A 115,343-nucleotide genomic window follows, 5' to 3' on the forward strand; every position below is an offset into this window, starting at 1 on the left:
AAGCCAAACCGCGACCCGCGTGATGAACTGCCAAAACCTTTACTAAAAACGAATGTTTTATCCATGGAAGACTTAGAACAAGGGATGGAGTTACAAGGAACAGTACGGAATGTTGTGGATTTCGGTGCATTTGTGGATATTGGCGTGAAACAAGATGGACTAGTCCACGTATCAAAATTATCTAATCAGTTTGTCCGTAATCCGTTAGATGTGGTAGCAGTTGGCGATATCGTCACTGTATGGATTGAGGAAGTCGATGAGAAACGTCAACGTATTGCCCTAACGATGATACCGATGACAAGTTAAAGTGAATGAACCTACGAACATGAGGTTGTTCGTAGGTTTATTCTATATCAAATTTATAATAGTACCAGCATTGATTGAGTGTCACTATTTGCCGTTTATTTTTATTGGCGAAAGCGCGTTGTAATTGTAGCTGTAACCAACTAGGCATAAACATCACCTACAATCGTTTTATTATATTATATGTAGGTTATTTAAAGATGCTAATATTAGAAAAGAGTGATTTTCCTTGGACGAACATAGATTGCACAAACTCACAGTTGATTTATCTAATCGCTATTTTCAAAAACCATTCAAAGATCACATTATCTTTAACAGACGACTCCGAACGACAGGTGGACGTTATGTTCCTAAGACTCGTACAATTGAAATTAACCCCAAATATTTAGATGAATTAGGGGAAGAAGCATTGATTGGTATTATTAAACATGAGCTGAAGCATTATATGATATAAAAAAAGGGTGGTTTTAACCACCAACCCTAATATGATAATATTATAGACAGTTATAAATATTGGTTTTAACTAATTGTTTGGTTTTAATGGTATTAGTTATCAAATAATTCACTATTTCTACCTATAAAGTCTATTTTCTTTATATTATCTTTTTTATTAGTAGAAATCGGCTCGTTTGTTTGTTTAGTTCTATATTGTTTCTGATAAGAACTTTGAGTTATTGCGTCTAAATATAATTGTTCATAATGCTTTACTCTTTCTTTTTGCTCCTTATTTTGTTTATCTAGTTTATCAATCTTTCCATTGAGTTTTAGTATCTGTGTAATGCAAAATAAAAGTACAGAAGTTTGCAACTAAAAAGTACACAACACTGCAATCAAAAAAAAAGACTTGCCAGCCCAATCAAATACCACTACTGTTATTGGTGTCGAATCAATTAAACAGTGGAGGTTGAAAGGAATGCTGGCAATGTCTGAAATTAATTGTATCAAAGTTTTACGAAATCAAAAATCAAAATCCGTCAATTCAATCGCTGAAATGCTTGGTATTAATTGGCGTACAGCTAAAAAGTACGCCGATAAGGATTGGGTGCCTCAAGAAAACGTGCAACCCAAACAAGGCATGATGCATGAAGAAGGATGGGGTGAGATCGTATCGGATTGGCTTATAGAAGATTATAAACTACCTTACAAAAAGCGTCGTACGAATAAAGCTATTTTTGCACAATTACAAGCCATTGGCTTTGAAGGCTCATATCGTACCGTTTGCCATTTTATTAAAGACTGGCGTGAAGGAAAGATCAACGATGATTCCACGAAGGATAAGGGGTACGAAAGGTTACAACATCCTCCAGGTGAAGCGCAAGTTGATTTTGGCTTGTTAGAAGCTGTTAAAGATGGTCAATATGTCGATGTTCATGGTTTGTCCCTTAGTTTACCTTATAGCAACGCAACTTTTTGTGTTCCGTTACCAAGTGAAAACCAAGAATGTTTCTTAAAAGGGCTAGAAACTATTTTTAAACAAATGGGAGCCGTTCCTAGAGTGCTAAGAATTGATAATTTAAAAGCAGCTGTTATTAAACCTAGGGGACGCCATCAGGAAGTTGAATTCACCCATGAACTCCATCAATTTTCAGCATATTATGGTTGTGAGATTCAAGCTTGTAATCCCTATAGTGGCCATGAAAAAGGTCATGTCGAAAATAAAGTTGGTTATATTCGATATAATTTCACAACACCTGCACCTGTCATGACGTCATATGAACAACTCACAGACTGGTTGGAGGACCAACTGACACAAGATCGCCAACGCCAACATTATGTAAAACAACAAACAATTGAAGACCTTTATCAAGATGAACATCAACACATGCTTCATCTTCCTGATCAAGATTATCCGATATTTAAAGAAAAATGGGTGAAAGCTAATAAATATGGGGAAATTGTGGTCGACCAAGTCAAAGTACATGTACCTAAGAGCTATAATTTTGGACAAGTTCGATTAGTGCTTTATTGGGATCAATTTAAAGTCACATCTCCTAACGGAGAGATCCTTATGAAAGATGTTAGACCGTATATGCATAAAAGAAGACAAATTCCTTGGCAAGGTATTCTATCCTCTTGGCTGGATAAGCCAAGAGCCATAGAGTATTCACGTTACCAACCATACTTGCCGGTTCGAATATTTGAATATATCCGGATTGAGGATCATCGTTTAAGAAAAGAAAGGCTGCGTTGGTTGATTCATCAATTGGCCCAACATGATATGGAACAAATTAATGATCAATTTTATGACTTAATAGATAACGATCTACAACCTGAACACGACGACCATCCATATGATGTTGACTGGAGCCTTTATGATCAAAACATTCCAAGGGGTGAGTCAACATGACGCGGGATATTAAAGCCATGTGCAAGTCACTAAGATTAGCGTATGTAGCAGACGTTTATGAATCAATACCATTTGAAACAAAAGAGCAATTTTTAAAAGAGCTATTTGAAAAGGAATTCGCTTTAAGGGAGGAAGCCAGAGCGGACCGCTTAATGAAGAAGGCGAAGTTCTTACATGTTAAAGAACTGGATGATTATCATTGGGGAAGCCATATCCATTTTCCTCAACAATTAGATAAAGATGAACTGATTTCCCTCAGTTTTATCAAACGCGTCGAAAATGTCATCTTAACAGGAGCACCAGGAACAGGTAAAACCCATCTAGCAACAGCGTTAGGCCGGGAGGCTTGTCGAAATGGTTTTGAGGTCCGATTCTTCCGTGTTTCAGATCTCGTTGATCAATTAGATAGAGCGTGGCAAGACGGAAAATTACGAAACTTTAGGAACAAGTTTAAAACGGTTGATTTAATCGTATTAGATGAAATGGGATACATTCCATTCGGAAAAGAAGGAGCAGAGCTGTTATTTCAACTCATCTCTGAGTGGTATGAACAAAAAAGCTTAATGATCACGTCCAATTTAGAATTTAGTCAATGGAACCGGATATTTTCAGATTCACGTTTAACAGCTGCCTTAGTGGATCGCGTGATCCACCATGCGCATGTACTAAACTTCACTGGAGATAGCTTTAGAGTGAAGCACGCACTATCTAATCAAGAATAGCGAAAAAGGGCTGGCAATCTTATGTATTTTTGATTGCAAAACTATGTATTTTTCTCTTGCAAAATACAGTATCATTTGGTCTTTGCGTTCTAACTCGCTTCTTATACTATTCAATTGAGATATTTGCTTCATCAAGTTATTTACAAAGACATCATATGAATTTAATTTAGAGTTAAGAACTTTTTCATTATCTTTATATTTGGAATAGATAGATGCTACATTTTCTAATAGTGGTAGATTTGAGTCACCTTTTGTTTCAGAAAAAGGGTCTGTAAAACTTTGGTTTAATTTCTCTATTTGCTGGGACATTCTATTTCTCCAAACTGATTTTGAAACTCCTGTATGTTTCTCTAATAAGTAAGGAGAAACATCCACAGTGACTTGACTTCGAACTTCTTTTAATAACTCAATTAAATCTTCATCACTATATTTTTGAGGTCTAACCATTTTTGCTCTTCCTTTCTTCAATTTGATAATTAAGAGCATTAAGTCGTGCAATATCATAAATACTTTTATTTATTGATTGTGTTATACTTTTAATTTCTTCATTATTACTAAGCTCTGGTTTATCCAAATCTTTATGATATTTGAAATGCTTTACGGATTGTTCAATGGCTAAGTTATATGAATTCAATTGCTCTTGATACATTTTGTTTAAAGAATGCGTTGTGTCTTTTAATAGTGCTTGAATTTCATCTTTTTTATTGAAATCAATCTGAAAGAATGGACATAACAAACAATTACTAATACAGTTATTTGGAAAAGACTCATCTTGACAATAGCCACCTTCGATTTCACGCATATTATCAGTATTTTTGATACTCAAAGCACTGTTTTCCTTAATTTGTTGAACTACTTGTAAATTCTCAACTTCTTTTTCTGTATAAAAATTTGTAGAGCGGAACTCATTTTCTAACAGTTGTTGGCTCAGTAGTTTCATTTTACTATCAAGAAAAGTCTCTAAATGATTTGCATAATGGTTTTGAGTCTCTAAACTTGCGTGTCCAGCTAATCTTGCAATTGTAAGGGGATTATAGCCTTGCATTCGCATATTTGAAATTGCCAAATGTCTTGTATCAATTGTAGTTAATGGAATTAAGTCTTCACCTACTACATCACTATAAAAGTCTTGTAATAAATTATAGAAAACAGTAGGCCCCATATAATAATTATCTTCTTTCACTCTTTCTCTGGATGACCACTGTCCCCTTTCACTTAAATAATGTGTTCTCATATAAGATGGAATAATATAATCTTTCTGTTTCAGTGGAATATTTTTAGAATAACGTGAATTGCTTAATTCTATATATGAATCAATCAGTTCTCCGATAGAAGTTGGCATATAAAAAGTAGTTGTTGGTTTTATTTGATACTGTTTTGGTGGTCTTCTTCTTTCCACTTTTAATTTATATTTTCCATTTACTTTTTTAAAATTTTTTCTTTTAAGACTAACGAATTCCTCTGGTCGCATAGGTATAATCATAGTTAATTTCCACCACAATAATATTGGTAGAAATTTCTCTTTTAAGAAGTTGGAATTTGATGAATTGTAAAAACTCATAAGCCGATTATCAAATTCTAAAATATCTTCAAAAGGAGGTAAAGGCTTTGTTTTGGAACTATAAGGCTTAGTATTTCCTTCGATAGTATTAATATAAATCTCACCGTATTCTGGCATAAAAAAATCAAAGAATTCCTTATTATACGTATAATAATAATGCCTTTTAGATTTTGGTACTTGTAATATAATATAGTCAAGCAATTTATCAACATTTTCTCTTTTGTAAAATTCTGTCTCAAAAATGCTATCAGAAATTATATCTATTTTTTGTTTAATCGTTGAAGGTAATAATTCTTCCTCTGTTAAATAAACTGTATAAGATTTTAATAAAGTATTTATTTTTGGATTAAGTTCGAAACCAAATTCGATATTACGCCAAAATCTACCATCCCGAAATTTCCAGACAGAATCATCGAAATCGCAATCAATGATGGCTCCTTTTGTTATTAAAGATTCAAATAGATTCTTATAATAATCTATTTGGTTAGAGTTAAAGGTTTTTAAGTTATCATATTTTATCAAATAATTTTTAAATATTTCTACTCTACTCATTTGTATCACTCCAACATTTTGTATTGAACGGAAGTTAATTCACCTTTAAGATGTTGAAAATCAATATATTCACTTGCATACTCCTTGCCGAATGTTTTTACTGACTGATTTACAACGCCTAATAGACTTAAAATAAGGTGAGTGGTTTTAACTCTTTCATTTATGTTGTCCTCATTGATGTTTTTAAGTTTATCAATTAAGTCATATAACTCTGTTTTAGCACTATTAAGAAATGTGATTTTAGGTATTAAGAAGGGGCAACTATTGCAATTTTTATTTAACTGGACGCAGTTCCCACTAACAAAACATTGTGCTTCTAATTTATAAGAAGGCATTTCCCCATTGTGAATAGATTCTAAATGTTGACTAATATCATCAGAAGACATTTTCGCTACTCTATCAGCTACACTCTGTAATTTACTTCGCTGGTCAAAAAAGAAATTTGCAACATTTTCTACATCATTAGAAGTGAAAATATTCATTAGAGATTCAATAGATTCCGTTTTTTCTTCCATCGTTATTTCACGCTCTTCGTTTTTTGACCATAAATCTACAAGAAGAGAATATAAGAATCCAAAGTGTCCTCTACGAAATAAATGTCTAGTAGCATCTGATGGGTCATCAATTGTAGGTAGAACATAATGTTGTATAGTGTCCTCATCTTTGTGTCCTCTTAATCTAGTTGAAATTGCATTTGCAGCGCCAGCGTGGGTCCCCATTTTGTTAGCAGTAACATAGGAATAAGTTAATAGAGATTTGGTTACGTGACTAAATACGTAATAAGGGAAATCACCTATAAACAATCGTTTTAATTGCTTTCCGTTTGGAACACTTTTCTTGTAACGGGGCATTAGAGTATTTGTATTCTCATTTCTTTCTTTCCGATATAGCTCTAATAAAACTAATGATGTAGCTATTGGAACAATCATATCATTTGGAACAAAGAACTCGTTTAATCCACCCGTTTTATTTATTTTATGGTTGTGGTTTTGCTGTATATCCTTTAATAATCTTGTTGATTCTGAAATAGTTAATCTACTATTCTGAAACCATTCAAACGAAATGTTTTCTTTATTTAATAATGTAAGGCGAGGTGACGGCATATTTGAAATGTCTGGAACTCTCCAAGCATTACTAAAAGACATAAGTAGAAAAAACCAATCCTGACAATATTCAAAACTATCAATAGACTTTTCTAAATGTATATCCATACGAATTACGTGTCTATACATCTTAAAAAACTCATTTTTACTATATATAGAGTGTTTATTTTTATCTTTGATGTTTATATTTTTAATTTGAGGTATCACATTGTATTGCGTTCTTTCACGGCTTTTAACAAAGGATAAAAACGATTTTATATTTTCCTTGTGTGTTTTATAAATATCTTGTTGAAATAGAAATTCGACTTCTTTATTACTTAAGAGATAAACTTCTTTAGTCAATAAGTTCCGAAGTGAAACATAAGCTTTTGCACGGTTAGCAATAGCATTCATTTTATAATGTGTTTTACTGTGATTTATAAAGTGAAGAATAAAATCATCATATAGTTGATGGGTTCTTGGAAGTTCGTGTTCCATACTTTGATTATTTATAATATTCAAAAACCTATCATAAGGGGATTTTTCATTTGAGTAGTCAATAAAGGAATGTCTGCCAAACACTTCCTTGTTGCTATACATATCTTTTGCTTTATTTATATCATCTTTATGAATAAAGCAATAGCCACGATGATTACTGAATATGATAGATTTAGGTAATTTATTATGTTTAACTAAATGAGGTAAATACCAATCTGGACAGCCCATTTCTTTCCTTAATACTGTATGATATATATAATTTTCGTTCCATTGAAGTTCTTGAAATGATTGCTCTAACTTATTAGAAGAATTGTCAATCTTGTTGAGGCTTTCTTTTCTTTTTTCATAGAACTCTTTTACCTCTTTTCTGGGGAGTTTATACATCTTTTTAAAACCATCAAGGTTAATTCTTTTTGGTTTAAGAGCTTTATTCAATTCTGAAATATCGTATTTAAAAAACAAGTCACTATACTCTTCTTTTATTTCGTCACTTGAAATATATAGAGGGCTATTCTTTATTAGAAGATGATAGTTATTATGCTTATTCAAAAATTGGATAAAATCTTCCTTTTTCACAAAGTATCTATTGCCTTTCGAATAATAGTGATTCATATAATTCTTCATTAAATATGAAATCTGGGATTTATCTTTTTTCAATATCATTCTAATATCTTTAATCGAGACTTCATCTTCTAATTGTTGAATAACTTCTTTCAATTCTACTTTTGTAAAAAACATTTTTTCACACCTTTCATTCTGAAAACCACGCTTCATCATACATTGAATTAATCACCTTATTTACACCATCAAGGAATGTTTTACTTTTTTCCATATAAACGAGAGAGGATTCTACTGATTTATCTCCTCTAGCTATTGCTACATCTAAAGGATTGCTTGTAGTTTCTGCGACCCAATTTGAAAATGTTCCACGTCCAATGTGAGTACTCCATTGTTTGCTATCTAAATAAAGTCCATATGTTGATACTTCAATATTATTACTCTTTAAGAGTTTTTCTATGAATATGCTTTTCAATTTATTAAAGTAATATTGATAAGTTGCTCCAGACATTGGCATCTTATTGGAATCAACAAATAAAGCGTTATTGCCACTATTATCTTTGTAACTTTTTAGATGACTTTCATAAAATTTCGCTAACAATTTATTGCTAAAAATGACTTGATTTCTAGGTTTTTTTACATCGTTTGTTCCATCGCTATCAATTAGGTCTGGTCGAAGATTTCTATTTCTTATTATAGCTTCAAGACCTAATTCACCATAGGCCCCTCTTGATTTGAGACTGGACCTGGTGAGATTAACAACATCACCACGCCTTAGTCCACCAAAAAACTGCATATAAACACCTAATGCAATAGGATTTGTGTATTTGTATGCTAATTGTAGGAACTCTATTATATAATTAGGGTGTATTTCGTGTATTAAATCGTCACTCTCGCTTGAATTTGGTTTAGAATAAAGGTCAAAAAAATTATTGAATCTATCTACTTTTCTTGTTTGTATTTCTGAAACCGTGGAAGGATTATTTATCACTCTGATTTCGACTAGATAAAATAGAAAATCCCTTAATACAAGTATGTTATGATTGATAGTAACTGCGGATTTATTTTCAGATACTAATTGGTTAAGGTAATATTCTACTTTGAAGAAGTCTAATGTTGATAATCTAGCTTCTGACTCATCGAATATAAATATATTTTTATTTAGCCAATTTAAAAACGAAGTGATTATCTGACCTCTGCTCTTCAATGTATTATACTTCGCACCTCTTTTTGTATATAGAAAATTAGAAACGGGATGGACTTTAAATAGCCCTTTGTCATTCAATACAACAATGTGACACATATGTATATCCTGACCCGTTTTTAAAGTTGATTTGCTACTACGCAAAGCGAATTTATATGAAGTCAAATTATCACCTTCTAAAATAGAGTTTCTTCCTATTATATATATAATAACTTAAATAGGAGAGAATTCGTAAAAAATAACTAATTTAATTATCAAAATTATGGTATGTCAACACTAAACTAGACAAAAACGTTAAGGTCTTTCGACTTGAATTCGGTAGGTGTTAAGTAATCCAGTGAACCATGGATGCGAATGTGATTGAACCAGTTCACAAAATCAAATAATTCAAGGTCAAGTTCTTGTTGGTTAATAAAATGGGAACCCCTAACAAACTCTATTTTGATGGCTTTAAACGTGGCTTCAGCAACAGCATTGTCATACGGATTACCTTTGTTGCTCAGGGATCGTTCAATATCGAACGAATTAAGAGCCTCATCAATGATCGTGTTTTTAAATTCGCTTCCCCGGTCCGTGTGAAACAATTGAAATTGACGAAGATCTTTTTGAACAGATGCAAATGCACGGTGAACTAACCCCGCATCCTTATGGGGGCCAGCACTATGTCCAATAATCTCACGATTATATAAATCGATAAGCACACAAATATAATGCCAGCCATGCCCAACACGAACATAGGTTAAGTCGCTTACCATCACTTTATGTGGTTCGGATTGATCAAACTCACGGTTCAATGAGTTGCCAATCTCAGATTCATTAGCTTGGGATTTCATGGGTTTAAATTGAGCAACCGTATACTTAGATACTAAACCTTGTTCTTTCATAATCCGTCCGATGCGACGTCGAGAGACGGTCCACCCTAATTTAGCGAGTTCAACTTTAATTTTTCGTTGACCATAGTTTTGTCGGCTATCTTTAAATAGTTGAACAATCTGTTCTACGAGTTCGTTCTCGGTGTTCTCACGAGCTTTAGATTCATAATAGTACGTACTTTTAGGAATTTGTAGGACGTCACACATTGCTGATACCGAGTATTTGTGACGGTTTTGACGAATCACATCTACTTTCGTCCCATAATCAGCGCGGCTTGCTTTAAAATATCATTTTCCATAGCCAGTTGTTGATTTTTATTGCGTAGTTGTATAAGTTCTTCCTGTTCAGGTGTCCGATTGTCTTTTTCTTCAAAGGACCCGCTATCACGGTATTGCTTGACCCACCTATCGAAGGTGGAAGACGTTAATTCGTATTCTTTAATAATATCAGCACGAGGTTTTCCTGACGTATAAAGCTGTACTAATTGTTCTTTGAATTCCTTTGAAAACGATCTTCTTTGACGTTTGGTCATATGTTTTCTCCTCAGTTTTTATATTTGAACCAAGTGTATATGACCTTAGTGAAACTGTCCAATTAAGTGTAACCGGTCCATTATGATATTTTTAAGTGAAGCAAGTATAAAGGGGATGACTTTTATGGAGTTTAATTGGTTGAAGGAAAAAGTGGATAGACCTTTAATAGATTTATTTCAAACTAGTGCTGAACTGACACCTTATATTGGGAACACTCTACAAGCAATAAAAATGAGACGTTTAGAAAGTAGAGTAGAACAACATAAGAAGAAGTTAGAGGTTATAAACCAATATCTAGGAATCAGCAAACTATCTGTTGAGTTTTTTAGTGAAAGGATTTTTCCCATAGTATTAGGGGATTTGATTGAAGAACACGAAGATGCGAAAATCAATTTCATATTTAATGGAGTTACAAATGTTTTTATTGAGGAAGAGACCGAAGAATCTGTAATCTTAACGCATTTTGATACTTTAAGAAGCCTTCGTTATGTGGATATTAAGAGATTCTTTGTAATTGCTGATAAATTCCGACATATTAGTGAGTATCCACTAAATAATAACGAACCCATAACTGAAAGAATTGACGACAAGCTTGTATCGTTAGGGTTAATAAATACACCAACCTTTTGGGAACAAGATGTAAGGCATAAATTAGAGGATATAAGTGTCACTTCTTATGGAAGTGAGTTTATGTGTTTTATTAAATCGGATGATGAATTTGATGTTAAGCATAGTGATATAGAAGGTGAAAGTAAAGACCCGAATGAATGGTTAAAGGAAATAAAAAAAAGAGGTAAATAATAAGTTAAAACCAAATAAAGAAACGAAGAATGCAACAAAACTCTTGTGTAAAGCAGATTTGTTTATAATTAAAACCCAACAAGTAGTTAAAACCTATATTTATCATATAATTGCCATTATCATCTACATATTGAAGTCAAACCATTTCATCATCGTAGTCACGAATTCCGTGAGCTAATGAAACAAACAGATTCCCCACGCTTTTGTGAACAACTTCCATCAGAAGTAAGTAAGCAGCGATTACAATATAAATGTACAAATTGCGAATTGATCTTTAAGCGCAAAAGACGTATTAATACACAAAAATATCGTTGTAGTAAGTGTGGAGGTCGTATTAAAGAATTGGTTTCAGGTGATTGACAATCATTTTAGTTAAATGATACATTATGAAAGCTGTCAAAAGAACGATGAAAAAGTTTGCCCAAAAATAAACTAATTTCTATTGAACTAATTGACAGGAAAATAAAGATGTTATATGATACTAAATGTCGCTGAAAAACGTCAGCGTTTTACATCATGAGAAAGCATCATTGAAAACGAAATAAAATGTAAAAAAACACTTTACATGGATGGCGAAACAATTTATAATAATTTCTGCATTGAGCCAATTAACACTTTGAAAATATTCCAGCGTAGCTCAGAGGTAGAGCAATCGGCTGTTAACCGATTGGTCGCAGGTTCGAATCCTGCCGCTGGAGCCATGGAGAAGTACCCAAGTGGCTGAAGGGACACCCCTGCTAAGGGTGCAGGTCGCGTAAGCGGCGCGAGGGTTCAAATCCCTCCTTCTCCGCCATTAAAATGGCCCGTTGGTCAAGTGGTTAAGACACTGCCCTTTCACGGCAGTAACACGGGTTCGAATCCCGTACGGGTCACTTGGTCCGGTAGTTCAGTTGGTTAGAATGCCTGCCTGTCACGCAGGAGGTCGCGGGTTCGAGTCCCGTCCGGACCGCCATATTATATTAAGTTGGGCCATGGCCAAGCGGTAAGGCAACGGCTTTTGGTGCCGTCATGCGTAGGTTCGAATCCTACTGGCCCAGCCAACATTTTTTACAATTCAATAAATCAAATTAAGTCTTTTTTTATGTCTTTTAATCAATAGATTGATTTTATAGAATAAAGGTAAGGTCATTCTAAGAGGATCTATTGAACTTTCTAAGCCTATAACTTGCGGCCGTGGCGGAACGGCAGACGCGCTAGGTTGAGGGCCTAGTGGGGTTTTCCCCGTGGAGGTTCAAATCCTCTCGGCCGCACCATTTAACAAACTTAATTTTATTCTTGCAATCACTTATTATGTTTGATATTATAGTGTTTGTCGCAATAAGCGCCCGTAGCTCAATTGGACAGAGCGTTTGACTACGGATCAAGAGGCTAGGGGTTCGACTCCTCTCGGGCGCACCATTTATATATAATAGATCTTGCGGGTGTAGTTTAATGGTAAAACCTCAGCCTTCCAAGCTGATGTTGTGGGTTCGATTCCCATCACCCGCTCCATATATGGGCCTGTAGCTCAGTTCGGTTAGAGCGCACGCCTGATAAGCGTGAGGTCGGTGGTTCAAGTCCACTCAGGCCCACCATATAAATACATCGAACCTTGAAAACTAAACAAAATAGCCTGTCGTCAATTCGTTTTTCTTCTTATTTGTTAATAGGAAGAAAGCGGAGACGAAATAAGAAACAACAATAAGCCAAATCAAACACTTTAATTCGAGAGTTTGATCCTGGCTCAGGACGAACGCTGGCGGCGTGCCTAATACATGCAAGTCGAGCGCGGGAAGCGAGCTGAAGCCCTTCGGGGTGGACGCTCGTGGAACGAGCGGCGGACGGGTGAGTAACACGTGGGCAACCTACCTGTGAGACGGGGATAACTCCGGGAAACCGGGGCTAATACCGGATAACGCATCGAACCGCATGGTTCGATGATCAAAGATGGCTTCTAGCTATCACTCACAGATGGGCCCGCGGCGCATTAGTTAGTTGGTGAGGTAACGGCTCACCAAGGCGACGATGCGTAGCCGACCTGAGAGGGTGATCGGCCACACTGGGACTGAGACACGGCCCAGACTCCTACGGGAGGCAGCAGTAGGGAATCATCCGCAATGGACGCAAGTCTGACGGTGCAACGCCGCGTGAGCGATGAAGGTCTTCGGATCGTAAAGCTCTGTTGTGAGGGAAGAACAAGTGCCGTTCGAATAGGGCGGCACCTTGACGGTACCTCACCAGAAAGCCCCGGCTAACTACGTGCCAGCAGCCGCGGTAATACGTAGGGGGCAAGCGTTGTCCGGAATTATTGGGCGTAAAGCGCGCGCAGGCGGTTCCTTAAGTCTGATGTGAAAGGCCACAGCTCAACTGTGGAGGGCCATTGGAAACTGGGGAACTTGAGGACAGAAGAGGAGAGCGGAATTCCACGTGTAGCGGTGAAATGCGTAGATATGTGGAGGAACACCAGTGGCGAAGGCGGCTCTCTGGTCTGTAACTGACGCTGAGGCGCGAAAGCATGGGTAGCGAACAGGATTAGATACCCTGGTAGTCCATGCCGTAAACGTTGAGTGCTAGGTGTTAGGGGGTCCAACCCTTAGTGCTGCAGTTAACGCAATAAGCACTCCGCCTGGGGAGTACGGCCGCAAGGCTGAAACTCAAAGGAATTGACGGGGGCCTGCACAAGCGGTGGAGCATGTGGTTTAATTCGACGCAACGCGAAGAACCTTACCAGGTCTTGACATCTTCGGACAGCCCAAGAGATTGGGTCTTCCCTTCGGGGACCGAATGACAGGTGGTGCATGGTTGTCGTCAGCTCGTGTCGTGAGATGTTGGGTTAAGTCCCGTAACGAGCGCAACCCCTGATCTTAGTTGCCAGCATTCAGTTGGGCACTCTAGGATGACTGCCGGTGACAAACCGGAGGAAGGCGGGGATGACGTCAAATCATCATGCCCCTTATGACCTGGGCTACACACGTGCTACAATGGATGGTACAAAGGGAAGCCAAACCGCGAGGTCAAGCTAATCCCATAAAGCCATTCTCAGTTCGGATTGTAGGCTGCAACTCGCCTGCATGAAGCCGGAATCGCTAGTAATCGCGGATCAGAATGCCGCGGTGAATACGTTCCCAGGCCTTGTACACACCGCCCGTCACACCACGAGAGTTGGCAACACCCGAAGTCGGTGGGGTAACCTTCACGGAGCCAGCCGCCGAAGGTGGGGCCAATGATTGGGGTGAAGTCGTAACAAGGTAGCCGTATCGGAAGGTGCGGCTGGATCACCTCCTTTCTAAGGAATATAGGAGGCGACAGTGCTATTTTGTTTAGTTTTGAAGGATCGATGATCCTTTGAAAAGTACCTTGAAAACTAGATAAGATGAGATACCAAAGCATCGAAAAGCAAGTAAAGACACAAGCGTCTTTTCACGCATAACTTGATGGTTCGCCATGAAGTTAAGAGTTAGTTAAGTGAACAAGGGCGCACGGTGGATGCCTTGGCACTAGGAGTCGAAGAAGGACGGGACAAACACCGATATGCCTCGGCGAGCAGTAAGTAAGCGTCGACCCGGGGATGTCCGAATGGGGAAACCCACGACCCGTAATGGGGTCGTATCCATGGCTGAATACATAGGTCATGGAAGACAACTCAGGGAACTGAAACATCTCAGTACCTGAAGGAAGAGAAAGCAGCCGCGATTTCCTGAGTAGCGGCGAGCGAAACGGAAACAGCCCAAACCAAGGCGCATGCGTCTTGGGGTTGTAGGACACGCCAAACGGAGTGATCAAGATACACGGTAGATGAAGCAACCTGGAACGGTTCGCCAGAGACGGTAATAGCCCGGTAATCGAAACGGTGTATCCTCCGGCGTGGATCCTGAGTACGACGGAACACGTGTTATTCCGTCGGAATCCGGGAGGACCATCTCCCAAGGCTAAATACTCCCTAGTGACCGATAGTGAACCAGTACCGTGAGGGAAAGGTGAAAAGCACCCCGGAAGGGGAGTGAAATAGAACCTGAAACCGTGTGCCTACAAGTAGTCGAAGCCCGTTAATGGGTGACGGCGTGCCTTTTGTAGAATGAACCGGCGAGTTACGAGGACGAGCAAGGTTAAAGAGCAGATCTGGAGCCGCAGCGAAAGCGAGTCTGAACAGGGCGCATTAGTTCGTCATCGTAGACCCGAAACTGTGTGATCTACCCATGTCCAGGGTGAAGGTCAGGTAACACTGACTGGAGGCCCGAACCCACGTATGTTGAAAAATGCGGGGATGAGGTGTGGGTAGCGGTGAAATGCCAATCGAACACAGAGATAGCTGGTTCTCTCCGAAATAGCTTTAGGGCTAGCCTCAACGTAGCGAGTCTTGGAGGTAGAGCACTGATTGGACTAGGGGCCCCTATCGGGTTACCGAATTCAGTCAAACTCCGAATGCCAATGACTTACCGTTGGGAGTCAGACTATGGGTGATAAGGTTCATAGTCGAAAGGGAAACAGCCCAGACCGCCAGCTAAGGTCCCTAAGTATGTGTTAAGTGGGAAAGGATGTGACGTTGCTCAGACAACCAGGATGTTAGCTTAGAAGCAGCTATCATTTAAAGAGTGCGTAATAGCTCACTGGTCGAGTGACGTTGCGCCGAAAATTTACCGGGGCTAAACACATCACCGAAGCTGCGGATTGTCCGCAGGACAATGGTAGGAGAGCGTTCTAAGGGCTTAGAAGTCAGACCGTGAGGACTGGTGGAGCGCTTAGAAGTGAGAATGCCGGTATGAGTAGCGAAAAAGAAGTGAGAATCTTCTTCACCGTAAGCCTAAGGTTTCCTGAGGAAGGCTCGTCCGCTCAGGGTAAGTCGGGACCTAAGCCGAGGCCGAAAGGCGTAGGCGATGGCCAACAGGTTGAAATTCCTGTACCACCTCCTTTCCGTTCGAACGACGGGGAGACGCAGGAGGATAAGGGAAGCGTGCCACCGGATGTGCACGCCCAAGCAGAGAGTGTGATGGATAGGCAAATCCGTCCATCGGACGCATGATCTGTGATGGGGAGGGAACATAAGTACCGAAGTCCCGGATTTCACACTGCCTAGAAAAGCCTCTAGTGAGGAAAGAGGTGCCCGTACCGCAAACCGACACAGGTAGGCGAGGAGAGTATCCTAAGGTGATCGGGAGAACTCTCGTTAAGGAACTCGGCAAAATGACCCCGTAACCTCGGGAGAAGGGGTGCTCATCTAGGCTACGGCCTAGGGAGCCGCAGTGAAAAGGCCCAAGCGACTGTTTATCAAAAACACAGGTCTCTGCGAAGCCGTAAGGCGAAGTATAGGGGCTGACACCTGCCCGGTGCTGGAAGGTTAAGGGGATGCGTTCGTCCTTCGGGACAAAGCGTTGAACCGAAGCCCCAGTAAACGGCGGCCGTAACTATAACGGTCCTAAGGTAGCGAAATTCCTTGTCGGGTAAGTTCCGACCCGCACGAAAGGTGCAACGACTTGGGCACTGTCTCAACGAGAGACCCGGTGAAATTATACTATGCGTGAAAATGCGCATTACCCGCGACAAGACGGAAAGACCCCGTGGAGCTTTACTGTAGCCTGATATTGAATGTTGGTACAGCTTGTACAGGATAGGTGGGAGCCTGAGATGCCGGAGCGCAAGCTTCGGCGGAGGCGCCGGTGGGATACCACCCTGGCTGTACGGACATTCTAACCCCGAGCCGTGATCCGGTTCGGAGACAGTGTCAGGTGGGCAGTTTGACTGGGGCGGTCGCCTCCCAAAGAGTAACGGAGGCGCCCAAAGGTTCCCTCAGAATGGTTGGAAATCATTCGCAGAGTGTAAAGGCAGAAGGGAGCTTGACTGCGAGACTTACAAGTCGAGCAGGGACGAAAGTCGGGCTTAGTGATCCGGCGGTTCCGCATGGAAGGGCCGTCGCTCAACGGATAAAAGCTACCCCGGGGATAACAGGCTTATCTCCCCCAAGAGTCCACATCGACGGGGAGGTTTGGCACCTCGATGTCGGCTCATCGCATCCTGGGGCTGTAGTCGGTCCCAAGGGTTGGGCTGTTCGCCCATTAAAGCGGTACGCGAGCTGGGTTCAGAACGTCGTGAGACAGTTCGGTCCCTATCTGTCGTGGGCGTTGGAAATTTGAGAGGAGCTGTCCTTAGTACGAGAGGACCGGGATGGACACACCGCTGGTGTACCAGTTGTTCCACCAGGAGCACTGCTGGGTAGCTACGTGTGGTCGGGATAAGTGCTGAAAGCATCTAAGCATGAAGCCCCCCTCAAGATGAGATTTCCCATTGCCTCGAGCAAGTAAGATCCCTCAGAGACGATGAGGTTGATAGGTCCGAGGTGGAAGCGTGGTGACACGTGGAGCTGACGGATACTAATCGATCGAGGACTTAACTAACGGTTAAGACGCCTGGTCGACGTTGCACGGTATCATCTTATCTAGTTTTGAAGGTACTTCATCTTCAATGTCATACAAAGAAATGAAGTCCGGTGGTTATGGCAGAGAGGTCACACCTGTTCCCATGCCGAACACAGCAGTTAAGCTCTCTAGCGCCGATGGTAGTTGGGGTTCTTCCCCTGCGAGAGTAGGACGCCGCCGGGCTTGAAACATTTCATGTATGTATAATCTGCAAAAGATTAACGATTCATTTTTAAGCTGTGGTCTCTTTAGAAGACTAACAGTCAATATCGCGGGGTGGAGCAGTCTGGTAGCTCGTCGGGCTCATAACCCGGAGGTCGTAGGTTCAAATCCTACCCCCGCAACCAAATTAAATTTTCAATAAAATGGTCCGGTAGTTCAGATGGTTAGAATGCCTGCCTGTCACGCAGGAGGTCGCGGGTTCGAGTCCCGTCCGGACCGCCATTTTATTTCAGACCATTTACACCTTGTGACGTTGATCGCAAGGTTTTTTTATGTCTTTTATGACATTTATATTATGATTAATCAAGACTGAAAAGATTTTCTTTATGGAGCGATTTTTGCTATGATACGTATATAATCATTCGAACGAGGGATTTGTATGAAAGAGCGGGAATGGCTTCAAGCGATTAAACCAAATTCCTATAGGCAATCATCTGTTATTAAAGGGTTTGGCGATGATGGAGCAGTGATTAAGCCACCTTTTGGTCATGAATTAGTGATTGTAACAGATGCTATGGTGGAAGATGTCCATTTTTCTTTAGATTATATGTCGTTATATGAAGTGGGATATCGTGTATTAGCAGCCAATATAAGTGATTTAATTGCTATGGGTAGTCAGCCACTTTATTATTTGGTTAGCTTAACTGTTCCTTCTCATTATCACGTTCAAGATATGGCTTTACTATATGAAGGTATGGGTGAGTTGGCTAAGGAAGCACATATGGACTTAATTGGTGGTGACACGACAGGTGGATCCCAATTAACAATTTCAATTACGGCTTATGGATCTGTTTTACCCCACCAAAAACGATTACGTCAGCACGCTAAACCAAAGGATATTGTGTTTACCACGGGTTATTTAGGTGAAGCTGGTTATGGATTTGATTTACTACAATCTAATCCTAATCAATCCAATTATTTTACTAACCGGCACAAAAAGCCAAAACCAAGATTAGCATTTACATATGTAAGCGAAAACTTAACTCGTTTAGCTTTAAACGATATTAGTGATGGACTTGCGACAGAATTAAATGAATTAGCAGAAGCTTCACAGGTTAATATCACGATTGAAGCAGATACTTTGCCAGTTCATCCAGATATGCAACATTTATCAAAAGACAAGCAATTAAAATATGCGTTAACGGCAGGAGAAGACTTTGAATTAGTCGGGACTTGTTCAAATGAGGAATGGGACATGCTTGAAGAGTTATGCGATACATATTCCATTCCAGTAACAAGAATTGGTACTGTGAGTTCGATGGCTTCACCAATGCCTCAAGTATTTCTTGATCAAAATAATCAAGCTCAAGTCCTTACGTCAAGTGGATATGAGCATCAATAATAGGTGGTTAAAATGTTTCAGTTTACAACGTTATCGGAAGAATCGACAAAACAACTGGCAGAAAGAATTGGACAACTGCTACAAGCTAATGATGTTTTGACCCTAGATGGTGATTTAGGAGCAGGGAAGACAACATTCACAAAAGGTTTAGCATCAGGCTTAGATGTGAAGCGAACGGTGAATAGTCCAACGTTTACAATCGTGAAACAGTATCGTGGGCGTTTACCGTTGTTTCATATGGACGTTTATCGTTTAGAAGATAGTGAAGAGGATATTGGATTTGATGATTATTTTGATAGTGAAGGTGTGACTGTGATTGAATGGTCACGATTTATAGAAGAATTTTTACCATCTGAACGTTTACGAATTTATATTGAAAAAACAGGTGATGACAAACGTTTAATCACTTTAACACCATATGGTAGTCGGTTTGAAAGATTATGTGAGGAGATCAAATCATGAATGTACTAGCAATTGACACCTCAAATCAGCCTATGAGTGTGGCTGTACTTAAAGAGGGGGTAATGGCGGCAGAACTTACGATAAATATGAAACGAAATCATTCGATTCAAGTGATGCCGGCAGTCGATTATGTGATGAAACAAGCAGACTTGAAACCTAAGGATATACAGCTAATCGCTATTGCAGAAGGACCTGGTTCATATACAGGTCTACGTATTGGTATGTCATCTGCAAAGTCATTAGCATGGTCACTCGACATCCCTATAGTAGCTATATCAAGTTTGAAAGTATTAGCAGCGCAAGTAACCGATCAAGACAAGCTCATCGCACCCTTTTTTGATGCGCGTCGTAGGAATGTCTATGCAGGTTTATATGAACGGACAACAACAGGTATTGAAACAATCCAATCCGACCGCAATGTTGCAATGACTGATTGGTTAAAAGTTCTCAAAGAAACGAATCGTGATGTGATTATAACGAGTTCAACAAATCATCAATTTACAGACGAAATCTACGATACTTTAGGTCAAAATGTTCGGTTGATCGACCCTGTTCTGCAATATCCGAAAGCGAGCATGCTTGCTTATCTAGCCATGTCAGAAGAGTCCATATCTGTTCATGCGCTGGCACCGCAATACCATCGCATGGTCGAAGCAGAAGCGAAATGGTTGGAAAAACAAAAGGAACGATAAATCATGTCAGAAGTACGTGTACGTAAAATGGAAATTACAGATTTAGATGATGTTATGGACGTAGAACGCGCATCGTTTACTTCACCTTGGAAACGAGATGCTTTTGAAGTCGATTTAGTCAAAAATCGCTTTTCATACTATTTAGTACTAGAGAAAAATGATCGGATCATTGGCTACTGTGGCGTTTGGATTGTTTTAGAAACAGCGCAAATAACCAATATCGCCATTTTGCCGAGTGAACGAGGGCATAGATATGGGGAAAAGTTATTTCGCCAAGTGCTTAAATTAGCTAAACAAATAGGTGCAGAGGAATTATCTTTAGAAGTCAGGCAATCCAATCATGTTGCCCAAAAAATGTATCAAAAGTTTGGCTTAAAAATTGTCGGACGACGTGAAAAATATTATCCAGATCAAGAAGATGCTTATGTTATGTGGGTGAACTTACAATGACTGAACAAAATGAAATCATATTAGCGATTGAAACGAGCTGTGATGAAACAGCAGCAGCAGTCGTTAAAGGTGGAACAGAATTATTATCCAATGTGGTCGCCACGCAAATGGATATTCACCAGAAATTTGGTGGGGTAGTACCTGAAGTGGCTTCACGACATCATATTGAACAAATGACAGCTGTGCTTGAACAAGCAATGGATGAAGCTGATGTTACATTTGATGATGTGGATGCTGTAGCTGTTACGCAAGGACCAGGATTAGTTGGTGCATTATTAGTCGGCGTTAATGCAGCGAAAGCGATTGCTTATGCACATGACTTGCCATTAATTGGGGTCCACCATATTGCGGGTCATATTTACGCTAATCGATTAGAGCAACCATTTGAATTTCCACTTTTATCACTTGTTGTTTCCGGAGGTCATACTGAACTAATTTATATGAATGACCATGGGGATTATCAATTGATCGGTGAGACTCGTGATGACGCAGCAGGGGAAGCGTATGATAAAGTGGCAAAAGCGTTAGAGCTACCTTATCCAGGTGGACCTCAAATTGATCAACTGGCTCAATCAGGAGAGGATACATATCAGTTTCCACGGTCTTATTTAGAAGAAGGATCTTATGATTTTAGTTTTAGTGGTTTGAAAACAGCGGTTATTAATAAGCTCCATCAAAAGCGCCAAAAGAATGAGACGATTGACAGTGAAAATGTCGCGGCATCCTTTCAAGCGAGCGTGATTGATGTCTTGGTTAATAAAACGTATCAAGCAGCCTTAGAACATAATGTGAAGCAATTGATTGTTGCTGGTGGTGTATCAGCCAATCAATCACTACGAGCACGATTACAGGAAAAATTCGAAGGTAGTGGCATTGAATTATGTATTCCACCGCTTTATTTATGCACTGATAATGCAGCGATGATTGGAGCGGCCGCTTCGATTCAGTATCATCGAGGTGATTTTGCAGGGTTAGATCTCAATGCCAATCCAGGATTAATGATGGATTAATTCTTCCACAGCTTTTACACAAAGCTGTGGAATTTTTTTATTAAAGATGAACAAAACAGGCTGTGAGCAAGTGGATAATTCTGTGGATAAATAACCCACAAGTTGTTGATAATGTGCATAACTTTGTTGAAAACCCAGTTTATCAAGAAATTTGCCTGTTGATAAATAAAAAACCCGTTCAATCTAAGATCAAGTAAAACTTCATCTTGATTGAACGGGTTTAAATTAATGACTTGATTCGTACATGTCCCATTGTTCTTGCAGCGTTTCCCATTCTTCCATCAGGTCATCGATCGCTTGTTGATTTTCTTGGATGGTATCATTGATCTCTTGTAAAGTTGAATAATCCCCAGCTAAATCTGGATCGTTCATACGTGATTGTTCATTTTCAATGATTTGTTCATGTTCCTGAATGGAGGACTCAATCGTTTCAATCCGACGTTCTAATTTTCTAAGATCACGTTTAACTTGTTTATCTTGCTCGAATTGTGATTTCGTGGTGTTCACAGAAGACTGTTGTTCCTGTTTAGCTGCTTCCATGGCTTGGATTTCAGCTTCTTCTTGTTTCTTCTCTAAATAGTAATCATAGTCACCAAGATACGTTTTTACACCGTGATGATTCATTTCGAGCACTTGTGTGGCAATGCGATTGATGAAGTAACGATCGTGTGAGACGAATATAATCGTGCCAGGGAAATCAGCTAATGCCGATTCCAGTACTTCTTTACTATCCAAGTCTAAGTGGTTCGTCGGCTCGTCCATAATCAGTACGTTGGCTTGTTGAAGCATGAGTTTCGCTAATAATACGCGCGCTTTCTCACCGCCACTTAGCATACTGACTGTTTTTAATACTTCCTCACCTGTGAATAAGAAGTTTCCGAGTACAGTCCGAACATCTTTCTCATTCATCAGCGGATAATCATCCCATAATTCATCTAAGGCCGTTTTAGAACGATTGAGCGTCGTTTGTTCCTGGTCATAATAGCCGAATTCGACGTTCGTCCCGACTTGGATCACACCATCGACAAACTCCATGCGTTTTAAAATAGCTTTTAATAAAGTCGTTTTACCGACACCATTCGGGCCAACAATCGCAATGCGGTCACCACGGTTTACATTAAAGGTCACATTTTGAAAAATCGGTTCGTCGACTGCTCCGTAACGCGCTTCTAATTGATTGACCTTAAGCACGTCATTACCACTTTTTTGTTTAATATCGAAGCTAAACTTAGCGGAGGCATCGTCTAAATCAGGCCTTTCGATCCGCTCCATCTTCTCTAGTTGTTTCCGTCTCGCTTGCGCACGCTTACTCGTTGAATCGCGTGCAATATTACGCTGGACGAAATCTTCGAGCCGTTTAATTTCACTTTGTTGCTTCTCATAGTGTTTGAGTTGCAACTCATAGTCTTCTTGTCGCTTCTGTAAATAATAGCTATAATTCCCGTTATAGCGCTTAGACGATTGAAACGCCACTTCATATACCACATTAACAGTCTGGTCTAAGAAGTAACGGTCGTGTGAGACGATTACGACAGCACCTTCATAACTATTCAAATAGTTTTCAAGCCAGTTCAACGTATTAATGTCTAAATGGTTGGTTGGCTCGTCTAAGATTAAGACATCTGGCTTGGCGAGTAACAATTTACCGAGCGCGAGCCGCGTTTTTTGTCCGCCACTTAAGTCATTAATCGGTGTTTGATAGTCAAAAGTCCCGAAATTCAGTCCTTGTAAAATGGACTTGATATCAGCTTCGTAGTCAAAGCCACCCATAGCTTGGAATTCGTTTTGTTTTTGATCATAAGTGGCTAACAATTGCTGATAGGACTCATCATCGTCAAAGCCTTCGGGATTAGCCATTTGCAGCTCTAATTCGCGTAATTCATACTCTAGTTTTACGATTTCACTGAAAACTGAAAGCATTTCATTCCAGATGGTTTCGGTTGAATCGAGTCCAGAATGTTGTGCTAAGTAGCCAATTGAGACATCTTTCGGTTTATATATATCCCCTTCATCGTAAGACGATTCGCCTGCCATAATTTGAAGTATGGTAGATTTTCCTGCTCCATTGCGGCCGACGATTGCGATTCGGTCACGATGATGTACTTCTAATTTAATTTTCGATAAAATAGTATCAGCACCAAACGATTTGCCGATATTATCTAATTGCATTACGATCATGATATTCACCTCAACGTGACCTAGTTTATCTTATAGTCTTACTATAAAGCAATGCATGACGATTTTAAATCGTTTTTATAAAGGAGATACCTTAACGATGGTTGATCAAAAAATACCAAAAGCAACGGCCAAACGCTTGCCGTTATATTACCGCCACTTAAATTCTATGCAACAACAAGGGAAACAACGCATTTCATCCAAAGAACTGAGTGATGCTGTCAAAGTCGATTCTGCCACCATTCGCAAAGATTTTTCTTATTTTGGTGAGCTCGGACGTAAAGGCTATGGTTATGATATTGAGCATTTGATTTACGTTTTTCGAAAAGTCCTCGACCAAGATGAAATTGCGCACGTTGCCTTGGTAGGCGTGGGGAATCTAGGCACGGCTCTGCTTAACTATAATTTTATTAAAAATAATAATACCAAAATCGAAATTGCCTTCGATACAAATGATGATAAAATCGGAACAACTATTGGAGGCGTGCCGATTTACAGTGTGAATGACCTCGAAAAGGAGCTCAGTCAAACTAATATTAATGTTGCGATTTTAACTGTCCCGATGCATGCGGCTGAAGAAGTGACTGAACGATTGGTGGAGATAGGGGTTGAAGGGATCTTGAACTTCACACCTGCTCGGTTATCTGTTCCAGATGATGTTCGTGTCCGTCACATTGATTTATCCGTGGAATTACAGTCACTCATTTATTTCTTAAAAAATGAGCAATAAACTGAGCGTATTACCTTTCAATTAACCTAGTAAAACAGTACAATAGTTCGTGAGACGAAAAATCAAAGGAGCTACCACTATGTCGAACGTGTCGAATAAATGGCTAGTCGTATTAGCCGTGCTGTTCGGAACCTTTACGGTTATTTTAAACAATAGCATGTTAAATCCAGTTTTACCGGAATTTATGAATATTTTTGATTCCGATGCGGTAGGCGTTAGTTGGATCTTAACCATCTTTATGATCGCGATGGGTATGACGATGCCGTTAACTGGCTATTTAGGTGACCGTTTTGGTCGTAAAAAAGTCTATATAATTGGTGTATGTCTATTTATTGTGGGCTCGATTTTTGGTGCTCTGTCATCAACGTTGACGATGGTTATAATGGCGCGTTCTGTACAAGGAATTGCGGGCGGTTTAATGTTGCCGAATGCGATGGCACTGATCTTTAATGCCTTTCCGAAAAATGAACGCGGATTTGCGGTTGGTACATATGGCATTTCGGTCATGATTGCACCAGCGATTGGGCCAACAATTGGTGGTTTAATCGCCGAAAACTTGAACTGGATTTATTTATTCATATTTAATATTCCGTTTGCTTTGTTAAGTCTGTTCTTTTCAACAAAATATTTAAAACCAACAGAGTCAGATCCGTCATTGAAGTTCGACGGGCTCGGCTTCTTAATGGTCACACTTGGTGTAGGGCCTGTACTATATGTTCTTGGTCAAGGACGTGAAATTGAAGGACTGGTTAATCTAACTAATGGCTTATTGCTCGCTGTGGGCATTACCTTTATTGCCTTGTTCATTCGTCATGAATTGAGACAACAACAGCCACTTCTTGACTTGCGTGTTTTTAAAATTAAAACTTATCGTTACTCAATTCTAGTCACATCAGCAGCTTCCATTGGATTATTTTCGACGTTGTTCTTAGTCCCGTATTTGATTCAAGAAGCATTCATGCTCGGAATTGTGACGACAGGTTTAATCTTCTTACCGAGCTCATTGCTAAGCGGTGTATTTATGAATGTCGGCGGGAAAATCCTTGATAAAAAAGGGCCTAAACTCGTTATTCCAACAGGCTTAATTATTTTGTCATTAGCGAGTTTTGCCTATGGTTTTGTGGAATTATCAACAGCGGTTTGGGTCATCTTCGTCATTCAGGCAATTCATGGCGCTGGACTTGGTTTCGGAAATATGCCGGCGACAACGGCTGGGATGAACAAAATTCCTGAGAACTTAGTTGCCCAAGGATCAGCGATGAATAACTTGATCCGTCAGTTTTCATCGTCGCTCGGGATTGTATTTTTCTCAGTCTATTATGAAATAAGGCGCGGTCATATGATGTTATTAGACGACTTCTCAACACAAGAAGCCACACTACAAGCGTTAAATGAAGCATTTATCGTAGCTGGAATTATTATTGCTCTAGCCATTCCAGCGGCTTACAAAATGAAAGGTGTCGATGAGGAGGAAAATTAATATGTGTGGACGATTTACGTTAACAGTTGGACCAGATATGTTGGCGAAGCGATTCGAAGTAGACGGAACGATTGCGTGGGAACCAAGCTATAATGTTGCTCCGACCCAAGATGTGATTGCTGTGGTTAACGATGGTGAACAAAATCGAATCGGACAGATGAGCTGGGGGCTTATTCCCTCATGGGCAAAAGACGAGTCCATGCGCCACAATATGATTAATGCCCGCCTAGAAACTGCTGATCAAAAACCGAGTTACAAAAAGTTATTAGTAAAACGACGCTGTTTAATTGTAGCGGATAGTTTTTATGAGTGGATGAAAATTGATGGGGAGAAGCAACCCGTTCGCATTTACTCACCTGATCAGGAACTATTCACCTTTGCTGGATTGTGGGATCGCTGGCAGACTGAAGCGGGAGAAAAAGTAACGTGCACCATCTTAACGAAGGAAGCAAACGATGATATGGCTGAGATCCATCACCGCATGCCTGTTATGTTGCGAGCTGATCAAGAGCAAGAGTGGATCAATTTTGCACCGCAAAATGCTAGTGACATGAAGGATTGGCTCTATACTCAACAAGATTTACCGCTGACGTACGACGTCGTGAGCACTTATGTGAATAATCCGAAGAACAATGATCCTAGCTGTATAGAGCCTGTTAATTTGTGAGTGGAGAGTTGAGTCAAGACTACCGAAATGTGAGTCAAAACTTCTCAAATTTGAATCAAGCAAACTTAAAAATGACACAACGCCTTTTAATTTTGAAGCAACACTTGTACAAAGTGACGCAACCACAGCAGAGTGATTCATTATAATGGAAGCCTTCGTAATAAAGAAGGCTTCTTTTTTGTTAGTAAATAAAAAAGGCGCTGACGAATCAGCGCCTTCCAAAATTTATGATTGTTCGTTTGCCTCTTCTTCCTGTCTAACTTTAATAAATCTCCGAGTCTCATTTACAACAACACCCGAGAGGAGTAGGAGACCGATTAAGTTCGGTACTGCCATTAGACCGTTCATAACGTCAGCGAACGCCCAAACAATATCGATTTTAACGATTGCTCCGAGGAAGATGAGCAAGATAAACGCAGCGCGATAAATATTTAAGCCTTTATGTTTCGTTAAATAGCCGAAACATTTCTCGCCGTAATAAGACCAACCAAGAATGGTCGAGAATGCGAAAAAGACGAGGCCAAGCGATACAATCATTGAACCTGTTGGACCTAAGAAAGCTTCAAAAGATTGTGAGGTTAAACTAGCACCTCTTTCTCCGTCGACATACATATCAGCCATGACAATCGTAATACCTGTGATCGAACATACAACAATCGTATCAATAAATACTTGTGTCATAGATACTAACGCTTGTCGACCTGGATAATCTGTGCGTGCAGCAGCTGCTGCAATAGGTGCTGAACCAAGACCAGCTTCGTTTGAGAAGACACCACGAGCAACACCCCAACGAATAACAGCACCGAGTGCACCACCTGCTACAGCTTGCCCTGTAAAGGCATCTGTGAAAATAAGCGCAACAGCTTCACCTGCCATGCTTAAATTAGAGAATAAGATGATCAATCCACCAAGGACGTAAAATAAAGCCATGAATGGCACGACATAAGCTGTAACACGCCCGATGCTCTTAATACCGCCTAATATAACTAGAGCGGCTAAGGCTGTTAACACAACCCCAGTTACAACAAATGGTACATCAAATGTTGTGTCCAATGCATCTGAAACAGAGTTAGATTGAACCATATTCCCGATACCAAAAGCAGCTACTGAACCGAAAATTGCAAATAAGACCGCAAGCCATTTCATGTTGAGACCCTTTTCAATGTAATACATCGGTCCACCAGACATATTACCATTTGGATCTTTCACACGGTATTTAACGGCTAAAATCGCTTCTGCATATTTTGTTGCCATACCGAATAAGGCGGAGATCCACATCCATAGAACGGCACCAGGACCACCAGCGACAACAGCTGTGGCAACCCCGGCTATATTACCGGTACCAATGGTCGCCGCAAGTGCCGTCGTTAATGATTGAAAGTGTGAAATATCACCTTCTGATTTCTTGTCTTGCTTTTTAGGACTAAAAGATAATTTCAATGCATAAGGTAATGTCTTGAACTGTAAGAAACCGAGACGAAACGTTAGGAAAACCCCTGTCCCAACCAATAAGGTGAGCGTCCAGGGTCCCCAGACGAAGTCACTTATAGCTTCTAAAAAGCTAATCACTTGCTCTTGCATCGTATTCCTCCCTATAATTAAATTTACAACCTATAACAACATCATATATAAAAACAGTTATTTCGACAATAGTATTTCGAAAATTTAGATTAATAGGACGTGTTAGGTTGATAAAATATATGAATAGAAAAGATGAAATATGCGAGCTTATCCATTAAAAAACCGTCATGTAACAAGAACATGACGGTTGAAATTTTATTTACTTTTCTTCATAGCTTGATTGACTGTGAAAAGGCGAATCGCAACACCAAAGTCAACCGCTGCAATAACAGCGAAGACGATGGTTCCGAAATTCCAAATCGTTGTTTCGGCTGTTTCTACTGCTAAATAGATAAATAAAACGCCCATTAATACATAAATCCAAGCTAAAACTGTCGGTGAAATCTTCATGTCTTATCCTCCAAAGAAAATCATTAATGCATTTTCCATATCTTCTAGTTGTCGTTCAAGGTCTTCAATATCCACACTTAACTGAATGATGACGACAAATGCGTTCATCGCCATATGCGCAATAATCGGTACTATAATGCGTTTCGTTTTGACATATAAATACGCAAAGGCAAAGCCCATCGCTGTATACGTTAAGATAAACGTAAAGTCCATATGCAACGCCGCGAAAATTAAGGCTGATAATAGACCGGCAATGATAAAGTTTGTCCGTTTATAAATTTCGCCGAATATAATCTTACGGAAAATAATCTCTTCCAAGATTGGTGCGAATACAATCGGTAATAGAATAAACCACATATTCGCTTCGATAATTTGGATAATTTCCTGGGTATTTTGTGAGCCTTGATCAATTCCAAGTACATAAATATTGATCAAGTTTGCAACAATTTGTGTACCGTAAGCTAAGAATACACCAATAATTGACCATTTGACAATCTCACCAGTTGAAAGCCCACTCCGGTGATTAAGTTCCGCCATATCTTTTCGTAATAAAGTGAAAATCCAAACTGTCGCAAGTGCTAAACTTACAATCGTCCAAAGTACACCCACATCTTGAGGTGGAAGTTTAGGATGGTATATTACCCCTAAAATAACACCTGGTAGCAGTTGAGCTGCAATGTATATAATTAGTATTCCCCAATAACGTCTTGGCAAAATCATCGTCCCTTTCTCGCTTTTTCTATAAATCACAATCTATCTAAACGTTATTCTATACTAATTAATACTTAGAAACAAAAATTTTAATGTTTTCACTTGCAAAATTTTTTGTGATTGCTTATTATAAGAAGTGGATTTAGCACTCGACTAACCCGAGTGCTAATAAACTGATTTAACATTTCAATTAAGAGGAGGTCTTGATCATGTTAAAACCAATAGGAGATCGCGTGATTGTCGAATTAGTTGAGGAAGAATCAACAACAGCAGGGGGCATTGTCCTACCAGACTCAGCTAAGGAGAAACCACAAGAAGGTAAAGTTGTTGCTGTCGGCTCTGGCCGCGTAACAGATAACGGCGAAAAAATTGCGCTAGAAATTAGCGAAGGAGACCGCGTTGTCTATTCTAAATTTGCTGGAACTGAAATCGAAAAAGACGGCAAAGAATACTTAGTTTTACGCGAAAACGACATTCTAGCAGTCGTTCAATAAAGCAAACGCTCGAATCGGTAAAATTTTAAGGAGGTTATGATCATGGCTAAAGAAATTAAGTTTAGTGAAAACGCACGTAACTCAATGCTTAACGGTGTTGATACATTAGCAAACGCTGTGAAAGTGACATTAGGGCCAAAAGGACGTAATGTTGTACTTGATAAACAATTCGGTTCACCACTTATTACTAACGATGGTGTCACAATTGCTAAAGAAATCGAATTAGAAGATCACTTCGAAAACATGGGTGCACAGCTCGTTTCAGAAGTAGCTTCGAAAACAAACGAAATCGCAGGTGACGGTACAACAACTGCGACCGTTCTTGCACAAGCGATGATTCGTGAAGGTCTGAAAAACGTAACATCAGGTGCGAACCCAGTTGGCATTCGTCGTGGTATCGAAAAAGCGACTGAACTAGCAACGGCTGAACTAGCGAAAATTTCAAACCCAATCGAAGGTCGCGAGTCGATTTCACAAGTTGCTTCGATTTCAGCTAGTGACGAAGAAGTCGGTTCACTTATTGCTGAAGCAATGGAACGTGTGGGTAACGACGGTGTCATTACAATCGAAGAATCTAAAGGCTTCAACACAGAACTAGAAGTCGTTGAAGGTATGCAGTTCGATCGCGGTTATGCATCTCCTTACATGGTGACTGATCAAGATAAAATGGAAGCGGAATTAGAAGATCCGTACATCCTCATTACAGATAAGAAAATCCAAAACATTCAAGAAGTACTTCCAGTCTTAGAACAAGTGGTTCAACAAAGCAAGCCAGTACTCATCATTGCAGATGACGTTGAAGGTGAAGCACTTGCGACATTAGTCGTGAACAAACTACGTGGCACATTCAATGCGGTTGCTGTGAAAGCACCAGGCTTCGGTGATCGCCGTAAAGCAATGCTTGAAGACATTGCAACTCTTACAGGCGCAGAAGTGATCACAGAAGACTTAGGTTTCGATCTGAAGAGTGCAACCATCGATCAATTAGGTCGTGCTTCGAAAGTCGTTATTACGAAAGACAATACGACAATCGTTGAAGGTGCTGGTGATAATGACAAACTAGCAGGTCGCGTTAACCAACTACGTGCTCAATTAGAAGAAACAACATCTGATTTCGATAAAGAAAAACTACAAGAACGCTTAGCAAAACTAGCAGGCGGTGTTGCAGTCGTTAAAGTCGGCTCTGCAACCGAAACAGAAATGAAAGAGAAGAAACTACGCATTGAAGACGCGCTTAACTCAACGCGTGCAGCTGTTGAAGAAGGCATCGTAGCCGGTGGTGGAACAGCCTTTGTCAACATCCACAGCAAAGTCGCTGATCTTGACTTAGAAGGTGACGAAGCAACTGGCGCAAGCATCGTACTTCGTGCACTAGAAGAACCAGTTCGCCAAATTGCACACAACGCAGGTCTAGAAGGTTCAATCGTGGTTGAACGTCTGAAAGGCCAAGAAGTTGGCGTTGGATTCAACGCAGCATCAGGCGAATGGATGAACATGGTTGATAACGGCGTCGTAGATCCAACGAAAGTAACCCGTTCAGCCCTACAAAACGCATCATCCGTAGCCGCAATGTTCCTATCGACTGAAGCGGTAGTCGCTGACATTCCAAGCGAGAATGACGGTGGCGGCGCACCAGACATGAGCGGCATGGGTGGCGGCATGCCAGGCATGATGTAAGGAAGTCAACTAAACCCTTACAAATCGAGGTTTATAACCTAATAAGTAAGCAAAAGTAAGAAAAAAGTAAGAAAAAAGTAAGAAATCCTAAAGATTAGTTGCTTTAAATGTAAACAGCCCCTTATTTCTATTTTAGAATTAAGGGGCTGTTTATTTAGTAATGTATTTGTGGAGATGATTCCTAAACTGAAGGTTGTTTCTAATAAATGCGTTATAGATTAGCCATAAGCTCACTGAATTTTTGAGCAGACTTATCTTTACCCGATTGTGTTACATGTAAATAAATCTTCTTAGTCGTTTGTGAGTCTTGATGTCCTACACGGTCCATAATATGTTCTAATGGAACCTCAGCTTCAGCCAATAGGGATATATGAGTATGCCTTAAAGCATGAGGTGTTAATCTGGTGAAGTTTTGATTGATATTTTCTTGGATATGCTTTGTTACTCTGTCCATACGATCACCTATTCTTTTTGATACGAATGTGTACGGGTTATCGAGTTCATTAGTAAATATAAAATCATTAGGACCAACATAATTAGACACTGATTCTTTGAATGATTTAAAACGTTGAAACTCTTCCATCACTTTATGGTCTACATCAATTATACGGGCAATATCATTTTTCGTTGTTACAATATCATACTTCTTTTTATTATTATTGGGATTATAGATTTGTTTAAAAACTCTAATGGTGTTGTTATCAAAGAAAATGTCACCCCAAGTTAAAGCCTGAAGCTCTGAACTTCTCATGCCAGTGTAGCTTAATAATAGAAAAATTTGATAGTCATGTTCTAATCCTATTTCTTTTGCTGTTGATAAAAATTGTTTAAGTTCTTGTTTCTCCATATAGTTTGGAACATCTATATGGTCCTTAAGTTCTTCGACAGTCTTACGTTTTTTAGGAATTCTGGTGTTTTCATTGGGAATGACAGATATAAAATCTTCATGGTAGGCGTATTTGAATATCATGGTAGCAGTAGTATTAACACCAGCAATTGTGTTAAAGGCGTAATTTTGTTCATAAATTAACTTATCTAAAATGGACTGAAACATTTTAGAGTTTATATTTGATACTTTTACATTTTCTAAGTAGTTCTTTAAAATGTTGAGCTCTTTCCCTCTGATTCTAATAGTACTCATTTTTACATCATTAGAATACTTATAATGTTTGAACCACTTATCAGCCAACTCACTGAAGGTAATGTTTCTGTTTAAATTCTTTTCTTCAAGTAATTGTTGCTTTAGATTTTCTTTTGCGTTGTAGGCCTCTTTTTTAGTCTTAAAACCGCCTTTTTTATATTGTGGGTAATCTCCTTTTACTGGATCAAAAGTTGATTCATTAAAATGATAGTACCACGTTGCATTACATCTACATTTTCCGTTGCATTTGCAATTAGGTTTGTAAATTGAACCTTCGCTGAACATTTAAGACCTCCCTATAAAATTTTAGCCCTCAAATTGGTTGAATACCATTAAATTTACTTGTGTGACTGAATTGACTACTTCAAATAGAGTTTCTAAACAAAAATATTAGAAACTATTAGTGTAATTATATAAACCCTCTGATTCGTTAAATCCCCTCCGAAGCTCAAACACTTCTCCGATAAAGTCATGATTCTGTATAGAAATGTCTTCGTTAATCCTTTTTTCTTCAACTATCTCAAAGTTTTTATCTAATATAAGAATCCTATTGTCGGATTTGATTGATTTATATAGATTATATTCTTCTGTTGTTAAATCCTTGTAAACAAGTAATCCAGATGCTTGAAAAACATTTGTCCTTCTAATAAAGAGGAGATCTTCTTTGCTAATTTGAAATCTGATGAAACGGTCGTCAGTCACACGAATTGCATCCACTACTTCTTCAAATGATGTATTCTTACTTAAATATTCATTTTCAAAATTTACAACTTTAACAGGATCCTCTATCTCCATAAAACCAGAAACTAAGTATTTTGGAAATTCTCTATCAGACATATCCGATAAAACAAAAGTGTTCTTTTTAATTTTGGAATTTGAGATTAGTTCAAAGATTAAATGAAATTGTTTAATTTGATAGCTATTTTTTTCATCTATATAATGCTTAATTAAATTTTCGATAAATAAGGTTTCTGTGTCTTCATTTGTACTATCATTTTTTGTTAAATTCTCTATTTTTATTGGATCATGAATTACCCAGCCGTTTTCATACTTTTCATCAGTTATTAACAACAACAAGCATCTAAATGATTTTTCTACTAAGTTATATTTAATAATGTTGTTAATTTTTGTATCGATGAGTTCTGCTTTGCCTGTGTTAAGTAATTTGCTAGTAACTAAAAACTCATCATACCTCATATCGAATAGAGCTGCGATTTTATATAGTGTTTCATTTCTTGGTATGTGCGATCCTTCTTCTGCTCTCGCTAATGTGGCGTGACTTACATTTAGTGCTTCTGCCATCTTCCTTTGACTAGAAAAACCTTTTTCTTTCCTTCTTTCGCAAAGAAAATTCCCAAAAAAATTCAAGTCCATAATATAAAACTCCTTAATCAATATTTTGTACTCTGATTATACAATTTATCAAAAATATTTGCAACATCTATTATTTGTGGTTATAATATAATCAAAATATAGAAAGGAGTGAAACAAAATGGATTTGAAAGAAGTACAGGTAATTATGACTGCCCAAGACATTTCTGATTTATTGGGCATCTCACGAAAGAAAGTGTATGAACTAATGAATACCTCTAATGAGGAAGGAGGTATTCCTGTAATCAGCATTGGGTACAGCAAACGTGTTTTGAAGGAAGACTTCTTACAATGGTTAACTAACCAACGTGATGTTTCACCAATGTAAGGGGCATGGTTCTTAATTGTCTTAATTAGCTTTGAAGTCAGGCCATGCAAGCAATTAAATTAAGAACTTAAATTCTCGTTAAGTTCTTAATAAGAAGGAAGGGATAAAAATGGGTAAATTTTCAGAAGATCCAATTAAAGTTGAAAACCATGACATATCGGGTTTTCCAACTGAAGTGTTTCCTAATTGGATTAAAAATTATGTTGAGATGATTTCAGAAGAATTCGAGACGAGTGTAGATTTAGTTTCAAATGCAGCATTGTCAGCGTTAGCGACATCTTTACTGAAAAAATTTGTTTTTTATAGTAAAGATACAGACTGGAAATTAGACCTTAATCTCTACATTTTACTTGGAGCGCCGCCTGGTTCTAAAAAGGACGCAGTCATTCAAAAGGTTTTTGAACCAATTTATGATTTAGATGAGCAAGAACAAGCTCTTCATAAACAAAAAGTACCTCAAATTCAATCGAGATTAGACATGTTTCGATATCAATACGAGCGATTACTAAAAAAAACTAATGGGTCTGATAAGAATCAAGAAGATAATGAAGAAAAGTTAGAAGAGTTAAAAGAAAAGATTTCTAATTTAGAAAGCTTATTAGAATATAAGCACTTTTTGATTGGTGGGGATATAACTCAAGAGAAATTAGGTGAAATGATTGAACGTAATGATGGTTCAATTTCAGTTGTGACAGGGGAAGCCAGTGAATTGGTAGACCATATATCGGGGCGATACAACAATAAAAGTATGGATTTATTGCTTAAAGCCTGGGAAGGAAATAATGCAACATCATTTCGAAAGACTAGAGAGGGAACGATTTTATTTAAACCATTATTGAATTTGAACTTATTCACCCAACCATCAGTGATATCAAGCATGCGTGGATTTGCAGATCGTGGCTTAATTCAACGATTTTTATTAACCAACATTGAAAGCAAATCTGAATCTAAAAATTTCCCTAAACTAAACTTAAGCTCAGCTGAAAAGGAAGTGATAAAGGATAATTTTGAATCAAATCTATTAAAATTGTTTCACTTAAGCGTAGAAAATAAGCCGACTGAAGTAGAAGTTAGTGAAGATGTTAAGTCTTTCTATCATCAAGTTAAACAACAAGTAAAAACAGAAAGAGACAACGAGGATTTAAGTGAAATGGTCCGAGAGTGGGAGGAGAAAGCTTTTGGTAACATAATGAAGGTAGTTACACTTTTAGCAATTGCAACAAAATTTCAAGGTGATAACTTAAACGATTTAAAGCTAGAACATGAAGATTTAATAAAAGCTTTAAAACTTTATCAACATTACTCCAAGAATTTCCGAAAAGCATTCAAAATGCTTTCGAGTAACGTGCTACAGAGTGATCTGAGTTATTTATTTTCACGCTTACTAGATTTAGAAGGGACTGGGACTTTGGAGAAAGGTCTAGTCAGTTCTACGGTAATGAACAATTACGTTAGAAAGTATCGGAAGGATGAAAGAATTAAGTTGTTGGAAGTTCTCGAAGATCATAACTTAATTCTAATAAAAAGGGATGGAAGAGCAATAACAGTGCAAATCCATCCAGAAATTCTGAAGTTGCCTCGAAATGAGGCCATGAAGTTTATTGTACGATAAACTTTGGTATTATTTTAACACTAATAAAATTGAAGTTCAATTTTATTAGTGTTAAATGCTTTATTAGGATGTAGTATAAGAGCTTATACTTCTATACTTTCATTCTATGCTTTAATGTATACATTTATAATGCCTGGCATGACAGTCAATCAGCTTATAAATGTTTAAAAAGTGTTTACACTGATTGTTTACACTCAAAAACTTGTCATGTCAGGTACTATAAGCTTTTTTATAATTAAATGTTTACATTTTCAATGAGTTTGATCATTTATGTAAACAATTTTAAATAGTGTTAATGCAAAAATCTTGATGTGACAGCATGTATGACTGTTTACATTTTTGTTAAGGAGGTAAGCTTATTCAACCACAAGAAACGCTGGAAGTTGATGGGGTTGTGATACCGTATTACCACTTCAGGTATTACGGGGACTACTCAAAAGCCTTACACAGAACTTCGGACAGGAAGACTTATAAAGACACCCTCGATGTTACAAGCAGAGCAGAACTAAGAGAACTTTTGATAAAAGAAACGAATAAACAATATGACTTCTTTGGCGAATACAGTGAAAGTCACCCTGTATTTAGTAAGGCAATGCTTATTATTATTCATTCTTTCACCGATCTCAAACCACGTGATCTCGATAATTATTACTATAAGCCCGTTATAGACACCGTGAAGCACCTTAATGTTATTACGGATGATACATGGAGCGAGTGTTCAATCACTGTTTACGGTAGACAAGACACTAAAAACTATATTGAAGTTGTCGTTGTTCCACATGATAAGTTTTTAAACTTTATGCAGAATACAAACATTGAAAATCTTAATGATGTAATGGCTGAAGAAACGAATATTCAACCCTATTCAAACATTAAAAGAAAGAGGGAGGAAACGCTCAAATTTTTCGGCGATTGATATTAAAAATAGACTTAAAATAGTATTTAAAAACACCGTTAAAAAGAGTTGTGTATCGTGACTCCTGACTAACAGTGAAATTAAAGGGGATTTTAAGTCTTGCAATTCGATTCGAAACCCTTTCATATCAAGGTTTAAAGGTTTGAATCTACCGAAAAAATAAGACGGGTGAAATTCAATAAGTGAGAGGAAGGTAGTTGCAAAACCCTTTGTGCAAGCTGCCTTTCTCGAACAGTCGATTTTAACATTATAAAACGATAATCGAGGTGATAAAATATGGACATTTTTAAAGATATGGTGGTAGATTATCATGATAAGCTAGATAAGAGACGTCTAGCCATTTTGTGTGACTTAGTTAAATTTCGAGCGTTAACGACAAATCAAATAAGGGATAAATATTTTGGTGGCAAAGGCAACAATGTTAATAACGTGTTATCTAGATTACGCAAAAGTGGATACATTAAAACAGGTTCGGTTAAGGGGAGTAGAGAAGGTAAGAAAGGGTATCCTTACCACACGATTACTGAAAGTGGGATTGAGATTCTTTTTGCGAATGGTAAAGAGTTTGAATACGAACCTAGGAAACCTCATTTTCAAGAGTTTCAAGTGAGGTACATTGTTCAAACGAATGACATTCTGCTCTATTTAGAAGAAGAGGGTTGGCAGTCGCTTAACAGTCGAGATGTTAAGTTTAAATATAATTTGGACAAACGTTCAAATATTTTAGGAGAATTGACTTCACCTGACAAAGAGAATTACGCAGTCTATGTATTCGAGCGAAACACGGACGTTAGAACCATTGGCCGTATTCAAAGTGAGATAGTAACACAAGCTAGCTCAATACCAAACGCGATTATTTTTACCAAAGGAAAGAACTCCTTCAATAAGTTTGTTGAATTAGGTTTGAAGAAGGGTTTGCATACAGGAGGTAAGGTTAAATTAATACCCTCGCATTTAGGTGTTCCAATTTTTAGTGCTTTCCCAAAAGAATTAGATTGGGTGAGAGAGTTAGGGAAACATATCAATTTTGAAGTAGTGTCAACAGAAAAGGAAGGTGGATCAGCCAAACAGTCTTTTCCTTATCTAATTCGCCACAACGGAGAAGAAAAATACTTCGTTGATATGAGCTTCACTGATTTGTCTCAGTTACACAAGCTGGAGGCTTACGCTAGATCAAACTATCGTTGGGAAAAGAAGCGAGTTCTAGTAAGTTATATGTTAGGGAATTCAATCGATCTCATGTCGAAGCAGGTTTCCAGTATTACAGACACAGAACAATTATCATATGATAGTTTTCTTGAAATGGTGAATGGTTTTCAATTTGACTCTGATATGTTTTAAGAAGAAATAAAATGACATTTAATCTGATAAATGAAATTCTGGGAGACAAAGCTATGTGCTTTGTCTCCTTTTGTTTTGAACTTAACTCTGTCTTTTAAAAGTTTCATCACCATCTATTATTACGGATTCGTGCTAAGTTGAGCTTTGGTAAGCGAATAGAATATTTATATATTCTTATATTGTAGAATCTTTTTCATCCATATGAAAACCTTGCGATATTGTAAGGTTTTCTTTTTGTTTCATTTAGTAGTGTGATACGATATTATTGACTTAAATTTACATAATAGAGGTGTGTGAATTATGGTTATTAGCTATGATAAGCTTTGGAAACTATTAATTGATAGAAAAATGAATAAAACTGATTTGAAAGATCAAGCTGGAATAACTTATAACGTTATCGCTCGCCTCGGAAAAGGGGAATCGGTGAGCCTGGAGAGTTTATATAAAATTTGTAAATGTCTTGAATGCAATATTGGTAATATTATGGAGTTTAAATATGAATGACATTATTTAAAGTATAATGAAAGGGGCTGAATTCATGGGGAAGAGTCAATTGTCTGAAGAGGACATTAAAGCGAGGTATATCACACCAGCAGTCACACAGTCAGGGTGGGATCTTCAAAAACAGATTCGTTTTGAATATTCATTTACAGCAGGACGTATTATTCTTCGTGGAAATTTGACAGCCAGAGGAAAACCAAAAAGAGCAGACTATGTACTTTTTTATAAAAACAATTTCCCGCTTGCGATTATAGAGGCAAAAGATAACAATCACTCTATAGGTAGTGGTCTGCAACAAGGTATCGACTATGCGGAGATACTCGATGTACCTTATGTTTATTCTTCCAATGGTGATGCGTTTGTGGAACAGAATTTGATTACAGGAGAAGTAAGGGAGTTGATGCTCGATGAGTTCCCATCTCCTGATGAGTTGTATAATAGGTATCGGTATGATAAAGGGTTGAGTGAAACGGAAGAGAAGGCACTTCTTGAACCGTATTATTACGATCGGAATTATAAGACGCCACGTTATTATCAACGTGTCGCTATTAATCGAACTGTAGATGCAGTTGCAAAAGGACAGGATCGTGTATTGCTTGTTAGTGCTACTGGAACAGGAAAAACGTTTATGACTTTTCAAATGATCTACAGGCTTTGGAAAGCAGGAATTAAAAAGAAAATCCTCTTTGTTGCAGATCGTAATGTACTAGTGGATCAAACCATGACTGGGGATTTTAAACCGTTTCAGAATAAGATGACAAAAATCACGAATAAACAGCTAGACAGCTCCTATGAGATTTATCTTGGGTTGTACCAACAATTATCTGGAGACGATGGGGAAGAAGCGTTCCGTCAATTCCAGCCTAATTTCTTTGATTTGATTGTGATTGACGAGTGCCACCGAGGCAGCGCCAAAGAAGATTCTAATTGGCGTAAACTTCTTGATTACTTCTCAAATGCCACGCATATTGGGTGTACAGCAACCCCTGTTGAAACAAACGAGGCGTCTAGTGTGTCTTATTTTGGTGAACCGATTTATGAGTATTCACTGAAACAAGGTATTGATGATGGATTTCTTGCGCCATATAAAGTCATTCGTGTTGGACTTGATCGTGACTTGGAGGGATACCGCCCTGAAAGTGGCAAGCAGGATAAGTATGGATTTGAAATTGAAGATCGTGAATATAACGTAAAAGACTATGATAGACAACTCGTCATAGAGGATCGGACAAAAGTTGTTGCTAAAAAAATTACTGAATTCCTGAAAAAGACGGATCGATACAGTAAAACCATTGTCTTTTGTGTAGACATTGAGCATGCTGAAAGAATGAGGCAGGCTCTCATTAATGAAAATAAAGATTTATATACAAAAGATTCCCGATACATCATGCGAATTACTGGCGACAATGCCGAAGGGAAATCTCAGCTTGATAACTTTATTGATGAAGAAAGCACCTACCCAGTTATTGCAGTGACAAGTAAGTTAATGACTACTGGAGTAGATGCAAAAATGTGCCGCGTAATTGCACTCGATAATAGCATTAGTAGCATGACTGAATTCAAACAAATCATCGGACGTGGAACACGGCTGTTAGAAGAATACGGGAAAACCCATTTTAGTATTTTGGATTTCCGCAATGCGAGTCGACTATTTGCTGATCCCGCATTTGATGGTACTCCAGAAGCTGTCCAAGATGTTTCTAATGAAGACGAAATGAGTGAGCCGGGCGTAAGTGAAGAAGATGAATCGGAAGATACGCCTCCCGACCACACGACTAATGATGGTGGAGATTTTGAAGGAGGTACAGAAGATACTGGTTTCTTTGAGGACGATGATGAAGAACCTAAGAAATATTTTGTCGGTGACGTTAAGGTTGAGGTCCTGTCTGAACGGGTTCAATACCTTGATAAGGATGGTAAACTTATAACTGAAAGCCTTGTGGACTACACAAAGAAAAATATCCTGGAACAGTATGCAAACTTGGATGATTTTCTTCGCTCATGGACGAATGCTGACAAAAAACAGGCCATTATTGATGAACTTCAAGATGGCGGTGTGCTTCTAGATGCGGTAAGGGAAGAACTGGGGCAGCCAGGCTTAGATGACTTTGATTTAATTTGTCATTTGGCTTATGATAAACCACCATTGACAAAACAAGAACGGGCGGAGAATGTAAAGAAAAAAGGCTACATTTATGAGTACTCAGAAACAGCTCAATATGTTCTAGAAGCGCTGTTGGATAAGTATGCTGATGATGGTATAAAAGAAATTGAAGATACCAAAGTTCTTCAATTAAAAGAGTTTGCGAAAATAGGAAGTCCATTGAAGATTGTGAACGAATTTGGAGGCAAATCAGGCTACAAAAAAGCTGTCAAAGAACTCGAGAATGAAATATATGACGCACAATAATGTGAAAGAGGGAATGAACAATGACAATAAGCAACTTTGTGAAACGAATCCAAGATGTCATGCGAAATGATTCAGGCGTAAATGGAGATGCCCAACGTATCGAGCAGATCGTATGGATCCTCTTCTTAAAAATTTATGATGCGAAAGAAGAGGTTTGGGAATTATACGATGACAACTACAAATCGATTATACCTGAAGGTTTGAAATGGCGTGACTGGGCAGTTGATAAAAAGGATGGAGATGCATTAACAGGAGATGCCCTCCTTGACTTTGTGAACAATGAGCTATTTCCAGCTTTAAAAAACCTTGAGATTGATGAACACACACCTATGAGTCAAGTTATAGTGAAGTACGCTTTTGAAGATGTGAACAACTATCAAAAAGATGGAATTCTTCTGCGTCAGGTAGTCAATATCATTGATGAAATTGATTTCACAGAATACAAAGAACGAAACGAGTTTGGAGCAATTTATGAGTCATTCTTAAAAGATTTACAAAGTGCTGGTAATGCGGGTGAATTTTATACACCACGTGCTGTGACTGATTTCATGGTCGAAGTAACTTATCCTGAGTTAGGTGATAGAATTGCGGACTTTGCATGTGGGACAGGTGGCTTCTTAACTTCGGCATTGGATGTTCTAGATAAACAGGTAGGCAATTCCCTAGAAAATCGAGAACTTTATAATAAATCCGTTGTCGGTATAGAAAAGAAATCATTGCCGCACATGTTATGCGCAACAAATATGCTAATTCATGATATTGATAACCCTGAGATTATGCATGACAATGCCTTAGATTCGGATTATAAAGACCTTCGTAAAATGGAACATTTTGATTTAATTTTAATGAATCCTCCATATGGTGGAAGTGAGAAAGAAAGCGTAAAAAATAATTTTCCGAGTGAACTACAAAGCTCTGAAACGGCAGACCTTTTCATGAATGTGATTATGTATCGTTTGAAAAAGCAGGGGCGAGCAGCCGTAATTATTCCAGATGGCTTTTTATTCGGAACAGATAATGCTAAGTTTAATATTAAGAAAAAGCTATTTAGCGAATACAATGTACATACGGTTGTAAGAATGCCTCATAGTGTATTTGCACCATATACATCAATCCACACGAATATTATTTTCTTTGAAAATACAGAACCGACTGAAGAAACTTGGTTTTACCGTTTGGATATGCCAGAAGGATATAAGAACTTCTCGAAGACACGACCAATGAAGTTTGAGCATTTCGAAGATTCTCTTAAATGGTGGAACAACCGAGAGGAAATTGAAGTAGATGGCCATCCGAAAGCGAAAAAATATACTGTTCAAGAATTAAAAGAGAAAAGTTTCAATATTGATTTATGTGGTTTCCCTAACGAAGAAGAAGTTATCCTGGAACCGATGGATTTAATTATGGAATATCAAGAAAAGAGAACTTCTTTGAACTCAGAAATTGATCATGTATTAGATCAAATTACTTCTAAACTTGGAGATGATTAATTTGAACGGAGAAGATTTAAAGAACAGTATTTTACAGCAAGCAATTCAAGGTAAACTTGTAGAGCAGCGTGACGAAGAGGGTACTGCAGAAGAATTATATCAGCAGATTCAAGAAGAGAAAGAAAAGCTAGTTGAAGACGGTGAAGTCAAGAAACAAAAGAAAATACCAGAGATTACAGAGGAAGAGATTCCGTTTGATATACCGAAGAGTTGGAAGTGGGTTAGAATTGATGAGATCCTAAACTTTATAGATTACAGGGGAAAAACTCCTTCAAAAACAGACAGTGGTATAAGTTTAATCACAGCTTCAAACGTGCGTAAAGGTTTCTTAGACTTTACAAAGCCCGCATTTATTTCTGAAGAAGAGTATTATAATCGCATGTCGAGAGGGGTTACAAAGAAAGGAGACATTCTATTTACAACGGAAGCCCCTATGGGTAACGTGGCAATAAATACACTAGAAACATCTAGTTGTGGTCAAAGAGTCATCACCTTTCAAAAATATGGAACAAACGAATTGGATAATCAATTGATTTGTTATTACATTCAATCTCCTTCATTTCAGTATGAGCTAAGGAATCAATCTACAGGCACTACCGCAAAGGGTATAAAGGCATCAAAGTTAAGGTCTATAGTAATACCGCTTCCACCTCTCGAAGAACAAAAACGAATCGTAGCAAAAATAGAGGAATTAATGCCATACGTCGATCAATATGACAAGGCTTATAAGGAAGTTACTGCATTAAATGAGAAATTCCCTGAAGATATGCAAAAATCGATTTTGCAATACGCTATTCAAGGAAAACTTGTAGAACAGCGTGAAGAAGAAGGAACAGCAGAAGAATTATATCAGCAGATTCAAGCAGAGAAAGAGCGATTGGTTGAAGAGGGAGAAATCAAAAAACAAAAGAAATCACCAGAGATCATAGAACGAGACGAACCTTTTGATATACCGAAGAGCTGGAAGTGGGTAAGTTTGGAATTGATAACATACAGCCTTGGGCAAAAAGTGAATCAAATTAAGCGTAGTGAAATATTAGAAGTAGGTGAGTTTCCTGTTGTTAGCCAATCAATGAATACAGTTGAAGGGTACTGTAATGATGAAAGTAGAATTTTAAGAATCGCACCTTCTTCAGTAATTGTATTCGGTGACCATAGTAAAACGCTTAAACTGATAGACTTTGATTTTGTTATAGGTGCAGATGGAACCAAAATATTAATGCCAATTTCATTAGATCCAGAATTTTTATATTACGTTTTAAATTATAATGTAATTAACATGAGGCAGAGAGGATATAGTAGACACTTTCAATTCCTGAAAGAAAAACCAATTCCATTACCTCCATTAGAAGAACAAAAACGAATAGTAGCAAAAATTGAAGAGTTAATGCCATTGACAGAACGCTTAGAATAGTAGAAGTGGTTTCTAGTTTAAGTTTATAATGGTATGTCGAACGTTTTACTTAAATAGAGTGCGTTTGAATAATATTATCAATATATCTTCACACTATTTTGAAGTTAAGATATAAACGAGGGAAGTGAATCTATGACAGTTTGGTTATTTCGTGCAGGGAAACAAGGGGAATTTGAAAACAAATTTTTAGAAGATAATAGGATTTATTTGACTTGGGATGACTTGAATTTCGACTTAATGAAAGTTGATTCAAAAGTAACTCTTTATAAAACACTTGTTGAACATTATAACTTAACTAAAGAAAAGACAGCAGTTAACTGGGCATCACAAATTTGGCCAATAGCGCATGCTATGGAGCTTGGTGACATGATTGTCTTACCTTCTAAATTTAACCGAACGATTCATATAGGAGAAGTTGTTGGTAATTATGTTTTTGATGAGTCGTTAGGTAGTCCTTATTACCATTACAGAAATGTGAATTGGTTTGCAACAGATATTCCACGAGATCGATTTGATCAAGATATTCTATATTCATTTGGAGCGTTTATGACAGTCTGTAAAATCCACAGAAACAATGCTGAGGAACGTATAAAACAGATGAAAATGAATAATTGGTATGTTCCTAAGACGAAAAATGTTAAAGAGTTAGTTGAGGAGAATGAAGAAACAACTTCAATTGACTTGGATGAATATATCTATGATCAAATTTCTGAAAGGATTATTCAAAGGTTCAAAGGACATAAAATGGAAACATTGATTGATGAATTACTCAAAGCAAAAGGTTTTACAACTTATCGAAGTCCTGAAGGTGCAGACCAAGGTGTGGATATTTTGGCAGCCTCTGAGACTTTAGGGTTTGGTGACCCTAAAATATGTGTGCAAGTCAAATCTCACGATACGCCTTTAGACCGGCCGATATTGGATCAACTTATCGGTACCATGAGTAATTATGGTGCGGATTTTGGATTGCTAGTTTCATGGAGTGGTTTTAAAAGTTCGGTAGCTAGAGAAATACCAAAGCAGTTTTTTAAAGTACGATTATGGGATTCAAAAACAGTCATTCAACAGATTTTTGAACACTATGACAACTTGAGTGATGAAATCAAAAAGGAAATACCAATTAAACGCGTTTGGATGTTAGATAGCGAAAGTGAGTAAAAAGTTTAAAAATACTAGTGAAGAACTACTGAGAATTGATCGGAACTAAATTATTGGATGCTCAAAGAGTATCTAACTTTATCGCTAAACTGAAGGTAAGTTGAGATATCACACATTATTAGTAGGAGATGAAGCTAGAGTATTTAAGTTGCATGAGAACATGAGCTACTCCCCCGAATAAAGGATGCTGTTAAAGAAAGTGCCCTTATTCGGGATTTTACATTTTATGACCTCGAATCAGTATTGTAGTCGAATTAACTAATCAGAGCGGGATGTAAACATGCTAAAGACTACTTCACTAGACCACAGAGAGGATAGCAATCCAACATCGTGAAAATGTATTATCTTGAATTCCAAAAGAAAATGGGCAACAAGGGCATGGATCAGCCGATGTAAGTCTTGGTAGTTTATGGAATAATGTGACAATGAAGTCTTACTTTGAATGCATGAAAGGTGGTATTGACTCCAAAGTGTATTTCTCTTTATAAAGTGAAGTAAGCGATTGAAGGATACATGATGTCCTGCAAACATGATCGGTATCAATAATTTTTCATATGTAATTCCGTGTTAATTTGCTAGCATTTATCATTTTATTTAAGCTTTTCATTGGTTACGAATTTGATTGAACCAGTTCACAAAACCAGATAATTCAAATTCTTGTTGATTAATAAAATGGGGACCCCTAACAAACTCTATTTTGATTGCTTTAAAAGTGGCATCAGCAATGGCTTTGTGTGTAATGCAAAATAAAAGTACAGAAGTTTGCAACTAAAAAGTACACAACACTGCAATCAAAAAAAAAGACTTGCCAGCCCAATCAAATACCACTACTGTTATTGGTGTCGAATCAATTAAACAGTGGAGGTTGAAAGGAATGCTGGCAATGTCTGAAATTAATTGTATCAAAGTTTTACGAAATCAAAAATCAAAATCCGTCAATTCAATCGCTGAAATGCTTGGTATTAATTGGCGTACAGCTAAAAAGTACGCCGATAAGGATTGGGTGCCTCAAGAAAACGTGCAACCCAAACAAGGCATGATGCATGAAGAAGGATGGGGTGAGATCGTATCGGATTGGCTTATAGAAGATTATAAACTACCTTACAAAAAGCGTCGTACGAATAAAGCTATTTTTGCACAATTACAAGCCATTGGCTTTGAAGGCTCATATCGTACCGTTTGCCATTTTATTAAAGACTGGCGTGAAGGAAAGATCAACGATGATTCCACGAAGGATAAGGGGTACGAAAGGTTACAACATCCTCCAGGTGAAGCGCAAGTTGATTTTGGCTTGTTAGAAGCTGTTAAAGATGGTCAATATGTCGATGTTCATGGTTTGTCCCTTAGTTTACCTTATAGCAACGCAACTTTTTGTGTTCCGTTACCAAGTGAAAACCAAGAATGTTTCTTAAAAGGGCTAGAAACTATTTTTAAACAAATGGGAGCCGTTCCTAGAGTGCTAAGAATTGATAATTTAAAAGCAGCTGTTATTAAACCTAGGGGACGCCATCAGGAAGTTGAATTCACCCATGAACTCCATCAATTTTCAGCATATTATGGTTGTGAGATTCAAGCTTGTAATCCCTATAGTGGCCATGAAAAAGGTCATGTCGAAAATAAAGTTGGTTATATTCGATATAATTTCACAACACCTGCACCTGTCATGACGTCATATGAACAACTCACAGACTGGTTGGAGGACCAACTGACACAAGATCGCCAACGCCAACATTATGTAAAACAACAAACAATTGAAGACCTTTATCAAGATGAACATCAACACATGCTTCATCTTCCTGATCAAGATTATCCGATATTTAAAGAAAAATGGGTGAAAGCTAATAAATATGGGGAAATTGTGGTCGACCAAGTCAAAGTACATGTACCTAAGAGCTATAATTTTGGACAAGTTCGATTAGTGCTTTATTGGGATCAATTTAAAGTCACATCTCCTAACGGAGAGATCCTTATGAAAGATGTTAGACCGTATATGCATAAAAGAAGACAAATTCCTTGGCAAGGTATTCTATCCTCTTGGCTGGATAAGCCAAGAGCCATAGAGTATTCACGTTACCAACCATACTTGCCGGTTCGAATATTTGAATATATCCGGATTGAGGATCATCGTTTAAGAAAAGAAAGGCTGCGTTGGTTGATTCATCAATTGGCCCAACATGATATGGAACAAATTAATGATCAATTTTATGACTTAATAGATAACGATCTACAACCTGAACACGACGACCATCCATATGATGTTGACTGGAGCCTTTATGATCAAAACATTCCAAGGGGTGAGTCAACATGACGCGGGATATTAAAGCCATGTGCAAGTCACTAAGATTAGCGTATGTAGCAGACGTTTATGAATCAATACCATTTGAAACAAAAGAGCAATTTTTAAAAGAGCTATTTGAAAAGGAATTCGCTTTAAGGGAGGAAGCCAGAGCGGACCGCTTAATGAAGAAGGCGAAGTTCTTACATGTTAAAGAACTGGATGATTATCATTGGGGAAGCCATATCCATTTTCCTCAACAATTAGATAAAGATGAACTGATTTCCCTCAGTTTTATCAAACGCGTCGAAAATGTCATCTTAACAGGAGCACCAGGAACAGGTAAAACCCATCTAGCAACAGCGTTAGGCCGGGAGGCTTGTCGAAATGGTTTTGAGGTCCGATTCTTCCGTGTTTCAGATCTCGTTGATCAATTAGATAGAGCGTGGCAAGACGGAAAATTACGAAACTTTAGGAACAAGTTTAAAACGGTTGATTTAATCGTATTAGATGAAATGGGATACATTCCATTCGGAAAAGAAGGAGCAGAGCTGTTATTTCAACTCATCTCTGAGTGGTATGAACAAAAAAGCTTAATGATCACGTCCAATTTAGAATTTAGTCAATGGAACCGGATATTTTCAGATTCACGTTTAACAGCTGCCTTAGTGGATCGCGTGATCCACCATGCGCATGTACTAAACTTCACTGGAGATAGCTTTAGAGTGAAGCACGCACTATCTAATCAAGAATAGCGAAAAAGGGCTGGCAATCTTATGTATTTTTGATTGCAAAACTATGTATTTTTCTCTTGCAAAATACAGGCTTTGTCATACGGATCACTTTTGTTACCTAGAGATCGACCAATATCGAACGAATCAAGAGCCTCATCAATGATCGCATTTTTAAATTCGATTCCAAGTTCCGTGTGAAATATTTGAAAATGAATGGAGAAAAAATGGATATAAAAACATATTTAGATAATACAGAATTTGCTACAAAACAACTTTTTTGTTTGTTATTTGAATTAGTTGAGAATAAGAATAATTTAATTCATTTAGAAGGAATGGCACCTCTACACTTAAAAGATGCAAAAACATTTGAGTCTTTTGCATCACAGGTTAAGGCTGATGGGAATGATGAAGAAAGTAGGTATTTTTTTAAGAAGGCCTATGAAAAGTATCATGTATATAAAGAAGCTTCAAGTAGTATAGAGAATATTAAAAATCATTATACTGATAAGATTTCAATAGCAAATGGACCAATTCAAGTGATTTCACAAGCAATATTGCAGATTGCAAAACAAGGTCTATCATTTGTATATGATACAAATATAAAGAATATAGAAAAGAAGTTAACCTCCCCTCCCAGAACTATACTTGACAAAAATGGAGACTCCATAAAAAAATTTGATAAAGGAAACCTTGGAACAAAAGACATAAATATTATTGATGTAATATGGCAAGGTAGAAATCAATCTATTCATTATGAAGAAGGAAAAATGTTTCAGAATGTTACAGATTTGTTTGAGCCATTAATGAATAGTTACGATAAATTAACTGGGTACGATAACTATCAAAATAAGGCATATGAAATAGTCTCAATTGTATTAGAATGGGATTCGTATGAATCTTACCGCAAAGATATGGAGAAAATAGTGTAATTCAAAGAAAGCTTAAAAAGCATTGGTAGTACGTAGCCAATGCTTTTAGTATCAAAATTATTCATGAAGAACTTTTTAGTTAATAATGAGAATTATTAAATTAACAAAGATTCTCTTCTCCAAATAAATGTAACTAGTTTTGTGTTGAAATACCAATTTACAAATATATCTATAAAATATAATTGTGTTTTTGCACTTTTTAATGATATTTCACGGATTAGTCTTTATTATTTAGAAAGTGAGATTCATTATAAAATATAATAATACAGGTTATTAAAATCAGTTGTATGAAGACGATACTATAAAAAATGGGAGGTAAGTGATGCAGGTTATTTTTAATATAGTTGAACGTGAAGCACTAATTGGTATTATTGCTATTTTATTTTTTATTTATTCTGTAACAATGTTTATTAAATTAATGTATACATTTAAACTTGATAATTATGAGAAGTTGTTGATGACTGAGCATTCGAAAACACAACATGAGTATTGGTTAGGTGTTAAAACTTCCTTTTTTCTATCTTATATAATTAATTCTATCGCAAATAACATAAAATTAACTAATGATAGTTCTATTTCTAGTGAATCAATTTTTGGAATAATAATGGTATGGTTACTTATTTTCATAACATGGGCGCTTTTTTTAATGTCGAAAGACTTTTATTATTCATTAGTTAAAAATAAGTACAAAAAGGATTATTACATAGAGATGGAAGCAGATAAGTCATTTAAAATAATCAAGAAAATGAATAATGGCTTGTTTCTAATAGAAGAAATTACTGAACTTAATTCCGAAAGAAGAATTGTGGATAAAGAACACTTTCTCAATAAAACCATAAAGATAAAAAATAATACCTTAGATTAAAGAGATTTTGGTATATTATTCATTATTGTTGTTCAAGAAATTTTCTTTGGAATTTATTTGATTTTGAATAAATCATATTATTGAGGGAATGGGTTTAATAAAAGAAAATTATTTAATTGTTGTTTTATAATTTTCAAATTGAGTATAGGTTTATTAAGAATACTATAAAATGAGGTGAATTAAATGGCAAAAGCTATGGAAGTAGCGAAATTTTTATTGTATTTAAAGGAGCATGATCCAAGAGGATTAAAACTGAGTAATTTAAAATTACAAAAACTGCTTTATTATTCACATGGTTATTATTTAGCTTTGCATAATAAATTATTAATTCACGATAGATTTCTTGAAGCTTGGAAATATGGACCAGTTATTCCTGACATTTACCATAATTTCAACTCATTTGGTAGTGGTGACATTAAGATTAATGATAATAGCTTAGGAAAAATAGAATTAAATGACATTGAAAAAAGTATTATTGCCTATGTGTGGAAAGAATACGGAGAATTCACAGGTGGCCAACTTATAGATAAAAGCCATAGTGAGTCTCCGTGGTTAAATGCTTTTACAGAGAACAAGAATAATATTATCGAAAATAAAGATATTGAAAAATACTTTAATAAAAATATGTCTAATAAACTTATTACTTAAGAGGGGATTTAATGCTTTATATTAAAGTTATTATGAAATATAAGTGGTCTTTGCTATTTGTTTACACTATGTTAGTAGCAATAGCTATTACCCTTTTTTTAAAAGTTAACCTCACTCAGTTATTATCAATTTCGCCTGACGAAGAATTACTAACATTTATTAGCAGATTTTTGATCATACAAATCACAGTAACTATAACAATTTATTCTTTTGTTTATAAAGAAAAGAAAGAGGCTTCGTATTCTAACCTGAGGAACTCAAGGATAAATAATTCCTTTATAATTACAGTTTTACTATCATTTCTTACTTTATTTTTCTCATTAATAACAATGTATAGTATTAGTCCTGACAGTAATGGAAGTAACTTTTTTATTAATACATTTATATTTTGGTTGATTTCTATAACTATGTTAGGTTTATATTTATGGTTCTTATTTTCTGATATGGATATAAGTAATGCATTAAAAAGGAATCTAAAAAAAACTAAAAACTATCAAGAGTTAATAACAGACATTGCTAATCAGGAAGGTAAATTCTTACTTAATTATAGTCATATATTACAGGATTATAATACTATAGTAGAATCTAATTTTCAGTTGATAATATCATTAATAGAAAAAAATAAATTTTCGGATATTGAAGTTAGACAATTTGATTTATACCAGGTCACAAATGAAATACACTCCGAATACGTTCATAATTCAGATTTGATTAGTTTTTATAAGTTTTTAAATTCTAAAACTAATAAAAAAGAATTGATAAACCTATACAAAAATGTACTTTTGAATTATAAGTTATTAATTCGCACAGCATCTAAGCATAAGATGACTAATTTACAAAAAAAAGCATATAAAGAATTTTTATCACTTTCACCAATTAAGTTGTATAAGTCAGACTTGAGAGAATTAGAAGACAAAGAGTTCAAATTATTGTGGGATTATTATGACGAACTGACATCTGAATTCTTTACATCACAATTAGATATTTTAAAAGAGTTTTCAAATGAAAGTACTATCGAAAATTCATTTTTTATAGAACAACTAAATTCTAATGAAACCTTAAATGAATTTCTTCTTGAGATGAGCACTATAGAAAAAAATAATGAAAAAGATTATAAAAATAAAGATAGATTGTACAGAACTTTTATTGATGAAACATATAACTTTTTAGAATCTGTTATTATGTGGGCAGTTGAAGAGGATCAAATTAAATTTCTCACAGAGTCTACAAGTATGCTACTAGATTACTATTATACTCATATACAAAATGCTGATTATCAAATAAAAAATATAAGAAAACAATTTAGCGATTCTAACGAGGAAACTTTTTTAGAAGATTTTATCTCTAAAAATAAAAATTATTATAACCACAATATTTATAGCAACAACTCCATTTTTAAAGAGTTAGTTTGGGAGAGAACTAATTTTGTGATGATAGAAGCTTTATATAAAAGTATTGAAATTGGTCATTATAGATGTAGTGGTTACATAATAAAGATTGTTTGTACTCATTTCAAATTTAAAAATATGTTAGATTTCCTTAATACATATTTGAAAAGAAGTGTATTTAGAGAGAATCAAAAAAGTGATTCTTTATTACATCATTCTACTATTAATAAGCATTCATTTGTACATTGTTTTCAAAAGCTAGTAGTTTTATTATCTTACCAAATGTTTTTTAAGCATACTCTTGATGATGAAATAATGAATAAATTAACGGAGATGATCAAAATTATCTTTTTGAATAATCGAAACGATTTATATTATATTTTAGATAAAATTGACCAGGCAAAAGATAAATATGGTATGGTTTCTATTGCGCCTTCACAAAGAAATAAAATATTAAACTTAATTTAAAGAATATATGTTGAGCTTTCGTGATATATCAGTTCGGTTATTAAGTGTTTTGTAGGTTTGGTTATTGTTTATAAAATAACCCCAACCCAAAGTGAAAATAAATAATATTTCTGACTAAATTTTATTGTTTTATTGAGAGTCAAAACTTAAAAGTTTTGACTCTCTTTTTGTCTTCCTGTAAAATCAATCATGAAAAGGTGTCATAACTTATGTTCATAAATGAGGTGTTGATTTGAAATTTGGATATGCTAGAGTGTCTACTCAAGGACAAGACCTGCAGTCGCAAGTAAATAAACTTAGAGAAGAATATTGTGATGAAATATTTGAAGAGAAATTCACTGCAACAAGTAGTGATCGACCTGAATTTCAGAAGTTATTAAATCAAATAGAACAAGGGGATACTTTGGTTGTGACAAAGTTAGACCGTTTTGCCCGTTCAGCCAATGACGCGACTTCAATTATTGAAGATCTATTTAATCGTGGTGTGAGAGTTCATGTCTTGAATATGGGAATTGTGGAAGATACACCAACAGGAAGGCTGATCTTTAATATAATGGTATCCTTTGCACAATTTGAACGCGATATGATTGTGGAACGTACACAAGAAGGTAAAGAAATTGCTAAAAAAAGAAATGATTTCAGAGAAGGTAGACCAAAAAAATATCAAAAGAAACAGATTGATCATGCAATGGAATTATTGAATGAACACTCTTATAAGGAAGTAGAAAGGCTGACTGGTATAAGTAAAAGTACCTTAATAAGATCTAAAAGAAAGAGGGGGTAGTAGTTAAAGGTGGTATTTTGCCCAAACTTTCAGGAGCAAATACCATATGAGCTCTCTAATTTCTTAACAGATAAATGCTATAGAAAGATAGGCCCATTTACTTAATAAGGCACACCTGTATAATTAAATACAGGAGTAAGAGAGGTTATTGCGAGGTGAATAATTTGAATAATATACCTAGTGAGTATATGGAAATACGATCGATTAAGGGAGTTCAAAATTGCATTAAAAATCTACTTTGTCAAAAAAATATGTCGATGAGGCAACTTGCCAAAAAATCAGGAGTAGCACAAACAACGATCAGTGCGATATTACAAGGACGTTCTAAAAGTCCCACTATTAAAACATTGTGTAATTTGTCAATTGGGTTTGGTATTTATTACGTTGATTTTTTTATAAAGATCGAGGAAGAAATGCTGGATTATTAACAATACTATAAAGTTGTTTTAATAAATATTCTTTCGTTTCAAAACTCATTGTGAATAAGACAGTAAAAAGAAGCTGTCCGAAGGTCAGGGGAACTGATATAAAACAAAAACTTGGCTGAACATAAATTGTTCAGCCAAGTTTTCTTCAATGCAGAATTATTTACTAATACCATATGCTTTTTTTAACTGCTCAAATGTGATTTCTATACCGACTGATTTTAACATCTCATGACGATCAACATATAACTTTCTAAGGATTTTTTCTTTGATATCATCCGTACCGTGATGTATTGCGCGATGACAGTTGGGACATAGGCTTATTATATTTACTAACCGGTCCAAGTCATTTTTGTACATAGATTGTAAGTTCATTAAGACCAAATGGTGTGATTCCATGAATGATTTACCTGTTTTTTTCGAAATGAATGTTGTGTGGTGTTGATCAAAAGAGCATTTATAATTTGACAAATATAGTGCTGTGGCAGCAGTGTTAGCGTTTCTTGACCATCTTTTACTACCGCCATTATTGGTTATTGGATGTGGTCTCTCTTTTGGCCCCTCACCATCATCAACTAAATACCCTTCATTAGCTAAATCATTAACTGTGTTTTGGTATTGTTCTTCTTGTTCATCATCTTCTAAATATAGTCCGTCATCTTGTAAAAGCAGAAAGTCGTTAAATTGTTCGACAGTTCTTGATCCAATTAAGTTTTCAATTTCATGATAAGCATATAACATTGAATATAAATCATTAATTATCTCTTGATTTTCCGGTAATGATTCAATTGAGTAAAAACGACCATAAATATGACCGTTTTCATATCCTTTACTTAAATCCCCATTACCCCCCAATTCTATTTCAGTATTTAAAAGGTGGTTTGGAAGTGATTTTAATTTATTTCTTATTAAGGAAGCAGTTTTCCGAATCTTTTCACGTCCTAGTTTAGCACCATACTTTTCTTTAAAATATGTCCACCCTTGGTTTAAACTGATGTACACCCCACTCATGTCAGCATTAAACAAAAATACTATATAATATCCTCTTGTTGCAGTAGTTGTTAAGCTACGAGAAAATACTGAAACCCATGGAATCTCTGCCCAATTCCCATTTCCAATAGAACCTTTTACCATAAAGTGATGTTGGTTAAGGTTTAACCCATTAATTATATTAGAAGTTGTAGTATCTCTTACGTGTTTCCCCATTTTATGCTCGGAAAACGGTTCTTCTTTGGCCTTTAAATAATTATGTAGTATAAAGTGGAATGCTTCATTAATTTGATAAGATTCTGTTTCTTTCCCACTGATTTGACTATTAACAAGATTTTTTATGCTCACTCCGAAATAATTTGTAATTATAAGTAAAATGTCCAAATCAATTATTTGTTCACCAGTTTCCACTTTTGAAAGTGAAGTGTAAGAAATGTTTAGTTCTTCAGCCAAACTTCTTAAGCTTACTCCTTTTGCCTCCCTGAGGTCTTTTATATTTTTTCCGACAATTAGGTTTTGTTCATTTGTCGTCATTAGTGATGTCCTCCAATAAGTATATAATTTTCTAATTATAAAAAGAGTCTTAAATAGATTTTCCATCTCATTAAATAGAATTTTATCAAGTTGTTTTAAAAAAATAAACTAAAGACAATTCTATCTTGTTGTGTTAAAACACTTAGTCTTGAGACTTTTTGTACAATTCTAATAAATAATTGTACTTAACAGATTTTTGCTATAGTACAATAGTTTGTTTAACAGATTTTTGCTATAGATACAAGTACAGATTCCATTGAGAATGTTTATGAGTATAATAAAGGTTAAATTTAATTTGGAGTTGATGAAATGGCAGAAACAACATGTAAATGGTGTGGAAAGTTTATGAAGGTAAAGAAGTCTGGTTATGTTTATTGCTCAAAAAGATGTGAATCATTTGATAACGGCACTAGAAAAATAGTTTATTGTGACTGGTGTCAAAAACCGATTGAAAAAAATACTGCGAATATTAACAAAACAAACTTTTGTTCAAGACACCATTTGGGTTTTGCTAATGCAGTAAGGAATGGCGCTTATATTGAACAATTTCAACATGAAACAGAACATATTGACTGGACAGAAGATATAGCATATTTAGTAGGCTTAATCGCAACAGATGGTACTCTTCGAAAGAACCGTAAACAGATAAAAATAACCTCTTCAGACGAAGAGTTTTTAAAAACTGTTATAGAAGTTATTCAAAATAAAATCACCGGAAGAAAGCAGCATTATCAAAAGTATCTCTCTGACAAACGTAACATTAATTTAGGACAAGAATATGTCCATTACGAGTATGCATTTACGAGCCCTTACTTCTATGATTTTTGCCAAAATGCAGGTTTAACACCTGATAAAACGAATACAATTTCAATGTTAAACGTTCCTCAAAAATATTTTCTCGATTTTTTAAGAGGAGTAATAGATGGGGATGGTAATTTTAATGTAATCAAAAATGAAGTAACGAGAATCAGAATTTACGGTGGGTCTAAGCTTTTTTTAGAATGGATTAATAATTTCTTAAAAGAATTTTATAATATTAAAAAAGGGTGGTTTACTCATAGTGAAAATGATTTTGGAAGTAAATACCACTTAGTTTTTTCCACGTATCACGACGTTCTTAAAATTGTGGATTTAATGTATCACAGTGACAAGGTAGTGTGTTATCAAAAAAAGAAAGAAAGAGTACAGGATTATTTAGATAATATGACTGAGTTGAAGATGAAATATAATGTTGACTGAAGTAAACTAGAGAGATACTAACTCAAATTCGATCTTCTAAAATCTGAGCGGCAAGATCATCGTATTCCTTGGTTTTTTGGAAAAAGAATGATCTGTTCATTTCAAAGGTTATCTTAAGATTATGTTTTAGTGTCATATAACAGGAAAATTCAAGCAATTAGCCAAGGAATAATATATAATATACTTAGTCAATTTAATCATTTTTTAGCTTCCTTAATTTGGGGGTGAGGAGGAGAGGGGGTAATTTATAAAATGGTTAAATTGAGATCTTAATTAATCTATTGTTAGGAAAGAGGAAAATTAGGTGGAATATGATAATCTAGAAGAATATGAAGATGACTTATATGCTTTAATTGATGATCTAGAAAGACAAAATGCGATACGTCTTTTACCAGACATGGAACGAAAAGTACTCGAGTATGTTGAGCAAAGTGACTTGGATATGGCCAGGGCGTCAAATGACTTTGAAGACTACATAGCTCTTAATCAAGAGGCTAAGCCTGGTGAAAGAGCTGCAAAGCATTTTGGGTTAAGTGTAGAAGTGATTGTAGAGATACTAGATTCTGCAACAAATAATCTGAGAAAATTGCGGAAATAAATTAAAGTAAATTTGATTAGACGATTTGAACATTGCACTGAATAGATGGTAGTTTACGCTTACCATCTATTCAGTCACATTCATTATTACATTGTTTTATCTACTGTTAATATAGTTAAAGTAATCATTACGAAAGGGGCGAGCTTTTGAGTTATTTGAAGCCATTAGCAACAGAAGTTGTTGCTAAGCAAATTATTAAATGGGATCCGATGAAGTTATTAGAAATTGGTGCTCCTCTTGATGAATATCGTAAAGAGATTGAGATGATTGTTGAGAAAACCTTAAAAAGTAGGGATGAATTAGAGCTAGCTGAAAGTATCGTGTCCATTTTTAAACTAACAGGTAATGAAGATTTAAATTTTGATAAAACGCTCGTAATCGCTCAAAATATATGGAAAGAAATATATGAATAATATAGTAACGACTAGTCAGCCACTAACCGATAAACAACCGATTAGTGGTTTTTTTCTTATAGAAATTGCTGAAATTCAGGTGTTATTCAACTATGAACCAAAAATTGAATTTTGTCATGTTATTATAAGAGAGCAAGTTTTAGAGTTCTCTATACAATTAATCAAATTTTAATGAGGAGTGACTGGTGATGAATAAACAAGTAGTAATTGGTTGCAGATCATGTAAAGATTATTATGAGATAACTAATGGATTTATCCAAATACCTAATCACTTATTGTTGTTGACTGCTTATGAACCATCTGATCTTGATATGTTATTTTACAATAACCATACTTGCCCGTTGTGTGAACAGACGTTACACATAACACCAATGTTATATCAATTCTTTATTGAATTTACACTAAAACCATTTGATGTAACAGTTCACGAAACCAGTATCAGTATCAAAAATCCAACCTATGAGGGTGAAATGGCTTTAAAAGAAAAAGAGTTCTATATTAAAGGTGTAAATACTTCTAGTGATCTATTAATCGAAGATCTATTGCCGAATGACAATGACCTATCTCTACTGGCTGATGTTGTGCAGGAGTTCAATTATAAGGGCTGGATAATAGGTGTTGATTCATTGGACTAGTCTAGGATTATATATTAACTTTTATAATATGTTCATGTTTCTTACAATATATTCATTTTTCATGTGTCTTATGGTATAGTGGGTTCAAATCTATTGAAGAGTAAGGTGACATAAGAGTATGAAGCAGTGTTTAAATATAGTGATAATGGTTGGAATTTATCTAGGAGTTATTGTCGGGTTACCGACAATAGTTTTGGCGGAAGAACAAATGAAATGTGAAATGACTGTGATTCCAGAAAAACATACGCCTGATAATCCTGCTTATCCTAATGGGATTTGTGGTGAAGATAATTTAGCTTGGGGTTTTTATGTTGAAGATACAGATAATTATTTCGTACAAGGCTCAACTACGAAAATTTCTACCAAAAGCGGTACGATTGAATTTGAATTAGGCGTAGCAGGTATGACACCGAATCCTGTAATGGTAGTTCACTTTTTAGAACCTGAAGAAAAAGATGAAACAAATGAATCTAAGGAAGGATCAAATACAGGTTCAAATGATGATTCGAATAATCAATCAAAAGAAGACACTCAGAAAAATAACAACAATGATACTAACCAAAAATCAGATGACAAGCCTGCTGAGAAATCTAACAGCAATGAATCATCACAAGAACAAGACACTAATCAAGAGATTGAAGCCAAAGGCTCTAATGACACAAAAAATGAGCAAGAAAACAACAACACAACTGAAAACGAAAGCAATATACAAGAATTTAATGACAACCAAGAATCTAATGCTAGTCAGTCGAACAATGACAACACAACGAATGAAACTCATTCAAACGAAACATCAAATGAAACATCAAACAACGAAACTGATAAATCGAATGAAAGCAACAGTTCTAACGATACAGATGAACAAAAAGACGAAGATCAAAATGAAGAGGATAAATCCAACAATGAAGAAGATAGAGTTGATTTAACAGAACACGATAATAGCGATCACTATAAACCGATACGAGATAATGTTGCGACAAATGATACTGAACAAAAGAAAGAACAAAATAGTCAAGAAAGTTATAATGAAGAACATACTAACGATAAAGGTTTCTTTCAAAATATGTTTAGTTACATCAGTTCGTTTTTCCAGTCATTGATGTTTTGGGTGTGATTTAAAAAATTAAACTAGAAGATAAAGTGAAATTTATAAGTTGAGTTTAATAGTCTAAGTACGAAATAACATAAGCTTTTGTAGGCGGGATAAATATGTCTTTGAAAAATTATAAGTTTAATACAAAAGAAGATTTTGTTTATTATATTAATCATCTAATAATTGGTATTTCACTATCCTTAGATGGACTAGAGGAACAGTGTAGAGAATTAGGGGACTTTATTGAAGAAAGGCAACTAAGGAAAAGACCTAAGCGTGTTGTTTCCTATAAAACATATGCAAATTATGTGTACATATTGGATGGACCAGTAAGTGATTTGTTGAACTTATTTGGAGATGATGCAGAGAATGGTAGTTCATATAGAAACTATAGAAAGAATGTTAAGAAAAAAAGTGAAGATTTGAACATTGATTATGTTAGGTTTACACAAGAACAGCAAGAACAACTTAATAAAGTAACTACTGCAAGAAATTGGGGGCATCATAATGCAGTATCATTAATAAATGCCAAAAAAGAAAAAGTATATGCTGAAAAGTTAGATGCAAGCACTCCTATATACATACCAAAATACAGAAAATGCAGTGGGCGATTATTAGTAGAAATATATGATAAACATACAGAAACTCTAAACAGTTTTAAGGAATTATTCCAACTTTTAAAAGAAGATTACAATAAACTAACCGGGTATCCTTGTCTTATCTATGAATACGAAGTTGATCAAAAATTTGATGGTGATTCAATTATCCCTGAAATTTCAGCTAATATCCAAACAAAAAATATAAATTCTATTGAAGAAATTCAAAGTATATATAAAAAAAGATTTAATAATTAATTACGGGTTCAAATCTGTTAAAAGTAAGGTGAAATAAAAGTATGAAACAAGGATTTAATAAAGTGGTGATAATTGGAATAATTCTAGGATTGATTGTAGGGTTGCCAACAACAGCTATGGCAGAAAAGGAATTAGTTGAGTGCGAAATGACAATTGATGCTAATAAAAATACAGAAGGTAATTTAGCTCAACCGACTGGGAAATGCCAAGGTTATGTGCAAGGTGTTCATGTACCTAGCGCTGACCAATATAATATATTTGGAGCAATGACTTCTGGTGTAACACAAAATGGCCAAGTTTTTGAGTTTGCGACAGGAAAATTTAATGCAAAGTTAACGGTTTACCTTGTTGAACCAAGACAAAATAACACAAATAATAATGACTCCAATGATGACAGCAATTCTGAACAAGACTCAGATTCGAGTTCTAAAGATGAATCAAACAAACAAGAAGATACTCAAACAGATAGAACCAATGATACTGAACAAGAATCAGACAAAAGTTCAGAAAAAGAATCTGCCAATAACAATGAGTCATCACAGGAAAAAGATACAAATAAAGATTCGAATGACAAAGAAAAGCAAAAAGACGATAACAACACAACAAATGAAACTAATTCAAATCAAACGTCAAACAACGAAGCTGATAAATCCGCTGAGAGCAACAATTCAAACGATGCAGATGAACAAAAAAACGAACCTTAAAATAAAAAAGGTGACACCGACAACGAAGAAGATAAAATTGATTTGAAAGAACACGATAATAGCAATAACTATCAACCGATACGAGATAATGTTGCGACAAATGATACTGAGCAAAAGAAAGAACAAGATAGTCAAAAAAGCGACAATGAAGAGAATACTGACAACAAAGGGTTCTTTCAAAATATGTTTAGTTACGTCAGTTCGTTTTTTCAGTCATTAATGTTTTGGGTGTAAACTTAATAGCAAACCTATTTTAGTAAATACAATATGAGTTCGTAACGATAAACATTTTAAGGCCGTGGGATACATAATTGCTTAAGTTAGCGTTTAATAGCGGATAGTCCGTTTCTAGGGCGATATAAAAGAGTAAGGAGGATTCTTTTGAATAATAAGTTTTTAATCATTTTAACGATGAGTATTATTTTGCTATTCCCTGTTAGTGTGTTTGCACATAGTGGAGGCACAGACTCAAACGGGGGTCATCACTGTCGAACTGACTGTGAAAAATATGGCTATGAATATGGTGAGTATCATTATCATAATGGGAGTAGTTCGAATTATAACGATCAAAATTACAACGGTAGTAGCTCAAGTGGAAACGAAAATAATTTTATGGGCTATTTAATTGTAGCAGGAGTTACTGGATTAGGTGTTTGGTTTTTCACAAAAAAGGATTGATATGAATTATGGTTATGGAGTCTTCTTTTGAGTATTTCAATACCTTCTATTAAAGTTACTAATTACTATTTAAGACCAATTATGAAAAACTGATTCTTAATTTTCAGGCTTGGCATGCCTGGTTTGAAGGCTAATTAAGATAATTAAGACACCCATCTCATGTGTATAAAATACAGAAATGGTGTTAAAGTTGATTGTTTAATTATCGATTAATTTAAATAATCTTAGCTAGTTGTTTGGAGTAAGATAAAAGTAAGAAAGGCAGATAAAAGGTACATATTTCAACGGAATGATGTTACATCAATTGACTGACTGAATGCTGCCATATCAACATTTTTCGGTTGTTGTCCTTGATGTTACAAGCGTGTATTTTATGCCAGGCATGATGTAAGGAAAGTGTATAAACCCTTACAAATTAAAGTTTATAGCCTAATAAGCAAGCAAAAGTAAGAAAAAAGCAAGAAATCCTAAAGTTAAGTAGTTCAGTTTTGTGGTGCAAAGTTGTAATTTTGCATCCTTAATTGAACTACTTTTTGCGTATGAAAATGTATGGTAACTTGATAAGTGAATTGTATAAATATTTGAGGAATTTTTATGATAATAACTTACATAGTAAAATAACTTAAAGAACGTCGTTCAACTAACTAGAGAGTAGAATTGAAGGAGAGGTGAGAACCGGAAGTGGGGGATAAAGTGAAGGTAATTAAAATACTACTGTTATTTTCATTTGTTATTTTCGGTGCATGTAGCGGGGATCAACATCTTACATTTGAAAAGAAGGAAGATGCAGAACAAGAAATTGGTGAATTTAAAACGCCTGCAATGCCAAAGGGATATGTAATTAAAAAAATAACGTATGATCATGATGGCTTTACACACCCAGAAACTAAAGTGTTTTACGAAAAGGAAAGTCATAGCATTACGTTTATGATTGCATCATCATGGTTTGATAATAGACCTTCGGAGAAGATTGAAAACGATAAAATAGCTGATATGGTTTGGATTTCAAAAGATAAAGATTATGTATTAAAGTGGAGAAGTTCCGACAAGCAAAGTTATAAATATCTATTCACAAAAAATGAAAAAGACAAAGAATGGTTGATTTCTATTGCAGAAAACTATTCAACTAACCCCCTCGTTACTTGAATAAATCTAATTTATTTACATACCTTTACCGTTGTTCACACCTGTAATTTTTTAGCGCTTGTATGAATTCATTTATGTTACTTAACATTTGATCTGGTTGAACACCAAACTCTAATGTCTGATAGTTCGGTAACCACTGTACTCCGATAGTATGTATGTTAGCTTGTTTACCAGCCAAAATATCAGCGTCACTATCTCCTAAAAAATAGCATCGGTGTTATCTATATTAAGCTGTGCCACTGCCTTCTTCAATCCTTCTGAATGAGGCTTAGGTATAGAAACATCATCACCAGTGATTATCACATCAAATATGTTTTTCATATTAAGGCAATCTAAAGAGATAAATAAACTTCTGCTTGCTTTTCCTGTTACAATCCCCAATTTATAGCCTTCACTTTTCAAAAACAGGAGTAAATCGTTAATCTCATCATTCTCAGGAACAAGCTCTTGGTGTTTTTCACTATACTTTTCATAATATAATTCAATTGCTTTGTCATGATTTGTATCCATAAGATTTTCTCTAATGATTTCAGTCTCAGATGGACCAAACATAGCCTTTATCTCATCTGGAGTAACCTCTTTGTTGTCAAAGTCCTTAAATACAGTTTGAAATGCATAAAAACAAACTGACAAAGTATCAGCAAGTGTACCATCAAAATCAAAAATAATTGCTTTAATAACTAAACACCCTTTATCAAAATAATATAAATAAGAATTAAAAACTGCTTTAAATAATTAATGATCTATACTGGTATATATTGAATCTTCTACACCTGGGAGAAGTTTGTATATGCTTTTATTGAGTAGCCCTTCAAGTTCATTTTTAATTTTGTAAAATCCTTTCCAGTGATGCGGAGTGTGTATAGTTGTTCCATGCCGTAAACCAACCGATATTAATCTTTTCTCAAGTGTAGTAAATCCCTCGGAATCAGCAAGAGCATCGCACAAAGTGATTACTTTATTATAAATATCATATGTACTGTTCTCATTAAGAATCTCAACCAACTTTAACTTCATATGTTCAGGGACAAGGCTCCAATCAGCTGCTTCTTCTATATGTTCATTCATGCAAGGAAATGAATGAGTAACACAAACAATTGCATTGCCAGTAAAGCCTAATTCTTTGAAAAATATGTAGCCATCGAATGAATGAATAACAGATTTGGTAAATCCTTTATACCGACCTATATCGTGTAAGAGAGCGGCATTGTAACCTAAATCAACATCAAAATTATGTCCATTTTTGTTTAATTCAATTAAAATAAATTCAGTCGCTTTTGCGACGTTCACCGAATGTTTAAACCATGGTCCTGGGTTTTGGTTATATGCCCAATCAATAAGCTCATATGCATAACTTCTGTCCACTATATATTTCATAGGATCTCACTCCTTTTCTAATTGAAAATCTGTAAATAACCCCTTCTCTACTAAAGTATAATTTTCCTTCTTCTCATCTAGAATAGAATTTTGAAGGTAGCTTAATAAAGTAAACTATTGTATTTTATCATCAGGATTTGTTATATCAGTCAACACAAAACTAGACAAAAAATGTAACGGTTCTTTCTCAAGTATTGTGTTGACATACTAAATGTAAATTTAATTACTTAAAATACCATTCGAACGCGTTAGTGTATAAAACCTTATCCCTTGCAAAAACGGGTTTTAGAGTTATCTGATAACAAAATGTTAACATCAGGTATATAAAAGAGGTTTCTCATTAGTTGATAAAACTTTTGAGAAGCCTCTTTTTTCATTTCTTGTGTTACGTGTAAGTATATAATTTAAGAGGTTTGGTCATCAGAGTGTCCTAATCTTTCCATTAAAATTTTCTCGGTTGACTTGTGCTTCAGCAAGTAATGATGTGTAGGTAAGAAAATTTAAAAAGTCTCATTGTTTTCTATAAATCATAATATTATCCTTACCCCACATAGTTAATAGTTCTTCTAAAGAAATTATTTCCCAAGGTAGTATAAAAGATTGACCATTTTTATTGAAAAAATAATTATATCCCAAATGGAAGGTAGCATGTAGGGTTACTCCATCTTTATTCATCCAAATAATTAAATCTTCTGCTTCTAATTCTTTAAATGATATTGAGACTTTTTTGTATTGGTTTAATTCAATTCCGTTGTGAAAGGTTGTAAAATCTACCCAATTATATATCAGCCAATCTGTCTGCGCTTGAGCTCCAGAAATTGCTGCTAGAGTGGCTGCAAAACAATTCGCACCGTTCTTCTCTGGGTAAGAGTTAAAGTATGAAGAGATGTGTGGATATTTATTAGCCAGCAATTTATAGGTTTTTTTACTAGCAGTAAAATTGCTAATATATTCTTTTGATAATCGCAATATTAAATGGTATTTAAAATTATAATGTAATTCTTCCCAGAGTTTTGCATGAATTAATAAAAACTTTTCATCATTATAATTTAGAGTGTATTTCGATAGAAGCTTATGGGTTTTTGTTCGAACTTTTTCTTCTGGAACTTTCCTCAATAGTTCCTTTACAAAGTTCCAATTAAAAATTAAACCCCTATTAAGTTTAATTTGTTCCTCAATTATATACTTCCTTATATTTTTTGGTAATGTTGGAAAAATGTCTAGATGTACTATGCAAACCTTTTCTATTCCTTCTTTTAGGTTCCAAGTCTCGTAAAAATTAACGGTGTCTTTATTGTGGAATTCTGATTGGAGAAAATTATTATAATTCATTATTAATGCACTTGAACCTAATTGCTTTATTAATGATTCGTTAGCTGAAGAAAAGAAAAACAAGTCAAATTCAGTTGCGATGCAATCAATCCACGTATTCATAACACTTGAGTCAATTTTTATTTGCTGTTCCTCCATATTTTATCCCCCCAATTATTTTCAAAAGATACATAATAAATTGTGTTTGAGTAATTATATCATTTTTTAGTAAAGAAAAATTCATGGAAAGTATAACAAAATACTTTTAAGTAAAAATTTAGAATATAGTTCTTTGTATCTATTAATTTTCTGATAATAGTCTGTTAATATTACGTTTATTAAGAAAAATTGTAATTTTGTGAAAATTTATCGCTAAACCTATTGAATTATTTTACTTTTATGGTAACATTCTACTTACTCAGGAGCGTTATTTAATATATTTTCCTGAAGTAAAAGGGGGGATCCATATGAATAAAGTGCTTGAACTACAAATGAAAGCAAAAAAAACCGAGGTATCAAGAGCAGTAACAAATCACTGTACGGATAAATCATAATTATAATAACTAGCCGATTCTAAATGGATCGGCTAGTTATGTAACATTCATCACTAACAAATACTTAAAAAGGAAAAAAAGGGGGGACTTGATGAATTATTCAATTGATACTGCATCGTTGGTGCTTTCTAAACAACCATTTTTGATTAGCTTAAACGATTATAAGAGTTCAGATGATTTTAAGGTGATAGTTAATTCCTTACAACCCAAGGTTAAGTTGAGTGAAAATGGTTATTTTTATTTTATTAATTCTTCTTTTGTTCGTGATAGAGTCAGTGATTGGAAGATACATATTTCATCAATTGAAGGAGAAGCAGAGGATGTTCTGAAAAAGGTTGCTTCTTACTGCATCTATAACGATATTGGATTTAAATTTTTAAAAGACAAAAGGCTTTTAAGGTTGTTAAATTCAAAGGTTTGGGGACGATCTTCATCCGGAAAATTTATCACTGTTTATCCCGATGGGGTAGAAGACTTTAAAAGAGTTATAGAGGAACTTTATCAGCTCTTGGTGGGGCATAGAGGTCCTTATATACTGTCAGATAAAAGATATAAAAACTCCAATATTTTGTATTATAGGTACGGGAATATTAATGGAAAGGGAAAAATTCAGCATGATGGAAGAAAAGTTTACCACATTTTAAAACCTAATGGAGAGGTTGAGGATGATATTGTAGGACCCTACTATTACCTTCCAGAAGGTATAGAGGAACCCTTCCCTGATCCTGAAAGTGGACCGGTTACACTTAATTGGACAGTTTCACTAAGGTCATATACACTTGGTTCAAATATAAAAACTGAGGAGAAAACATATGACCAAACGTCAAAGAAGATCGTTTTCAAAGGAATTCAAAGAACAATTAGTACAGCTTTATACGTCAGGAAAACCTCGTGCTGATATTATTAAAGAATACGAATTAACGTCTTCCACCTTCGATAGGTGGGTCAAGCAATACCGTGATAGCGGGTCCTTTGAAGAAAAAGACAATCGGACACCTGAACAGGAAGAACTTATACAACTACGCAATAAAAATCAACAACTGGCTATGGAAAATGATATTTTAAAGCAAGCCGCGCTGATTATGGGACGAAAGTAGATGTGATTCGTCAAAACCGTCACAAATACTCGGTATCAGCAATGTGTGACGTCCTACAAATTCCTAAAAGTACGTACTATTATGAATCTAAAGCTCGTGAGAACACCGAGAACGAACTCGTAGAACAGATTGTTCAACTATTTAAAGATAGCCGACAAAACTATGGTCAACGAAAAATTAAAGTTGAACTCGCTAAATTAGGGTGGACCGTCTCTCGACGTCGCATCGGACGGATTATGAAAGAACAAGGTTTAGTATCTAAGTATACGGTTGCTCAATTTAAACCCATGAAATCCCAAGCTAATGAATCTGAGATTGGCAACTCATTGAACCGTGAGTTTGATCAATCCGAACCACATAAAGTGATGGTAAGCGACTTAACCTATGTTCGTGTTGGGCATAGCTGGCATTATATTTGTGTGCTTATCGATTTATATAATCGTGAGATTATTGGACATAGTGCTGGCCCCCATAAGGATGCGGGGTTAGTTCACCGTGCATTTGCATCTGTTCAAAAAGATCTTCGTCAATTTCAATTGTTTCACACGGACCGGGGAAGCGAATTTAAAAACACGATCATTGATGAGGCTCTTAATTCGTTCGATATTGAACGATCCCTGAGCAACAAAGGTAATCCGTATGACAATGCTGTTGCTGAAGCCACGTTTAAAGCCATCAAAATAGAGTTTGTTAGGGGTTCCCATTTTATTAACCAACAAGAACTTGACCTTGAATTATTTGATTTTGTGAACTGGTTCAATCACATTCGCATCCATGGTTCACTGGATTACTTAACACCTACCGAATTCAAGTCGAAAGACCTTAACGTTTTTGTCTAGTTTAGTGTTGACATACCACTGTCAGTTCAATCACCTAACGCTACTTTTATTGGTAACTAATCAATTAGAGTAAACTTTTTCTCAAAATGCTATTGCCCACTGAATGGGAGGGAATAAATGCATGAAACAACTGTTTGTAATTTTTTCCTCATGACTAGTGCATCTTTATTGTTTGCTTGTACAAATGATACAGGTGAAACGAGCGAAATGACTAATGAGCAAGTAAGTGAATCACAAAACACTGAACATGATAAGTTTGAGACATTAACTTACGATCATGAAGTAGAAGACAAATACCGTGATTTTCTTAATGATGAACAGCTAAAAGCATTAGACGAATTACAAAAAACAATCCTCAGTTTGTTTATAGAACAAGAAGGTCAGATGATTGCTGCTGATTATATTAGCGAAGAATCGATTGAGATGTATTTAAATTCATATGCCAATGACACCGAAACGAAGGAAGAGGCGTATGAACAAATTGGAAAACATTTGAATGAAGCCTCATCTCAAGCTATTGAAGATCAAGAGCTTGAAACGGTTAATATAGATGAAGCTATTGCATACAGCGACAAGGAAGAAAATAGCCAAGAAGAACTTTTTGCGACAACTATTTATTACGAATTTAATTTCCGCAACGGTAGCACTCAATTAACTGAATTGACTTTAGACTTTATCGATGGTGCGTTTAAAGTCCGTGACTTTACTCAGGTTGATGAATGATAAGATACTAGTTTTGACCATTAAAACGATAAAGAACGTAATTTTTCCGGGATAAATAGAAAAGGACTTAGCTATTTGATAAGTAGTTTAGTTTTGGAGTGAAAATTGCAATTTGCCCCCCTTGTAAACGCTAAACTAGATTCAACAGTTTTCCACAAATAGAAATCAACAGATTTCTACAAATAAGATTAAACAGGTCACCAAAAATACACGCCTTTTCTATATACTTAATGTAAGTTTTATAGAAAGTGAGGCGATTAGGAGTGAACCGTTTAATGGATTACATGGAGATTCATCGTTTGTATCAGGAAGGATTTTCTAAAAGTGCGATAGCTCGCAAGTTACAGATATCGCGTAACCGGGTGATTGATTGTTTGAATAGGTCATTCGAAGAAATGGAGGTATATACGCACACATTAAAAACGCGATCTAAGAAATTGGATCCTTATCACCAACAGATACTTGAATGGTTAAAAATGCATCACGATTTAACGGCTGCTCAAATCGTGGATTGGTTACAAGAAACGTTAGACATATCAGATATCGCAGAAAATACTGTTAGGAATTATGTGAATGACATGCGTGACCATTATCATATTCCTAAACAAACAGCTCAACGCCCCTACGTATCTGTTCCTGAGTTACCCATGGGACAACAAGGGCAAGTCGATTTTGGTTATGATGTGGTTCAGGACAAGGACGGACGAAGCGTCCGATTATATTTTATAGCCTTTCTATTATCGCATTCACGTTTTAAATATGTTGAATGGTTGGATCGGCCATTTCGTACAGCAGATGTTATTCGAATGCATGATCATGCCTTTCATTATTTCGGAGGTATGCCCACTGAAATGGTCTATGATCAAGATGCGTTACTCGCTGTGAGTGAGAATGCAGGTGATCTGATTTTAACGTCGATTTTTTCGGCCTACCAAGATTCGAAAGGGTTTAAGATTTATTTATGTCGAAAAAGTGATCCTGAAACGAAAGGGAAAGTGGAACAAACCGTTAAATTTGTCAAAGTAAATTTTAGTCACAATCGCACGTTCCATGATATCAAGACATGGAACGCATCATGCTTATCTTGGCTTGAGAGGACAGGGAATCACAAAGTTCATCACAATACAAAAAAGAGACCTTCCGATATGCACGCCCTGGAAAAGCCGCATTTACAGAAGGTCTCAACGCACAACATCATGAATGATGTTACTCATGATAGTATAACAAGGATTATTCAAAAGGACAATGTGATTCGATTTGAAGGTAATCGCTATAGTGTTCCACGTGGCACTTATCACGCTGAATCACCTAATCTGGCGTATATTGAAACCCGTTCGGGTTGGTTATATATTCGGTTAAAACCCGATGGCAGTATTTTAGCCCAGCATGCATTGTCTGATGGCAAGGGCTTAGTCATCTCTGATCCAGCGCATCGTGACAATCAAACATCTAAACGTGATCGACTCGTTCAACAATTAAGCGATCTGTTTCATGATGAAGAGGCATTTCAGTGGTTGGTTCAATGTCTTGATGAACGATATCCGCGTCATATCGTTGATCAATTAAGGGTGGTGAACCAAGCGGTTCGGCAATATCCGAATTATATTAATCAGGCTCTAAGTCAAATGAAGCACTTAAATTTAACAAGCGGGAATGACTTCAGAGACATTGCACACTCATTGTCTGTGCAAGCCCAACAGAAGCAACCCGTTCACGGCGAATCTCATTCAGCATATGATCACTATGAGGTTCCGGAACGACCGAGTGATATTTATACGCATCTCTTATCAGGAGGTGGGCTATCATGAGCGAGGCCTATAAATCGTTACAAGATATGTGTCGTACCCTTCGGCTAGCAGAAACAGCCAAAGCGTTACCTGAATTACTAAGGGAAGCTGAATTGTCCGGTTGGACTTATTATGAATTAATGGATAAGGTTCTGACGTATGAAATGGCTTGTCGTGAACAGAAAAATATTGAACGTTTGATGAAATGGGCTGAATTTCCTGAGCATATGACCTTTGATCAGTATAATCTTCAAGAGCAATCAGCGATTGGCGACAAACAACTCAACATTTTAAAAGAACTAAACTGGGTTGAACAATGTTTTACGATTATGATGATGGGCCCAACCGGAGCTGGGAAATCGCATTTATCTATTGCATTGGGTGTTCACGCTGTCGAACAAGGTTATCAAGTCTCGTTTATCTCGATGAACCATCTCATGTATGTTTTAAAAACACGTGACTATATCAAAAAATCCAAAACACGTTACAAACGTATTATGGATTCTGACCTAATCATTATTGATGATGTCATGTATATGACTTACGAGTCACAAGAAGCCAATCTGTTTTTTCAGTTTATTTATGATAAGTATGATAAGGCTGCGTTTATTCTGACGTCTAATAAAGGACCGGGTGATTGGGGAAAATTCTTAGGCGATTCCACATTTACAACAGCGATATTGGATCGATTGCTTCACAGAAGTGAAGTGATTACATTTAGCGAGGAGGCCGAAAGTATTCGTATGAAGTATCGACAATCTATTTTCGAGGAGTAAATGAACACTCGTCAGTTAGTTAGACTGTTTAATCTTATTTGTGGAAAATTGTTTAATTCTACTTGACGGTTACACCCCTTAATTGGACTGCTATTTGTATATTAAATTGTAGACTGAAATAAATAACTAAATTGAATAAGTGGATGTGGTTATGGAGGTAAGGTTAGAGAAAGCAACTGATAAAGATGCACAATCTATTTTTGACATTCAAGTTAAAGCTTTTGTGCCACTTTTGCATAAGTATAAAGATTATGAAACTAACCCAGCAAATGAAACTGTCGAAAGAGTGATTACGAGAATAAATAATCCTAATGGTGTTCTTTATAAGATATTAACTGATAATAAACTTGTAGGTGCTATCTGCATTTTATGGAAGGAAAACTTACAATTCTGGATAAGCCCGATGTTTATTCTACCTTCTTATCAAGGGAAAGGTGTAGCTCAGAAGGCTATAACTTCAATTGAAAACTTGTACCCCCAAGCGATCACTTGGGAGTTAGCTACAATTTTAGAAGATCAAAGAAATTGTTATTTATATGAAAAAATGGGCTATAACAAAACAGGAGTTAGTAAAAAGTTAAACGATCATGCAACGCTTATTTATTATAAAAAAACTTGTTAACGTTCATGTGCCAAATGGTGGCAGTACTTGAGGAAAAGTGAGCGATTTTCGATAAGGAATTTGCCCTTTTTTTTGTAGGTTTTCATTAAATATTTTGACTTTACTAATTTGGCTGTATTTACCGTGGGAATATCAACTCGAAATACAAGTGAACATTGATATACAATGAAAAATGAACATCAAATTACTATGTAATTCAATGCTCATTTAATAATAAATTTTTATTATTTCTACTCCAAAACTGAACTACTTAAGTTATTTTGCCTCGCTTTTGATCCCGTTTTTCAGACTTCTCGTCATATGTTTATATTCAAGCAATGTTTTTAGTTAAAACGTTTTATTTTCATGGTAATATGATCGCTATCAATATAAAAGTTAGATTCCAAACAAAAAATACAGAACTGCAAATTAGTAGAGTAATTTTCGCATTCCCCTGTTTCAAGAAAAAAGTCAATATCAAACTTATACCAGCATAAATTAAGGGGAGTGATAGTCCCACTGGGCCTTTGAGACCTAATGTTACTAAACTAAAAAATTCATAATCAAGTTTAGCCAGCATCCATGGCAGAATACTGAGTATAGACAGCATAGCAGATATGACTACCAAAAGGGCTTGCATCTAAAAGAACACCCACTTCCTTTATAAATTTTGCATTATAAATAATTTCACGTTCTTGGGCGCTTTTTCATTATGTAGTGAGCAATAATAAGTAAGAAAGTTATTGTAAAAACGTATTCTAACATAACTCAGTCTAGACAGTGTGAAATATTTTATATGAATCAAATATGATTATTCCTATGTTATAAAAGAAATAAACGCATTCCATTGTCATACATGTAAAAGTAAACTTTATCTGGTTCTTCTCTAAAAATAACACTAGCAGTTATGCTCGGTTTGGATCTGTGTACAGAAATTTCACTAAATTCCTCTTCCTGGTAACCCTCATTTTCAAGATAAGCAACTACGTCATTTTATCATACATCTATCCTTTCAAATTGATTAAGTAATTAAGGGAACACTTCGTTTTACTAATTAAATACCCGATGTATGCCATCTCGAACCAGCTTCCATGTAATCCATTAAACGGTTCGCTCCTAATCGCACCACTTATATTAAGTATATAGAAAAGGCGTGTATTTTGGGTGACTGTTTAATCTTGTTTGTAGAAATCTGTTGAATCTAGTTTAGAGTTTATTAATAAGGCATATCCAGAAGAAAATTTTCTTATGTAATTTGTATTGGCTCTCTAGTCATAATTAGACATTTAAAAAGGAATTTCCTGTTAAATGTTGAAAACTAGGAATGAAGGAGAGGATTGGTTGTATTTTTTACTTGTAGCTGGCTTAATGCTAGGTTTGTTAGTTTATGGTTTCTTTTTTATCATTTCGAAATTTAAGGAGCAGTATTACTTAGCCCCATTGCTGACATTTTTCACGGCATTTGTTGTTGTAATTTATGGTTTTTTCTTTGTAAGGGGATTCGAAGGGATGAGTTATACGTTTTTTTCAGTCGGAATCTTTCTAGTTAGTGTATTGGGAATGATCGTGTTACCTTTATTGGCTAAATCATCTAAGCTTACTAAGATTACGATTTGGGATAAGATAGGTCTAATCATTTTTCCGGTGACTTTTTTCACAATCATATTCACTTTGACTTGAAGTGATGATTATTGGTATTAATTCGGTAAAGTAGAATAGAGCATGACTCAATTTACTTGGCAGGTTAACGGAACAGTGAAGCCGTTATTTTTCTAATTCATATGTAAGGTGAAGCGAATGAGTAAAATTCGTAGGAAACTTGGATTGATAAGCTGAAATCCAATATAGACAATGGTTAATCTTCTCTAAAAGTAAAGAATTTGATATAGCAAGGAGATGCAAATTTTTTGTGTGATGAAATGGACTAAGTAAGGTTTATGGTAATTCAATACTGAAAGGAGAATGTTTTCTTATGATTTTACATACAGAAGTATCCGGAACAGGGGAAGAGGTTGTTTTTCTCCATACAGGTTTGCAAACAGGAAAAACGGAGCTTGATGTGCAAAAAGATTATTTTAAACAAAAATATAAGGTCATCCTACCAGATTTACGAGGGCATGGAAAATCTGTATCGCAGAATCTAACTAATTATTTTCATGACTCTGCGAGAGATTTAGCCGAAACCCTCGAAAACTTAGGTATTCATTCTGCTCATATTGTCGGATGTTCTATAGGAGCACTCGTTGGATTAGTAGTTGCTAAAAATCATCCAGAGAGAGTAAAGAGTTTAACGTTATCTGGCATTATTCCAGAAAAACCAACTGATTGGGATGAAATGGATAAGGAAGAATCAGAAAATATAGCAAAAATGTTAGAGAATCCAGAAGCTGTTGCTTATTTTGATAATATTCATGACGGTGACTGGAGAGAATTGCTAGATTCCATCCTAGGTGAAGATTGGTATCCATTTGAAGAGACAAAAGATTTGGCTTCGCTCGAGATGCCCGTTTTATTTATAGTCGGTGAACAGAATGAACATGAAACTATTGGAGTGATTAAATATCCTAAAATGAATAGAAATATTCATGTGTCAATCATTCCTTTCGCAGGTCATGTTGTGCATCTGGATCAGCCTGAAATCTATAATAAAATTGTTGAAGCTTTTTTGTTAAATCAGAATCACTAACAGCAAAAGGATAGGCACTTGTTCGATTGTCGTACTTTAGGAAAATGTGGAGAAGGATTTCTTCTCAGCAAAAGGCGCTTTCCTACCGTCGACGTAGAGACCAAGAGTCTGGTGTTAGAATGCATCCAATATCAATTAAAAAAGTCACAATTAATGATTTTAAAATTTTAGAAATTATATCCTAAAATTAACAATATTATGATACAGTTAGATTAAGTAAGTCACTAATGAGGTTATAAAAATTTAGGACTACCTAAAGTAAATGGAAGTCCACCATTATTGATCGACTTATAATGTCTATTAATTAATCAAAAAGCAGAGGAGTTTTAATGTGACAATTTTAATAGCCGAGGATATTAATAAGAAAATTAGAGGGAAGGAACTCTTAAAGAATATTAATCTTTCTTTGGGACAGGGAGAAATCATTGGGTTGATCGGAGAGAATGGCGCCGGAAAAACAACGCTGATGAATGTGCTTTTGGGTTTAACAGACTATCAAAGTGGTGTTATGAGAGTCGAAGGTAAGGAAGTTCCTAATTTAAATCATTCTTCTATTAAAATAGGTGCTTTGATTGAACAACCTGGAATATATCCCTTTTTAACGGGTTATGACAACCTAAAATTGTTTCATGAAGGAAGTGATAGTGAGGAAATCAATCAAATAATCAATGATTTGAATATGTCTGAGTATATACATAAAAAGGCTAAAACTTATTCATTGGGAATGAAACAGAAATTAGGCGTTGCTCTATCCTTCTTAAATCATCCTAAAATGATTTTTTTAGATGAGCCAATGAACGGACTCGACCCTCAAGCCATTCGTGATGTACGTAATGCCATTTTAAAACGTGCGGATGAAGGGGTTTCATTCTTCATTTCAAGCCATATTTTAAGTGAATTAGAGAAGGTGACCAACACACTTTTAATTTTAAATAATGGCGAAATTATTTCAGAAACGACTGTGGAAGAGATTAAAAAAGATGCCGAAGACGGTGATTTAGAAACGGCATTTTTACAAATTTTAGACGAAAAGAGATCTTCCAGCGGCGAGAAGTAGAATAGGAATGTTCCCATAATTCATAAACAGCTTAATTTAAAATAATGGGAAATCTTACGGAATTAAAATAAAAAATGTAAAAAAGCATTTAAGACGGGAGAAATTACATGGGTATATTGATCAGACAAGAACTTTTCAAATTATATAAAAAGAAATCGACTTTCATTCTATTTGGTGCTGTAACATTAATAATGATTTTAATAGCCATTACGGCTAACTCAACATCGGATTTTTTTGACGCAGAGAATATGTTTACATCTGCATTTGGCGCTTACTGTGTAATGCAAAATAAAAGTACAGAAGTTTGCAACTAAAAAGTACACAACACTGCAATCAAAAAAAAAGACTTGCCAGCCCAATCAAATACCACTACTGTTATTGGTGTCGAATCAATTAAACAGTGGAGGTTGAAAGGAATGCTGGCAATGTCTGAAATTAATTGTATCAAAGTTTTACGAAATCAAAAATCAAAATCCGTCAATTCAATCGCTGAAATGCTTGGTATTAATTGGCGTACAGCTAAAAAGTACGCCGATAAGGATTGGGTGCCTCAAGAAAACGTGCAACCCAAACAAGGCATGATGCATGAAGAAGGATGGGGTGAGATCGTATCGGATTGGCTTATAGAAGATTATAAACTACCTTACAAAAAGCGTCGTACGAATAAAGCTATTTTTGCACAATTACAAGCCATTGGCTTTGAAGGCTCATATCGTACCGTTTGCCATTTTATTAAAGACTGGCGTGAAGGAAAGATCAACGATGATTCCACGAAGGATAAGGGGTACGAAAGGTTACAACATCCTCCAGGTGAAGCGCAAGTTGATTTTGGCTTGTTAGAAGCTGTTAAAGATGGTCAATATGTCGATGTTCATGGTTTGTCCCTTAGTTTACCTTATAGCAACGCAACTTTTTGTGTTCCGTTACCAAGTGAAAACCAAGAATGTTTCTTAAAAGGGCTAGAAACTATTTTTAAACAAATGGGAGCCGTTCCTAGAGTGCTAAGAATTGATAATTTAAAAGCAGCTGTTATTAAACCTAGGGGACGCCATCAGGAAGTTGAATTCACCCATGAACTCCATCAATTTTCAGCATATTATGGTTGTGAGATTCAAGCTTGTAATCCCTATAGTGGCCATGAAAAAGGTCATGTCGAAAATAAAGTTGGTTATATTCGATATAATTTCACAACACCTGCACCTGTCATGACGTCATATGAACAACTCACAGACTGGTTGGAGGACCAACTGACACAAGATCGCCAACGCCAACATTATGTAAAACAACAAACAATTGAAGACCTTTATCAAGATGAACATCAACACATGCTTCATCTTCCTGATCAAGATTATCCGATATTTAAAGAAAAATGGGTGAAAGCTAATAAATATGGGGAAATTGTGGTCGACCAAGTCAAAGTACATGTACCTAAGAGCTATAATTTTGGACAAGTTCGATTAGTGCTTTATTGGGATCAATTTAAAGTCACATCTCCTAACGGAGAGATCCTTATGAAAGATGTTAGACCGTATATGCATAAAAGAAGACAAATTCCTTGGCAAGGTATTCTATCCTCTTGGCTGGATAAGCCAAGAGCCATAGAGTATTCACGTTACCAACCATACTTGCCGGTTCGAATATTTGAATATATCCGGATTGAGGATCATCGTTTAAGAAAAGAAAGGCTGCGTTGGTTGATTCATCAATTGGCCCAACATGATATGGAACAAATTAATGATCAATTTTATGACTTAATAGATAACGATCTACAACCTGAACACGACGACCATCCATATGATGTTGACTGGAGCCTTTATGATCAAAACATTCCAAGGGGTGAGTCAACATGACGCGGGATATTAAAGCCATGTGCAAGTCACTAAGATTAGCGTATGTAGCAGACGTTTATGAATCAATACCATTTGAAACAAAAGAGCAATTTTTAAAAGAGCTATTTGAAAAGGAATTCGCTTTAAGGGAGGAAGCCAGAGCGGACCGCTTAATGAAGAAGGCGAAGTTCTTACATGTTAAAGAACTGGATGATTATCATTGGGGAAGCCATATCCATTTTCCTCAACAATTAGATAAAGATGAACTGATTTCCCTCAGTTTTATCAAACGCGTCGAAAATGTCATCTTAACAGGAGCACCAGGAACAGGTAAAACCCATCTAGCAACAGCGTTAGGCCGGGAGGCTTGTCGAAATGGTTTTGAGGTCCGATTCTTCCGTGTTTCAGATCTCGTTGATCAATTAGATAGAGCGTGGCAAGACGGAAAATTACGAAACTTTAGGAACAAGTTTAAAACGGTTGATTTAATCGTATTAGATGAAATGGGATACATTCCATTCGGAAAAGAAGGAGCAGAGCTGTTATTTCAACTCATCTCTGAGTGGTATGAACAAAAAAGCTTAATGATCACGTCCAATTTAGAATTTAGTCAATGGAACCGGATATTTTCAGATTCACGTTTAACAGCTGCCTTAGTGGATCGCGTGATCCACCATGCGCATGTACTAAACTTCACTGGAGATAGCTTTAGAGTGAAGCACGCACTATCTAATCAAGAATAGCGAAAAAGGGCTGGCAATCTTATGTATTTTTGATTGCAAAACTATGTATTTTTCTCTTGCAAAATACACTTACGCTTGGATTGTTTTTATTATGATTATTCAAGCCAGTACAATTATTACAATGGAATTCCAATACGGAACAATTAAAAACTTACTTTACCGTAACTATACTAGAACACAGGTTATTATAAGTAAGTGTATTACTTTGTTTATTTACTCGATCAGTCTATATGTAAGCACGGCTATTATAGCCATCATACTAAAATTTCTTGTATTACCGGATTTAAGCCTTTCACAAAATGTGAATGGAGAAATGAGCTTAATACAATCGTTTCTATTTACTACATTAGGTAACTTTATAGGTGTATGGTTGATCATTAGTTTAGTACTATTATTATCTTGTGTTTTTAGGAATACAGCGGTTTCCGTTGTGATTGGTATCATATTCTATTTTGCTACTTCCATTGTGTCAGGTATCTTGTTCTTGGCTATTGAAAAATGGGAATGGGTCAAATGGAATCCTTTTAACATGTTGAATTTGAGTAACCAAATCAGTAGTGACGGCGACATTGCATCAATGACCCAGTTATCCGTAGCTCAATTATTTGTAGGAAATATCATCTATATCATGATTTTCTTACTCCTGGTTTTTGTGGTCTTTAGAAAAAAGAATGTATAATAGAAACTAATATCATCTCCATCAACAAAAGGTTCACAACCACTAACAAGGTGGTTGTGAATCTTTTTTATTCTCAACAACTTAAGAAGTAAAATAGTGCGAAAATTTAGTTTCTTCCGCTAAACTAGTTTATATAGTTTACAACCTCCTTAGAGTATGGTAAATTAAAATTGTTAAATTCGTTAAAAAATAATTTAATAAAATTAATGCGACAATGAATGACTTATTTTTTTCATGCAAACAACCCCCCCTTTTTAAACATATAAAAGTCATTCGTTGTTGCCCTAATGTTAGTTCAAATAATCGAGGAGGTTTTTCATATGGCAGAACGATATGATTACGTTGTAGTTGGAGCTGGTAGTGCGGGCTCGATTATGGCAAACCGTCTGAGTGAAGATGGAAAATATAGTGTGTTAGTGTTAGAAGCAGGTCGTAGTGACTATGCGTGGGACCTATTAATTCAAATGCCGGCTGCGTTACCATTCCCGGCTGGTAAGAGTTTATATGATTGGAAGTATGAATCAGATCCGGAGCCTTACATGGGTGGTCGTCGTATTTCGCACGCTCGTGGTAAAGTATTAGGTGGATCAAGTTCAATCAATGGTATGATTTATCAACGTGGTAACCCAATGGACTATGAACGTTGGGGTTCTGATGAAGGGATGGATGATTGGGATTATGCCCACTGCCTTCCATACTTCAAACGTTTAGAAAATACGGTCGCAGCGGACAAAGAAGATCCGTATCGTGGCCATGATGGTCCGTTCACCTTAACGCGCGGCCCGGCGAAAAATCCGTTGTTTAAAGCGTTTTTCGATTCAGCAGTTGAAGCGGGTTATAATCGCACGCCAGACGTTAACGGTTACCGTCAGGAAGGGTTCGGTCCGTTTGATAAGCACGTCAGTAATGGCCGTCGTATGTCAGCGTCACGTGCTTATTTACGTCCAGCGATGAAACGTAAAAACTTAACGGTTAAAACCCGTGCGTTCGTGCAACATATTGACTTCAGTGGTCGTCGTGCGCAAGGGTTAACGTATAAGCGAAACGGGAAAACGCATTATGTTGAAGCAGGTGAAGTGATTCTGTCAGGTGGGGCGATTAATACGCCGCAATTACTTCAGTTATCAGGTGTCGGTGATGCAGAGCATTTACGTTCAGTTGGTGTTGATCCAGTTGTTCATTTACCAGGTGTTGGTGAAAACTTACAAGACCACTTAGAAGCGTATATTCAATATGAATGTCCAGAGCCTGTTTCAGAACAGCCGAACTTGAGTAAAGCAAAAATGCCTTGGATTGGCTTGCAGTGGATTTTCGGCCGCACGGGTCCAGCTGCGACAAACCATTTCGAAGGTGGCGGCTTTATTCGTTCGAACGAAGAAGTAGATTATCCGAACTTGATGTATCATTTCCTACCACTTGCGGTTCGTTATGATGGTCAAAAAGCCGAAGCGGATCATGGTTTCCAAGTTCACGTTGGACCGATGTATTCGGATGCGCGTGGTTCACTTAAGATCCGTTCTAAAGATCCGAAACAACATCCAAGCATGGTGTATAATTATCTTTCAACGGAACAGGATCGTCGTGAGTGGATTGAAGCGGTTAAGATTACCCGAAAGATTATGTCGCAACCAGCGATGTCAAAATATAATGGTGGCGAGATTTCACCAGGACCAGATGTACAAACGGATGATGAGATTTTAGACTGGGTCGCAAAAGATGCGGAAACGGCTTTACACCCATCATGTACAGCGAAAATGGGGCCTGAATCAGATCCGATGGCTGTTGTTGATCCGAAGACGATGAAAGTTCATGGCTTAGATAATTTACGTGTCGTGGACGCATCAGCTATGCCATACGTCACGAACGGGAATATCCACGCACCTGTTTTAATGTTAGCAGAAAAAGCAGCGGACTTAATTCGTGGCAAGAAACCGTTAGAAGCTGAGAATCTACCGTATTACCGTCACGGTGTCGACCCTAAAGATGCAGGGGCAGTTGAAGCCTAAAATTTAGACAAGGCGCTGTTTATTTATTAGCAGCGTCTTGATGTTATATTAAACCTTAACCAATAGGAGTGGATCTTAATGACGTTAAAACAAAAACAATACATTAACGGGGAATGGGTTGACGCAAATTCAGGCAAAACGCGTGACATCATTAACCCGTATAACCAAGAGGTCATCGCAACTGTTCCAGAAGGCGATGAAACCGACGCACAGGAAGCAATCGCAGCAGCGCGTAAAGCGTTTGACGGAGGAGAATGGGCGACAATGCCAGCGACAGAACGCGGCAAGATCGTACGCAAAATCGCTGACTTCATCGAACGTGACCGTGAAGAACTAGCGCGCTTAGAATCATTAGATACAGGAAAAACGGTAGAGGAAAGCCGTGGCGATATGGATGACATCGCAGGCGTTTTCCATTATTACGCGGAAATTGCAGATAAAAACGGTGGTGAAATCATTGAATCTCCACTACCGAACTCGATTAGTAAAGTTGTTCATGAACCAGTTGGTGTATGTGGCCAGATCACACCGTGGAACTATCCACTGCTTCAGGCATCATGGAAGCTAGCACCAGCCTTAGTAGCGGGTAATACACTGATCATGAAGCCAAGTGAAATCACACCACTGACAACGCTTAAAACATTTGAGTTAATGGAAGAAGCGGGTGTACCGAAAGGCGTCGCTAACCTTATCCTTGGCGCCGGTCATGATGCAGGCGCCGAGCTATCAACGAATCACGATGTCGACTTGATTTCATTTACAGGTGGTATTGTGACAGGTAAGAAGATTATGCAAGCGGCGAGCACGAATGCGAAGAATTTAGCGCTTGAACTAGGCGGGAAAAATCCGAATGTGATTTTTGCTGATGCTGATTTTGAACTAGCGGTTGATCAAGCATTAAACGGCGTCTTTTTCCACGCAGGTCAAATTTGTTCAGCGGGTACGCGCCTGATTGTTGAAGAAAGCATTCACGATGAACTAGTCGAAGCTCTTGTAGAACGCGTAAAACAATTCAAAATCGGAAGCGGATTTGATGAAAATACACAAATGGGACCACTTATTTCTGCAGAACATCTAGCAAAAGTCGAGAAATACGTTGAGACAGGCATTAAAGAAGGTGCGACTTTAGCTGTTGGCGGTAGTCGTCCAGACGATCCCGAATTAAAAGACGGCTTCTTCTACTTGCCAACGATTTTCACCAACTGCACAACAGATATGGAAATCGTTCAAGAAGAAGCATTCGGTCCGATTATTACTGTCGAGAAATTCACACGTGAAGAAGAGGCCGTGCAACTCGCGAATGATTCGATTTACGGCCTGGCTGGTGGCGTATTCACTAATGATGTCGCTAAAGCTGAACGCTGCGCTGCGAAAATGCGCATGGGTACCGTTTGGATTAATGAATTCAACGTTTACTTCCCACACGCACCATGGGGTGGCTATAAACAATCAGGTATTGGTCGTGAACTAGGTAAGCTCGGTTTAGAAGAATATACTGAAACAAAACACATCCTCCAAAATACGAAACCAGAACCACTTAACTGGTTCTAAAATGCAACCCCTCTCACTTGTTCATCTTTGAATAGAGTGAAAGGGGTTTTTGTTATTCTCTTATAAATTCATACTCATTTTCCATAGCTAAATTTATATTCATATAAAATTTTTGAAAATGGCTTACTTCATTATCATCTGGCGGTTGAAAGTCAAGATTATTAATTTCTGCAGAATACTTACTAAAGTCTTTTTTACTTTCTTCTAAGTTAAAACCAATTTCTAAGTGTTCATTGTTGTTTTCAAAACGAATTGTAAATTCTTTATCATCACGATCCAATTCATATGTGCCTTTTCCAAGTTGAGTACTTGTGAATTCATTTTCATTCAAAAATTCCAATGTCAGAAAAGTTTTATACCAATCATCATCATCAATCTCTTCTCTAGATACATCTGGTGGGATCAGACTTATTGCTTTGTGACTAATCGTAAACGTTTTTCCAGATAAATCATTTTTACCATCACAAGCTGGTAAAATAAATAAAGTTAAGATTGTTAGGAATATTAATCCTTTTTTCATAACGAATCCCTCCTTTCTTAATAGATATTACTTTGACCGAATTTCCATGTACCACTGAATGTAGTGTTAGTTACGCCAATCCTAAGAGTAAAACCGATTAAAGTCAAATAATTCAAAAAATTAACTATATTTATTTTTAGTATCCACAAACCCAGTCCATGCAACATAATCACGGCTTAATTGTACTTAGATTTGCACATTGATTTTCAATTTAATGAAACTCAAGTGATTCGACATGAGTTGATTAATAGGGGATTTTTAAGTATGATGATGTTAATTGTATTGAAGGTTCCATGTATAACTCGAAAATGTCCATCCTCAAGGTTTTACTTCATAAGTATTAAAGAGTCCGCTTAATATTAAACCATCATTGTCCCTAATCTGCATTGTTACAAAATTAGAAAAAAAGTACAGAACCATGTTTGCGATTTCACATGATTCTGTACATCATAACAAAATGAATCAACTGGTAAATTCATAAGTGTTTCCTGTTATTCGGTACTAAAAATTTGTAACTATAACTTCATGTTAATCAATAGTACCTAAATCATCTTCAATTTCTCCGCTGGTCGTAACGTAGTTGTCATCCAGGCTTGTCGAATCACTAGCTGACAAATCACCAGCAGAGTACGTTGAAGTAAATGAAACGATTAATGAAAGACTGAATAAGAGATAAAAAACTTTTTTCATGGTAAACCCTCCTTGTCATATATAAATAAATTATATAACATTATAAAAATATCAGTATTAACTAAATATAAGCAATAGTTAAATAATTTAAAGTGTTTAATACGATTATCTAGCACAGACATCACAAAATATAAAAATAGTTATATTTTAATACTGAGGAGGAAGCATGGATGGACGAACAACGGATCGGGGAAAAAATAAAGGATCTAAGAAACTATTATGGCCTATCACAAAAGGAATTGTCAGATGGGATCTGTACACAGGCTTATATTAGCCAAGTTGAATCAGGCAATAAAAATGTAGCTTCACATATTTTATACCAGTTAGCTGAACGACTCGGTGTTGATGTGGATTATATTTTGTTTGCATCTAATAATGAGAGATTTGATTATATTATGGAGGTTGAACGGCAAGCTAGGGCACTAGTTGAAACTAAAGATTTTCATTCCCTTATGAATTTAGTTAAAGCGGAAGAAAATAGCCCTTTGATGGAGGTGGCACATTTTCATCAATTCTTACTTTGGCATAAAGCGATTGCGATTCGTTACGTCGAAAATAATCTTGACCAAGCCTTATTAGTGCTACAAGATGCGTTGAAATTAGCCAAAACGACTAATAAAACAGCTTCTGAAAGAGAAGTGCATATATTATCTAATATCGGTAATATATATGCTGAAAAAGAAGAATATTTATCGGCAATAGATTCTTATGAAACAGCTTTAAGCAACTTGAGGCTAATACCATTATATGAAACTAAATTAGAGACAGGTCTATTATATAATTTAGGAAGAGTCTACTTGATACAAAATCAGATTGATAAAAGTTTAGCATGTTGTGATGAGGCTATTCTATTGTGCAAGAGACATTTCACTTTTCATGGATTAGGAGAGTCTTATTTTATTCAAGGGCATTGCTATAAAACATTGGATGATCTTGAGGCAGCGCGAACGTGTTTCATGAATGCTAGAAGTTTGTTCAGTGTAATTGATCATGAGAAGTTTGTGGAAAAAGTAGATAATCAATTGAATAAATTACAAGATTGCGAGTAGTTTCGACATAACTTGCCAAAAAAAAGACAAAAATTATTACTATTCTTATAATTATTTAGTTTATGAAAGTAATTAGTAGTATTTCTAATATAATCGATTGACATGATGCGTGAGTCCAAACGCATCATTTTTTTGTCTGTGATAGTGTAACTATAACGCTCATTAACTTCTTCATAACGCATTGTTAATCAATCTGAATCTCAAGCTAACAAGTGATCAATCAAGTAACCAAACGTAGTCTACTATTTTGTAATTGAAAAAGCAAGCCATCGAATAATCTAGTTACACATGCAGATGTTGTGTTGAAGTTAGTGGTGCGAATCAAAGTTATGATGTAAAAGTCATAACAAAAATTTGGAAAGGGGACATGATTGTGAAAAAGTTAATTGTTGTCGTGAGTATGCTGGTATTATTTTTAGTGCCGATGCATACGGTGTTCGCTGAAGAAGGTAATGGCCAAAGCACTGACGAATACTTGGTGCAGTTTGATGGTCCAGCTAAGAAAGGTTTGCTTAATGCTTTCGGTGTCGAGGGTGATAAGGTCTTACATGAATTTGATTTGTTACCCGTCTATCATTTGGAATTAACTGAAGGACAAGCAAATGGACTAAGTAATCATCCCCAGATTAAATTTGTTGAAGAAAATGCAGAAGCAGAAGCATATGCTCAAGATACACCTTGGGGAGTTCCCCATGTAGAAGGTGAAACCTCACAAAACAATGGGTACACTGGAGAAGGTGTTGATGTTGCGGTTCTAGATACTGGAATCGATCGATCACATGAGGATCTAAATGTATCAAGTGGCCACTCAGTTTTTGGTGATTCACCTTATGCTGATGGACAAGGACACGGCACACATGTTGCAGGTACGATTGGTGCGAATGATAACAATACAGGTGTTGTTGGCGTTGCTCCTGATGCATCGTTACACGCTGTTAAGGTGTTAGATGACGATGGTAGTGGTTCGTATGCTGGGATTGCAGAAGGAATTGAGTGGGCTATTCAAAATGATATGGACGTTATTAATATGAGTTTAGGTGGTTCTTCAAGCTCTTCAATTCTAGAACAATATTCAGATATGGCTTACTCTGAAGGTTTATTAGTTGTAGCTGCAGCTGGTAATAGTGGTAACTCATGGGGCTGGGGTGACACAGTTGGTTACCCAGCAAAATATGATTCGGTTATTGCCGTAGCAGCTGTCGATCAGAATAATAATCGTGCAAGCTTCTCTAGTCATGGTCCAGACGTCGAATTAGCGGCTCCTGGCGTTAGCGTGCAAAGTACAGTGCCAGGTAATGGCTATGATTCACTAAATGGTACATCAATGGCTTCACCACATGTAGCTGGGGTTGCAGCTCAAGTTTGGGAAGCGAAACCAGGTCTGACGAATGTTGAATTACGCTCGTTACTACAATCAACAGCAAACGATTTAGGTAACCCAGATTACTATGGAAATGGTTTAGTTCAATCTTACCACGCAATCAGTCAGTAATAGGTTGATAGATTGAGATATTAATTATATTAAACATTCAATAAAAAGCTTGCTGGGGCAGTAGAGCTCGGAAAGTAGGAGTTAGGAATTTAAATTTCTAACTCCTATTTTTATGGTAATCTGATATAATATGTAAAAATGATTGATTAAATTTGGAATTTGATACATACATAGTGTAGCAATAATGAAGGAAATTAAGTGTTTTCTATATTACTCTTTGAAAGGAAGGTTACATGATGAGAGTCCAAAATTAATTTAAGAGTGTTATTCAATTAAAGTAGCGAGTTAAGTGAATTATGGGGTCTAATTCATTTTCATCATGCTGACGGCTTAAATAAAGACATATGTAATACGGAGTGGAGGGGGGGATTAATAATGTTAATAATTTTGATGATTATTTCAGCTCTGTTGGGCGGAACATTTTTAGTGACGCTTGGAATGTGGGAATTAAAAAAAGGGATTAACAAAGAAAGATATATTGTATATATGACAATTGGATTGTTTTTAATATTGGTCATTTTACGGATTTAGAATTGTCAAAGCTATGTCACTAGTGGATACGATTCATAGATGAAATGGTATTGATTACATATTTGGGGGGGTACTAACATGGAAGTTTATTTTTTAGAAACACTAATATTATTTATTGGAGTTTATCTACTCTTTGCGGTCAATAAACTAGATGGTCGTGTTAAGAACATGAATTATAATCTAGAACAAATTTCTAAAAAAGTTGATGTCCCTGAAAAGCCAATAAATAATGAATTAAGAGAATTGCTTGATGAAGGTAATGATGTCGAAGCGGTAAAAAAGGTTCGAGAAACAATGGGGCTTTCATTAGTGGAAGCTAAACAGTATGTTGATGCCTTAAAACTTGAAAGTAAATAGGTGTACTTAAACAAACGAAAGCTTAGCATTTCTTGATGAGGAGTTTGAATAGATTAAAATTATTAAGATATTGCTTTTAATGTTATATGCAATCGGGTCAAATATAATTGTTAGTATAACTAATTTGAATTTGTTTCTCGAAAGGAAGGTTATATGACCAAGACGTATGAATTTTTTATTTTGTTTTTAAAAGAAAATATTTATAATAAGATGATTTTGTTTTGGGTCGTCCTCATTCCGTTAATCTTTTTCTTCATTAATCATAACGACTGGTTTGTTAATCAACCTCAAGATCAACAAGCATACATACAATTATCCTTCTTTTGGAGCTTCATGATTTTGGTTTCGGCGGTGATTAATACAGCTATTTCCCTTTTTATGATGCGTGAAGAAGGGTTTATGAAGATGTTTAGTTTTATTGCAGGGTCAAAACGCTCAATTATTTTCGGAAAAGGTTTAGCGAACTTGTTGTTTTTGATTGTATCGATGATCGTGTTCAATTTAGTCGTTGCTTTGCTATTTCAAATGAATCCATTCATGTTGATTATGAATAGTTTACTCTTAATTGCTGTGACCTTTATTCCAGTAGTGCTGTTCTTTTCGTGGATCATGACCTTACCATTTAAGGAGGATTCGATTGCGCCGGCGTTTAGTTTGCTGACCATCGTTTTAATGTATCTAACGAGCGATATGGTTGGGGTGCAATCTCCGTTGTTTCTAATTAATCCGGCTGAGTTTATTTTGCGCGTATCTGAAGCGGTTATTATTTCTGATGTTGTGGATGTAATGAATGTGTTGACCCTGGTCATCGTAGGTTGCATATATATGATCATTGGCCTAGTAACCATTAAGCTTGCGAATTTAGAATCCAGGACGATTCGACAATAGGAGGTGTTGGTGTGGAAATTGTGAATACGGATTTTCGATATCAAGAGGGCGGAAGAAAGATTCTAGAAAATGTTAATGTGAAATTAAAACCTGATCAATTAAATGTCGTACTAGGGTTGAATGGGTCGGGTAAGACGACGTTGTTTAATATTATGGCTGGTTCGCTAAAACCAAATGCTGGTGAATTGAGTAAATGGGTGAAGAAGTCTGAAATAGCTTATCAAGTCCAAGGGGTTCCGTTTCTGAATGCATTGAAAGGTAAAGATTTGGTGCGATTATTTTTGAAGACGGCCTCGAGACCATTTGACGTGAACAATCCTGTCTTCTTCGATGGGATGAATGAAAGAGAGCAATCACTTGCTAAGCATTTATGGCATTTGAAACTTGGTGATATGTCACTCGGCGAAAGAAGATGGTTGATGGTGACGGCGATGTGTGCACTTGATCGGAAGCTATACATATTTGATGAACCAACATCTGGTGTTGACCCTGACTCGCGCTTAAACGTGTTAAATCGTTTGGAGTCTGTTGCTAATAGTTCTGGTCAATACGTTGTCATGTCAACGCATACGTTACAAGAACTGGGGCATGTCAACTGTCATATCTTTTTGGTACATGATGGTAGAATCGTTTTTGAAGGATCTTATAGCGATTTAACATCCGTGCATCAGAATCCTGATGAGGCGTTTCGTGAGTTGGTTCGGAGTTGATCGTTAATACAATTTAGATCGGAATATAAGTAGAACTTTGGTATATAAGTTCGACATAGATATAGAAAATCGCACGAAGGATCAAGTCCTCAGTGCGATTTTTGTTTATTTATCCGACGTGCTGTTCGTTCTTTGTTTGCTGATTGAGATAGTGCGCAAGTGTATTGGCGATTGCTTGCATGCCGTATTGTTCGACTTTAGCTTCGGCGTCTGAATTGTAGTTGGTATTTGTGTTGACGTCATATGTGTAAAGATATCCGGCTTCATCGCGAATGAATTCAATACCCGCAAATGCAATGTTATTTTGTTTCAAAAACTGCTCGTATTGCGTAATGATTGGATCATCAAATTCTGTGATGATTTGAAATTTGTCGCGCGTATTCTCAGTCGTCATGCAAAATTGGTCTTCAATCGAGCAAGCATCAGCTGGGCATAATTCGAAACCTTCTGATGTGTCGACGTTTACCGCGTAGAAAAACTGCCCATTAATAAATTCGCACCGTGTGATCGATGAATCAGGTGACTCAATATATTGTTGCAGTAATGTGATGCCATCGATTGGCTCTTCGAAATCGTCTGAGTACACGTACTGTTTTAAGCCTTCGACGCTATAAAATAATTGCACACCAAGCCCTTTGCCAGCGCGATTATGTTTCGTAATGAACGGGGTTTCCATTTGTTTCGCTGATTCGATTAATTGATCTTTACCAGTAGTCACGATTGTTTTCGGTGTGCGAATTCCGGCTTTTTGCAAGGCGCTATATTGTCTCGCTTTGTTGATTTCTAAATCGAGCGCGTGGCTGCCATTTAAGACGACACGATCATGTTCTTCTAGCCAAGCAAGCACTGCTGAAGTGAATTCGGGAGCATATCGGTGTGAGCGAGTATGTGATGATGCGCTCATGCGATTATAGAAAATACCTTCAGGTGGTGCCTCGGATAAATCGATCGATCCTTGGTCGATGAACCAATCTTCATACGGCACGCCTAATGCGTCGAGTGCTTCGAAGAGGGGTTCTGACCATTCTGCGTTTTCATGGATCACGTGTATTTTTTGAGTCATTTCGGAAAACTCCTTTAATTCTGATGTGTTTACTAGTATATTCAATTTTTAATGAAATGCCAATTAAAAAGTTTTGTCTCTTGATTAATTGGTTTTGGAGTAAAAGAGTGATTTGCATCTTTATAGAGACGCTTCATCTATGAAAATGTAGTTTAAACTATGTGAATAATAGATAAGGATTCAATAGAATTAATATTTATATGGTAAAATAATTTAAATAAAGTTGTTTTAATAATTATAAAGTAATGGTGGAGAAGCACTGATTATAAATAGGGTCTTTCAAGATTAAAATGACAATTGTGGAGTGATAATGTTGATAAGGGAAGAAGATGTTGTTATTCGACAAGCAAAATTAGAAGATGCTTCAGAGATATTACACATACAAGAAGAAGTGGTTTCCGAAGGAGATTTTCTGACAACTGTATCAGAGGAATTTAATAAGACAGTAGAACAGCAAAGAGATTGGATAGAAAAAGTTTTAGAAAACGATAAAGATACAATGTTGGTTGCTGAATATCAAAATACGATATTAGGTTGGATCGTGTTTTTGTCATCAAACAGAATAAGGCTTTCTCATACTGGATCAATTGGAATGATGGTGAAGAAAGATTTTAGAAGTATGGGAATTGGAAAGTTCTTGATGAAACGTATGTTGGTTTGGGCTGAACAAAATCAATCTATTGAAAAAGTTTCCTTGGGGGTATTTTCAACAAATAAAAAAGCAATTGATTTATATAAAGGTATGGGTTTTGTTGAGGAAGGTAGAAAGGTTAAAGAATTCAAATTCAATGAGAATGAATATGTGGATGATATTTTAATGTATAAATTTGTCTAAATGATATATCGCTAACATGGGTTGGGTTGTTAGTTGAAGAGGGATGAGAGTTACTCAATATTGCATGTGTTTTTATCTAACCCTTTGAATAACTGAAGTGACCATTTGTTGATCCTGCCCTTGCAGAGTACAATAATTAACTCGAGTAGTGTATAGCTATAATCTAATAGTAATAAAATGTGTAGCAAGGAGAGTTTATGCTTTATTATGCGAAATATAAATATAGAAAATGTTAAAGTAAACGATATATTAGAGCAAAATATCTATAACCTTAGTGGTGCTCGATTGATCACAGAAGGAACAAAACTCCAATCCAGAATGATTGAACGATTAAAAAAGATGGGGTATCGACGTCTAACGATACGCGATGAACGATTCGAAGGTGTAGACATTAAACTCCAGGAATCGTTAACTGAAGAAACAAAAATAAAAGCTATCTCGACTACAAAAGATGTATTAGAAAATTTTCATCAATCCGATCATGTTAGAAGCATGGAAGAAATTACAGATGTGGTGGAGGATATTTTGTCTGAGGTATTGTCAAATGATGATATTGGTATAGATATTACAAGTATCCAAGGCTATGATCTTGGTACATACACTCATTCAGTTTCCGTAACAGTGTTAAGTTTGTATCTAGCTAAGGAGCTAGGCTTAAGAAGGAGCCAGTTAAGTGATATTGCTGTAGGCGGGTTGCTGCACGATCTGGGCAAATTATATATTCCACAAGAGATTCTAAACAAGCCTGGTAAACTAACACAGGAAGAATTTGAGGTAGTAAAGAAACACCCCATGGATGGATTTGTGAAAATCAAGGATAAAATTAGCCTTTTAGCTGCACATATCGCCTTACAGCATCATGAAAAATATGATGGAACGGGTTATCCAAGAAATTTGAAAGGTGAAGATATTCACCTATACGGCCGTATTACGGCTATTGCTGATGTTTATGATGCGGTTACGATGGATCGTCCTTATAGGCCAGGGAGGACACCTGATGAAGCGATAGAACTACTCATGAGCAACGCTGGCACACATTTTGATCCAGAAATATTACCTTCTTTTTTGAAAATCATATCCCCTTATCCAAATGGGAAAATTGTACTTCTAGATAATGGAGATAAAGCTATTGTGACTGAACAGAATATTGGTTTCCCGTTGAGGCCGATTCTATTAATCTTTCAGTCAAACAACCAATTATTAACTGAATATAATAATTTGGATCTAAGTGTTGTAATGGATATTACGATTGTTGGGGTGGAAGATGAATAGTTGCCACTTTTAAACCGAAACAATTTACATAAATCCTTTCATATAAGAGGTTAAATATAACAAAAATAAAGGAAACCGTTACTATTAAAACGGTTTCTTTTTTTAATTGTATAAAGGCTGTGAAAATGATAATTAGAATGTATATAAAAATGGATATACATTCTAACTATCTCCCTGTCCCAGATTTGTTTGTTCTTATTTATGCGCTTTTCCTAAACTTTAACCTTCTTGAGCTATCAACTCGAAAGTCATAAGATGTAGATGTAAGCGTCAAGTAAAATTGAACACTTTTTGCTAATTAATTCTGAACACTTTCTTCCTGAAATATGGAAGTTCGATTCCTCATTCGATGACTATCCTCACCACGAAATTGGATGACTTCTACTCGATGTAGAACCCTATCCAAAATGGCTGTGGTAATCCCTTGATCACCTAATAACTCGCCCCACTCACTTGGACCCTTATTTGACGTCAATATAATCGAGGCTTTGTCATGTAAATCATTGATGAGATGAAAAAAGAGATTAGCTTCTCTTTGATCCATTGCCATAAACATGAGGTCATCAATAATAACCAGATTAGCGTTTCTTATTCGTTTCATTCTCATTTGGGCTTTTCGTGTGAATTCTTCAGCTTTTAAATGCCTCACGAGTTCTTCCATGGTTATAAACATGACCTGATAGCCTTGATCAATCGCCTCGATCCCAAGTGCTGTGGCTAAATGGGTTTTGCCGACCCCCGCTGGTCCTAACAGGACCAAGTTATATAATTGATCGACCCAGGTTAACTCACTTAACTGCTTCATTTGCTTTTGACTTAAGGTTTGTTGCTCATGAAGGTTGTACATCTCAAGTGTTGTGTGGGCAGGGAATGCTGCCCACTTCAATTGTCGTTCAATTTGTTTTTCTGAACGCCTCTTCAATTCATACGATGTTAATGCCGATAATAACTCTCGGTAAGTCCAGTCTTCGGATTCTGCTCGTCGAATAAGGTCAGGTAAATGGTCTGCTGTCTCTGACAAGCGCAACGTCTTAAAACGATTTTGTAATAGCTCTAATGTCATGATTAAGTCACCGACCCTTCAAGAACATCGAGATAAGAATCTAAGGTTCTTTCTTCCGGTTTCATATGATCATAGTTAGATGGTTTAGACGATCCTTGAGGTCTATTGATTATCGCGTTCTCAGTTGATTGTTCTTGTCTGACGACATGAGATAAAACATCTTTAAATTCCGAAGCGCTATAAAAATGGTTCTTCAAACAGGCATTTAGAGCTTTCATTTTGACATTGGATGGAACATCCTCAACCGAATCGGCAATGATTTTTAACTGATCTCTCATGTACCGTGGGTATTGCGTTTGAACTTCCTGTAAATAGCTCATAGCTTTGTCTTGATTTTGGAACGTTTCCGAAACGGTTTTCATATAGGCAGGTATCCCTTTGCTCCAGTCCCGTTTGTGCTGTGTATCTTGAATGAGTTCTCCTTTTCCTTCACACAAAGAATGCTCAGCGATTATAGGTCCATCCATCGATTCATGTATGCAAAGCTTTTTGTCATCTGTCTCTTTCACATAGACTTGTTTATGTTGATCATAAGTGCCCAACGGCACCGAATAACGATTGGACTCATATAAAATCGTGTTGTCTTTACGTACCACTCTTGCTATACTTGAATCAATAGGTGAATGACTTATTTTCTTAGTAATCGGCTTAAGGTGTTTCTTTTCGACGGAGAACACTTCTGCCGGTTTCTTTTTTATTGTGTTATGCACTTTGCCGTTCCCAGTCCTCTCAAGCCACTCCCAACAATGATCATTCCATTGTTCTATGTTTCTGAACTCACGGTTTTTGGCAAAGTTTTGCTTAATAAACTTAACACTATTCTCTACTTTTCCTTTACTCTCTGGATCGGCTTTACGACAAACATAAAGTTGGAACTTTCGTTCTCTATAATAGGTTTGAAATGCCTCGGTCAACATAATATCACCACCGTTTTCACTCACAACGATTAAGGCATCTTGATCATAAACCATTTCTTCTGGTATCCCTCCAAAATACTCAAAAGCATGTTCATGAGCCCGAATAACATCCTTTGTGGTGAAAGGTCGGTCTAACCACTCTGCATACTTGTAACGAGAATGGGATAAAACAAAACAAATCACATATACTTTTTGAGTACCACCTTGGGATGATTTTTGTTTCGATTGACCAAAATCAACTTGGATCTGTTTACCCATTGGTAACTCTGGAATCGCCTCATAAGAACGAGGTGTCATTACTTTTGGAATGTTGTATTTTTCTCTCAATTCTTTAACATAACTTCGAACAGTACTTTCGCCGACCGATAGGTCAGAGAAGTGTTCTTTCAACCAATCATGAACTTGTGCTCCAGAAAGGTCAGGATTTTCGCTTAACCACGTATGAATTAATAATTCGTACTGATCCAATTTGCGTGTCCTTCTGCGTGTTGAGGCCATCCATTCAGCCATGTCTTCTGGCGACTTCTCGAGATACTTATAAACGGTTGTTCGTGAAACACCTATTTTTTTTGCAATCCTTCTAATTTTGAATCCTTGCTGCTTCATTTGATAGATTTCCGTATACATTAGCCACTTTTCCACCTTTTCCCCTCCTGATGATAGATAATAAATCTATCATACTACAGAGAGTTGTTTTTGATTGAAAAGTGTTCATTTTTATTGAGCAAAAACTGTCTACTTTAGTTTAGCGTTTACAGTAGAGCTCAAGCTCTTTTGATACATGCAACAGAACCTTACCCTTTAGTGACATTTATTCTGAATATTAATAATATCGAAACCCAATAATAAACGCTCACTATTTTTATTATCTTTCTATCAAAACACATGTGTAGTGTGTTTCAAAGGTAGTAAAGAAGTCATAACCACTTAATAAAAACCCAACCCCCGAAAGTTAGATTTTTAGCTCTACTCTAACCTTCGGGGGTCTTTTTAAAACTTTGAATTTTTATTCGAAAGCAACATCAAGCTTATCCAAAATAAACGCATAGCATTCAGCGGCTTCCTTTAAGTGGTTGAAACGGCCTGATGCACCGAAATGGCCGGCACCCATGTTTGTTTTGAGCACAAGGGTGTTATCATCGGTTTTCATGGCTCTTAGTCGTGCAACCCACTTGGCTGGTTCCCAGAAAGCAACTCGGGGATCGTTTATGCCAGTTGTGATATATAGATGTGGATAGTCTTTTGTTTCCACATTATCGTACGGGCTATATGATTTCATATAAAAATAGTCTTCTTGCTTTCGTGGATCGCCCCATTCATCCCATTCTAATGTGGTAAGGGGTATGGTTTCATCTAGCATAGTCGTGACTACATCGACGAAAGGTACTTCAGGAACAATGACCTGAAATAGGTCTCCAGCCATATTGGAGACTGCACCTACGAGCATGCCTCCCGCACTTCCTCCGCGAGCAGCCATTTTGCTTGGAGTAGTGTATTCATGTTCAATAAGATACTCAGCCGCAACTACAAAATCGGTGAACGTGTTTCGTTTATTCTGCATTTTTCCGTCTTCATACCAATTCCGTCCCATTTCTGATCCGCCACGCACTTGTGCTGTGACAAATACAATTCCTTTGTCCAGAAGCGGCAGGCGATAAGGACTAAAATGTGGATCGCTGTTTGCTCCATATGATCCGTATCCATCCAGAACCAATGGCGCGGGTCCAGATTTTAGTGCGTCTTCCCGATAGACAACCGTCATCGGAACTTTAACTCCATCATAGGCTACTACCCACAATTGATCTTGACGATAGCGGGATGGATCATATTCACCGCTAATCGGTTCAACTTGCAACTTACGCTTCTCACCAGTCAACAAATTTAGCCCGTAAGTTGTTCTTGGCGTGAGATGGGACTCATATTGAAGTAGTACTTCCTTCGCCTCATAGCTTTGGTGAGATACCAATGAAACGGAATATAGGGGTTCATCCCATTCGATTTTTTCTAAACGATCATCACGTAGCATCCAAATTTGCGTCAACCCATTCTCCCGTCCAAATAGTAGTAACCTGTCTTGAAACAGATACATGGCTTGAAGATAGCGATTCTCGTTATACTCAATAACTTTTTCCCTTGAATCAGGGTCATCGATAGGACAACGGAGAAGCTGAAAGTTCAACGCTTCTTCATTTGTCAGTATGAGAAGGTCATCACCCCAATGCTCAACATCATATTCGATCCCATCTCGGCGTTCATCCAAAAGCTGTATCGGTGATAGCGGTGAATCTGCATCTATTAGGCGGATTTCGCTCGTTGTTTTCGAACTTGACTCAACAATGATAAATCTACCACTTTGAGATTTCGACATGAATAATGTAAATGTGGTGTCTTTTTCTTCATATAGTAGTTCATCATTATTTACATCACTTCCCAGACGATGCCTCCATAGCCGGAACGGGCGCTGTTGTTCATCGACAGTCACATAAAAAATATACTTACCACAACGACTCCATTCCAAACTGCCAATCAAAAAGACATTCGGAACTCGATCAGGTAAAAGCTTACCAGTTTCCATGTTCTTTATGTAGATGGTAAAACGGTCAGAGCCGTCTCGATTTTCTAAGTAAGCGAGAAGGTTATGATCAGTACTCATGCGCTGTACGGTCACATTTAAATATTCATCCTCTGTGGCTAATTCATTTAGATCGAGCACTACTTCCTCTGTTGCTTCTAGCAAAGATTCTCGACTTGCAGCGCGTTTACGTGCATAGATTGGGTATTGCTTGTCTTTGTCCAAGCGTGAATAGTAGAAAAATGGCCCATGCTCCACAGGCACTTTCACTTCTGAATCAGGAACACGGTCTACCATGCTTTGGTAAATTTCTTCGGATTGTTCTTCTAATGGATTCATGATTTCTTCGTAATAGTGATTTTCTTCCTTTAAATAATCGATGACCTCCGGATTGTCACGATCCCTCAGCCAATAATAATCATCTTCTCGTACATCGCCATGCAATTCATGAGGATGTGAAATGCGTTTTGCTACAGGTGGTTTCATAAAATTCTCCTTTCTTCTACATATTAGTTTCGTTTCAGGATCCGTGAATTCCTCTTTTTGTTTTGATTTCTAGTTAACTCTATATAGTTAGGTAAGCCTTATTATTAAGGGTGGGATGTATTGAAGTGTTATACTAACTTGAAGAACTATGTTATTTTATGTTATTTAATGTAAATGACAAAAGAAATGTTGTCTATTTCTTAAAAGGTAGATAACTGGAAAAACCTATCCACCGCTTTTATACTAATACATTTTACGGTCAGCTTTGGGTAGTTTATAATTGAATGTCAAACATATTAGAAGAAAAGTTGGGTAGTATCTTATGGCTAAACAAAAGAATCAAGGATATAAAAAATCTAGCAAGAAACAACATCAATCGGAAAAACAGAATAACAAACAATCCTCACCGCATGGAAATCGAAAAAACATAAAATCTCAAGGCAAGAATGCTACGGATAAGAGCCAGCAGGGCAAGAAAAATGTAACCACAGAGGTAACCTGCTCAGGTTTGACCATGGAAGGCAAAGGCATTATTCAGTGGGAAGGGGAGCAGCTTGAGGTTACGAATCTGTTGCCTGGTGAAACAGCTGAAGTGACCATTTCAAAAAAAGGACGCTATTTTAACGCGGAGCTGAAGCGGGTGATAAGCCCTTCAAAAGATCGTGTGAACTCTCCAAGTTCCTATTACCGCGAGGCTGGTGGATGTCAGATTCATCACATGAACGAGCAGGCACAAAAGCGTTTCAAGCAGAAAACGATCGATGAGCTAATGAAACCTTTTGGAAAGCCAGAGCCCATCATAACTATGGAAAAGCCATATGGTTACCGGAACAAAAACGTTATGTCATTTGGTTTGAATAAAAAGAAGGAGATTATTAGTGGTCTGTATGCCCCCAATACTCACCATATCGTACCAATGGATTGGTCCCTCATTCATGATCCGAAAGCGGATGAGATTATTCAAACCATCAAGGGAATGATGAAGTCCTTTAAAATGCAGCCGTATAATGAAGACACCGAACAGGGTTTTTTACGGCATGTAATGGTAAAGGTAGGTAAGCAGAGTGGTGAGATTATGGTAGTGATGGTAGCTGCATCACCTATATTTAAAGGGAAGAATAATTTTGTTAAAGCACTAAGAAAAACTCACCCAGAAATTACAACCATGATCCTAAACGTAAATAATAGAAATGACAGCATGGTGCTTGGTAATCAAGAGAAAGTCTTGTTCGGCAAAGGGACGATTACTGATGAGTTGTGCGGTTTGAAGTTTGAGATTTCATCGAAGTCGTTTTATCAGATCAACCCCGTCCAAACGGAAAAGCTATATGGCAAAGCGATTGAAATGGCTGGGTTAACAGGTGAAGAAACCGTCATTGATGCTTATTGCGGTGTGGGCACAATCGGCCTCGTCGCCAGCCAACAAGCCGGACGCGTAATCGGCGTCGAATCAAATAAAGACGCCGTCCGTGATGCCATCCGTAATTCGAAACGCAACGGTATTCAGAACGCCCGCTTTTACCAAGGCGATGCCGGCGAATTCTTGACTCAAATGGCGACACATGGTGACCAAGCAGACGTCGTTATCTTAGACCCACCACGGACAGGAAGCGACGAAGCCTTTTTATCAAGCGTTGTGAAACTCAAGCCGAGTCGGGTTATTTACGTCTCATGCAACCCAGAAACCCAAGCCCGCGACATGAAATACCTTACTAAAAACGGCTACCAAGTAGAAGAAATGCAACCTGTTGATATGTTTCCGCAAACATATCACGTTGAGTCTGTGGCGAAGTTGACGTTGAAAATGTAACCCAACAATAAAGTTGTACCAGACGTCTGAGAGACAAGAGGGGAGAGATTGATGTCCTGCGTTTCTCAGGCGTTTTTGTGTTACGACTTTATTGTGAAAGGCGGCGGTGAAAAGCGGGTTGAAGGGGGAGCTGTCGTTCGATTGATTTGCAAGCAAACATGGTCATAATATTTGATCTAAACATGAATACGCATATATATAAGCAGACCAAATCATATATATGACTTGAACTTTTATTAAATATATCAACCATTATTGGCTTTAACGTTTACATCCATTGACAACATCGCAATTCATACCATAAAAATCAACCAATGATGTCTGTTCATCCTTTTTTTACCAAAAGGATTGTGTTACGTTAAGATAAACATAACACTAAAACTGGAGGTGATTTAGATGGACAATGCTCATCTTACATTAACGATGATCGGCCTTATGTTAGTCATGATTTCTCTATCCTTTCTTGATGGAATTGGTCTTATTCAATACTTGGTAGCAGGCACAGGTGTCTTTTTATCTGCAGTGGGCACTTTCAATTTACTCCGTCATGAGAGAAAGGAAAAAGAAACGTAGTGCAATAGTATCGTCATGTTAGGAACAGTACCCTTTCGATTAAATAAAATTCTTGGATAATCCAATAATTAGTTCCGTTTCGGAGTACTGAATTGCAATTTGTACCCTTGATTGGACTACTTTTTTTATATGCAATTGTAATCTAATTTGTAGGGCCAATTGTGATTATAATTGAACAATAAAATGTGGGAAATCAAAAAGTGTTTGGTATTTTATATTAAAATGAGTTAAAGGGCGTTCTTAAACTAACTGGCAGAATAGTTTAACAAACAAATGGTTAAAATACCCGATAATTATGTATTGTCGGGAGAGATAGTAAGTGAAGGAAGAACAATTAAAACAGTTGAATAAAATCAGGTCTATGACTGAAGAGGTACATCAATTTAAATACGAGTATTGGACAACATTTTCGAACTTTGGTGCATGGCAATTTTGGTTAGACATTCTCTTATTAATCGTACCCTTAATCGTGTTATTCATTTTAATTGATAAAAATAAAATGTTACTTCTTGGTTTTTTTGGACTTAATTATCATGTATGGCTTTCTTACGCTACTTCTATCGCTGTTAGCCTGGGTTTGTGGGAATATCCTTATCAAATTGCCCCCTTTTTACCGGGGGTTTCCTTTAGTGCTTCGCTGATTCCAGTGTGTTTTATATTGTTATATCAATGGACGTTAATTCACAAAAAGAATATCTTTTTATACGCTGTAATATTATCAGCAATAATTGCCTTTGTATTAGAACCAATTATGGTAAAAATCCACTTGCTCCATCTGTTTAAGGGAGTAAATTATGTTCATTTATTTCTATTATTAGTGGCACTTTTCATTGTATCTAAACTTATTACAAACCTGTTTCTATGGCTACAAGAAAAAGAAACTAAATAAATTGTTCCTGAACAAACGGGAGCAATATTTGAAGAAGCAAAGCATAAAGGAGTTCATAAGCATGGATTACAGTTATAAGGAATTTATTGATGTTTTAAATTTGGGAAGTGAAGTTCATTTTATTTATAGAGACGAGAATTATTATAGTTGAAAAAATATTTATATGAGAATATAACAGGCTGCCGAAATATTTCGGTAGCCTGTTTTAGTTTGCCTGGCATGGGTGAGCTCTAACGGGTGAAAGTCCTGAGTGCGACCTGGTAGTGGTAAGCACATAGTCGAAGGCAAGGGTGTCCATGGTGACATGGAATCTGAAGGAAGCCCTAGACAAATCTCTGGTCTGACGAATAGAAACTATATAAGAGGCAACGTATGAGGATAAGACTGCTAAAGAAGTTGAAGTCCTATAACTACTCATATCATGCGGTGTAAATATAGCAGATAGATGGAGAGAAAGAGCTCGCACCTTAACCAGGGAGGTCTCATTATCTACATCAAAGACTTGTAGTGATATAAGTTTGGATGATGAGAAGTCAGCTGAAGCCGTAGTAGTGAAGACATCTAACGAAAGTTAGAAAGAGCGAAGGGCTGAACAATTTTATGGTTACGGAAATCTCGATTGGAAGAGGAAAAAGACCACTGGCATACCGCGTTAAAGTGGATACCATCTTTACGAGAAAGAAAGGAAGTAACAAGCATGTACGATGAAAAACTGTTGGACTTGATTCTTAGGAAAGATAATCTTGACGAGGCACAAAAACGCGTCATTAAAAACAAAGGTGCTGCTGGTGTGGATGGCATGACGATTCAAGAGTTGCCATCATATATGGTGGAAAATCAAAAGAATATCATCCGCCAAATCAAACGAAGAGAGTATCAACCAGCACCAGTCAAAAGGGTTGAGATTCCTAAAGATAATGGGGGAGTTCGCCTACTAGGCATTCCAACTGTGGTTGATCGGGTTATTCAACAAGCAATAACACAAGTTCTAACTTCCAAGTTTAACCCACAATTTCATGAACATAGTTATGGGTTTAGACCAGGACGAAACGCTGAAATGGCGATACGTCAGTCACTTGAATTTATGAATGAAGGTTACGAATGGGTGGTGGATATAGACCTTGAACGTTTCTTTGATACGGTCAATCATGACCGTCTTATGAACCTTATTTCGAGAACGGTGAAAGATGGCGATGTGATCTCACTCATTAGAAAATTTCTAGTAAGTGGGGTGCAATTAGATGAAGGGTATAAGGAGACCATCATAGGAACACCACAAGGTGGCAATCTATCCCCGTTGTTAAGTAACATTATGTTGAACGAGTTAGACCAAGAACTCGACAATCGAGGCCTTCGCTTCGTTAGATACGCTGATGATTGTATCATTATGGTCAAAAGCGAGATGTCCGCGAATCGCGTTATGCGCTCGGTATCAACATTTATCGAAGAGAAGCTTGGCCTGACCGTCAACACAACGAAATCAAAAGTAACCAAACCCAATAACCCTGATTTGAAGTTTCTTGGTTTTGGCTTCTTTATAGATTACCAAAGTCATGAGTATAAAGCAAAGCCACATCAGACATCCATCGAAACGTTCAAATATAAACTGAAACAGTTAACCAAAAGAAATTGGAGTGTTGATACGAAGTATCAAGTGGAACGGATTAACCAACTCATAAGAGGTTGGGTTAATTACTTTAGGATAGGTTATATGAAAAGCCTTTTGGACCGTGTTGACTCCCATACGAGGATTCGCCTAAGAGCGTGCATATGGACAAAGTGGAAAACACCTAAGAACAGGAGAAAGAATCTAATTAAATTAGGCATGAGTAAATACAATGCTTACAGAAACAGCTATACAAGTAAAGGTGCGGTTCGCACCGCTTACTCCTGGATTCTTACAACCACAATAACCAACAAGAGACTAGCCCAATTCGGGCTAGTCTCCTCTGCACAACATTATAAGAAAGTACGTGTTTAAATAAAATTGAACCGCCGTATACGGAACCGTACGTACGGTGGTGTGAGAGGTCGGAGGTTAATCACCTCCTCCTACTCGATTATTTGTTGTCGCATTTTAATTAGGATTATAGAACCGACTGGCTTTAATATAGATGTTCAATAAGATTTACTTCATTATTTTTACATTCTTCCAATTAAGTTCTTCCCTAAATTTCAAGTACAAGTTAGCCACTGGGCCAGCCCCTGCTATGGGGAGATTGTGAATAGATGAAGAGAGTTGACGCTCTCCCCCCTAGGGGGGAGCGAAATGTCACAACTATCTAAGCTATTGCCTTGACCTCTGTCATGAGTGCTTCCTGTGGCGTGCGATAATTGAGCTGTTTCCGCGGATAGGTATTCATCCACGTTTGTACGCGTAAGGTTTGTTGCTGACTCACTTGACTGATGGGGTGACTTTTCGGTATAAACCGTCGAATCAATTTGTGCTGATTTTCGCTGGTGCCGCGTTCATAAGATGCATAGGGATGACTAAAATAGACTTGGGTCGTTTCTTTTAAATCCGTTTCTAACGTGCTGAACTCCGACCCGTTATCTGACGTGATGGTTTTAAACATGGCGCGCATGTCTGTGCCGGTTCGCTCGGCCAGTGACTGAACGGCTTTTGAAATCGATGATGCATCCTTTCGGTCGACTTTAATAACGCATTCAAACCGTGTTTTACGCTCGGCCAAGGTGAGTAATACCTCATCATCTTCACCTTTAACGCCCAGTACCGTATCAATTTCCCAGTGTCCGAACTCTGCTCTGTCTTCAATATGTTTCGGCCGCTCTTCAATGGAAGTACCTAACTTGCGCTTATTTTCTTTACCGTGCCGCCCGGTCTTTCTAGGTGCGCGACTGACTTTCTCAAGCAGGTCAATATTCTTCGTCCGCATAATGCCGATGTTGATCCAATGATAGAGTGTGGTAGTGCACGGTAGTAAGGCTTGGGCATACGGAAAATGGACTTTCAAATAACCGACGACAGCGTCTGGAGACCATCCGTCCTGAAGCATCTTGGTATCCGCCCATTCTATGAATGTAGGGATACCAACCCATTTCGGTATACGCCCGCAGTTTAACCGATTTTCTTCGTACTGACGTTGGCCGACATCTGGGAAATAAACGGGATGCGTATAGCGGTATGTTTTGCCATTTTGTTTCTGTTCTCTTGCTTGCGTCACCGAACCCCGTTTAATCTCATTATTGATTGTTTGCGGCGCACAGCCTAATACTTTGGCGATTTGACGGTGAGAATAGCCTTCCTGCTTTAACACTTGGATTTTTGACCGTTCATCCGCGCTTAAGTGTTTGCCCTTAGTGCGGGGCATGTTATCATTAAATGGCGTCATGTGATTTCATTCCTTTATTGAGTGTTGTGGTTAACTTCAATATAACATGAAATTCACATGGCGTTTTTTATGACTTAAGTGGCTAAGTTCATTATAAAATCCACCAATTAAGTTCTTCTTACATATAATAGATGTAAATGAAAAAGTATAAGGGTAAATGCTAAAAAAGAAAGAAGGCGCAACAATGCACATAATCGTCTCATTATTATTGTTGGCGTTAAACATACAAAAAAAGACGTGGCGAAATCTTCCGAAGTATTATCACGTCTTGATCTATGTCAGTGTGTTCAATTGTCTTTATTACGTATTATGTCGAAATTCTCTTATGTGGGAATTAAAATGTAAAACATTAAGCACTAGGGCAGTAAGGGTTTTGCACATCTTAGTCGTAGTCCCGCTATTAATTCTGTTGTATTTATCAGATGTTCCTAAATCTTTATCAAAACAAATAGTGTATATATGTAAGTGGATTATGGTTTCTATGTTTGTTGAGTTTATCGGGCAAAAATTAAAAATGATTTCTTTCCATAATGGGTGGAACTTGTACTGGTCGATTCTTATTTACACAAAAATGTACATTTACAGCATGCTCATGGTTAAGAAGCCACTACTTACTTGGATGATCTCTATAGTTTCCACCATCTTTTTTCTTCTTAAGTTCAAAGTTCCGGTTAAGCACAATGTAAAAATGCAGCTAGAGGGATGTAGGTCTAAAATAAATTTCAAGTACCGCTAGAAACTAAGAAAACGGAGGATTCGTAGACAAATTATCAATTATTCAAATTTAACTGGAAAACTAGACTTCCGCTTGTTTAAACCTTCACTTATTTATTCAATATAAAGAATAAATCATAAGCTTGCACGAAAAGATAAGAGTGAGAGTGATTTTATAAAAAAGTACCCAATAAATCGCGCCAGATGCTAAGTGAGGTTGATGTCTTGTGAAGTCAGACAAATCTGATGAATTATTTCTTAGAGTCATGACAGTTTTAACGACGAGTAGTTTGTTGATATTGTTATTCAGAAAACCGCCTATTAAAAATTGGTTATTAGTATATTTGTTTAATGCGGTGACTAATACAATAATCGATAATTTTCTTGTGTCGTTAAAGATACTAAGTTATCCAGTGCGATACTTCCCTAAAGTTTTTAATACACATATCCTGTTTGACTTTTTGATCTATCCAACTTTTGAAATTCTTTATAATCAAATGACTGAAAAAGATAAGCTTGGCCCGATTATTTATAAAATGTTTTACTTGGCGGTCCCTATGCTATTTATTGAAACCTGGGCAGCTAAGAAAACAAATTTAATCGCGTGGCAAAAATGGTGGAAATGGTATCATACTTTTTTTGGCTTCATTATCAAATCTTTAATAACAAGAAGTTTGATTGGCTTTGTAAATAAAATTGAAAATAAACAGAACAATGTTTAATGAATTGAAAGGCTATTCCTCAGCCGTTTTAAGATCGACTTCGCGGATAATACTCTGCCAATCATGAGAATTAGAAAATCCTCTTAACTCGCTGGTAAATACTCAACACTCGATGGAAACCCTGCTTATGGCGATGGTAAAAGCATTTAACTCGATGAAATTGTAGTCGAACTCGATGGTAACTCCTAATTGATCTAAAATAATAACTATTGAGAATGCCTGAGAGGTGTTAGGAAAAGAAAAATCCTAGCACCTCATAATTTTTGAGCAATAATATTTAAAAAATAGAAAAATTATGTCATTTATGGTAGTATAACGATTATAATGTGAGTTAGGGTGGTTTGAAACGTGAGTGGTCATAATCGATTTGAAGAACTTAATGTAGAAAAACTCAATATTGTAAATCAAAATAATGACATTAAAATGACGCTGTTTAATCAAGAAAAGATTCCGCCTTTGTTGATGAATGGTGAAGATGTTCTGCCAGGTCACAGGCAAAATGAGCCGATTTCAGGCATCATGTTTTATAACGGAAAAGGTGATGAGTGTGGTGGTCTCGTCTATGGAAGTGAAGAAGACGAAGATGGGAATGTATATGCGGATGCTTCATTAACATTTGATGAATATGAACAAGATCAAGTGGTGCAAATGCATTTTACGGAGCATAAAGGGGAGACACATTACGGCTTTTCAATTTATGACCGTCCAGATCAACCGCTTACAGAAATACTGGAAGAAGATAAAAAGATTCGAGAATCCAATTTAACTGACGAAGAAAAGAATCAAAAACTCAATGAATTATTCCAAGGTAATGCTACTCGGGCTTTTATGGGTAAGGACGCTAATGGTGATGTGAGTGTGAGGCTTCATGACTCTAAAGGTCAACCGCGTATTCGAATGGTTGTTGACGCAGACGATGTGCCGAGAATGGAGTTTTTGAATGAAGCGGGAGAGGTTACTTCTTCCTTGCCTCCTCAAGAATGATTGGGGAAAAGGGGTGCATAGTTGTGGGGATTCTAAATTTTAAATTGATCCTATTCAAAAATTTAAATATGGCAGAAGGTTAAACTATGGCGAAAGAGAATTGGGTAAAACCGTTTTACGAAAATCAATTCCATATGATGAAGGGTTTACAGGGATTTAGCGAGCGCGATGAACAAGCCGCAAAAGAGATCTTCAATCAAATTGGTAAAGATTTTTCGACGGTTTTAGAAATTGGATCAGGTAATGGCAATCTTGCTCTGGGACTTGCTGAATTTAATAAAGTTGTTAAGACAGTGGAGTTGGTTCCTGAATTAGTTGAGTTTGCGAAACAAAATAGTCATCCGAATGTGACGTCGTTATGTGGAAGTTTTTATAATATTGACTTGCCCCAAACTTTCGATGCTGTGTTGTACATCGACGGTTTTGGTATTGGTGAAGATCCTGATCAACTTTATCTTTTGAAGCGGATTCGAGAGTGGTTAACTGAAGATGGCATTGGTTTGATTGATATTTATAACCCACCATATTGGCAGAAAGCTGACGGCAAACAAATGTATATAGATCCCGAAGCTAACGTTTGCAGGAGATATGGCTACATTCATGAAACTAACCAAATGACAGACACATGGTGGTACAAAGACACCCCGGAGGAATCATTCACGCAAGTTCTAGCTTGTTATCATGTTGATGAAATAAAATCGTTGTGTGATTTAGCGGGATTAAAAGTCGTTGAAGTGATTCCTGGCGGTGCCATGGATCGGGATGAAAAGAGATTTATCCCAAAAGCGTCACTTTCAGAATGTTTATCATATAGAATTAAAGTGGCAAGGTCATCTTAATTCAAAATTAATAATCTATAAGGAGATCAAAATGTATTTAGATCAAATTGAAGGTTTTGATGTTAGGAAGGCGACGAAGCAGGATTGTGATGAAGTTATTAAACTGTTAAAGGTCGTTGCTCTTTGGCTGAAAAATAATGAGATCGATCAATGGAGCTTTTTGTTAGCAGGCGGAGACGATGAGGAGATTAAACAGGCTATAGCCCACAATGATACCTATGTGGTGGAGTGGAATGAACAAATAGTAGCGACCTTCACACTCTTATCTGAACAGAGTGAATGGGATGTACATATTTGGGGGTATGATCCTGACTCAAATTCCCTCTACTTACATAGGCTTGCGATTATTCCATCCTACATGAATAACGGGCTTGGAAAAGAAATTTTGGCTTGGATCGAAAATAATACAACTGATAAAACGTACCTAAGGTTAGACTGTGTTGCGGATAATAAGAGGTTAAATGATTATTATAAGAACAATCATTTCGAAGCGGTTGGTTTAACAGATGGTCATAGTCAATATCAAAAGTTTATGAAAGAAGCTTAAACTTTACTATTTTCCTCACAATTGTTGAATCTGATTGAAACAGTCCTATGATAAATTTAAGAAAGAATAGGTTTGGTATCATAGGGGTGATTTAACTATGGAAAAAATGTTTCAAGAGGCGGAGAAATTTTTGCGTCTTTGTTATGACGAACTCGGTAAAACGGAAGGTGAAGTAGAACAACGTATTCAAGAAGTTTTTGAAGAAATAGATGATAATGGTTTTTATGAGCATAATTATGAAGAGTTAAAGTTCGGAGCAAAGGCTGCTTGGCGTAATAGTAACCGCTGTATTGGAAGACTTTTCTGGGATCAGTTGCATGTCTTGGATAAGAGACACCTCAATACGGAAAAAGCTATATATCAAGCTTTAATAGAACACATTGATTTTGCTACTAATGGTGGAAAGATAAGGCCGACGATTTCTGTGTTTTCTCAGAGTATATCTGGTGAAACGGTACGGATTTGGAATCATCAGCTCATTCGTTATGCAGGTTATGAAACTGAGGGTGGGATAATTGGCGATCCTGATTCTATTGCATTTACAAATGCATGCATCGATTTAGGGTGGGAACCCAAGTATGGACACTTTGATGTTTTGCCACTAGTCATTCAGGTTAATGATCATGAACCACAGTGGTTTAATATTCCCGAAGATTTAGTATATGAGGTTTCAATTAGTCATCCTGAATATGAGTGGTTTACTGCTTTAAACTTGAAGTGGTATGCCGTTCCGATTATATCAGATATGTCACTTGATATTGGTGGGGTTTTATATTCAGCAGCTCCTTTTAATGGCTGGTATATGGGAACCGAGATTGGTGCACGTAATTTGGCTGATGATAATCGATATAACATGCTTCCAACCATAGCTGATTATATGAACCTTAGTAATGATCGACCTTCTACACTATGGAAAGATCGTGCGTTAATCGAACTCAATACAGCTGTCCTCCATTCGTTTAAACAAGCTGGTGTTAGTATTGTTGACCACCATACAGCCGCCCAGCAATTTAAGAAGTTTGAAGAAAAAGAAGCTAAAGCTGATCGTGATGTGACTGGAAAATGGTCTTGGCTGATTCCACCAGTATCCCCAGCAACAACACATGTTTTTCATAAACCATATCGTGATGCTATAGAGAAACCTAATTATTTTTATCAATCAAAACCTTATATAAAAGAATGATAGTAGTAAACAAAAGACAAAAGCATTTCTCAATGTTCTTGTCTTTTGTTTTTTATAATGGGTATAGAAGTGGAGTCAAAGTAATTTGTGCTTTGAACAAACCGCCTTAATCTCCGTATAACTAACCTCATCAGGTAATGCTTCCTTAATTGGCTTAAACCGCAGTTCTTCTAAATCTAATTCATTAATCGTTTCTAAAATAAGCTTCTCCGTTTCATCTGCGACCAATCGGCTGAAATCAAGTTCATAGCCTTCTGAATAGGCACGGAATAAATGGCTTTCGATTGTGTTAGGTGAAAGACCGCGTTCGTCTGCGATGTCGCTGATCGTTTTTCCGCTCGCAAATAATTCGAATGACGTGATGTAGCTTGGTTGTTCGGAAGCGTGCTCATCTTTTTTGCGTGATGGTGCCGCGGACTTCGTTATTGATTGTGTCTTTTCAATCGCATCGCCATGCTCAGCGCGAAATGCCTGTAATTTCTCTAAAAATGGTTCGCCGTATTGTTCGTATTTTTTCTCGCCAATTCCTTTAATCCGTAGCATGTCCGCTTCTGTTTCTGGGATGTGGCTTGCAAGTTCTTTTAAGGTCGCGTCGGAAAAGATCAAGTAAGGTGGCAAGTTTTGTTCGTCTGCCATGGTTTTGCGTAAGTTGCGTAATGTCTGGAATAATTCTTCAGAAAATGTGAGCTCGACTGGCTTGGCTTGTTCTGGACGTTTCATCCAGACTTGTTTTTCGTTTTTCAGAACAGCAGCTCCCTGTGATGTTAATTTCAAAACAGGAAATTGCGCGTCAGAAACGGTTAAGTACTGATCAGCCACTAAATAATTGATCAAATTGATGATTTCTTTTTCGGTGTAGTGATTAAGCAAGCCATAAGTTGATAGCTTATGAAAATTCATGTCTATCACTTTTTGGCTTTTAGAGCCTTTTAACACTTTCGCCGTCATTGTAATGCCGAATGACTCGTTCATACGTTTCACACAAGACATGATCATCTGAGCTTCCTTCGTCATATCGTCGCGTTCGCCTTCGTCTAAGCAGTTGGAGCATCGCCCGCAATCGCCGTCTGTTTCTTTGTCACCAAAATAATCTAAAATATAACGTTGTAAGCATTGATGCGTATGGCAATAAGCGATCATGTCTTGCAGTTTGTTGTGCTCATCTTGGCGTTGTGAGTCATCTAAATCCGATTGCTCAATCAAAAATTTCTGTAGCTGAATGTCTTGAGGTGAATAGATTAAATGGCACTCACTATCGACGCCATCACGGCCTGCGCGCCCGGCTTCTTGATAATAAGACTCGATATTTTTAGGTAACGCATAATGTAGCACGTAGCGAACGTTTGATTTGTCGATGCCCATACCAAATGCGTTGGTTGCGACCATGACTTGGATGTCGTCTGCAATAAAAGCTTCTTGCGCGGCTTGGCGCTCGTCTTTCGTCATGCCAGCGTGATAACGAGCAGTCTTAATGCCTTGGTCGTTTAATAAATCATGAATTTGGTCCGTCGTTTTTCGCGTTGGCGTGTAAATAATACCCGATTCATCTGGCCTTGATCGGACGAAATTTTGAACATAGTTTTTGCGATCCACGCCTTTAACCACGTGAAAAGATAAATTTTCCCGAGCAAAGCCAGTAACGACTGTATGTTCATTTTGAATGGCTAAAAGTTGTTGGATATCATGAATGACGGTCTGTGTGGCTGTTGCCGTTAAGGCGATGACAGGTGGTTGTTGCGTTAATTCTTTCATCGCAGGAACAACTGAACGATAACTTGGCCGGAAATCGTGGCCCCATTGGGAAATACAGTGAGCTTCATCAAATGCGATGAGCGAAATATCCAATTGGTTTAGCGTATGTAAGAAGTTCGGGGTTTCAAACCGTTCAGGTGATACGTATACCAACTTGTAGTCGCCAGCTGTCATCCTTCTTAAGCGCTGTTGTTGTTCGGATGCGCTTAAAGAACTGTTGATATAGGTTGCATCTATGTCGACTGTTTGTAAGGCTTCCACTTGATCATTCATTAACGAAATGAGTGGTGAAATAATAATCGCAGTGCCATCTTTAACAAGGCTCGGAATCTGATAGCAAAGCGATTTTCCGCCACCAGTCGGCATGATTGCTAATGTGTGGTGATTATCTAATATGGATTGAATGGCGCCTTCTTGTCCAGGGCGGAAAGAAGTGAAACCATAATAATGATTTAAAGTTCGTGTTGCTTGTTCGATCAATTGAGTCACCCTTTTTGACTTAGTGCTTCTATTATAACATGGGTGACAGGTTGAAGTTGTTTTTACTTAAACAAAAATAAACTATTGATAATGTAAGGCGGGTTTGTTATAGTATGTATTAATCATCAATTTTTCAAAAGTCGAACAAAATATATTTATTCATTAAATTCGTTCGGTTTTTGTGAAATTAACCTTGATTACATTTATTCATCATGTATAATGATAGATATAAGCGAACAATTTCATAAGCTACTTGTATAATAGTGGGGATATGGCCCACGAGTTTCTACCAAGTTACCGTAAATTAACTTGACTACAAGTGATGGATACGAATAGGGGTAGACTGTCGTTTGAGCAGGTCTAGATCCTTAGCTTTTCGTACTTATTTTCTATGGTCATATAAGTCGAATGCTTGAAATCACTTTTAGTCGAAGTGGTTTGAAGCATTCGACTTTTTTTATTTTCAAATAGTCTAAAGGAGGTTCAATTATGGAGGCATTACACCAAGCCATTCGTGAGCGCGGTCGGGTCTTATCAGAAGATATCTTGAAGGTGGATAACTTCTTGAATCATCAAGTCGATACTCAACTTATGACGATGATTGGTCAGGAATTTGCTAAACGTTTTCAAAATTATTCAGTTACAAAGGTAATTACCTTGGAATCATCAGGTATTGCGCCAAGTTTCATGGCAGCTAATACGTTAGATGTACCACTTGTGTTTGCGCGTAAGAAAAAAGCGTTAACTGGTTCAGAGGACGTGTATACGAGTCGCGTTTATTCGTATACGAAGCAAGAGCTCAATCAAGTGATTGTCTCGAAAGAATATTTAGCTGAAGGCGATCGTGTCTTAATTATTGATGATTTCTTAGCTCATGGTAATGCGGCACTAGGTCTAACAGAAGTCGTTGAAGAAGCTGGGGCAACAGTTGTTGGCGTTGGTGCTGTAATCGAAAAGGCGTTTCAAGAAGGACGGACGCAATTGGAGATGGAAGGTTATCAAGTCGAATCACTAGCGCGAATCGAATCGTTATCAAATGGCGAAGTTACGTTTATTGATGAAGTTGTAACGAATAAATAAAAGGTTCTGTTAAAGTTTAATGTTGATTTTGAATGATGTAGCACAGAGTTGTTGAATTGTGAGAAGCGAAGGTGGCGACTCCTGCGGGAACAGCACGAGTCTCGAGACCCCGCAGGCCGCGCTTTTCGGCCGAGGAGGCTCGAGCCGTGCCCGCGGAAAGCGTCCGCCGGCAGCGGATCACAATATCAACAACGGACTTTAACAAAGCCGAATAAAAAAGGGGCGATGAAGATGGAGAAAGCAGTCAATTATCCATTATTTAAGAAAGAAGACACAGATGCATTTTTCGCGTTATTTCAAAATAACTTAGCTAATTTTGTATTAATTGCAGTGACGATGCTGGGATTAGGTTTTCCGACAGGGATCGTGTTTGGTCAAGTCATTCCTGGTGCGGCTGTGGCTGTCATTGTTGGTAATTTGTATTATGCGCATATGGCGAAACGTCTTGCTGAAAAAGAAGGACGAACCGATGTGACGGCGCTGTCGTATGGGATTAGTACACCAGTCATGTTTGTCTTTTTATTCGGGGTCTTAGTACCAGCGCATTCTTTAACGAATGACTATCAATTAGCATGGCAAATCGCTGTTGCAGCAGCTTTCCTAAGCGGTTTGATTCAAGTGATCGGTAGTGTTGCAGGTAATTGGATTCGCAAGCAAATTCCTCGAGCGGCTTTACTCGGAGCACTTGCTGGTGTGGCGATTACGTTTGTCGCGGGTGAGATGTTATTTAATACGTTCTCGATTCCAGTCGTCGGTCTTGTGACACTCATGATTATTATTGTCGGTGTGATCGGAAAAGTCGCGATGCCGTTTAATATTCCAGTATCGTTATTTGCGATTGTGATTGGAACGGTTTTAGCATTTACATTGGGCTATCAGTCACCGAGCCAAATTTCTGAAGGATTATCGAATGTGGGCTTGTATCCGATCTTGCCGACACTCGCTGCATTTGATGGGATGACGATGCTATTTACTGCAATGGTCGGTTTATTAGCCGTGATTATTCCGATTACCGTCTACAATTCGATTGAAACGATGAACAATGTTGACGCGATGGATGCAGCAGGTGATGGCTATGATGTGCGACAATGCCAAGCTGTCGATGGTGTTGGTACAATGTTAGGCTCTGTATTTGGTGGCTTATTTCCGACAACCGTTTATATTGCTTCAGTTGGTTCAAAAGAAATGGGTGCAGGACGTGGTTATAGTATTTTGAATGCCATTGTATTCGGCTTAGCGGCTGTAACAGGTGTTGTCGCTGCGTTATCAGCGATTATTCCGATGGCAGCGATTGCTCCGATCTTAGTTTTTGTCGGTTTATCACTAGTCGGAAAGGCGTTTCAATCAAATGAAACTAAATATTACCCAGCTGTTGCACTCGCCATGCTTCCATACTTTGCGAATTACGTGATGACACGCTTTAATAGTGATGCTGGGCAAGTTGTATCAGGCATTTCAGAAGGGATCGTCCCGTTAGGAGAAGGTGCGATGTTTACCGCAATTATTTTAGGTGCTGTAACCGTGTTTATCATCGACGGACGCTTTGTGAAAGCAGCTGCTTTCTCGTTAGTTGCAGCTGGATTATCGTTCACAGGCTTCATGCACGCATCTGAAATGGCATTCAATGCCGCATCGCAATATGCTGTCGCTTACTTACTCATCGCCGTTTTCTTCGTATACTGTGCTTATAAAGAAGAGAATAGCACGATTAATGTACCTGAGCACCGCCCGCTTAAAGAGCGTACTGCTTCATAATAACCGGTCGCTTATATATTGAGCTACGTCGCCGATATATTTGATATTTAGGCGTTCGCCGTTATATTTCGGCGAGCGCCGATAAAATTAAGATAGCGCTGATAAATTTTGAATCGCGCCGATATGATTTCAAAATCGCCGTTAAAAATCAAATCGCGCCGATAAATCCAGAAAAGTCGCTGATAAAATCTCAATTTCGCCGATCAATGCCACGCGCGCGAGGCACTGATATCACCTTTCAAAAATGACACATATTTAACTTGCAGATCAGCTTAACGCTTTTCTACAAGTTTTTTATTTCTCATCATTTATTGATAAAATGAAGGCAAACATCGAAAAGAAGGAGCTTATCCCATGAATATTGTGTGCGAAGAAAGTTGTGGCAATGCACCGCGTAAGGCTTTGTTAAGAGATTTCTCAATCGCATTGACGTCGGGTGATGTTGATGCCTTTCAAGAATTTGCGGTGGACGATTTGGAGTGGCAATATGTCGGCGGCGATAAGATCGTTGGTTTAGATGAATTACGGCATACGATTCAATCAAAAGGTGAAGATAACATTCAAGAGCTGCGTTTAGAAAATATCATTACTCACGGTAAAACAGCAGCGGTTGATGGCGTCATTCATTATGAGAATGAAACCTATATGTTTTGTGATGTATATGAATTCAATCGTGCTGATAAAAACGGCAAAGTAACAAAAGTTAAGTCCTATCTTATTCCGGTGCCCTCTTAATAATAACTCTCTAATCAAAATAGTTTGAATTAATCCGCTTATCGGGTAGACTATTCTTAAAGGAGAGTGAGACCTATGAACGCGACATTAGAACAGCCATCTGGTGAGTCAGTCGAATTAGATGGTCTGATTCAGAATCAAAAATCGATTGTCATTCTTGTGCGTCATCTTGGTTGACCAGTTTGCCGTGAGCATATCACGCAGTTGCGTGAACGTTATGATGAACTGTCCCAATATGGTTATCAAGTTTTAGTGATTGCACCACATAAAAGCTCGTTTGTTCAGGAATTCTTAAACCAATTTGGCGACTATCCATTTCCTTTTTATGGGGATCCAGAGAAACAAGCTTACCGTGAAGTCGGTGCCAAATCGATGCCTAAAAGTAAATTATTAATGAAGAGTCTAAAAGGGTTCGTAAAAGGATCGATTTCCAATGTTATCCCGAAAGAAAAAGGTCAAAAAGATGTCGTGATGAAATCGATGAAATCAGAAGATGTTTCGATTCAAGGTGCGACTTTATTGTTTGATGAAAATGGAAGCACAATCCATATGCACCTAGATTCTTCGCCTGAAGATCACATTAGTGTTAATCAATTATTCCAGATTTTAGAACAACAAAAATCTTAAGCATAAACACCACCTTATACTCGAAAAAAGATTGTGTATGAAATGGCTGATATGAAACATACTACCATTACATAGCGTCTAATAAACGAGTAGGAAAGGTGGTGTATTGTTTTGAGAAAAACAGCACTTATATTGCTCATTATTGGTGGCTTAAACTGGCTACTTGTTGGCTTGTTTGAGTGGGATTTATTAGGTGGTTTATTCGGTGGTATGGATGAATTTATTCCACGATTAGTTTATATTATTGTTGGTTTAGCTGCACTATACGCCTTGTCATTCGTTGACAAAGTTGATCATGAATAACTGTTAAAGTCGCTTCTATTTAGAGGCGGCTTTTATTTTATTCACTCATGCACCGACTTTCATGTTATTATAGACGTATAAAATTTTGATTTTTCTTATACTTCAGGATTTATTGAAGAGCACTTAAAGTGGGGGACCAAAGTGGAACGTTGTTTTTGTTATGAGAAATTTAAAGATCAATTACCCAAAGATTTTCGCCCCAATTGTTTTAAAGAGCATTGTCGTAACTACCGCGAAAATATGAGGGAGTTAGGGTATAACGTAACTAAGCCGAAACCATAATGGTTAGAGATAGAATAGTTATCGTGATGATCATTGAACTTAAGGAGGCATTTATCTATGAACCAG

At 36.8% G+C, this 115,343-nt stretch carries 105 protein-coding genes, 11 tRNA genes, 3 rRNA genes, 2 pseudogenes and 1 riboswitch (2 of these 122 only partly in view); of the genes and pseudogenes, 96 read left to right on the top strand and 25 right to left on the bottom strand.

Annotated elements, in window-relative coordinates; translation table 11 throughout:
• A protein-coding gene (locus tag ACKXGF_RS02540) for a Tex family protein (protein WP_411954732.1) crosses the window boundary here: on the top strand, nucleotides 1-306 show its final stretch. Its footprint begins 1,860 nt before the window's first position; 306 of the gene's 2,166 nt are visible here — the last part of the coding sequence; the start codon falls outside the window, past its left edge; its stop codon occupies nucleotides 304-306.
• 37 nt (nucleotides 307-343) lie between these two features.
• Here ACKXGF_RS02540 and cmpA read toward each other — a convergent pair whose 3' ends face one another.
• Nucleotides 344-460 (bottom strand): cortex morphogenetic protein CmpA, encoded by a 117-nt coding sequence (gene cmpA / locus ACKXGF_RS02545; RefSeq protein WP_411954733.1) that lies wholly within the window; start codon nucleotides 458-460, stop codon nucleotides 344-346.
• Nucleotides 461-532: 72 nt separating this feature from the next.
• Between cmpA and ACKXGF_RS02550 the strand changes: the two genes are divergently transcribed.
• From ACKXGF_RS02550 to istB (ACKXGF_RS02560), 3 genes are all read left to right on the top strand, one after another.
• Nucleotides 533-757, top strand: a complete 225-nt coding sequence (locus ACKXGF_RS02550) for a SprT-like domain-containing protein (protein WP_411954734.1) — start codon at nucleotides 533-535, stop codon at nucleotides 755-757.
• A 390-nt stretch (nucleotides 758-1,147) separates the two neighbouring features.
• Nucleotides 1,148-2,650 (top strand): IS21 family transposase, encoded by a 1,503-nt coding sequence (gene istA / locus ACKXGF_RS02555; RefSeq protein WP_411953786.1) that lies wholly within the window; start codon nucleotides 1,148-1,150, stop codon nucleotides 2,648-2,650.
• On the top strand, nucleotides 2,647-3,372 hold the full coding sequence (gene istB / locus ACKXGF_RS02560; protein WP_411953787.1) for an IS21-like element helper ATPase IstB: 726 nt from the start codon (nucleotides 2,647-2,649) through the stop codon (nucleotides 3,370-3,372). Before istA (ACKXGF_RS02555) ends, istB (ACKXGF_RS02560) begins: the two co-directional genes overlap by 4 nt.
• Here the strand turns inward: istB (ACKXGF_RS02560) and ACKXGF_RS02565 are convergent.
• The 5 genes from ACKXGF_RS02565 to ACKXGF_RS02585 form a co-directional block, all read right to left on the bottom strand.
• Complete coding sequence (locus ACKXGF_RS02565) at nucleotides 3,355-3,819, bottom strand: hypothetical protein (protein ID WP_411954735.1); 465 nt, start codon at nucleotides 3,817-3,819, stop codon at nucleotides 3,355-3,357. The two genes, istB (ACKXGF_RS02560) and ACKXGF_RS02565, sit on opposite strands and share 18 nt — an antisense overlap.
• Nucleotides 3,812-5,485, bottom strand: a complete 1,674-nt coding sequence (locus tag ACKXGF_RS02570; protein ID WP_411954736.1) for a site-specific integrase — start codon at nucleotides 5,483-5,485, stop codon at nucleotides 3,812-3,814. Before ACKXGF_RS02570 ends, ACKXGF_RS02565 begins: the two co-directional genes overlap by 8 nt.
• A 5-nt stretch (nucleotides 5,486-5,490) precedes the next feature.
• Nucleotides 5,491-7,803, bottom strand: coding sequence for a hypothetical protein (locus tag ACKXGF_RS02575; protein WP_411954737.1), 2,313 nt, complete (start codon nucleotides 7,801-7,803; stop codon nucleotides 5,491-5,493).
• A gap of 13 nt (nucleotides 7,804-7,816) precedes the next feature.
• Complete coding sequence (locus tag ACKXGF_RS02580) at nucleotides 7,817-8,992, bottom strand: hypothetical protein (protein ID WP_411954738.1); 1,176 nt, start codon at nucleotides 8,990-8,992, stop codon at nucleotides 7,817-7,819.
• A 116-nt stretch (nucleotides 8,993-9,108) separates the two neighbouring features.
• Nucleotides 9,109-10,232 (bottom strand): IS3 family transposase gene (locus tag ACKXGF_RS02585; protein WP_411954739.1). Its coding sequence is split into 2 segments (ribosomal slippage): nucleotides 9,109-9,983 and nucleotides 9,983-10,232, totalling 1,125 coding nucleotides; the frame shifts between segments, so codons are not numbered across the junction.
• A gap of 124 nt (nucleotides 10,233-10,356) precedes the next feature.
• On the opposite strand from ACKXGF_RS02585, the gene ACKXGF_RS02590 reads away from it, so the two are divergent.
• From ACKXGF_RS02590 to tsaD, 21 genes are all read left to right on the top strand, one after another.
• A complete protein-coding gene (locus ACKXGF_RS02590; RefSeq protein ID WP_411954740.1) occupies nucleotides 10,357-11,034 on the top strand; it encodes a hypothetical protein in 678 nt (225 codons plus the stop codon).
• Between the two features lie 177 nt (nucleotides 11,035-11,211).
• Nucleotides 11,212-11,394 (top strand): zinc ribbon domain-containing protein, encoded by a 183-nt coding sequence (locus tag ACKXGF_RS02595; RefSeq protein WP_411954741.1) that lies wholly within the window; start codon nucleotides 11,212-11,214, stop codon nucleotides 11,392-11,394.
• 266 nt (nucleotides 11,395-11,660) lie between these two features.
• A tRNA-Asn gene (locus tag ACKXGF_RS02600) sits at nucleotides 11,661-11,735 on the top strand.
• Nucleotide 11,736: 1 nt separating this feature from the next.
• Nucleotides 11,737-11,827, top strand: a tRNA-Ser gene (locus ACKXGF_RS02605).
• 7 nt (nucleotides 11,828-11,834) lie between these two features.
• Nucleotides 11,835-11,906 (top strand) — tRNA-Glu (locus ACKXGF_RS02610).
• 3 nt (nucleotides 11,907-11,909) lie between these two features.
• Nucleotides 11,910-11,986: transfer RNA gene (locus ACKXGF_RS02615), tRNA-Asp, on the top strand.
• A gap of 13 nt (nucleotides 11,987-11,999) precedes the next feature.
• Nucleotides 12,000-12,074 (top strand) — tRNA-Gln (locus ACKXGF_RS02620).
• 127 nt (nucleotides 12,075-12,201) lie between these two features.
• Nucleotides 12,202-12,287: transfer RNA gene (locus ACKXGF_RS02625), tRNA-Leu, on the top strand.
• A gap of 68 nt (nucleotides 12,288-12,355) precedes the next feature.
• A tRNA-Arg gene (locus ACKXGF_RS02630) sits at nucleotides 12,356-12,432 on the top strand.
• Nucleotides 12,433-12,451: 19 nt separating this feature from the next.
• Nucleotides 12,452-12,525 (top strand) — tRNA-Gly (locus ACKXGF_RS02635).
• Nucleotides 12,526-12,530: 5 nt separating this feature from the next.
• Nucleotides 12,531-12,608: transfer RNA gene (locus ACKXGF_RS02640), tRNA-Ile, on the top strand.
• Nucleotides 12,609-12,734: 126 nt separating this feature from the next.
• A 16S ribosomal RNA gene (locus ACKXGF_RS02645) occupies nucleotides 12,735-14,299 on the top strand.
• Nucleotides 14,300-14,472: 173 nt separating this feature from the next.
• Nucleotides 14,473-17,402, top strand: a 23S ribosomal RNA gene (locus tag ACKXGF_RS02650).
• A gap of 88 nt (nucleotides 17,403-17,490) precedes the next feature.
• Nucleotides 17,491-17,606, top strand: a 5S ribosomal RNA gene (gene rrf, locus ACKXGF_RS02655).
• The 16S, 23S and 5S rRNA genes sit together here with 11 tRNA genes alongside, the layout of an rRNA operon.
• An 87-nt stretch (nucleotides 17,607-17,693) precedes the next feature.
• Nucleotides 17,694-17,770: transfer RNA gene (locus tag ACKXGF_RS02660), tRNA-Met, on the top strand.
• Between the two features lie 20 nt (nucleotides 17,771-17,790).
• Nucleotides 17,791-17,867: transfer RNA gene (locus ACKXGF_RS02665), tRNA-Asp, on the top strand.
• Between the two features lie 157 nt (nucleotides 17,868-18,024).
• On the top strand, nucleotides 18,025-18,987 hold the full coding sequence (gene thiL, locus ACKXGF_RS02670; RefSeq protein WP_411954742.1) for a thiamine-phosphate kinase: 963 nt from the start codon (nucleotides 18,025-18,027) through the stop codon (nucleotides 18,985-18,987).
• A 12-nt stretch (nucleotides 18,988-18,999) separates the two neighbouring features.
• Nucleotides 19,000-19,449: a tRNA (adenosine(37)-N6)-threonylcarbamoyltransferase complex ATPase subunit type 1 TsaE gene (gene tsaE, locus ACKXGF_RS02675; protein WP_411954743.1), complete on the top strand. Its 450-nt coding sequence runs from the start codon at nucleotides 19,000-19,002 to the stop codon at nucleotides 19,447-19,449.
• Entirely contained in the window at nucleotides 19,446-20,141 is a 696-nt protein-coding gene (gene tsaB / locus ACKXGF_RS02680) for a tRNA (adenosine(37)-N6)-threonylcarbamoyltransferase complex dimerization subunit type 1 TsaB (RefSeq protein WP_411954744.1), read from the top strand. Before tsaE ends, tsaB begins: the two co-directional genes overlap by 4 nt.
• 3 nt (nucleotides 20,142-20,144) lie before the next feature.
• The gene (gene rimI, locus ACKXGF_RS02685; RefSeq protein WP_411954745.1) at nucleotides 20,145-20,591 is read left to right on the top strand and encodes a ribosomal protein S18-alanine N-acetyltransferase; all 447 of its coding nucleotides are present in this window, start codon (nucleotides 20,145-20,147) and stop codon (nucleotides 20,589-20,591) included.
• Complete coding sequence (tsaD, locus tag ACKXGF_RS02690; protein ID WP_411954746.1) at nucleotides 20,588-21,601, top strand: tRNA (adenosine(37)-N6)-threonylcarbamoyltransferase complex transferase subunit TsaD; 1,014 nt, start codon at nucleotides 20,588-20,590, stop codon at nucleotides 21,599-21,601. Before rimI ends, tsaD begins: the two co-directional genes overlap by 4 nt.
• A 225-nt stretch (nucleotides 21,602-21,826) precedes the next feature.
• Here tsaD and ACKXGF_RS02695 read toward each other — a convergent pair whose 3' ends face one another.
• Nucleotides 21,827-23,779, bottom strand: coding sequence for an ATP-binding cassette domain-containing protein (locus ACKXGF_RS02695; protein ID WP_411954747.1), 1,953 nt, complete (start codon nucleotides 23,777-23,779; stop codon nucleotides 21,827-21,829).
• Nucleotides 23,780-23,876: 97 nt separating this feature from the next.
• Between ACKXGF_RS02695 and ACKXGF_RS02700 the strand changes: the two genes are divergently transcribed.
• From ACKXGF_RS02700 to ACKXGF_RS02710, 3 genes are all read left to right on the top strand, one after another.
• Nucleotides 23,877-24,506: a redox-sensing transcriptional repressor Rex gene (locus ACKXGF_RS02700; RefSeq protein WP_411954748.1), complete on the top strand. Its 630-nt coding sequence runs from the start codon at nucleotides 23,877-23,879 to the stop codon at nucleotides 24,504-24,506.
• 79 nt (nucleotides 24,507-24,585) lie between these two features.
• Nucleotides 24,586-25,986: an MDR family MFS transporter gene (locus tag ACKXGF_RS02705; RefSeq protein ID WP_411954749.1), complete on the top strand. Its 1,401-nt coding sequence runs from the start codon at nucleotides 24,586-24,588 to the stop codon at nucleotides 25,984-25,986.
• Nucleotide 25,987: 1 nt separating this feature from the next.
• Entirely contained in the window at nucleotides 25,988-26,653 is a 666-nt protein-coding gene (locus ACKXGF_RS02710) for an SOS response-associated peptidase (protein WP_411954750.1), read from the top strand.
• A 225-nt stretch (nucleotides 26,654-26,878) separates the two neighbouring features.
• On the opposite strand, the gene ACKXGF_RS02715 is transcribed toward ACKXGF_RS02710, so the two are convergent.
• The 3 genes from ACKXGF_RS02715 to ACKXGF_RS02725 all read right to left on the bottom strand — a co-directional run bounded on the left by ACKXGF_RS02715 (nucleotide 26,879) and on the right by ACKXGF_RS02725 (nucleotide 29,344).
• On the bottom strand, nucleotides 26,879-28,234 hold the full coding sequence (locus ACKXGF_RS02715) for an alanine/glycine:cation symporter family protein (protein WP_411954751.1): 1,356 nt from the start codon (nucleotides 28,232-28,234) through the stop codon (nucleotides 26,879-26,881).
• A gap of 195 nt (nucleotides 28,235-28,429) precedes the next feature.
• Entirely contained in the window at nucleotides 28,430-28,624 is a 195-nt protein-coding gene (locus ACKXGF_RS02720; RefSeq protein WP_411954752.1) for a YdiK family protein, read from the bottom strand.
• A gap of 3 nt (nucleotides 28,625-28,627) precedes the next feature.
• Nucleotides 28,628-29,344 (bottom strand): lysostaphin resistance A-like protein, encoded by a 717-nt coding sequence (locus ACKXGF_RS02725; protein ID WP_411954753.1) that lies wholly within the window; start codon nucleotides 29,342-29,344, stop codon nucleotides 28,628-28,630.
• Nucleotides 29,345-29,544: 200 nt separating this feature from the next.
• Between ACKXGF_RS02725 and groES the strand changes: the two genes are divergently transcribed.
• Nucleotides 29,545-29,829 carry a co-chaperone GroES gene (gene groES / locus ACKXGF_RS02730; RefSeq protein WP_411954754.1) on the top strand — a complete coding sequence of 95 codons (285 nt, stop codon included), beginning with the start codon at nucleotides 29,545-29,547 and terminating at the stop codon, nucleotides 29,827-29,829.
• Nucleotides 29,830-29,871: 42 nt separating this feature from the next.
• Nucleotides 29,872-31,506 carry a chaperonin GroEL gene (gene groL / locus ACKXGF_RS02735; protein ID WP_167261862.1) on the top strand — a complete coding sequence of 545 codons (1,635 nt, stop codon included), beginning with the start codon at nucleotides 29,872-29,874 and terminating at the stop codon, nucleotides 31,504-31,506.
• A gap of 211 nt (nucleotides 31,507-31,717) precedes the next feature.
• On the opposite strand, the gene ACKXGF_RS02740 is transcribed toward groL, so the two are convergent.
• Both ACKXGF_RS02740 and ACKXGF_RS02745 read right to left on the bottom strand, forming a co-directional pair.
• Entirely contained in the window at nucleotides 31,718-32,932 is a 1,215-nt protein-coding gene (locus ACKXGF_RS02740) for a tyrosine-type recombinase/integrase (protein WP_411954755.1), read from the bottom strand.
• Between the two features lie 105 nt (nucleotides 32,933-33,037).
• The gene (locus ACKXGF_RS02745) at nucleotides 33,038-34,021 is read right to left on the bottom strand and encodes a helix-turn-helix domain-containing protein (protein ID WP_411954756.1); all 984 of its coding nucleotides are present in this window, start codon (nucleotides 34,019-34,021) and stop codon (nucleotides 33,038-33,040) included.
• 118 nt (nucleotides 34,022-34,139) lie between these two features.
• Here ACKXGF_RS02745 and ACKXGF_RS02750 point away from each other — a divergent pair, with 118 nt between their 5' ends.
• From ACKXGF_RS02750 to ACKXGF_RS02790, 9 genes are all read left to right on the top strand, one after another.
• Entirely contained in the window at nucleotides 34,140-34,346 is a 207-nt protein-coding gene (locus ACKXGF_RS02750; RefSeq protein WP_411954757.1) for a helix-turn-helix domain-containing protein, read from the top strand.
• A 109-nt stretch (nucleotides 34,347-34,455) separates the two neighbouring features.
• Nucleotides 34,456-35,958 carry a DUF3987 domain-containing protein gene (locus tag ACKXGF_RS02755; RefSeq protein WP_411954758.1) on the top strand — a complete coding sequence of 501 codons (1,503 nt, stop codon included), beginning with the start codon at nucleotides 34,456-34,458 and terminating at the stop codon, nucleotides 35,956-35,958.
• 517 nt (nucleotides 35,959-36,475) lie between these two features.
• On the top strand, nucleotides 36,476-36,874 hold the full coding sequence (locus ACKXGF_RS02760) for a hypothetical protein (RefSeq protein ID WP_411954759.1): 399 nt from the start codon (nucleotides 36,476-36,478) through the stop codon (nucleotides 36,872-36,874).
• Between the two features lie 276 nt (nucleotides 36,875-37,150).
• Nucleotides 37,151-38,215: a hypothetical protein gene (locus ACKXGF_RS02765; RefSeq protein ID WP_411954760.1), complete on the top strand. Its 1,065-nt coding sequence runs from the start codon at nucleotides 37,151-37,153 to the stop codon at nucleotides 38,213-38,215.
• A gap of 300 nt (nucleotides 38,216-38,515) precedes the next feature.
• On the top strand, nucleotides 38,516-38,719 hold the full coding sequence (locus tag ACKXGF_RS02770; RefSeq protein ID WP_411954761.1) for a helix-turn-helix domain-containing protein: 204 nt from the start codon (nucleotides 38,516-38,518) through the stop codon (nucleotides 38,717-38,719).
• Between the two features lie 34 nt (nucleotides 38,720-38,753).
• Nucleotides 38,754-41,126: an EcoAI/FtnUII family type I restriction enzme subunit R gene (hsdR, locus tag ACKXGF_RS02775; protein WP_411954762.1), complete on the top strand. Its 2,373-nt coding sequence runs from the start codon at nucleotides 38,754-38,756 to the stop codon at nucleotides 41,124-41,126.
• 20 nt (nucleotides 41,127-41,146) lie between these two features.
• Nucleotides 41,147-42,616, top strand: a complete 1,470-nt coding sequence (locus ACKXGF_RS02780) for an N-6 DNA methylase (protein ID WP_411954763.1) — start codon at nucleotides 41,147-41,149, stop codon at nucleotides 42,614-42,616.
• A 1-nt stretch (nucleotide 42,617) separates the two neighbouring features.
• Nucleotides 42,618-44,030, top strand: coding sequence for a restriction endonuclease subunit S (locus tag ACKXGF_RS02785; RefSeq protein WP_411954764.1), 1,413 nt, complete (start codon nucleotides 42,618-42,620; stop codon nucleotides 44,028-44,030).
• A 132-nt stretch (nucleotides 44,031-44,162) separates the two neighbouring features.
• Complete coding sequence (locus tag ACKXGF_RS02790; RefSeq protein ID WP_411954765.1) at nucleotides 44,163-45,188, top strand: restriction endonuclease; 1,026 nt, start codon at nucleotides 44,163-44,165, stop codon at nucleotides 45,186-45,188.
• Nucleotides 45,189-45,791: 603 nt separating this feature from the next.
• On the opposite strand, the gene ACKXGF_RS02795 is transcribed toward ACKXGF_RS02790, so the two are convergent.
• On the bottom strand, nucleotides 45,792-45,956 hold the full coding sequence (locus ACKXGF_RS02795) for an IS3 family transposase (protein WP_411954766.1): 165 nt from the start codon (nucleotides 45,954-45,956) through the stop codon (nucleotides 45,792-45,794).
• 37 nt (nucleotides 45,957-45,993) lie between these two features.
• Here ACKXGF_RS02795 and istA (ACKXGF_RS02800) point away from each other — a divergent pair, with 37 nt between their 5' ends.
• The 8 genes from istA (ACKXGF_RS02800) to ACKXGF_RS02835 all read left to right on the top strand — a co-directional run bounded on the left by istA (ACKXGF_RS02800) (nucleotide 45,994) and on the right by ACKXGF_RS02835 (nucleotide 53,707).
• Entirely contained in the window at nucleotides 45,994-47,496 is a 1,503-nt protein-coding gene (istA, locus tag ACKXGF_RS02800) for an IS21 family transposase (protein WP_411953786.1), read from the top strand.
• On the top strand, nucleotides 47,493-48,218 hold the full coding sequence (gene istB, locus ACKXGF_RS02805) for an IS21-like element helper ATPase IstB (RefSeq protein ID WP_411953787.1): 726 nt from the start codon (nucleotides 47,493-47,495) through the stop codon (nucleotides 48,216-48,218). Before istA (ACKXGF_RS02800) ends, istB (ACKXGF_RS02805) begins: the two co-directional genes overlap by 4 nt.
• A gap of 203 nt (nucleotides 48,219-48,421) precedes the next feature.
• Nucleotides 48,422-49,126 (top strand): hypothetical protein, encoded by a 705-nt coding sequence (locus ACKXGF_RS02810; protein WP_411954767.1) that lies wholly within the window; start codon nucleotides 48,422-48,424, stop codon nucleotides 49,124-49,126.
• A 322-nt stretch (nucleotides 49,127-49,448) separates the two neighbouring features.
• Entirely contained in the window at nucleotides 49,449-49,991 is a 543-nt protein-coding gene (locus tag ACKXGF_RS02815; protein ID WP_411954768.1) for a hypothetical protein, read from the top strand.
• Nucleotides 49,992-50,174: 183 nt separating this feature from the next.
• Nucleotides 50,175-50,639, top strand: coding sequence for a Panacea domain-containing protein (locus ACKXGF_RS02820; protein ID WP_411954769.1), 465 nt, complete (start codon nucleotides 50,175-50,177; stop codon nucleotides 50,637-50,639).
• Nucleotides 50,640-50,650: 11 nt separating this feature from the next.
• Nucleotides 50,651-52,495: a hypothetical protein gene (locus ACKXGF_RS02825; RefSeq protein ID WP_411954770.1), complete on the top strand. Its 1,845-nt coding sequence runs from the start codon at nucleotides 50,651-50,653 to the stop codon at nucleotides 52,493-52,495.
• A gap of 232 nt (nucleotides 52,496-52,727) precedes the next feature.
• Nucleotides 52,728-53,279 (top strand): recombinase family protein, encoded by a 552-nt coding sequence (locus ACKXGF_RS02830; RefSeq protein ID WP_411954771.1) that lies wholly within the window; start codon nucleotides 52,728-52,730, stop codon nucleotides 53,277-53,279.
• A gap of 188 nt (nucleotides 53,280-53,467) precedes the next feature.
• Nucleotides 53,468-53,707: a helix-turn-helix domain-containing protein gene (locus ACKXGF_RS02835; RefSeq protein ID WP_411955546.1), complete on the top strand. Its 240-nt coding sequence runs from the start codon at nucleotides 53,468-53,470 to the stop codon at nucleotides 53,705-53,707.
• 156 nt (nucleotides 53,708-53,863) lie between these two features.
• Here ACKXGF_RS02835 and ACKXGF_RS02840 read toward each other — a convergent pair whose 3' ends face one another.
• The gene (locus ACKXGF_RS02840) at nucleotides 53,864-55,228 is read right to left on the bottom strand and encodes an MrcB family domain-containing protein (protein ID WP_411954772.1); all 1,365 of its coding nucleotides are present in this window, start codon (nucleotides 55,226-55,228) and stop codon (nucleotides 53,864-53,866) included.
• A 309-nt stretch (nucleotides 55,229-55,537) separates the two neighbouring features.
• On the opposite strand from ACKXGF_RS02840, the gene ACKXGF_RS02845 reads away from it, so the two are divergent.
• The 10 genes from ACKXGF_RS02845 to ACKXGF_RS02890 all read left to right on the top strand — a co-directional run bounded on the left by ACKXGF_RS02845 (nucleotide 55,538) and on the right by ACKXGF_RS02890 (nucleotide 62,588).
• Nucleotides 55,538-56,467: an LAGLIDADG family homing endonuclease gene (locus tag ACKXGF_RS02845; RefSeq protein ID WP_411954773.1), complete on the top strand. Its 930-nt coding sequence runs from the start codon at nucleotides 55,538-55,540 to the stop codon at nucleotides 56,465-56,467.
• A 304-nt stretch (nucleotides 56,468-56,771) separates the two neighbouring features.
• On the top strand, nucleotides 56,772-57,065 hold the full coding sequence (locus tag ACKXGF_RS02850) for a hypothetical protein (protein WP_411954774.1): 294 nt from the start codon (nucleotides 56,772-56,774) through the stop codon (nucleotides 57,063-57,065).
• 146 nt (nucleotides 57,066-57,211) lie between these two features.
• Entirely contained in the window at nucleotides 57,212-57,478 is a 267-nt protein-coding gene (locus ACKXGF_RS02855; protein WP_411954775.1) for a hypothetical protein, read from the top strand.
• 188 nt (nucleotides 57,479-57,666) lie between these two features.
• A complete protein-coding gene (locus ACKXGF_RS02860; protein ID WP_411954776.1) occupies nucleotides 57,667-58,113 on the top strand; it encodes a hypothetical protein in 447 nt (148 codons plus the stop codon).
• A 118-nt stretch (nucleotides 58,114-58,231) separates the two neighbouring features.
• Complete coding sequence (locus tag ACKXGF_RS02865) at nucleotides 58,232-59,227, top strand: hypothetical protein (protein WP_411954777.1); 996 nt, start codon at nucleotides 58,232-58,234, stop codon at nucleotides 59,225-59,227.
• 95 nt (nucleotides 59,228-59,322) lie between these two features.
• Nucleotides 59,323-60,060, top strand: a complete 738-nt coding sequence (locus ACKXGF_RS02870) for a hypothetical protein (protein WP_411954778.1) — start codon at nucleotides 59,323-59,325, stop codon at nucleotides 60,058-60,060.
• 41 nt (nucleotides 60,061-60,101) lie between these two features.
• Nucleotides 60,102-60,764, top strand: a complete 663-nt coding sequence (locus ACKXGF_RS02875; RefSeq protein WP_411954779.1) for a hypothetical protein — start codon at nucleotides 60,102-60,104, stop codon at nucleotides 60,762-60,764.
• A 42-nt stretch (nucleotides 60,765-60,806) separates the two neighbouring features.
• Nucleotides 60,807-60,998 carry a hypothetical protein gene (locus ACKXGF_RS02880; RefSeq protein ID WP_411954780.1) on the top strand — a complete coding sequence of 64 codons (192 nt, stop codon included), beginning with the start codon at nucleotides 60,807-60,809 and terminating at the stop codon, nucleotides 60,996-60,998.
• A gap of 147 nt (nucleotides 60,999-61,145) precedes the next feature.
• Entirely contained in the window at nucleotides 61,146-61,442 is a 297-nt protein-coding gene (locus ACKXGF_RS02885; protein WP_411954781.1) for a YHYH domain-containing protein, read from the top strand.
• Between the two features lie 681 nt (nucleotides 61,443-62,123).
• The gene (locus ACKXGF_RS02890) at nucleotides 62,124-62,588 is read left to right on the top strand and encodes a hypothetical protein (protein WP_411954782.1); all 465 of its coding nucleotides are present in this window, start codon (nucleotides 62,124-62,126) and stop codon (nucleotides 62,586-62,588) included.
• A 25-nt stretch (nucleotides 62,589-62,613) separates the two neighbouring features.
• On the opposite strand, the pseudogene ACKXGF_RS02895 reads toward ACKXGF_RS02890, so the two are convergent.
• The 3 genes and pseudogenes from ACKXGF_RS02895 to ACKXGF_RS02905 form a co-directional block, all read right to left on the bottom strand.
• Nucleotides 62,614-63,266: pseudogene (locus tag ACKXGF_RS02895) on the bottom strand (HAD family hydrolase).
• 57 nt (nucleotides 63,267-63,323) lie between these two features.
• Nucleotides 63,324-63,965: an HD domain-containing protein gene (locus ACKXGF_RS02900; protein ID WP_411954783.1), complete on the bottom strand. Its 642-nt coding sequence runs from the start codon at nucleotides 63,963-63,965 to the stop codon at nucleotides 63,324-63,326.
• 510 nt (nucleotides 63,966-64,475) lie between these two features.
• Entirely contained in the window at nucleotides 64,476-65,435 is a 960-nt protein-coding gene (locus ACKXGF_RS02905; protein ID WP_411954784.1) for a hypothetical protein, read from the bottom strand.
• Nucleotides 65,436-65,921: 486 nt separating this feature from the next.
• Between ACKXGF_RS02905 and ACKXGF_RS02910 the strand changes: the two genes are divergently transcribed.
• The 15 genes from ACKXGF_RS02910 to betB all read left to right on the top strand — a co-directional run bounded on the left by ACKXGF_RS02910 (nucleotide 65,922) and on the right by betB (nucleotide 82,204).
• Nucleotides 65,922-66,728 (top strand): hypothetical protein, encoded by an 807-nt coding sequence (locus ACKXGF_RS02910; protein ID WP_411954785.1) that lies wholly within the window; start codon nucleotides 65,922-65,924, stop codon nucleotides 66,726-66,728.
• Nucleotides 66,643-67,766 (top strand): IS3 family transposase gene (locus ACKXGF_RS02915; protein WP_411954786.1). Its coding sequence is split into 2 segments (ribosomal slippage): nucleotides 66,643-66,892 and nucleotides 66,892-67,766, totalling 1,125 coding nucleotides; the frame shifts between segments, so codons are not numbered across the junction. Before ACKXGF_RS02910 ends, ACKXGF_RS02915 begins: the two co-directional genes overlap by 86 nt.
• A gap of 117 nt (nucleotides 67,767-67,883) precedes the next feature.
• Entirely contained in the window at nucleotides 67,884-68,489 is a 606-nt protein-coding gene (locus ACKXGF_RS02920; RefSeq protein WP_411954787.1) for a hypothetical protein, read from the top strand.
• Between the two features lie 275 nt (nucleotides 68,490-68,764).
• On the top strand, nucleotides 68,765-70,297 hold the full coding sequence (gene istA / locus ACKXGF_RS02925) for an IS21 family transposase (protein ID WP_411953849.1): 1,533 nt from the start codon (nucleotides 68,765-68,767) through the stop codon (nucleotides 70,295-70,297).
• Nucleotides 70,294-71,052 (top strand): IS21-like element helper ATPase IstB, encoded by a 759-nt coding sequence (istB, locus tag ACKXGF_RS02930; RefSeq protein WP_411953848.1) that lies wholly within the window; start codon nucleotides 70,294-70,296, stop codon nucleotides 71,050-71,052. The genes istA (ACKXGF_RS02925) and istB (ACKXGF_RS02930) overlap by 4 nt, the downstream gene beginning before the upstream one ends.
• Nucleotides 71,053-71,203: 151 nt before the next feature.
• The gene (locus tag ACKXGF_RS02935; RefSeq protein ID WP_411954788.1) at nucleotides 71,204-71,674 is read left to right on the top strand and encodes a GNAT family N-acetyltransferase; all 471 of its coding nucleotides are present in this window, start codon (nucleotides 71,204-71,206) and stop codon (nucleotides 71,672-71,674) included.
• A 1,320-nt stretch (nucleotides 71,675-72,994) separates the two neighbouring features.
• Nucleotides 72,995-73,333 (top strand): YesK family protein, encoded by a 339-nt coding sequence (locus tag ACKXGF_RS02940; RefSeq protein ID WP_411954789.1) that lies wholly within the window; start codon nucleotides 72,995-72,997, stop codon nucleotides 73,331-73,333.
• Between the two features lie 292 nt (nucleotides 73,334-73,625).
• Nucleotides 73,626-74,339, top strand: coding sequence for an alpha/beta fold hydrolase (locus ACKXGF_RS02945; RefSeq protein WP_411954790.1), 714 nt, complete (start codon nucleotides 73,626-73,628; stop codon nucleotides 74,337-74,339).
• Between the two features lie 331 nt (nucleotides 74,340-74,670).
• Nucleotides 74,671-75,396 (top strand): ABC transporter ATP-binding protein, encoded by a 726-nt coding sequence (locus ACKXGF_RS02950; protein WP_411954792.1) that lies wholly within the window; start codon nucleotides 74,671-74,673, stop codon nucleotides 75,394-75,396.
• A gap of 107 nt (nucleotides 75,397-75,503) precedes the next feature.
• Nucleotides 75,504-75,710 carry a hypothetical protein gene (locus ACKXGF_RS02955; RefSeq protein ID WP_411954793.1) on the top strand — a complete coding sequence of 69 codons (207 nt, stop codon included), beginning with the start codon at nucleotides 75,504-75,506 and terminating at the stop codon, nucleotides 75,708-75,710.
• A 33-nt stretch (nucleotides 75,711-75,743) separates the two neighbouring features.
• Nucleotides 75,744-77,246, top strand: a complete 1,503-nt coding sequence (istA, locus tag ACKXGF_RS02960; RefSeq protein ID WP_411953786.1) for an IS21 family transposase — start codon at nucleotides 75,744-75,746, stop codon at nucleotides 77,244-77,246.
• Nucleotides 77,243-77,968, top strand: coding sequence for an IS21-like element helper ATPase IstB (gene istB, locus ACKXGF_RS02965; protein WP_411953787.1), 726 nt, complete (start codon nucleotides 77,243-77,245; stop codon nucleotides 77,966-77,968). Before istA (ACKXGF_RS02960) ends, istB (ACKXGF_RS02965) begins: the two co-directional genes overlap by 4 nt.
• 43 nt (nucleotides 77,969-78,011) lie before the next feature.
• A complete protein-coding gene (locus ACKXGF_RS02970; protein ID WP_411954794.1) occupies nucleotides 78,012-78,647 on the top strand; it encodes an ABC transporter permease in 636 nt (211 codons plus the stop codon).
• Nucleotides 78,648-78,967: 320 nt separating this feature from the next.
• Nucleotides 78,968-80,653: a choline dehydrogenase gene (gene betA, locus ACKXGF_RS02975; protein ID WP_411954795.1), complete on the top strand. Its 1,686-nt coding sequence runs from the start codon at nucleotides 78,968-78,970 to the stop codon at nucleotides 80,651-80,653.
• A gap of 78 nt (nucleotides 80,654-80,731) precedes the next feature.
• Nucleotides 80,732-82,204, top strand: coding sequence for a betaine-aldehyde dehydrogenase (gene betB / locus ACKXGF_RS02980; protein ID WP_411954796.1), 1,473 nt, complete (start codon nucleotides 80,732-80,734; stop codon nucleotides 82,202-82,204).
• A gap of 52 nt (nucleotides 82,205-82,256) precedes the next feature.
• Here the strand turns inward: betB and ACKXGF_RS02985 are convergent, their stop codons facing one another.
• Together ACKXGF_RS02985 and ACKXGF_RS02990 are read right to left on the bottom strand one after the other, a co-directional pair.
• Nucleotides 82,257-82,724: a hypothetical protein gene (locus ACKXGF_RS02985; protein WP_411954797.1), complete on the bottom strand. Its 468-nt coding sequence runs from the start codon at nucleotides 82,722-82,724 to the stop codon at nucleotides 82,257-82,259.
• Between the two features lie 528 nt (nucleotides 82,725-83,252).
• Nucleotides 83,253-83,414 (bottom strand): hypothetical protein, encoded by a 162-nt coding sequence (locus tag ACKXGF_RS02990; protein ID WP_411954798.1) that lies wholly within the window; start codon nucleotides 83,412-83,414, stop codon nucleotides 83,253-83,255.
• 170 nt (nucleotides 83,415-83,584) lie between these two features.
• Here ACKXGF_RS02990 and ACKXGF_RS02995 point away from each other — a divergent pair, with 170 nt between their 5' ends.
• From ACKXGF_RS02995 to ACKXGF_RS03020, 6 genes are all read left to right on the top strand, one after another.
• Nucleotides 83,585-84,463 carry a helix-turn-helix domain-containing protein gene (locus ACKXGF_RS02995; protein ID WP_411954799.1) on the top strand — a complete coding sequence of 293 codons (879 nt, stop codon included), beginning with the start codon at nucleotides 83,585-83,587 and terminating at the stop codon, nucleotides 84,461-84,463.
• 367 nt (nucleotides 84,464-84,830) lie between these two features.
• Complete coding sequence (locus ACKXGF_RS03000) at nucleotides 84,831-85,955, top strand: S8 family peptidase (protein ID WP_411954800.1); 1,125 nt, start codon at nucleotides 84,831-84,833, stop codon at nucleotides 85,953-85,955.
• Between the two features lie 375 nt (nucleotides 85,956-86,330).
• The gene (locus tag ACKXGF_RS03005) at nucleotides 86,331-86,486 is read left to right on the top strand and encodes a hypothetical protein (protein ID WP_411954801.1); all 156 of its coding nucleotides are present in this window, start codon (nucleotides 86,331-86,333) and stop codon (nucleotides 86,484-86,486) included.
• A gap of 78 nt (nucleotides 86,487-86,564) precedes the next feature.
• Entirely contained in the window at nucleotides 86,565-86,843 is a 279-nt protein-coding gene (locus tag ACKXGF_RS03010) for a hypothetical protein (RefSeq protein WP_411954802.1), read from the top strand.
• Between the two features lie 153 nt (nucleotides 86,844-86,996).
• Nucleotides 86,997-87,731 carry a hypothetical protein gene (locus ACKXGF_RS03015; RefSeq protein WP_411954803.1) on the top strand — a complete coding sequence of 245 codons (735 nt, stop codon included), beginning with the start codon at nucleotides 86,997-86,999 and terminating at the stop codon, nucleotides 87,729-87,731.
• Nucleotides 87,732-87,742: 11 nt separating this feature from the next.
• Nucleotides 87,743-88,441, top strand: coding sequence for an ATP-binding cassette domain-containing protein (locus tag ACKXGF_RS03020; protein WP_411954804.1), 699 nt, complete (start codon nucleotides 87,743-87,745; stop codon nucleotides 88,439-88,441).
• Nucleotides 88,442-88,550: 109 nt separating this feature from the next.
• On the opposite strand, the gene ACKXGF_RS03025 is transcribed toward ACKXGF_RS03020, so the two are convergent.
• Complete coding sequence (locus tag ACKXGF_RS03025; protein WP_411954805.1) at nucleotides 88,551-89,504, bottom strand: ATP-grasp domain-containing protein; 954 nt, start codon at nucleotides 89,502-89,504, stop codon at nucleotides 88,551-88,553.
• 310 nt (nucleotides 89,505-89,814) lie between these two features.
• Here ACKXGF_RS03025 and ACKXGF_RS03030 point away from each other — a divergent pair, with 310 nt between their 5' ends.
• Together ACKXGF_RS03030 and ACKXGF_RS03035 are read left to right on the top strand one after the other, a co-directional pair.
• A complete protein-coding gene (locus ACKXGF_RS03030) occupies nucleotides 89,815-90,339 on the top strand; it encodes an N-acetyltransferase family protein (RefSeq protein WP_411954806.1) in 525 nt (174 codons plus the stop codon).
• Between the two features lie 207 nt (nucleotides 90,340-90,546).
• Complete coding sequence (locus ACKXGF_RS03035; protein ID WP_411954807.1) at nucleotides 90,547-91,611, top strand: HD-GYP domain-containing protein; 1,065 nt, start codon at nucleotides 90,547-90,549, stop codon at nucleotides 91,609-91,611.
• Between the two features lie 298 nt (nucleotides 91,612-91,909).
• Here ACKXGF_RS03035 and istB (ACKXGF_RS03040) read toward each other — a convergent pair whose 3' ends face one another.
• The 3 genes from istB (ACKXGF_RS03040) to ACKXGF_RS03050 form a co-directional block, all read right to left on the bottom strand.
• On the bottom strand, nucleotides 91,910-92,674 hold the full coding sequence (istB, locus tag ACKXGF_RS03040) for an IS21-like element helper ATPase IstB (protein ID WP_411954808.1): 765 nt from the start codon (nucleotides 92,672-92,674) through the stop codon (nucleotides 91,910-91,912).
• A 2-nt stretch (nucleotides 92,675-92,676) separates the two neighbouring features.
• Entirely contained in the window at nucleotides 92,677-94,233 is a 1,557-nt protein-coding gene (istA, locus tag ACKXGF_RS03045) for an IS21 family transposase (RefSeq protein WP_411954809.1), read from the bottom strand.
• 364 nt (nucleotides 94,234-94,597) lie between these two features.
• The gene (locus ACKXGF_RS03050) at nucleotides 94,598-96,649 is read right to left on the bottom strand and encodes a S9 family peptidase (RefSeq protein WP_411954810.1); all 2,052 of its coding nucleotides are present in this window, start codon (nucleotides 96,647-96,649) and stop codon (nucleotides 94,598-94,600) included.
• A gap of 322 nt (nucleotides 96,650-96,971) precedes the next feature.
• On the opposite strand from ACKXGF_RS03050, the gene rlmD reads away from it, so the two are divergent.
• From rlmD to ltrA, 4 genes are all read left to right on the top strand, one after another.
• A complete protein-coding gene (gene rlmD, locus ACKXGF_RS03055) occupies nucleotides 96,972-98,459 on the top strand; it encodes a 23S rRNA (uracil(1939)-C(5))-methyltransferase RlmD (protein WP_411954811.1) in 1,488 nt (495 codons plus the stop codon).
• A gap of 396 nt (nucleotides 98,460-98,855) precedes the next feature.
• The gene (locus tag ACKXGF_RS03060) at nucleotides 98,856-99,032 is read left to right on the top strand and encodes a hypothetical protein (RefSeq protein WP_411954812.1); all 177 of its coding nucleotides are present in this window, start codon (nucleotides 98,856-98,858) and stop codon (nucleotides 99,030-99,032) included.
• A gap of 319 nt (nucleotides 99,033-99,351) precedes the next feature.
• Nucleotides 99,352-99,921 (top strand): hypothetical protein, encoded by a 570-nt coding sequence (locus ACKXGF_RS03065; RefSeq protein WP_411954813.1) that lies wholly within the window; start codon nucleotides 99,352-99,354, stop codon nucleotides 99,919-99,921.
• 619 nt (nucleotides 99,922-100,540) lie between these two features.
• A complete protein-coding gene (gene ltrA, locus ACKXGF_RS03070) occupies nucleotides 100,541-101,902 on the top strand; it encodes a group II intron reverse transcriptase/maturase (protein WP_411954141.1) in 1,362 nt (453 codons plus the stop codon).
• Between the two features lie 301 nt (nucleotides 101,903-102,203).
• Here ltrA and ACKXGF_RS03075 read toward each other — a convergent pair whose 3' ends face one another.
• Nucleotides 102,204-103,274, bottom strand: coding sequence for an IS30 family transposase (locus ACKXGF_RS03075; RefSeq protein ID WP_411953264.1), 1,071 nt, complete (start codon nucleotides 103,272-103,274; stop codon nucleotides 102,204-102,206).
• Between the two features lie 184 nt (nucleotides 103,275-103,458).
• Between ACKXGF_RS03075 and ACKXGF_RS03080 the strand changes: the two genes are divergently transcribed.
• The 6 genes from ACKXGF_RS03080 (at nucleotide 103,459) to ACKXGF_RS03105 (ending at nucleotide 108,263) form a co-directional block, all read left to right on the top strand.
• Nucleotides 103,459-104,010: a CBO0543 family protein gene (locus ACKXGF_RS03080; protein ID WP_411955547.1), complete on the top strand. Its 552-nt coding sequence runs from the start codon at nucleotides 103,459-103,461 to the stop codon at nucleotides 104,008-104,010.
• Nucleotides 104,011-104,215: 205 nt separating this feature from the next.
• On the top strand, nucleotides 104,216-104,710 hold the full coding sequence (locus ACKXGF_RS03085) for a CBO0543 family protein (protein WP_411954814.1): 495 nt from the start codon (nucleotides 104,216-104,218) through the stop codon (nucleotides 104,708-104,710).
• Nucleotides 104,711-105,058: 348 nt separating this feature from the next.
• Nucleotides 105,059-105,694 (top strand): hypothetical protein, encoded by a 636-nt coding sequence (locus tag ACKXGF_RS03090; RefSeq protein ID WP_411954815.1) that lies wholly within the window; start codon nucleotides 105,059-105,061, stop codon nucleotides 105,692-105,694.
• 86 nt (nucleotides 105,695-105,780) lie between these two features.
• Nucleotides 105,781-106,533: a class I SAM-dependent methyltransferase gene (locus ACKXGF_RS03095; protein WP_411954816.1), complete on the top strand. Its 753-nt coding sequence runs from the start codon at nucleotides 105,781-105,783 to the stop codon at nucleotides 106,531-106,533.
• A gap of 31 nt (nucleotides 106,534-106,564) precedes the next feature.
• Complete coding sequence (locus ACKXGF_RS03100) at nucleotides 106,565-107,080, top strand: GNAT family N-acetyltransferase (protein WP_411954817.1); 516 nt, start codon at nucleotides 106,565-106,567, stop codon at nucleotides 107,078-107,080.
• Nucleotides 107,081-107,177: 97 nt separating this feature from the next.
• Nucleotides 107,178-108,263 (top strand): nitric oxide synthase oxygenase, encoded by a 1,086-nt coding sequence (locus ACKXGF_RS03105; protein ID WP_411954819.1) that lies wholly within the window; start codon nucleotides 107,178-107,180, stop codon nucleotides 108,261-108,263.
• Nucleotides 108,264-108,338: 75 nt separating this feature from the next.
• On the opposite strand, the gene recQ is transcribed toward ACKXGF_RS03105, so the two are convergent.
• Complete coding sequence (recQ, locus tag ACKXGF_RS03110; protein WP_411954820.1) at nucleotides 108,339-110,504, bottom strand: DNA helicase RecQ; 2,166 nt, start codon at nucleotides 110,502-110,504, stop codon at nucleotides 108,339-108,341.
• A 224-nt stretch (nucleotides 110,505-110,728) separates the two neighbouring features.
• Nucleotides 110,729-110,831: riboswitch (purine riboswitch) on the top strand.
• A 153-nt stretch (nucleotides 110,832-110,984) separates the two neighbouring features.
• Here recQ and ACKXGF_RS03115 point away from each other — a divergent pair.
• The 6 genes and pseudogenes from ACKXGF_RS03115 to ACKXGF_RS03140 all read left to right on the top strand — a co-directional run.
• Nucleotides 110,985-111,575 (top strand): xanthine phosphoribosyltransferase, encoded by a 591-nt coding sequence (locus ACKXGF_RS03115; protein WP_411954821.1) that lies wholly within the window; start codon nucleotides 110,985-110,987, stop codon nucleotides 111,573-111,575.
• A gap of 231 nt (nucleotides 111,576-111,806) precedes the next feature.
• Nucleotides 111,807-113,330 (top strand): NCS2 family permease, encoded by a 1,524-nt coding sequence (locus ACKXGF_RS03120; RefSeq protein WP_411954822.1) that lies wholly within the window; start codon nucleotides 111,807-111,809, stop codon nucleotides 113,328-113,330.
• Between the two features lie 354 nt (nucleotides 113,331-113,684).
• Entirely contained in the window at nucleotides 113,685-114,065 is a 381-nt protein-coding gene (locus tag ACKXGF_RS03125) for a nuclear transport factor 2 family protein (RefSeq protein WP_411954823.1), read from the top strand.
• Between the two features lie 189 nt (nucleotides 114,066-114,254).
• Nucleotides 114,255-114,692, top strand: a pseudogene (locus tag ACKXGF_RS03130) (AhpC/TSA family protein); the annotation flags it as partial.
• Between the two features lie 111 nt (nucleotides 114,693-114,803).
• Complete coding sequence (locus ACKXGF_RS03135; protein WP_167261822.1) at nucleotides 114,804-114,995, top strand: DUF378 domain-containing protein; 192 nt, start codon at nucleotides 114,804-114,806, stop codon at nucleotides 114,993-114,995.
• 339 nt (nucleotides 114,996-115,334) lie between these two features.
• Nucleotides 115,335-115,343, top strand: partial view of an AAA family ATPase gene (locus ACKXGF_RS03140; RefSeq protein WP_411954824.1) — the beginning only. Its footprint extends 948 nt past the window's final position; the window shows 9 of its 957 coding nt (coding positions 1-9); it begins with the start codon at nucleotides 115,335-115,337; the stop codon falls past the right edge of the window.

The sequence above is a fragment of the Alkalibacillus sp. S2W genome (assembly GCF_046764385.1).
In the GTDB taxonomy this organism is placed as follows: domain Bacteria; phylum Bacillota; class Bacilli; order Bacillales; family Alkalibacillaceae; genus Alkalibacillus; species Alkalibacillus almallahensis.

Coding starts and splice junctions, on each gene's coding strand:
- cmpA (WP_411954733.1), bottom strand. CDS start 460: ATGTTTATGCCTAGTTGGTTACAGCTACAATTACAACGCGCTTTCGCC.
- istB (WP_411953787.1), top strand. CDS start 2,647: ATGACGCGGGATATTAAAGCCATGTGCAAGTCACTAAGATTAGCGTAT.
- ACKXGF_RS02565 (WP_411954735.1), bottom strand. CDS start 3,819: ATGGTTAGACCTCAAAAATATAGTGATGAAGATTTAATTGAGTTATTA.
- ACKXGF_RS02570 (WP_411954736.1), bottom strand. CDS start 5,485: ATGAGTAGAGTAGAAATATTTAAAAATTATTTGATAAAATATGATAAC.
- ACKXGF_RS02575 (WP_411954737.1), bottom strand. CDS start 7,803: ATGTTTTTTACAAAAGTAGAATTGAAAGAAGTTATTCAACAATTAGAA.
- ACKXGF_RS02590 (WP_411954740.1), top strand. CDS start 10,357: ATGGAGTTTAATTGGTTGAAGGAAAAAGTGGATAGACCTTTAATAGAT.
- ACKXGF_RS02595 (WP_411954741.1), top strand. CDS start 11,212: ATGAAACAAACAGATTCCCCACGCTTTTGTGAACAACTTCCATCAGAA.
- thiL (WP_411954742.1), top strand. CDS start 18,025: ATGAAAGAGCGGGAATGGCTTCAAGCGATTAAACCAAATTCCTATAGG.
- tsaE (WP_411954743.1), top strand. CDS start 19,000: ATGTTTCAGTTTACAACGTTATCGGAAGAATCGACAAAACAACTGGCA.
- tsaB (WP_411954744.1), top strand. CDS start 19,446: ATGAATGTACTAGCAATTGACACCTCAAATCAGCCTATGAGTGTGGCT.
- rimI (WP_411954745.1), top strand. CDS start 20,145: ATGTCAGAAGTACGTGTACGTAAAATGGAAATTACAGATTTAGATGAT.
- tsaD (WP_411954746.1), top strand. CDS start 20,588: ATGACTGAACAAAATGAAATCATATTAGCGATTGAAACGAGCTGTGAT.
- ACKXGF_RS02695 (WP_411954747.1), bottom strand. CDS start 23,779: ATGATCGTAATGCAATTAGATAATATCGGCAAATCGTTTGGTGCTGAT.
- ACKXGF_RS02700 (WP_411954748.1), top strand. CDS start 23,877: ATGGTTGATCAAAAAATACCAAAAGCAACGGCCAAACGCTTGCCGTTA.
- ACKXGF_RS02705 (WP_411954749.1), top strand. CDS start 24,586: ATGTCGAACGTGTCGAATAAATGGCTAGTCGTATTAGCCGTGCTGTTC.
- ACKXGF_RS02710 (WP_411954750.1), top strand. CDS start 25,988: ATGTGTGGACGATTTACGTTAACAGTTGGACCAGATATGTTGGCGAAG.
- ACKXGF_RS02715 (WP_411954751.1), bottom strand. CDS start 28,234: ATGCAAGAGCAAGTGATTAGCTTTTTAGAAGCTATAAGTGACTTCGTC.
- ACKXGF_RS02720 (WP_411954752.1), bottom strand. CDS start 28,624: ATGAAGATTTCACCGACAGTTTTAGCTTGGATTTATGTATTAATGGGC.
- ACKXGF_RS02725 (WP_411954753.1), bottom strand. CDS start 29,344: ATGATTTTGCCAAGACGTTATTGGGGAATACTAATTATATACATTGCA.
- groES (WP_411954754.1), top strand. CDS start 29,545: ATGTTAAAACCAATAGGAGATCGCGTGATTGTCGAATTAGTTGAGGAA.
- groL (WP_167261862.1), top strand. CDS start 29,872: ATGGCTAAAGAAATTAAGTTTAGTGAAAACGCACGTAACTCAATGCTT.
- ACKXGF_RS02740 (WP_411954755.1), bottom strand. CDS start 32,932: ATGTTCAGCGAAGGTTCAATTTACAAACCTAATTGCAAATGCAACGGA.
- ACKXGF_RS02745 (WP_411954756.1), bottom strand. CDS start 34,021: ATGGACTTGAATTTTTTTGGGAATTTTCTTTGCGAAAGAAGGAAAGAA.
- ACKXGF_RS02750 (WP_411954757.1), top strand. CDS start 34,140: ATGGATTTGAAAGAAGTACAGGTAATTATGACTGCCCAAGACATTTCT.
- ACKXGF_RS02755 (WP_411954758.1), top strand. CDS start 34,456: ATGGGTAAATTTTCAGAAGATCCAATTAAAGTTGAAAACCATGACATA.
- ACKXGF_RS02765 (WP_411954760.1), top strand. CDS start 37,151: ATGGACATTTTTAAAGATATGGTGGTAGATTATCATGATAAGCTAGAT.
- ACKXGF_RS02770 (WP_411954761.1), top strand. CDS start 38,516: ATGGTTATTAGCTATGATAAGCTTTGGAAACTATTAATTGATAGAAAA.
- hsdR (WP_411954762.1), top strand. CDS start 38,754: ATGGGGAAGAGTCAATTGTCTGAAGAGGACATTAAAGCGAGGTATATC.
- ACKXGF_RS02780 (WP_411954763.1), top strand. CDS start 41,147: ATGACAATAAGCAACTTTGTGAAACGAATCCAAGATGTCATGCGAAAT.
- ACKXGF_RS02790 (WP_411954765.1), top strand. CDS start 44,163: ATGACAGTTTGGTTATTTCGTGCAGGGAAACAAGGGGAATTTGAAAAC.
- istB (WP_411953787.1), top strand. CDS start 47,493: ATGACGCGGGATATTAAAGCCATGTGCAAGTCACTAAGATTAGCGTAT.
- ACKXGF_RS02810 (WP_411954767.1), top strand. CDS start 48,422: ATGGATATAAAAACATATTTAGATAATACAGAATTTGCTACAAAACAA.
- ACKXGF_RS02815 (WP_411954768.1), top strand. CDS start 49,449: ATGCAGGTTATTTTTAATATAGTTGAACGTGAAGCACTAATTGGTATT.
- ACKXGF_RS02820 (WP_411954769.1), top strand. CDS start 50,175: ATGGCAAAAGCTATGGAAGTAGCGAAATTTTTATTGTATTTAAAGGAG.
- ACKXGF_RS02825 (WP_411954770.1), top strand. CDS start 50,651: ATGCTTTATATTAAAGTTATTATGAAATATAAGTGGTCTTTGCTATTT.
- ACKXGF_RS02835 (WP_411955546.1), top strand. CDS start 53,468: ATGGAAATACGATCGATTAAGGGAGTTCAAAATTGCATTAAAAATCTA.
- ACKXGF_RS02840 (WP_411954772.1), bottom strand. CDS start 55,228: ATGACGACAAATGAACAAAACCTAATTGTCGGAAAAAATATAAAAGAC.
- ACKXGF_RS02845 (WP_411954773.1), top strand. CDS start 55,538: ATGGCAGAAACAACATGTAAATGGTGTGGAAAGTTTATGAAGGTAAAG.
- ACKXGF_RS02860 (WP_411954776.1), top strand. CDS start 57,667: ATGAATAAACAAGTAGTAATTGGTTGCAGATCATGTAAAGATTATTAT.
- ACKXGF_RS02865 (WP_411954777.1), top strand. CDS start 58,232: ATGAAGCAGTGTTTAAATATAGTGATAATGGTTGGAATTTATCTAGGA.
- ACKXGF_RS02870 (WP_411954778.1), top strand. CDS start 59,323: ATGTCTTTGAAAAATTATAAGTTTAATACAAAAGAAGATTTTGTTTAT.
- ACKXGF_RS02875 (WP_411954779.1), top strand. CDS start 60,102: ATGAAACAAGGATTTAATAAAGTGGTGATAATTGGAATAATTCTAGGA.
- ACKXGF_RS02900 (WP_411954783.1), bottom strand. CDS start 63,965: ATGAAATATATAGTGGACAGAAGTTATGCATATGAGCTTATTGATTGG.
- ACKXGF_RS02905 (WP_411954784.1), bottom strand. CDS start 65,435: ATGGAGGAACAGCAAATAAAAATTGACTCAAGTGTTATGAATACGTGG.
- ACKXGF_RS02910 (WP_411954785.1), top strand. CDS start 65,922: ATGAATTATTCAATTGATACTGCATCGTTGGTGCTTTCTAAACAACCA.
- ACKXGF_RS02920 (WP_411954787.1), top strand. CDS start 67,884: ATGCATGAAACAACTGTTTGTAATTTTTTCCTCATGACTAGTGCATCT.
- istA (WP_411953849.1), top strand. CDS start 68,765: ATGGATTACATGGAGATTCATCGTTTGTATCAGGAAGGATTTTCTAAA.
- istB (WP_411953848.1), top strand. CDS start 70,294: ATGAGCGAGGCCTATAAATCGTTACAAGATATGTGTCGTACCCTTCGG.
- ACKXGF_RS02935 (WP_411954788.1), top strand. CDS start 71,204: ATGGAGGTAAGGTTAGAGAAAGCAACTGATAAAGATGCACAATCTATT.
- ACKXGF_RS02945 (WP_411954790.1), top strand. CDS start 73,626: ATGATTTTACATACAGAAGTATCCGGAACAGGGGAAGAGGTTGTTTTT.
- ACKXGF_RS02955 (WP_411954793.1), top strand. CDS start 75,504: ATGGGTATATTGATCAGACAAGAACTTTTCAAATTATATAAAAAGAAA.
- istB (WP_411953787.1), top strand. CDS start 77,243: ATGACGCGGGATATTAAAGCCATGTGCAAGTCACTAAGATTAGCGTAT.
- ACKXGF_RS02970 (WP_411954794.1), top strand. CDS start 78,012: ATGTATTTTTCTCTTGCAAAATACACTTACGCTTGGATTGTTTTTATT.
- betA (WP_411954795.1), top strand. CDS start 78,968: ATGGCAGAACGATATGATTACGTTGTAGTTGGAGCTGGTAGTGCGGGC.
- betB (WP_411954796.1), top strand. CDS start 80,732: ATGACGTTAAAACAAAAACAATACATTAACGGGGAATGGGTTGACGCA.
- ACKXGF_RS02985 (WP_411954797.1), bottom strand. CDS start 82,724: ATGAAAAAAGGATTAATATTCCTAACAATCTTAACTTTATTTATTTTA.
- ACKXGF_RS02990 (WP_411954798.1), bottom strand. CDS start 83,414: ATGAAAAAAGTTTTTTATCTCTTATTCAGTCTTTCATTAATCGTTTCA.
- ACKXGF_RS02995 (WP_411954799.1), top strand. CDS start 83,585: ATGGACGAACAACGGATCGGGGAAAAAATAAAGGATCTAAGAAACTAT.
- ACKXGF_RS03000 (WP_411954800.1), top strand. CDS start 84,831: ATGATTGTGAAAAAGTTAATTGTTGTCGTGAGTATGCTGGTATTATTT.
- ACKXGF_RS03005 (WP_411954801.1), top strand. CDS start 86,331: ATGTTAATAATTTTGATGATTATTTCAGCTCTGTTGGGCGGAACATTT.
- ACKXGF_RS03010 (WP_411954802.1), top strand. CDS start 86,565: ATGGAAGTTTATTTTTTAGAAACACTAATATTATTTATTGGAGTTTAT.
- ACKXGF_RS03015 (WP_411954803.1), top strand. CDS start 86,997: ATGACCAAGACGTATGAATTTTTTATTTTGTTTTTAAAAGAAAATATT.
- ACKXGF_RS03025 (WP_411954805.1), bottom strand. CDS start 89,504: ATGACTCAAAAAATACACGTGATCCATGAAAACGCAGAATGGTCAGAA.
- ACKXGF_RS03030 (WP_411954806.1), top strand. CDS start 89,815: ATGTTGATAAGGGAAGAAGATGTTGTTATTCGACAAGCAAAATTAGAA.
- ACKXGF_RS03035 (WP_411954807.1), top strand. CDS start 90,547: ATGCGAAATATAAATATAGAAAATGTTAAAGTAAACGATATATTAGAG.
- istB (WP_411954808.1), bottom strand. CDS start 92,674: ATGACATTAGAGCTATTACAAAATCGTTTTAAGACGTTGCGCTTGTCA.
- ACKXGF_RS03050 (WP_411954810.1), bottom strand. CDS start 96,649: ATGAAACCACCTGTAGCAAAACGCATTTCACATCCTCATGAATTGCAT.
- rlmD (WP_411954811.1), top strand. CDS start 96,972: ATGGCTAAACAAAAGAATCAAGGATATAAAAAATCTAGCAAGAAACAA.
- ACKXGF_RS03060 (WP_411954812.1), top strand. CDS start 98,856: ATGGACAATGCTCATCTTACATTAACGATGATCGGCCTTATGTTAGTC.
- ACKXGF_RS03075 (WP_411953264.1), bottom strand. CDS start 103,274: ATGACGCCATTTAATGATAACATGCCCCGCACTAAGGGCAAACACTTA.
- ACKXGF_RS03080 (WP_411955547.1), top strand. CDS start 103,459: ATGCACATAATCGTCTCATTATTATTGTTGGCGTTAAACATACAAAAA.
- ACKXGF_RS03095 (WP_411954816.1), top strand. CDS start 105,781: ATGGCGAAAGAGAATTGGGTAAAACCGTTTTACGAAAATCAATTCCAT.
- ACKXGF_RS03100 (WP_411954817.1), top strand. CDS start 106,565: ATGTATTTAGATCAAATTGAAGGTTTTGATGTTAGGAAGGCGACGAAG.
- ACKXGF_RS03105 (WP_411954819.1), top strand. CDS start 107,178: ATGGAAAAAATGTTTCAAGAGGCGGAGAAATTTTTGCGTCTTTGTTAT.
- ACKXGF_RS03115 (WP_411954821.1), top strand. CDS start 110,985: ATGGAGGCATTACACCAAGCCATTCGTGAGCGCGGTCGGGTCTTATCA.
- ACKXGF_RS03120 (WP_411954822.1), top strand. CDS start 111,807: ATGGAGAAAGCAGTCAATTATCCATTATTTAAGAAAGAAGACACAGAT.
- ACKXGF_RS03125 (WP_411954823.1), top strand. CDS start 113,685: ATGAATATTGTGTGCGAAGAAAGTTGTGGCAATGCACCGCGTAAGGCT.